Here is a 115,343-nt window from a genome sequence, read left to right on the forward strand (position 1 = left end):
CACGCCGTTTGTGGCAGACGACTTCGACAAGCGGTTTAAGTCATCTGGGAAAGTAACAGGCCGGCGCCCATTTAACGGCCGATATCGTAAACGCTAAACTATTCATCATGGCACGCACAGTGACTATTACGACAGATGTCGATGTAGATCTCGATGAAATTGAAACATATCAATTGATTGAAGAATTGGGCCGGCGCATGGAAAAGCGCATGGATAAGTCTTACAGCCGCAGCAGCGACTATATTACTAGAGATGAAGTAAGCGAATTGTATAATATGTCTTGCCGGACACTTGGAGCAAAGTCCAGATTCACAGGAAGCCTACTTGATCAGTTGAAATTTGAGGTCTTCGAAGAAGCAAAAGACAGATTTACACTTGAGGGACTTCAAAAAGCACTATCCAAGTAAACATCGCATCTACCCAGTGCACGATTGATTAACGATAAAACAGAGGGTATGTACTACAACACAACGAACTTGACGGGCGACGCCCTACGACACGAACACGACAATACTGTCACGCAGGAGAAAACTGTTATGGATTTCTTTAACAAGCACCCTGCCGGCAAATACCTGGCGACGGATGTATACCACCACCTGGTAACTACCGGCAAAATATCTGTCCGGGTGCCATTGATTTCCATCCGCAGGGCGATCACTAATCTGAAAAAGGACGGCCGCCTGCAGAAGCTCGAAGAAAAGGCGGTCGGCGCCTACGGATACAACAAGACGGAGCATTATTACCAGCTGTCCGTCAGCTGGGGGAAAACTACAGGCGCCGGATATGCGGAGATACACCCTGTACAACCAGAACTATTTTAAATCATGGCCAACAATAAAACCGGTTTCATTTACTACTCCGTAGAGACGGACCGGTACCAAGATATCCGGATAAAACGCCTGAAGAAAGAGTGCGGGTGTGCTGGTTTGGCCACATACGATTATTTACTCTGCGAAATCTACCGGGTAAAAGGCTGCTTCCTAGAATGGGACGATAGTACTGTCTTTGACGTAGCCGACTACCTGGGATTGAAGGAAAACACGGTTAGGGAAATAGTGAATTACTGCTGCTCTGTGGGTCTTTTTAATAAGGAACTGCTGGCGAGCGGGAATGTACTTACCTCCGCATCCATTCAATCAAGATTCATCGATTGGAGCAAAAAAGCGAAACGGGCCAACGTCACAATTCCGGAAAAAGCAAGGATTCTTCCGGAAGAATCGCCCAACCTTCCGGAAGAATCGGGCAAACTTCAGGAAGAATGTAAACAAAGTAAAGTAAAGGAAAGTAAAGTAAAGAAAAGGAGAGATTACGCGCCCGCTGAATTTCCGGAAGGTTCAGATTCAGGTACTAACTCTACATTTTGCAGAGGTGCACCCCGCGCGGAAAATTTTCACCCCGCGCCGCCACATGCAGGCCCCCGGTTAGAAGACGTCAAACGGTACTTCCGCGGCGCCGGAGGCACCGAAGAGATGGCCGAGAAGTTTTACAACAAGTGGGACAGCACCGGATGGATCTATAACGGCAGCAAAATAGTGCGATGGGCAGGGCTGGCAAACACATTTATCGTTAACTACAGAGAAATCGAGGAGAGAGATGGACGAAAAACAACTACAACAGGCAACAAACCACCTTCAGGCGGAACAAAAGCCTTTAACGGTAAAAACGGCGGTTTCGAAATCATTGCCGGACAGCTTAAAGACGAGCTTTCTTCCGGAGGAACAGCGGGTGATCCAAATGAAATATAAGTCCAAGCGGATCGGAAACTATACCCCTGAAGAGCTTTCTCTACAGTGCAAAGCGATGGTTATGAAGATTGCCGTCATCACCGGATGGCAGATACCAGACAACCCGGAATACGTCACCATCCTCATGGACCAGCTGCAGAAAAAGTTCGCAGATGACTACCAGGATCTGAACGCCGACGAGTTCGAGTATGCCATCAGAACATACGGCACCCGGATGAAAGACTGGGGAAAGTCGCTAAACCTGTCGCTAATAGACGACGCCATCTGCGAATACCTGGGTAAGCGGAAGTACCTGTCAGATCTGGAAGCACAAAAAATGGCAAACGAGGCCGAACCAGCAGCCTTACCACCCGGCGAAACAGATTGGTCGGACGAGTGGGAGAAGATCAAGGAATCGGCCCGAAAAGGGATGTTTCGCGGCGAGTTCATAACCACCTGTATCTACGACTGGCTAAAACGCAACAAAATGATCACGCTTTCAGGCGCCGAAAGATGGCAACTTCTGGAAGACTGCCGGCAGGCGTACGCCCTGGAAATGAGGGAAGCCCTTCACTCCTCCCCTGCTGCCAATCCGGAAGGCCGCCGCCTGTACGAATTGCTCGTGAAAGAAGGAGACGAATGGCGCCAGGAAGAAAAACTGTGGTCGGCTGTCGTGGACTACAGTAAGCGGGAAACGGTAAGAATTGAAGCCCTAAACGCTATCGCTAACGAACAAAATCAGGAATGATGAAAGAGATATTCGCCGAAAACATGAAGTACCTCCGGAAGTTATCAGGCCTCGATCAGGGTGATTTTGCTGACTTCCTGAAAGTACACAGGTTCAACATAGGATCATACGAACAGGGGCGGTGTTATCCCTCCGTACCGGTGATTTTGAGGATCTGCCGCAATTTCTCTGTCTCAATAGAGGATTTATTAACCAAAAATTTAGAGGACAAATGCAAAAGACCTGCTCCAAATGCAAAGAATCCAAGCCCACCGGAGAATTTGTTAAAGATCCAAGCCATCCGGGAGGCCGCAAATCTTATTGCAAACAATGCGCAAATGCTGCTGTCAGAGAGCGATCCAGAAGGATGAAGGAGGAACGGGAAATGTATTTATAATCTGAAATCTGTGAAGTATGGAATCTTACCTGGAATACCGGCGCCGCATCAAAAACGAGGGCAAGCCGGTAAAGGAAAAGAAAGTGAAGAAGATAAAGCCGTTCAGCGACAAGCGGGCCGCGATAAACCGTGAGTATTACAGGATCACGAAACCGCTTTGGCAGGGCAAGGAGTGTGAGATTAAGGCGCCCGGCTGCCAAGGACGTGCAACAGGAATGCACCATAAACGCGGCAAGACGACAGTAGAAAGGCTTCTTAATACCGACGAAATGGTACCCGCCTGCACACATTGCAATTTGATATGGGTTGAGGAAAACAGCAAAGCTTCTGAATTATTAGGGTTTAAGCTGCCTCGAAATGGCAAGTAGGGCAATGAAAGGCACTGTAAATCTCCATATCGGAGACCATCTCACGGGCCACGAAGAGTACCGAGACGACGAGCACCGCGACCGGATACTGCTCTACTGGACCAGCACCCACCACCTGCAGGACAAAACATACACAATCACAATCGCACCAGATGAAAAGGAAATCGAAGGCAAGTATTACGCTGAAAGAGCTCAAAAATTCTACCGTGGCAGGTTTAAACGCGGAGGCGATCCGGGAGTTGGAGGAACAGGAGGACGCACCGAAGAAATCGAAGTATGGGAACAACAGGACTGAGGTTGACGGCATCTGGTTCGATTCCGCGAAGGAAGCGGCCCGGTACAGCACCCTGCGGCTTATGGAACGCGCCGGCCTGATCCGCGACCTACGCCGGCAGGTTGCTTTCGAACTGAACGACGGCGGCACCCACTCCCTTAAGTACATCGCCGACTTCGTCTACATCGATTGTACAACCAGCCTGCAGGTCGTGGAGGACGCGAAAGGCTTCCGGACGCAGGAATATTTGAAGAGAAGACGCCTGATGAAAAATGTGCATAATATCGAAATAAAGGAGGTATAAAATGAATGAGATAAGAATTTGCAGCGTTAGCGGTGGAAAGGATAGTACAGCACTGTACTGCCTAATGGTCGAAACATACGGCCACGATTTCATTCCGGTGTTTGCCGACACTGGCAATGAGCATCCGGTAACGGTGAACTACGTACGCAACCTGCATATCATGGCCGGCGGACCTCCTGTAAATATCATTCAGGCGGACTTCAGGGAAAAATTGAAAGACCGCGGCATTGAACCTACTGGCAACCCATTCATGGACATGATGCTCTGGAAGAAAAGGGCACCCAGTACTAAAGCCCAGTTTTGTACCGAGTGGGTAAAACTATGGCCGATCTCACGGTTTCTGTGGCAGTTTGCTAATGATCTCCGGCCGATTGTAATGTTCGTCGGCATCCGCGCGGGAGAAAGTGTAAACAGGTCAAAGCGGATGCCATTTGCATGGAATAGTTATTTCTCTTGTCTTGAAGTATTGCCTCTGTTGTACGAGACGGAAGCCGATATCTTTCAGTATCTGAAAGAGAAAGGAGTGCCGCCGAACCCTCTATATACTATCGGAGGTGTAAACCGTGTAGGGTGCTACCCCTGTATACATGCCAACAAACACCAGCTGCGTACGTTGGAACAGTGGGCTTGGGATAAGCTGGAACAGTGGGAAAACAAATTAGGCCGCTCATGGTTCCCGGCAGGTATCCTGCCGGGAAGGCCACCGGGAGAAATACCTCGGATTTCGGATGTGCGGGAATGGTCTAAGACATTGAGAGGTGGTAGCAAATACGATCTGTTCGCAGAGACAGACCAGAAGGATGTCCCCTCCTGCATGGGTACGTGGGGGATATGCGAATAATTACAGAACTCGAAAAATTGATTTATGGAGCTGAATAAAATATACAACATCGACTGCCTGCAAGGCCTGCGTCAGCTGCCGGACGAATCTGTCCACTGCTGCGTGACTAGCCCTCCGTATTGGGGCCTGAGAGATTACGGTGTCGTTTGGCAGTTTGGACAGGAAGAGACTCCCGAGGCGTTTGTGACCCGGCAGGTAGAAGTATTCCGGGAGGTTCGCCGGGTGTTGCGGAGAGACGGGACACTCTGGCTGAACATCGGGGACAGCTACGCCAGCATTTCCCGGCAAAGGACGGAAGAGCAGGTAACCGGTGGATTAATTACTGGCAAAGCCCACCACATAGCCTGCAAAGATCAGATCAATAAGGTTACCGGTAGTCTGAAACGGAAAGATCTGGTGGGCATCCCGTGGATGTTGGCCTTTGCACTCCGGGCCGACGGCTGGTACCTGCGGCAGGACATCATCTGGAGCAAGCCCAACCCGATGCCGGAGCCAACAAAAGACAGGTGTACAAAAAGTCACGAGTATATTTTCCTCTTGACCAAATCCCAAAAGTACTATTTCAATCAGGATGCCATAAGGATTGATTCGGGTGCCAATAGAAGATCGGTATGGGTAATGTCCGGCGCCAACTATCAGGGGAATCATTGCGCCACCTTCCCTGAAGAACTGCCACATATCTGCATCCTCGCTGGGTGCCCGCCTGACGGAGTGGTGCTTGACCCGTATAGCGGTGCCGGCACTACTGCGCTGGTCGCCCGGAAGCTGCAACGGAACTTCATAGGGTTTGAGTTGAACCCGGAGACGATCGCAGAGGCGGAGGAACGACTACAAAGGGAGCTGGGTCTGTTCAAATAGGTGTTTATCTGTACGAAATAATATTTCCAACTGCGAAAGAAGATCTCTTTCTAAATTATTGGGGACATCACCATTAGCGAGCTCAAATGGTTCGCCATCTGACTTCTTGATAAATGTAAATTTCATCTTGGGATCTACCACTTCTAGGTAAAACAATCGTCCAGTCCTGTTATAATTATCGTCATAAACCGTAAGATCGGTATCTACAAGTAAAAGTCCGAGATGCATTTTGATACGAGTTGTTTTAGGATAGTTTGCCATACGCTTTTTTAACCACAACAAATTTCACATCAAAAAGTTTAAACCGGCCCGGAGGGCAACCAATAATATGAGCAACAACAGAAAAACACCCAGCATTATCGAACAGCACCCAGAGGGGTCAGGCTGGAAAGCCGAATACGACAAGTGCGCCCGCGCGGCAACTGATCCTATTGCTACACTGGACAAGGTGGAAGAATGGATAATAGGTTCTTTAGGTGCTGGACATAGACAATCATGGAGAAGAATCAGGGAGCAACTGGAACAGTACTGCCCGGAATGCAAACCGGAGAATCAGGTATTTTCAAAGTAACTCACCCGCCGCCCCGTAAGACGGTATAAAAACAAGAAACTATGAGTATCGAACTACAAATTTCAGATGATAGCGCCTCCACGAGCGAAAAAATCATACTGGCCTGCAATAATATTCAGTGGGCAAATGCCAGAATAGCAGCTCTGCAAACAGAAATGCGGCACCATAAGTACACTATGGAGAGAGATGAGCACAGATCCACGATGGATGAGATTATTACCCGAAATGAATCGACATTACAGCGGGCGCTATCATCTCTTGCCCCTGTATTGGAAGATTTGGGGAACTACCTCAACGATTGTGACGCCGTCGCGCAGCTGGACATCCGGGCTTTAAGGGTGGGCAATGAAGTAGTGCTGCTGGGAAAGGATGAATACGACATAGACTACGAAGATGATAAAACAGCCGGGTAGACACCCAGCTAACCATTACTCTACATAAACAACGTCACCATCGATAAAGCTTTGCCAGTAGATATAAGTTTCGCCGATTCGTAGACTCCAGTATTCTTCGAGCTTTAACTGGTCGTGGTGAGCAAAGGCAAATTTAACCACCAGGGGGTTGTATAATCCCCATAACCTTCTTACGCGGAAAGTGAGTTTAAAGGTGTAGTGTTTTATACTCCCTCCGGGGCCGCCAACTGAAAGCCCGGGGAGCTGATCGACTGATATAAGTGTGTATTTCATGAGTCAAAATTATGTAACGGCCAGGGCAATTTTTTACGGGAAGCCGTAACGCAGAAAAAGTTTACTGGCAGAATATTTAAACGCCTACGGCAACCCGTAAAAAACAGAAATTTCATCACAGTAACTTTACATAAAAAAACACATGGAAAAGTTAAAAGTACCGCACGACAAACAGGGAGATCACCAGCCGATCGTTGACGGCCAGACCGACTACCGGGATGCTTACGAATTGAAGGGTGCGACGTTAAAGTTCGTGACGTTCGAACAGAACAGAACCGATACTTATGCCGTATGGCAGGACGTCGACACCAAAAAACAGTACCGGACGGATGTTTTTCACCTGGGAGATGCAGTAAACGAAAACCTGCCGGATGGCAAGGTGAACAAGGTAGGCGGCTGCTTCATCACCGGCGACTTTGGATTTAAGCAGGTGGGACAGCACGTACTGCTTTACATCCTGGAGCCGGCGCCGCGGAACACAACACCTGATGAAGCCACCCAACTGGCACATATTCGGGAGGTCTGCGCCCGGTTTCTTGCAGGTGAGCTGAATGGATACAAGTTGAGGCAGGAGATTAAACAATTTATGAAAGAATTAAACCGCACCGGCTCCGGCACCCGGTAAGTAAAATGGACAATTCATGGGAAGGACTTGAGCCAGCACCGATTGAATATCTGCATTGTCAATTATTGGAACACTTTCACATTTACAGGGAGCAAAAGTCTGGAGAAGAAGCATCAGTAACACTAACAGGATTGGAATTTAACAACATCATCGCTCAGGCCAAGACGGATACGTACAGAAAATATGAGAAATTAAACCTACATAGGGCGATCCCTAAAACAGAACTTTAAGCCCGCCGCCGGTCGGTTACCGGCACCTTTTTCACATGAAGACAGTATTTGTAACAAAGTGGCTCGAAACACGGGGTATCGTGGAGTGTGAGCTCGTAAAACATGATCCTCCGGGCGTTAAGGTAATAGAGGACTGGTCCCGTCGCACCGCATACATAGGAACGAACCACTGGCACCAATCACGGGAAGCCGCCGAGCAAAAGGCCGCCATGATCGCCGCCAGAGCTATCGCTACCCACGAAAAGAAGATAGCGGCGCTGAAAAAGTGGCTGCCGGCGAAATAAATCAACAAAACAACCGGCAGGGAGGCCGGAGAAAAATGAAAACAGGAGTAGAAATCATTGCCGAAGAACGGAAACGGCAAATAAACATAGAGGGCTATCACGAGCATCATGATGATAGACATGAAGCTGGGGAGTTGGCTGATGCAGCTATGTGCTATTGCATGTCGCCTATTTACAGGCCAGCTTACAATTTCCCCCCTATGGGATGGCCATGGATAGGCGGGGAAAATGATGGTTTTAAGCCATCAAACAACCGTATCCACGAATTAGCAAAGGCTGGCGCACTCATCGCCGCAGAAATTGATCGATTACAACGCATGGCGGACAAGGAGGACCAAACCAATGAATAAGCTGAAACAATGTCCAGAGTTCCCATTTTTTGGAGCCTCGTATCCTGATGCTACCTGCATTGATGGTTATCTGTGGGATCTGGATAAATTCGAAGATGGCAAACTGTATGGCGGCGGAGAAGTCGGCTGCCCATTCTGTAACGAAAAGGAATTTAAAGAGTACTACGGGTACAGTGATGCAGACGAAGAAGAAAAGGAAATGATTGACAAACACACGGAAGCGCTTAAACAAAAGTATTTATGAATAAGCCAACCGCAGAAGAATTAAGACTGGGCGGCAAAGATCCCGGGCTGCTGACGCGATTCATGCAGGAGTTTTTCCCGTATGGCCATTTTAAAAAGATCGGAATTTTCACCAAGGGAATGAGGGGCAACTACTACGCACAGGCGGCCCGCATCTGTAAATTCTTTGGGCTGAAAACTATCTACGAATACGGATCAAAGGAAATCCGTTGTCATCTCACCTACGTAGACGGAAAGCGCCCAAAAGGTGAACCTTTTGTAACAGTAACACCAAGTATTTATGAATAAGCACGAAACCCTGATTCGCCAGATAGCGGATGAAATGGCAGCCCAAAAACACCCCGTTTCATTCCAACTATACAATAAGTATAAGGATAAGGAAGATAACGGTTGGAGCCATGATTCTTATGTAAAAAACTGGCACCTTATCGTTGATGGCTATGTTGTACATGCACGCATCGCCGTCGAATGGATAAAAAAAGAGGTATCCGACGTATTATATGAAGTAGAGAGCGACGGAAAAGTAATAGACCAGTGGTTGATTGACCGCGGTCTTATCCCGGAAGCCGACAAGGAGGCGGCAGACGATGAAAGCATGTGAACCTATGGTATATACTGTCCCCATCCCAAAGGTAGAGGATGAGGATGTCCCAGCTGAAGCCTATAAGACTATGTGGAAAGCATTGGAGGCGGTTGCCAAAACGCAGAAGCGAGCCATTACCATTTCGTATAAACCTGCAAATGGTGGATATGTAAGCAAAAACAGCGGCAAGTGGAGAATAGACCTAATGGGTACTATATTCATCAACAAAGAGCCAATGAAAGTTTTGTCTGATGCTATAAGGTTTTGGGCAAGGGCACATAACATTGATATTGAAAAAGCACTTCAACCGGAACAGGAGGCCGATAATGATGAGTAGCATACAGCATCATGAATGGGATCATCAGTTTAAATGGTTCTTCAAATGCCCTCATTGTGGATGCATAAAGGTAATACCTGATGTAGGGCAGATAACATATTATCCTCAAAAGCAAAAATATGCGTATGCTATGGGGACTGTTGACGAGCCTAGTTGTAAACAAAAAAAATAAAAACTATGACTAAGAAATTCTGGTTTTTCATACACAACGCAATCGCACATCCCTTACTGTGCATCGACAACCGCATAGATTCATGGCCCAGCCGGTTCCACGACTGGACGGGGGAGAAAATGGGAATGCCTCACTAACTAAAGTACTATGATTGTTAAGCTAAAAAGCCTCGTTGTTCCGATGGTAGTGTATCCTTACGCTGTGTTTTTCTCTTTCGAACAGACAGATGGCCAGTTGGAGCAAGCGCTAAATAGGCATGGATTGCAATATCATAACGGGATGTCACTGAAGGGGGCGGGGAAATGCCTTGTAGTTCAAGACGATATGTTTTGTTTGGTCAGATTGAGGTATTACCCGGACAACGCTGACGACATTGGCACCCTGACGCACGAGGTGTTACATGCGGTCGCCCAAACCTTCAACGACATGGGATTGTGCCTAAACGAAGGGTCTGAAGAGGCTTACGCATACATGACGGGCTATCTTATACGAGAAGTATACAAAAACTTATAAACTAAAAAGCGCCGCCAAGGAGGCCGGTAGCAATGAACACTAAACCAATCACCTGGAGATCCAGGAAGGACCAGAACAAAGCAACGTTCCGGCTGCAAACCAGGGGCGCCATCTTGGCAACGGTAACAGAAGGGGACATTCTACAACAAGGCGGTTCCGGCAAATATGGGTTCCGCATAAAACTGAAAAAGGAGAAGGGGGCCGGGCGACATGACTGAAAAAATATTAGATATTCTATACGATCACTCTGAGCCTGATGAATATGGAACAATATTGCATGACTGTGATATGATTTCAGCCGCCAAGGATATAGCACAGATGTTCGCTTACCGATTCTTCATCAGGGAATACGACTATGTTTCAGGAATGGTATCTGTGGACTACTTTATCAACGACGTAAAGTCAAACATAGCCCACTGGTCGCACTGGACCGGCTTCACCGAACAGCAGATTATTAACTCACTCGAAAAACTGAAAGCGAAATGACACATGAAGACAAAGAGCTATTGCTCTACAAAATCGACGCAGAGGGATTTGACTACTGCTTCAATGGCTATAGCTCATGGGAAGATATAAATGATGAGAATTTCCACAAGCTACGCCTCGCGTACGTCAAGGCTCAAAATGAACTGAAACAGTACATTAAAAAATGTAAACCTGAAAATTGATAAAAATGACAACACTTGAACAGAAACAGCAGGCAGCTACTTCATTTAGTATATCAGATGGATACGAACATGGAGCAGAATTAGACAGGAGGTTCATCGCCGGTGCCGAGTGGGCCGAAGCGCAGCAAAGGTGGATACCGGTAGCGGAGAGGGTGCCGGAAGCGATAGATGGTAAAGTGTATCCAGTACTTTGCCTTAACGGGAAGCACCGCGTCATATGCTACTACTTCCCGGAACACTTCAAAACAGTAGAATGGGAAGATTGGGACGACTATAATCCCGAATGGTTTCCGTACACGGAAGAAGATGCAGAAAAGGGTGTAGTATGGCTGCGTCCCGGATTCTATCAGGAGGTTGAATGTGATAAATGTGATGGTTATTGGAGCAGCCCACTTCCAATAACAGCATGGCAACCACTACCACCCGCACAGGAGGGCGGACAGGATGTACAATGACAAGCAGCTTAAAAGGCGTCCAGCCGTGAGGCGTCTGTATATGTTTTCTGTTTTGACAATATTAATCTACGCCGCACCTGCCATAGGACACGCTAATATTGATCCCAGATGCTGGGACCCTGTTTTACGAGGTTTTGCGGCTATTGCCTGGGCTATGGCATCCAGGATTGTACTATTGATCCCTGATAAAGACATTAATGGTTAATAAAAAGTGCCGCTAAGGAGGGCGGGAAATATGAATAAGCCAGTAAACGAAATTACTTTTCACCTAATCAACGAGGGTCTGCCGGAGGATATACAGCCGGCCTTGTGGTGGTATAAAGGTGATGGCTGCCCACCATATTGCGGCTCAATGACCGACGACGACTTCCCAAATATTGATTTTTTCTTTGCATGGTGTGAGATCCCAAACCCGTCCCTGGATTTTTGGAATAAATACAACATGAAACCACCTGCTGTAGTAGACCTACAGAAAGAAAATCTGAAGTTGCACATACAGCTCCACCATGCGCAGGAGCAAATCGGCCGCCAAGAAGAACAAATTAAAAAACTGCTGGTCCAGCTGGCAGAAAAAGGAGGAAGAGAAAATGAAGAAGGAGAACAAACCACCAGTGATACACCAGCATGCTGACTACTTCGCCGCCAAGGCAGCTGCCGGCGACTGGTTTAAAACGAAGCACAACCACGAATGCGGCACTGTGATGGACGAAAAGCGTGAGACAGCGGAGGGATTATACATATCCTTCCGCTCCCAGCAGGACCCGTGTCTGCGGGACAGGTACCAGGTAATTATTGCATAACAAAATACGATGTGATGAAAGACGAACGTGCGGAACTAAAAACAGAACTCCATCTGCTGCTGGACCAGCGGTACCGGCTAACGAACCGGATCAACCAGATCAAAACGATCCTATCATACACACCTGCGGTATTAACAGTAAGCCAACATGCTGTGGACCGGTACCGGGAGCGGATAATGAACATCCCTCCCACTGCAGCCCGGAAGATCCTAAATGATCCGGCCCTTATAGAAAAATACAAGAAGCATGGAGAGGGAACCTATGTACTATCCAGCTATCCGAATGTCCTGTGTGTAATCCGAAACTGGACCGTGATCACCTGCTATAACAGGTACGCCCCGGAAGAGAAACTGAAGGTACTGGGTCCGTACATGGAATACTACATCCGGACGCTGGTTTATCGGGTTGACAATCCAGGAGTGTCTTTGAAGACCTTCAAACAGTTTAGAAAAGAATACTATAAATAACCCCTGTGAGGGAGAAAACGTGAAGTATGAGTAAGGAAACAAACGTGTTGGCAAAAGCCATAGCCAAGGAATTATTGAATATCACCAATTTTTCAACCTGTGAGTGGATCACCGAAGACAAGCTGCTGGCAGAATTACCATTCACAAAGCGATCACTACAGAAATACCGGCATAACGGATTGCAGCAGGGATATCATTACAAACCCCTTTCACCAAGTGGCGGAGGCGGCACCGATGAAAGGGGAAGAAAGGTGTTTATTTACCATCGTGGGCGGATGGTTCAGTTTGTAGAGGATCTTTAAACCATGATCTCGACTTCAGAAGCTGCAGCTTCATTTCATCGGAAATTTTAACATACCGGCTAAAGCTGTCCACGCTGGAATGTCCTGTTATTAACATGACTTCCCTATCGGGGATTCCAGCGAGGACGGCATTAGTTGCCAGGGTGCGGCGCATAGTATGGGGGGAAACCAGTTCGTATTTGGCGTAATAATTACCGCTGGTAACACCTCCCTTTGTGCTAACTATCAATACCGGTTCGTTAATTTCAGCTCTTTTGCAAATATCAGAAAGATGGTGCCCCAAAGAACTACCACAGCCATACACAGGCAGCTTACTGTTATACTTTTGGTAAATCTTCCTTGCCATCCAGTGCATGGGAATTTTAACCTTCTTGTCAGATTTGTCTGTGAGAAATTCGAAATGATCGTTTACTAGTTTGTAGTTGTTGATACGATTAAGATCCTCTACCCGCAGACCCACGTAGCATCCAAAGACAAAAATGTCCCGTGCTCGCTCTTTTGGCCCTTCAAGATTCAAGTTGTAAACCCTTGAAATTTCATCCTCTGTGAGTGCGACAGCATCAACTTCCTCGCGAGAGAAGTACATAATGCTTTTTTTAAATATTTCATTCCTATGTCTCCCTTCGTCATAAGTGTACGTCAGGAAGGCGCGGAACTGGGCCATAAGGAGGGCGGTGGTGTTTTTCGCATAGTTCTGCTGGTTAGCCCACACATATAGGCCGTTTACCCATTTTTCATTCACTTTTTCATAGCGGGCAATCATTAATTTATCTTCAATATATTTAGACATGCGCTTCGCGTTATCCATATATCGCTCTATTGTCCCGGGAGAGTATCTCTTTTTGGTCTTTTTAATAAGGATGTCCCCTGATCTCATTCCTTCAATCATAAGATTCCAGTCATCCATAAAATTGCCTGCTTTCCCCTTTTTCTGCTTCCCAAGCACTTCATTAACCTTGTCTTCCACATCCCTCTTTAACAGTAGGCTTTTAACAGCACGACAATAGTTAACATGTTCATTTACAACATGTTCAATTCTTATCATCTTTGTTTTTGCGGCTTGTGGGAATTGTCCTGCAGCATAATTATCTTTGTCGATCTTTTCGCCGATAGCTACCCTTGCCCGGTCGTCATCGCAGTACATCGAAAAGTAGATGTAACCATTACTGTAAGTAAACATTATGTCTAAGTTTATGTCTAAAACTTAATTTTTCTGGTTGTTTTAGGTCGTTTTGGGTAGTATGCGGGAGGTGGCCGATTGACAAACTTACTCTGTATAGGCTTATTTTTCCAAGTTAATACTTGTTTTATTCTCAAATGTCGTAATTTTGTGGGAGCTAAAAAAAAGAAATTTGAGATTAAGATGATTTTGAGCGCATTTTCGTCACCCTTAAATCTCATAATCTCTTAAATCTCTAAATCTTAGGTATTAATGAACGTACTCATATTTAATGGCGCCACTGACACACGCCCTGAAGCTACCTCTAACAGGCTGGCAGCTTACCTGTCAGAAGCCTTAACAGAGAAGGGGTTACCGACCGAGATTTTCAGCCTGGCCGAGAAGCAGATACCTTTCTTTTCGATGTCAGAAGCGGCTAAAAAGCCGGAGAGTGTGGCAGCTATGTGTGAGGCGTTCTGTAAAGCGGACCTTCAGATCTGGATGACGCCATTATATCATGGCAGCATGACAGGGGCGATGAAAAACAGTTTAGACTGGCTGGAGCTGACAAGCAAGCACCAACGGCCATATTTAACCGGAAAGGTTGTAGCTTTGCTCTCCTGGGCCGACGGCACACAGGCCATGCAGGGGATCAACGCCATGGATGCCGTGGCGAAAGCATTGAGAGCCTGGGTACTGCCCTACTCTCTGCCTGTCCTGAAAAATAATCTTTATGACCCGCAGACCAGCGGGTTTACTGCATTTTATAAAACCAAGCTGGATATGATGGTTTCCCTGCTCTGCGCTGCCCAGTCACATGTGACAGCAGGAGCAGCGAGCTGAACCACTAGTACAGCCGTATCAATCTAAAAATTCTGAATTATGATAACCGTTTCAGAAAAAGCAGGAGCATATATTAAGACGCTGATGGAGACAGAACATCATGCCCCCGGTACTTTTGTAAGAGTGGGTGTGAAAGGCGGCGGTTGCTCCGGCCTTGAATATGTGATGAAGTTTGAGACAGAAGAACAGGAAGGAGACCAGGTATTTGAAGACAAAGGCGTAAAGGTAGTCGTACAGATGAAAAGCCTGCTTTACCTGTATGGTACAGAACTGGACTACTCCGACGGCCTGAATGGCAAAGGCCTCTTCTTCAACAACCCGAATGCAACGAGAACATGCAGCTGCGGCGAAAGCTTCGCGGTATAAATATCAAAATCGTATGATGAACAGTAACGAAATAATAGATGATATAGCCAATAAGGAGTACGAGTTTGGCTTTACCACCGATATTGAAATGGATATCGCTCCTCCGGGGCTGAATGAAGATATCATCCGCTTTATTTCCGCTAAAAAGAATGAACCGGAATGGCTGCTGGAATGGCGTCTGAAAGGTTTTGCCGCCTTCAGGAAAATGCAGTTCCCCTCCTGGCAGCACTTTGAAATGCCGGAGCTGGACCTGCAGGCCCTCTCCTATTATGCCGCTCCCAAAAAGAAAAAACAACTGAACAGCCTCGACGAAGTGGACCCGGAACTGCTGGCCACTTTTGAAAAGCTGGGTATTCCGCTCAACGAACAGAAGGCGCTGACCGGTGTGGCCGTAGACGCCGTGTTTGACAGCGTGTCCGTAGCCACCACCTTCAAAGGCAAACTGAAAGAGATGGGCGTTATCTTCTGCTCTTTCGGGGAAGCGGTACAGGAATATCCTGACCTTGTAAAAAAATACCTCGGTACCGTAGTACCACACTCTGACAACATTTTCGCCGCGCTGAACTCCGCTGTGTTTTCTGACGGCTCTTTCACCTATATTCCGAAAGGCGTACGCTGCCCGATGGAACTGAGCACCTACTTCCGTATCAACGCTCAGAACACCGGCCAGTTCGAACGTACGCTGATCATCGCCGACGAAGGCAGCTATGTGAGCTACCTGGAAGGCTGTACCGCTCCCATGCGCGATGAAAACCAGCTGCACGCCGCAGTAGTGGAACTCGTAGCCCTGGACCACGCGGAAATCAAATACTCTACCGTACAGAACTGGTACCCCGGCGATAAAGACGGTAAAGGCGGTATCTACAACTTCGTGACCAAAAGAGGCATCTGTAAAGGCAACGCCAGCAAGATCTCCTGGACACAGGTAGAAACCGGCTCCGCCATCACCTGGAAATATCCCAGCGTGATCCTGCAGGGTGACTACTCCGAGGGCGAATTCTACTCCGTAGCAGTAGTGCGTAACAAACAGATCGCTGACACCGGTACCAAAATCCACCACATCGGTAAAGGCACCAAAAGCCGTATCATTTCCAAAGGTATCTCCGCCGGCAGAGGCGATAACAGCTACCGCGGACTGGTGGCCGTTGGCCCGCGTGCCGACAACGCCCGTAACTTTACCCAGTGCGACTCCCTGCTGATCGGCAACGATTGCGGCTCCCACACTTTCCCGTATATCGAATCCCGCAATAAAACCGCGATGATCGAACACGAAGCCACTACCTCCAAAATCGGGGAAGACCAGATCTTCTATCTGAACGCCCGTGGCATCGATACGGAAAAAGCCGTGGCCCTGATCGTAAACGGTTACGTGAAGGAAGTACTGAACCAGCTCCCCATGGAATTTGCCGTGGAAGCACAGAAATTATTATCTATCACACTTGAAGGAAGCGTTGGATAATTCGCTTATCCAATTAACTACATACAGAACGAAATAAAACAATCATGCTGACGATTAAAAATCTGCACGCAGAAGTAGAAGGGAAACAAATTCTGAAAGGCATTAACCTCGAAATAGGTAAAGGCGAAACACATGCCATCATGGGCCCCAACGGCTCCGGCAAAAGCTCGCTGGCCTCCGTGCTCGCTGGCCGTGATAACTATACTGTGACCGAAGGGGAAGTATGGTTCAACGGTAAAAACCTGCTGGACCTGTCTCCCGAAGACCGCGCGCGTGAAGGCGTATTCCTGGCTTTTCAATATCCTGTTGAAATCCCGGGCGTATCCAACCTGAACTTTCTGAAAACAGCCCTCAATGAAATCAGGACCTATAAAGGCCTGCCTACCATCGAAGGCCGTGACTTCCTGAAACTGACCAAAGAGAAGCAGCAGCTGGTAGACTTTAACGCTAACCTGATGAACCGCTCCCTGAACGAAGGTTTCAGCGGTGGTGAAAAGAAACGCAACGAAATCTTCCAACTGGCGATGCTGGACCCTCAGCTGGCCATCCTGGACGAAACAGACTCCGGTCTGGACATCGACGCACTGCGTATCGTTTCCAACGGCGTTAACAAACTCCGCGACGCAGAAAAATCTTTCGTAGTCATCACCCACTACCAGCGTCTGCTGGAGTACATCGTGCCTGACTTTGTACACGTACTGTACAACGGCCGTATCATCAAAACCGGCACCAAGGAACTGGCCCTGGAACTGGAAGAAAGAGGCTACGACTGGCTGAAGGAAGAGTTACATTTGAAAGAATCAGTATAAGAAGCATACAATTATGACGAGTGATATTACATTGCCTTTTTACCAGGCGTTAACTACTGATGTGAACGCATTATCGGCCTGCCAGGCGCAGGACGAACTGCAGGGCATCCGCCAGGAGGCTTTGGACCGCTTCTCTGTGATGGGTCTTCCTACCCTGAAAACAGAAGCATGGCGTTATTCCAACATACAACGCTACCTCAAGGAATTTCCCTATGAGCTGTTGTACGCCACCACTACCGTACCTGCCTCCGTGGTAGCCCAGGCGGCTATCCCGGAACTGGACTGCTACCGCATTGTGCTGGTCAACGGCCATCTGCAGGCAGACCTCTCTGAACTGCCCGCCGGCAAAGGCATCACTATCGGCGCGCTCAGCGCCCATACACAGGCCCCTGGCTTCACCAAATGGTTCAACAAACAGCACCATCTGGCCCAGGAATCGCTGGCGACCCTCAATACCGCCCTCTTCGCAGACGGACTGTATATTGAACTGGCCGCCAACACTGTCATCGACAAACCGGTACATATCGTTCATGTATACACTGCCGCACAGCATGCCTTTATTCAGCCCCGCCACCTGTGGGTGCTGAACAGAAATGCTGCCGCTACCATTATCCAAAGCTCCGTTCATCCGGACACCAACGCTGCTGCTTTTGCCAACAGCGTGCTGGAAACCGTAATAGAGGAGAATGCGGAACTGTGGCACTACAATATCCAGCAGGGCGACCAGCACTTCCGGGAAGTGCACACCACCGCCGCCCAGCAACAGGCCAACAGCCGTTACCATCATTTCAACTTTACCCTGCCCGGCACCCCGTTCACCCGCAACAACCTGAGCGTGGCCCTCAACGGCAGCTATACGGAAACGAACCTGAACGGCCTGTACATTGCCAACGGCAGCCAGCATGTAGACAACCATACTTTTATGGACCACATCATGCCGAACTGCAACAGCAACGAACTGTACAAAGGGGTACTGCTCGACAGCGCCAACGGCGTTTTCACCGGCAGGATCCTGGTACACCAGGAAGCGCAGAAAACCAACGCCTTCCAGCAGAACAACAACCTGCTGCTGGGCGCCAAAGCAGATATCAACTCCCAACCACAGCTGGAAATTTACGCAGACGACGTAAAATGCAGCCACGGTTTCACCGCCGGTCAGTTCAGCGAAGAATCCATGTTCTACCTGCGCTCCCGCGGTATCGGGGAAGATGCTGCCAAAGCACTGATGGTAAATGCCTTCTCCCATGATATTACAGACGAAGTGAAGGTACCTGCCCTGCAACATTACCTGCAGGAACAGATTGCCGCCATCATGAACAACTAATTACCGATCCAATGGAACATATTGCTAACATAGAAACCACAGCCCTGGACGTAAAGCAGATCAGGAAGGACTTCCCTATCCTGCAGGAACTGGTGCACGGCAAACCGCTGGTATACCTCGATAACGGGGCTACCACGCAGAAGCCGCTGACGGTTATAGAAACGGAAGCCCGGTATTACGAAGAATATAACAGCAATGTGCACCGCGGCGTTCACCACCTGAGCCAGGAAGCCACCAACGCCTACGAGAAAGCCCGCGAAATTGTAGCCGGCTTTATCAATGCAGCGCATACCCATGAGGTCATCTTCACCAAAGGCACCACCGACGGGATCAACCTGGTGGCCAACACCATGGGCCGCCGTTTCCTGAAGAAAGGCGACAGCGTGATCATCTCCGCCATGGAACACCACTCCAACATCGTGCCCTGGCAGATCGCCTGCGAGGAAAGCGGCGCTACCCTGAAAGTGATCCCCATCAATGAAAAGGGAGAACTGAAAATGGACGCGTTCACCACCCTGCTGGACGATACGGTGAAAATGGTAGCAGTAACGTACGTTTCCAATACGATGGGTACCATCAACCCGGTAGAAGACATCATCGCACAGGCACATGCCCGTAACATCCCCGTACTGCTGGACGCCGCTCAGGCCATCCAGCATATGACGATCGATGTGCAAGCCCTGCAGGTGGATTTCCTCGTTTTCTCCGGACACAAAATTTACGGTCCTACCGGCATCGGCGTACTGTACGGTACCACCGAATGGCTGAACAAACTGCCTCCCTATCAGGGCGGCGGCGATATGATCAAGACCGTTACCTTCGCTAAAACCATCTATAACGAACTGCCCTATAAATTCGAAGCCGGCACCCCGCACATCGCAGGCGCCATCGGTTTAGGGGCAGCGATCCGATACCTGCAGCAGACCGGCACCGACAAAATCCAGCAGTGGGAAGAACAACTGCAGGCTTATGCGCTGGAACAACTGCGGCAGATAGACGGTATCCGCTTCATCGGCGATGCCGCCCGCAGAAGCGGCGCCATCTCCTTCCTGGTACATGACATTCACCCGTTTGACTTAGGTGAACTGCTGGACCAGCAAGGGATTGCAGTGAGAACAGGACACCACTGCTGCGAACCACTGATGGATGAATTTAAAATCCCCGGCACCGTTCGCGCATCACTCACCTTCTACAACACAAAGGAGGATATCGATAAACTGGTAGCCGGCATCAAACGGGCCGTGTCCATGTTGCGGTAAAAGGAGACTACTATTATGACGATCAACGAAAGACAGGATGAAATAAAGTCCGACTTTGAAGTAATGAGCAACTGGGAGGATAAGTATGAATACATTATCCAGCTGGGCAAAGATCTGCCGCTCATTGCCGAAGAATACAAGACGCCGGAAAACCTGATCAAGGGCTGCCAGTCACGCGTGTGGCTGCACACCGAACTCAGAGACGGTAAACTGTATTTCACCGGAGACAGCGACGCCGTGATCACCAAAGGGCTGGTAAGCCTCATGATCTACGTGCTCTCCGGACACACGCCCAAAGAGATCGCCTCCGCGGACATCTACTTTATCAATGACATCGGCCTGAGCAGCCATCTCTCTCCCACCCGCTCCAACGGGTTGCTGAGCATGCTCAAACAGATGAAACTTTATGCAGTAGCCTACCAGGCAAAAACAAACCAGTCATGAGCGAAGAAGCATTAAGGGAAAAGATAGAAGAACAGCTGAAAACCGTATACGACCCGGAAATCCCCGTCAACATCTGGGAACTGGGACTGGTATACGCTATCAAGATCAAGGAAAACAACCGCATTGGCATTGATATGACGCTCACCGCTCCCGGATGCCCGGTGGCCGGCGATATCATCCGTGAAGTGGATGAAAAGGTCCGCAACATCGAAGGCGTGTCTGATGTAGACGTACACCTTACCTTTGATCCCCCCTGGACCAAAGAAATGATGAGCGAAGAAGCTAAACTGGAACTAGGTTTTCTTTAATGATATGCATTTCCAGGTAATGGACAATTCCCTGGAAATGCTTTTTGTTTTTCCCATCAGATATCTCCGTCTGCCACCGCTGAAATAAAGGTAGCGGAAGGGGCAAAATAGCCGGCAAACGCGCATAAACGCTGCTTTAACTTCCACCTGCGGTTTAAAAAGCCATACCAGGAATATGGTATTGTTCCCCTGGTAGTTAAGGACATTCTGAGATTCCGTCATAGATATACTGCTTTGCATTTATACATCAGGATGATGTTTCCTGATTTTTATTTTTACATATTTTGAAGCCGGCATATTACTTTCCCTGACGACATTATTAACGGAAACCAGCACATTTGTCTCCGGAAAGTAAGTCATGGTGTTCTTTTCAGGAATAGGATATGGGACAATGATAAACAAGGGCGCTACTCTTTCGGTATCGTCATCATAGTTGAATAGGTCCACTTTGTCCCCCGCTTTAAAACCTGCTTTGGCAATGTCCTTTTCGTTCATAAAAATTACCCGGCGTTCCTGATGGATGCCCCGGTAACGGTCATCAAGACCATAAATGGTGGTATTAAACTGGTCATGCGTACGGGTGGTGGCCATGAGGTACTCATCATCCGCCAGCTTGTTGACCGGGATGTCTGTCAGCGTAAAGGGTGCGCGGTAATCGTACTGTTCAGCAAAGCGCTGCTCATCCCGCGCGGCATTCGGCAAATAAAAGCCGCCCTTGCGGCGTACCCGTACATTATAGTTTTCAAAGCCGGGAATACATTTCTCTATATCATCCCTCACCGCATCGTAACTGTCGTGGTACCGTTGCCAGTTCACCGCCGACCTGTTGCCCAACGTGGCCATGGCCATCCGGCATACGATCTGTGTTTCGTTGAGCAGATTGTCCGACACTGGCTGCAATACTCCTTTTGAAGACTGTACAACGCCCATTGAATTTTCCGTGCTGACGATTTGTACTTCGCCATTGACTATATCACGGTCTGCCCTTGAATAAGTGGGGAGAATAATACATTCTTTCCCGTGGACCAGGTGCCCGCGGTTTAGTTTGGTAGACACGCACACCAGGAGGTCCAGTTTTCTTAAAGCATCGGCGGTATAAGTGGTGTCCGGTGCAGCGGAAAGAAGGTTTCCGCCCATGCAGAACAGCACCTTTACTTTTCCCGCGTGCATGGCCTTAATCGCTCTCACCACATCGTACCCGTGTTTTCGGGGCATTTTAAATCCATAGAATTGCTCCAGCCGGTCCAGCTGTTCTTCGGTAGGTTTCTCATCAATCAGCATGGTCCTGTTGCCCTGCACATTACTATGCCCGCGTACCGGGCATACTCCGGCGCCTTTGATACCGATGCTGCCCTTCAGGAGCAGTATATTCAGCATTTCCCGGACCATATCCACGCCGTTGGGTTGCTGTGTAATTCCCATGCCCCAGCAGATGATGATCTTCTTTCGGGACTTCAGCATTTGCGCTGCTTCGTACAACAATGTGACAGGCACGCCGCTGTGCTCTGCCAGTTCCGCTATGGCGTAATGATCAAATTGTTTTTCAAATTCCGGAAACCCTGTTGTTTTTTCTTCGATAAACGCGCGGTCCAGCACCTGGCCCGGCGTTTCTTTTTCGAAGTTCAGCAGCAGCTTTTCGAGGGCTTTCAGCAAAGCCATGTCCCCGTTGATTTTTACAGGCAGGTAGAGGTCTGCCAGTTTTACCCCTTCGAGAACGCCTTTTATTTTTTGCGGGTCTTTAAAGCCCATGAGCCCTGTTTCGGGCAACGGGTTAATAGCGATAATTTTCCCGCCGTTGGCCTTGCATTTCGACAGCGCGCTCATCATGCGGGGTGAGTTGGTACCGGGATTCTGCCCGATAATCATAATGACCTCCGCCTCATAAAAATCTTCCAGCGTTACCGTTCCTTTTCCGATCCCTATCGTTGGACGCAGGCCGGAGCCGGAGGTTTCATGGCACATATTGGAGCAGTCCGGCATATTGTTGGTGCCATATGCCTTCGCAAAAAGCTGGTAAACAAAGGAAGCTTCGTTGCTCGTTCTGCCGGAAGTATAAAAAGCCGCTTCATCGGGCGATACCAGCGCGTTGAAGTGTTCCGCGATTTTTCTGAAGGCCTCTTCCCAGCTGATAGGCTGGTAATGTGTACCTCCTTTGGGCAGATACACCGGATCGGTCAGCCGGCCCATTTTCCCGATATGGTAATCATCCAGCAGTGAGAGATCGTACACTGCGTTTTTAGTAAAAAAATCGGGGGTGACTTTTTTTGAGGTGGCCTCCTCCGCCAGCGCCTTGGCGCCGTTTTCACAATACTCCGCAAGGGGCGACCGGTCATCGTCCGGATCAGGCCAGGCACAGCTGGAGCAGTCAAACCCGTCAAACTGGTTCATACTGAACAGCGCTTTGGTCCCTCGGAACAGTGCGTTTTCCTCGATCAGGTCAGCAAAAGAGGCTAAGACAGCGGGGATACCGGCAGCCTTCTTTTCTACCGGTGTTACTTTAAGGTGGCCGGAAAGTACAATGGGGTTTTCCGCATCCGGTGTCTGTTTCTCTTTTCCCCCGGTATTGGTTGGAGGTCGCTCTTCGTTAAGATGCTCATCGTTATGCGTGCTGTGTTCCATAACATATGCATTTTTATTAACATTCCCGACACCACATCATCAGTGAAAAGCAGCGGTCATCCCGGCGCTGATGATTTTCTAAAGCATTATAAAAATACCAAAAACAATTGCTCAAGTTCATTTTTATCTGTAAATTATTGATCACAAGCCAACAGTTCACACACCAATACACCTACGCGATCATATCATGACTGATCGCGGCTTACAAACGTTTTTAAAAAATGAATACGGGATGATATGGACTACATCGACTATTACAAAACTTTAGGTGTCAGCAAAGATGCTTCCCCGGAGGACATCAAAAAAGCCTACCGGAAACTTGCCCGCAAACATCATCCTGACCTGAATCCTGATAATCCGGAGGCTGGCAGGACGTTCCAACAGATCAACGAAGCCCACGAAGTGCTCAGCGATCCTGAAAAACGCAAAAAGTATGACCAGTATGGTAAGGACTGGAAACATGCGGACCAGTTTGAAGAGGCCAGGCGGCAGCAAAGCGCTTATGAAAGCCAGGCCGGATATGAGGGTAATCCGTTTGGAGGCGGGCAGCATTACACCTATACCGGAGAGGGCGGTGATTTCTCCGACTTTTTTTCATCCATGTTTGGCGGTGGCGGTGGCAGAAAACAAAGCCGGTTCCGCGGGCAGGACATCCATGCGAAACTTGAGATAACGCTTACGGAAGCCTATACCACGCATAAGCAGACCTTTACCATAAACGGGCAAAATATCCGGATTACGTTACCGGCGGGCATCGAAGACGGTCAGGAGATCAAACTCGCTCATTATGGAGGGCCCGGTGTCAACGGCGGTCCCAAGGGCGACCTGTATATCACCTTCGGGATTAAAAACGATACCAATTTTACCCGGAAGGGAAATGACCTCTATTGCGACGTGCCGCTGGACCTGTACAAAGCGCTCTTAGGCGGGGAGCAGATCGTTGATACCCTGGGCGGAAAGGTGAAACTAAAGATCGCTCCGGAAACGCAAAATGGCCTGAAAGTACGATTGAAAGGCAAAGGGTTTCCCGTATACAAACAGGAAGGGGTGTTTGGCGATTTATATGTCACCTGGCAAATCCGGTTGCCCACGCATCTTTCTGAGAAAGAAAAAGCATTGTTTCAGCAATTATCCGAAGAACGATAAAATCATGCCGTATGGAAAACACTGATAAACTGACGGTAGAACAATGTAGTCAGCATTACAATATAGCCACTTCCTTCCTGTTTGACCTGGACGACCACGGACTGATCGTACTAATGCGGGAGGAACAATCCACTTACCTGCATTACGACCAGCTGCCCCTGCTGGAAAAATACATGCGGCTGCATTTCGATCTGCTGATTAATATGGAAGGATTGGAGGCTGTCAGTCACCTGCTGGAGCGGGTACAGCTGCTGCAGACCACGATCAGGCGTCTGGGAGGAGAAGTTCCCTGCTATTAAAAGATAGTATTGCATATGGCTTTTGCGTTTTTCTGCTTCATCGCCGACGGTTTTTTCTGTTACCGCCGGCGGCGCTGTCACCGATTGTAGCTGAAGGTGAGCGTTAATACCCGCCTGTGCCAGCGGTAAAAGTATCCTCCCGGCAGAAGAAAAGTTTCTTCTTTTCCCGTTATTTTATGCTGACAATGCCGGCTCTGGATACAAAACATCCATAATTTAACTTTAAATAATCATTCTAACTGTATAATAATGAGTCATTTGCTAACTCTATCTAAACTTCTATTGTAACTATTCCCCATTTTTTAAAAGACTATTTTTAGGCCGAAAAATGCGTTGTTACTATATACATTGCGTAGTATTCACCGATATTTGGCTTTTATTTTATGAAATTATTTAATTTGTAGCATTGTTCATCAACAACTACTTTGGGTTATTTTGATGCATGCGGCAGATTAAATGGATGGTAATAACAAAACAACTACATCATTGGACCTAACGGAAGAACAGGTGCTGGCGATGGCACCCGATGAATCGTCCCGCAAAGCGGGAAAAGAGCTGGCCAAACCGGCGAAATGGGTTAGCACAGGCTTCAGTGAGGCGGCCCTCTGGGGCGAATGTCAGGGCAGCGGCAGCAAGCCTTATCAGACACAGGTAGACACCGGCGCCATGGCGTTCCGTTGCAGCTGCCCAAGCCGAAAATTCCCCTGTAAACATGGCGTAGGCCTTTTATTGTACTACGCCCGCGAGAAGGCCTCCTTTATCCAACAGGAGCAGCCGGCATGGGTAACAGACTGGATCAGCAAACGAACGGAGAAAGCAGAGAAAAAAGCGCAGCAGGCTACCGACGCCAAACCGGTGGACGAGGCCGCACAAAACAAACGGCAGGAGGCCCGGCACCGTAAAGTGAGCGACGGGCTGGACGAACTGCTCCGGTGGATAAAAGACCTCGTGCGGAACGGCCTGATCGGTGTGCCTGACAAAGGCGCCGATATGTGCGAAAACATGGCCCGCCGCATGGTAGACGCCCAGGCGTCCGGCCTGGCTGCCATACTCCGGGAAATGGCGGAAATCAGTTATTACAGCGACGGCTGGCAAACCATCTTTATGGACCAGCTGCTGCGGCTTTACCTGGCCGCAAAAGCCTATCTCCACCAGGACCGGCTGGAACCCGCCCTTCAGCAGGATATCAGGACGCTCATCGGTTACTCCCAATCGCAGGAAGAACTTAAAACACAAAACGGCATCACAGATACCTGGCTGGTCCTCGGCAAACAGAGCACCGAAGACGACCGGCTGATCACCGAACGATACTGGCTATACGGCCTCACAACCCGCCGCCCGGCACTGGTGCTGCAGTTCACCATCCGCCACCAGCCACAGGTACAACTGATGCCCGCCCCCGGCAGCTGCATCAGGGCAGAACTGGTCTACTACCCTTCTGCCGCCCCTATGCGGGCGCTGATCAAAACACAGCAGGCGGCGCCGGCAGACCATCAGTTTCACGGGTATGATGGCTGGGCAGGTGTCCTGACCGCTCAAACGCAGGTCAGCAGCCAGTTGCCGCTTTATAACGACCAGGTATATACGATCGCAGCACTCACGCCGGTACAACGCGACGGGCAGTGGTGGCTGCGTGACGAACAACAACAGGAAATGCAGCTACGGCCCGACTTCCGCGGCCTGTGGAAACTGCTGGCCCTCAGTGGCGGCGAGCCGCTGCCGATGGCAGTCATCGGCCGTGAAACGCACTATGAACCCATCGGGGTATGGTACCAGCAGGCATATAAAGTACTGTAACCTGACGCCGGTATAGACGTGACCGTTATAAACGCCCGGTCAGGGAAAAGCCCGGTCGTCTGCCAGCAGAAAAGATTTTAAGACAACCGGCACTCTAACAGGCGAAGCCCGTCAAAAGCGCGCCTGCCGGGAAAAGCCCGGTCGTCTGCCAGCAGAAAAGATTTTAAGACAACCGGCACTCTAACAGGCGAAGCCCGTCAAAAGCGCGCCTGCCGGGAAAGCCCGGTCGTCTGCCCGAAAAACAAAAGACAAACGGCACCTTAACAACTTTTAAGTAAACGACGATGCAGTCCTGGAACGACATCATAAATATAGCCCTGTTGGGCACAGCCAAAAAACAACCGGACACCGGCAGCCTCCCCGGCCCGCTCCAGGCCGCAGCCGGCACTGTGCTGGCCGCGCCGGAAACAGACCGGGAAGAGCAGTTCCTGCAACTGGCCGCGCTCGTGTTCAACTATCGGCAAAGCGGCGCCATGGCCACGGCCGGCGGCCCCTCCACCATGACGGTATGTCCGCCGGAAACCAAAACGTATTGCAGCGCGACCGCCATCCAGGCCCTCCATCATACGCTGGACAGTGAAAACATCCCGCTGCTGACCCTTTGGATGGAACTATGCACCCGCCACCAACAGATACTTCCACCGGAATACCTGCCGCGTATCCTGGAGAATGCCAGCCGGCATAAATCCCTGCGCAACCTCGCAGCCGCCTGTTGCGGCAAACGTGGCGAGTGGCTCGCGCAGTTCAACCGGGAATGGAACTTCTCCGTGGTGGCAGACACCACCGAAGAAATGTGGGAGAACGGCACCACCGCACAACGGCTGGATGCCCTTACCCGCATCCGCCGCGAACAGCCGGCCGATGCCCGTGCCCTACTGCAGGCCACCTGGCCGCAGGAAAGCGCCGCCGTAAAAGCGGAACTGCTCGGCGCCCTCTCCACCGGCATCGGCATGGAAGACGCCCCCTGGCTGGAAGCGCTGCTGAATGAAAAAAGTAAACAGGTAAAAGAAGTTGCCCTCACCCTGCTGAAGAAAATCCCCGGCAGCAGCCTGCATGAACAATACCGGCTGATACTGGAAAACTCCATCCGGACAGACCACAAAGGCAAAGTGACGGTGACTGCCGCCATCCCGCCGGACACGGAGATCTTCAAAACAGGCATCGATAAACTCAGCAACAATGCCCGCGTTTCTGACGATGAATACATCCTGTCACAACTGGTGGCATTGGTGCACCCGAGGATGTGGGAAGAACATTTTAGCGCTTCCTTTGAAGAAGTGGCCGACCTGTTTCATCAGCAGAAAACACTGAAACCTTTTGTGCCCTCGCTGGTACAGGCGATCAGCTGGTTTGCCGATGAAAAACGCGCCCTTTCGCTGGTACAGCACAGCGATACCTTTCACATGACGCTGCTGCCGCTGTTGCCGGCCGATCAGCAGGACACCTATATCCTGCAGCACTTCGACGCCCACAGCAGCCTGGTGATGAACTATGTAGGGCAACTGCAACAGGTATGGAGCGAAGAACTGGCCATGAAAATACTCCGGTTCTGCGCTAAAAACCCTTACACTTACTCACAACGGACAATGGGCGATTTTATCACGCTCATCCCCGCTTCCGTGAAATCCGCACTGGATGAGATCTCTGCGGAGAACGAGAACTACCAGACCTACTGGAAATCCATTTCCATGCACCTGGTGGGCCTTTTACAGATTAAAACATTCATTCAGCAATCATTTACCAAAAACAGCTAAACTATTATATACCATGTCTGATACCTTACGCCAACACGCAGAGGCACTCTACGCCACCGAACTGGAAGAGCTGAAAAAACAGGACAGCGGCAAACGACCCCATAACTGGCTGATGTCGCCGCAAGCTGTGGTGACTTACCTGATCGGCGGCAAACTGAAAAACGGATTTGAGGTGAGCCCTAAATATATCGGCAGCAAAAGACTGATGGAAATTGCGGTCGCCACCCTGGCCACCGACCGCGCCCTGTTGTTGTACGGTCTGCCCGGAACCGCCAAAAGCTGGGTCAGCGAACACCTGGCGGCCGCCATCAGCGGCGACTCCACCCGTATCGTACAAGGCACTGCCGGCACCAGTGAAGAGAGCATCCGTTACGGCTGGAACTATGCCCGCCTGCTGGCAGAAGGACCTTCCCGCCAGGCGCTCGTGGAAACACCGGTCATGCGCGCCATGCAGGAAGGTAAAATCGCCCGTATTGAAGAATTGACGCGTATTGGCGCCGATGTACAAGATACACTGATCACCATCCTCTCTGAGAAAACATTGCCCATCCCGGAACTGAACAGTGAAGTACAGGCCGCTAAAGGTTTTAACCTGATCGCCACGGCCAACAACCGTGATAAGGGCGTCAACGAACTGTCCAGCGCACTGAAGCGCCGTTTTAACACCGTAATACTACCCGTGCCCGGCACTATGGAAGAAGAGATAGACATCGTGAAGAGAAGAGTGGAAAGCTTCGAGAAAGTGATGGAACTGCCCGCCGAAAAGCCCGCGCTGGAAGAGATACGCCGCATTGTTACCATCTTCCGCGAACTGCGCAACGGGGTGACGGAAGACGGCAAAACAAAAATCAAATCGCCCGGAGGCACGCTCAGCACCGCTGAAGCCATCTCCGTTGTCAATAACGGTTTAACCCTCGCCGCCTACTTCGGCGACGGCCGCCTCACCGCCGCCGATCTCGCCGCCGGTATCATCGGCGCCGTAGTAAAAGACCCGGTACAGGATAAACTGGTATGGCAGGAATACCTGGAGACTGTTGTAAAAACCCGCGATGAGTGGAAAGATGTATACCGTGCCTGCCGCGATTTGCAATAACCTAACCGTGTAATCATGTCTGTTCATATACTTGGAATCCGGCACCATGGGCCCGGCTCTGCCAGGAACGTTAAAAACTTCCTGGAAGCGCTGCAGCCCGATATTGTGCTGGTGGAAGGCCCGCCGGAAGCTGACAGCATCCTTTCATGGGCCGGCCATGAGGCACTCAAACCACCAGTGGCCATACTGGTGTACCAGCCTGATGACCCACAGCACTCCTGCTTTTACCCCTTCGCCGAATACTCCCCCGAATGGCAGGCGATCGGCTACGCCCAGCGGCAGCATATCCCCGTGCGGTTTATGGACCTGCCGCTGACACATGTTTTTGCCATCGGGAAAGAAAAACAGGCGGCTGCCGAAGCCGCCCTCCGGCAACAGGAAACAGCGGAACACCCCCCTGCGGGAACAGATGGTCCGGCCCCGGAACTCGCCCACGCCCGCGTACAGTCCCTCCCCGGAGAACCCGACCTGGAAGCTGTAATTGACAGCGACGAAGAAGAACTACCAGCCCAACAGCTGATCCCGGCCGCTTTCCGCCATGATCCCATCGCCTACCTCGCCCACGCCGACGGGCATGACGACGGCGAAAGATGGTGGGAACATATGTTTGAATACCGGCAACAGGACGACCAGGTGTTCGAGGCCGTCAGCGACGCGATGGAAGCCCTGCGCGACGAACTCCCCTCCCGCGGCAGCCGCATGGAACAGTTGCGCGAAGCCTGGATGCGTAAAATGATACGGCAGGCGGAGAAGGAAATGTACACCCGCATTGCCGTGATATGCGGCGCCTGGCATGCGCCCGCATTAAAAAATATGCCCACGCAGAAGGCAGATAACGATCTGCTGAAAGGACTGCCCAAAGTTAAGATAGATTGTACCTGGATACCGTGGACGTACAGCCGTTTGAGTTATGAGAGCGGTTATGGCGCCGGCGTGCCTTCCCCCGGATGGTACCAACATATCTGGGACCACCCGGCTGACGACGGCACCCGCTGGATGGCGCTGATAGCGAAGCTGTTCCGCGAACAGCAAAAAGACACTTCCGTTGCCCATGTGCTGGAAGCCGTTCGGCTGGCCAATGCACTGGCCTCATTGCGGCAGTACGCCCGCCCCGGTCTCGAAGAACTCAACGAGGCCACCCTCAGCGTATTGTGCAACGGAGAAGATGTGCTGATGCAGTTGATACGGGATGAACTGATCGTCAGCAACCGCATCGGACAGGTACCCTCCGATATTCCCAAACCGCCGCTGCAGACCGATATAGAGCGGTTGCAGAAAAAGCTGCGGCTGCCGCAGACAGCAGATTTTAAAGACTATGTGCTGGACCTCCGTAAAGACACGGACCTGGAGCGCAGTATCTTCCTGCATCGCCTGGAACTGCTGGGCATCCGCTGGGGCGACCGGCAGCAGACTTCCGGCAAAGGCACCTTTAAAGAACAATGGCGCCTGCAATGGGACCCGTCATTTTCCGTAGACATCATCGAAAAAGGCAGCTGGGGCAACACCTTACTTGAAGCGGTGACCCAATATATCCTGGACGTATCCGGTAAAACAGCAACCCTCCGGGACGTATGCCGGATGCTGGAATCCGCACTGCCGGCAGAACTGCCCAAAGTAGTAGACGCGCTGATATTAAGGATCAACAACCTCGCCGCCGCTGCCGGCGACGTGCTGCAACTACTGGAAGTCGTACCGTCGCTGGTAAACATCACCCGCTACGGTAACGTACGCAAAACAGACGCGGAGCTGGTGTTGAACATCGTGGAGAGCATGATCAGCCGGGTATGTATCAGCTTACCGGCCGCCTGCACCGCCGTAGGGGAAGATGCCGCGCTGGAACTGCTGGACCAGTTCCAGGCCATGAACGACGCCATCAACCTGTTGCAGCTTGCCGACCTGACCGCCGCATGGACCGGCACTTTACAGGCCATTTCGGCCAATAGCCAATCGGCCCCGGTGATCGCCGGCTACGCCTCCCGCCTGTTGTTCGACTTTAAAATACTTAACAGCGAAACACTTTTCAACCGCTTCAGTATGGCCATGTCCGTAGCCAACGCGCCCGCCGTGGCAGCTGCCTGGCTGGAAGGTTTTCTCAAAGGCAGCGGTACCCTCCTGCTACTGGACGATACCCTCTGGCAAATGGTATGTAGTTGGGTGGAACAGTTGGAAAATGATATTTTCATGCAGATATTGCCATTATTACGCCGCACCTTTTCTAACTTTACCGCCCCGGAAAGAAAAAAACTGGGGGAAAAAGTAACGACAGGAACCGGCGGCGGTCCGGCGCCAACCACCGCGACCGGCGGCATAGACGATACCCGGGCCGCCCTTGGCATCCCGGTGGTGATGAAGATGTTGGGATTTTTTCACCCTGAAAACCAGGCAGAATAATGGAAGAAAATATACGACGATGGCGGCTGATCCTGGGAGGCGACAACAATGACGGTACTGGTTTTACCCTCAATAAGACCGACCTTCAGGTAGACAAAACGCTGGAAGCCCTCTACGACAGCAACCGCAAAGGCGGGCTGGGCGCCTCGTCGCCCAACGTTAGCCGCTGGCTGGGCGACATCCGCAGTTATTTCCCCTCCTCCGTAGTACAGGTGATGCAGAAAGATGCCCTTAAACGGCTGGACCTCACCTCCATGCTGCTGGAGAAAGAAATGCTGCAAAACGTGGAACCCGATGTACACCTGGTCGCAACCCTGATGACCCTCAGCCGCGTGATCCCGGAAAAAACCAAAGACACCGCCAGACAAGTGGTAAAAAAAGTAGTGGACGAACTGCTCAAAAAGCTGTCGCAGCCCATGCAACAGGCCATTACCGGCAGTCTTAACCGGAGCATCCGCAACCGGCGGCCCCGTCACCAGGAAATCAACTGGGACCTGACCATCCGAAAAAACTTACAACACTATCAACCGGAATATAAAACCGTCATTCCAGAAACACTGATCGGCTACGGCCGTAAAAGATCTGCGCTCAAAGACGTAGTATTATGCCTGGACCAGAGCGGATCTATGGGCACCTCTGTAGTCTACTCCGGCATCTTCGGCGCAGTGATGGCTTCTATCCCTGCCGTACAAACGAAGATGGTAGTGTTTGACACGGCTGTGGCCGACCTGACGGAAGAGCTGCAGGACCCGGTAGAATTGCTGTTTGGCGTACAACTGGGCGGCGGCACTGACATCCATCTGGCGCTGCAGTACTGCCAGCAACTGATCACCCGGCCGGCGGATACCGTACTGGTAGTGATCACCGACCTGTTTGAAGGCGGCGATGAAACAGGCATGCGTAAACGCTTTACCGACCTGGCCGCCAGTGGCGTGCAGGTAGTGGTGTTACTGGCGCTCAATGACGAAGGCGCACCCTCATATGATCATGAAAATGCACAGTTCCTCGCTACACTTGGTATCCCGGTATTTGCCTGCACACCAGACAAATTCCCGGATATGATGGCCATGGCACTGAGCAAACAGGACATCGCCCAATGGGCATCCAGAGAGGAAATCGTCCTGAAAAAATAAAGAACCTATTTAAGCCTTATGCCATATACTAAGGAAACTATACTACCTTTTATCGAACGACAGCAACAGCTTTATGAAGACAGCGGCCAATCAGGGCTGCTGCAGGACGGGGTAGCTTTCCTTACCGGGCAAACCATTCTCCCTCCTGTATGCACCGATGCAACGGTCGCCCGCGAAATGGGCATCTTTGTACAGCTGCTGAAATTACCCGACCAGTGGGACGACAATGACCGGCTGGTGTTACAGCTGCTGGCCGATCCCCTCGTCTGGCAACATTGCCGGGAGCGGTTCCTGCAACACGTGGTGCCCATGCTGGACACACCCGGTTCCGCATCCGCCATCGTACTGCGCTTCAGCTACTTTACCAACTATCTCCAGCAAAGAGGATGCACCACCGAAGACATCGGCTCTATCCTGATCGTCTACTCCGGCGATGGCAACAACTTTGACCTGACACCGCTGAAATTCACGCCGCTGCGTAAATTCTTACAGGACCTGATCAAAAGCGCGGAGTGGCCCACCGTAGACGCTTACCTGCGCACCTGGAAAGACCATGGATGGAACTCCCTCTTTTTCCGGCTCCTGTCCAAAGGACATCCGGACCGCGAAATGGAGTACCTGGAGCATATCCTTCTCCAGCCCGGCAAAGGATTTGTCAACGTGGAGCTGTCACGCGTATTGCTGCATCTCAATCCCGACAAATACCGGCCGCTGATAGAAAAATCCGTCTCCCATCTGTCCTCTTTACCTGATTATACAGCACAATTGTGTGGTTATTATCTGCTGGCACACTATCAATCGGAACACTATGAACCACTACTGTTAAAAGCAGCATACGCCTATCTCCAGGAACAGAACAGCGGCCTTACCAGCCAGGCCTTCCGTCAGCAACAGGCCGCTATGGGCGGCACAACACAGCTGCCGGCGCCCGATGTGATAGCGGTAATACAACTACTGCGTCAGGACCGGCAACAGGCGCTCCCCTATCTCGATACCTATGTAGAGGAGCGAAAGTACCTGCACCCGGAAGTATTCCAGGTGATGCAGCAGGAACTGGGCAACCAGTCCGTTCCCCTGTTGCTCAAAGCCATCGACAACGATTACGAAGCCAAACATATTTTCCCGTTGCTCACGCAACTGGATGCGCCCCTCTATGCCGAAAGGCTCTGGGATTTCACCCTGCACAAACTGAAGTCTGTACGTACGCTCGTAGCCGTTATACTGGCAGACCATCCGCAGGCGCTGGAACGTGCCGGCGAGCTGTTACAGCATAAAAAAGCAGAACAAAGGCTTACCGCCGTGCAGATACTCTGCAGGCTCAATACACCGGAAGCCAAACAGCTGCTGCAACAGGCCCTCCAGCAGGAGATCAACGACGATGCCCGCGACCTGATGCTGGAAACGCTCGGCCAGACTTTAGCCGAAGAAGACGATATCACCACTGCACAACAGCTGGTGGCCTTTGCGAAAAAGAGGTTCAAACTTTCCCGTCCGCTCGAAAAATGGCTGGACGACAGCGCACTGCCACCAGCCTATTTGGTCAACGGCGCCGCGCTGAACCTGGACATGACGCGTTTTCTCCTTTACCGTATGTCGCGCGTGGACGAGTTCCGCCCCGATATCGAAGCCCGGCCGCTCCTGCGACTGATAGACCGCTCCCGCAGCGGCGAATTCGCCATGCACCTCTTTCACCTGTACCTGTCCCGCAACGGCGACGCCAAAACAAAATACCTGCTGGCACTGGCCGGCCTCACCGGTGACGATGCGCTGGCAGCGACGCTGGAGCAGGCCGTCATGCAATGGATCAGTGAAAAAAGGCTCCGCATGGCCGAACATGGCATTGGCGCGCTGGCGCTGCATGGCAGCAAACAGGCGCTGCAAACGGTGGAGTACCTGTCCCGCAAATACCGTGTCCGTAAATCCAATATAGGCGCGGCCGCACTAGCCGGTATGCAGTATGCCGCCGCTGAACTGGGCATCACCATACATGAACTGGGCGATCGTATCGTACCAGATTATGGTTTCAAAGGTATGTTCCTTCCTTTTGAAGTAAAAGGAGACATCTACCAGCTGTATATCGACCAGCAGTTCAAACCTGCTGTTATCAATAACAGGCAAAGAAAACTGAAATCCATCCCGGTGGCCACTCCGGCCCATACTAAAGAAGCCATCAAACAGCTGGGCAAGGCCATCGCCGAAACCGTAAAGCTGCAGACCGCCAGGCTGGAACATTTCCTCGTAGTACAGCGCAAATGGGAGCCGGCGCAATGGCAACAGTGTTTCCTGCACCATCCTATCATGTTCGTATATGCCACACGGTTACTCTGGGCATTGTACGACGCGCAGGACCAGCTGATCACCGGTTTCCAGTGCCGTGATGCCGATCACCTCACCGACCTGCAGGGGCAGCCGGTAACGATTCCCGCCGGCGCTTCCATTCGTGTGCTTCATCCACTGTACCTCAGCAGCGAAGCGCTCTCCCAATGGAAACAACGCTTTGCCGAAGATGGTATTGAAGCCGTATTTCCGCAGCTGGACAGGCCCGTGGCCGCCATTCCGCCGCAGCAGGCCGACACCACGCTGGTACATGACTTTGAAGACATCGCCCTCGAAAGCACCCTGCTCAATAAACACATGGAACAAAAAGGCTGGAAACTCAGTGAAGGCAGTGACGGCAAATATGTGTATGCCTATCACAAAACAGATGACGAAAACCAGCTGGAAGTAATTGTGGAAATGAGCAGCATCTATAAAGAAGAAGGTTTCCGGTACAAACTGGGCACCCTCTATTTTGTGGACAAAACCAAAGTGCGGCAACGCTGGTCCAGAAATCCGGACAAAGAAACGGATGACTGCCTCCTGCCCCTTGGACACGTACCGCCTGTGTTCTATTCCGAGGCGATCACCGATATAGCCGTTTCACGGGAAAAGGTAGAAGTGGCCTGAGGCATTTAAATATGAGATTTTTTTGTATTTTATCGCTCGTTAGATTTGTGAACAATAAAATACATATATGCTCAGATTTCAATCCATGGTTATCAGCAGTTGCCTGTTGCTGGCCGTGACTGCCAAAAGGTTGCACGCACAACGCCTTATACCGCAACCAACGCAGGTAACCACTACCACCGGCGTTTTTAAACTCTCCGGTACTACTGCCATCGTCGGTGGCAAAAGTGCCGGAGAGGCTAAATACCTCCAGGAAGCCTTTAACGACCGCACCCATCTGAAGCTTCCCATACAACCTGCCGCTCAAAACAATTATATCCGTTTATCACTGGACGAAAAGCTGGATTCTACCCTGGGCAAGGAAGGCTATCTCCTGAAAGTAACTCCTGCCGGGGCCACCATCACCGCCGCAACCAATGCCGGTGTGTTTTATGGCATCCAGTCCCTCCAGCAGCTGATCGGCTTCAAAGACGAAGCCTTCGTGATCACCGGCGTGGAGATAAAGGACAAACCCCGCTTCGGCTGGAGATCTTTTATGCTCGATGAAGGCCGTCATTTTAAAGGCGCAGCAGCCGTAAAAAAACTGCTCGATGAAATGGCCGCCCTGAAAATGAACACATTCCACTGGCATCTGACAGACGATCAGGGCTGGCGCATCGAAATCAAAAAGTATCCCCTGTTGACTAAAGTGGGTGGTCACCGTGACTCTACGCAGACCGGCAGCTGGAACAGCACCACCTATGACGGCAAACCACATGAGGGTTTCTATACACAGGAACAGGTCCGCGATATTATCGCCTATGCCACCGCCCGTCATATTACCATTATCCCGGAAATAGAGATGCCTGGGCACTCCGCCGCGGCCATCGCCGCCTACCCCTGGCTGGGCACCAAACAAACGCCCATCAGGGTACCGGGGAAATTCGGCGTACACTACGATGTCTACAACGTAGCCGATCCGAAAGTAGTCACCTTCCTGCATGATGTGCTGGATGAAGTGATGCAGCTCTTCCCCTCCAAAGTTGTCCATATTGGAGGCGATGAAGTAAAGTATGACCAATGGAAAGCCGATGCCGGCGTACAGGCATATATGAAAGCACATCAACTGGCGACTCCCGCCGACCTACAGATTTATTTCACCAACAGCATCTCCGCTTACCTGGCCGGTAAACAACGCCGGATGATGGGATGGAATGAAATCATGGGCGCCAAACTGCACGAATACAATGACAGCAAAGACGTAGGCACCACCCAGCTGGCCCCCGGTACGGTGGTACAGTTCTGGAAAGGAGAACTGAAGCTGATCAATGATGCCGTATCAAAAGGATACGATGTGGTCAACTCCTACCATGCCGCCACCTACCTCGATTACAATTACGAACAGATACCGCTGGAAAAAGCATACAGCTTCGACCCCATCCCTGCCGGGCTGGATGCCAAATACCACGCTAAAATCCTGGGTACAGGCTGCCAGATGTGGGGAGAATGGATTCCCGATGAAGTGTCAATGGAAGAGAGAGTATATCCCCGCATTGCAGCCTATGCAGAGGATGGCTGGACATTGCCTGCCAATAAGGACTTCAAGGCTTTTGAGAAAGCGCTGCAGCGTTTTTATGCCCGCTGGAGCAACAAAGGAATTGTGTATCACAGATAACAAACATTTAGAGATTTACGGATTTTGGAATTTTGGGATTTTGGGATTTTGGAATTTTGGAATTTTGGGAATGATCAAATAAAATCCCAAAATCCCAAAATTCCAAAATCCGTAAATCTCTAAATATTTATTGGGTTTTCAACGTATAGCCGTCACCGGATTTTACCAGCTTGTACCTGATAATTTTACGGGCATCCGTAGTCAACGCGTGCTGCTGCCCTTCTTCAAAAGCCGGGTATGTCCGCACCAGTTCGTTCTTTTGAACGAAGAAAGAATCTCTTCCCCGGTAATCTTTTGCGTTTAAGCTGTCAACATCGCTGGTATTGATTTTCAGCGCTCCATTCTTCCCGATCACGAGGCCATACACACTTTCGTTCAGCGCCGCACCACCGGAAATACTAAAGACATATATCTCCGGCTGACCATCTTTGTCGATATCCGCCACAGCTACTCTGCCAACGTTTCCCTTTATATCTTTTTCAATGATAGTGTCCATCCGGGATGAGTCCCTGATGGTGCCGATGCCTATGTAGAGGTTGCGCAGTGTGGCATCTCCCCTGGTCGAAATGCTGAAGCGATAATCTTTATACGTTGTATCCAGCTTAAAAGTGGGCCTGTCTTCCGTTGGCGCAGGTGTCGGCGCCCTGGTGGTATCGTTCGCCTGGTCCTGATTGCCCCTTTGTTCTGTCATTTGATTACAGGCAGCGAAACTAGCGGCGAAACAGCCATATACCAGCCAATATTTTACATGCTTCAACATATTTTATTTTTTGTGTTTGACCGATTTGTGTTCCTTTCGATTATGCGTAGTATCTGAACCTTTGAAATCCTGCTCTTCATTTTTACGGCTGTCGAGGTTATCACGGATTTCAGGTTTAGGCATGTTGCTCACAGGCATCTGCTTGCTCTGATGGGTATTTTCACTTCTTGTTCTTTTCATAAACCAGTATTTTGAGGTGAGTAATACAGGAAGCGTCACAAATGCAGTGCCTTAGTAGCGCATTTACTACTGACAGCGGTTTTACAGCTCCGCCGTTGTCTCGCCGGTTCCCCTGAATGACGGTCAAAATCCACACTGTGGGCCGGATCAGTACCTGTGGCGATGTTTGGGTTTGCTTGCCACAACAGGTCATTCTCAATGGCTTATCATCATTGATCTGGAAAAGATAAATTTCAGCATGATATTGGTCATCTGTTTTCTGACAAAAAAACAGATTTTATGAAGAACCTTCCTGCTACAATCGGACTCATGATCGTATTGTTTGTATTCTTTCTGTTCCAGGGCAACGCTGACCACACCGTACAGGCTAATCCCATGAATCAGGATGAGCTGGTGACACAGGCCGGGTACCAGGAGCTCCGGCAGGACACCCTTCCTCCTAAGATGAGGGATACCATCAGTCCTGCGCGAAAAGCGAAGAAAGAAAAGAAAGAGATGAAAGAGATGAAGAAAGACATGAAAAAACATCAGCGCGATAGTGCCTACAAAAAGGACTCGATCATGTGACGTAATTTCTGCCCTGACAATGTCAGGGCTTTTTTATGCGCTCCAGGAAATTTCCTTCACACCGTTGTCAGCCTGAATATCTGCTACCAGGGAGGCAAAGGTGGTTTTATCCAGGTTTTTGAAACGAATACTCAGCAGAAAGAGCGTATCTGTCTGTTCGATATTGCAGCCGGTGATGGTGAGTGTGCTGTTATGGAAAAGTTTGTCGATCAGTTCTGCTGATTTGCTTCTTTCGAAGGTGACGATGCGGATACTTTTATGTTCAAAGCGGGAGAGGAATCTTTTTTCGATGGGTTGTAATGCCCAGAGGATAACAAGAGCGATCATGGTGGCGATCAGTGCCGCGAAGTACATCCCGCCGCCGGTGGCCAGTCCGATGGCCGCCACTGTCCACAGGCCCGCGGCTGTGGTGAGGCCTCTGATAACGCCCTCTTTCAGAAAGAGGATGGTACCTGCGCCGATGAAGCCGATGCCGCTGATGACCTGCGCAGCCACCCTGGAGGGGTCCAGTACTACGTTGGGCCTGCCGAGAATATCTTCAAAACCATAGGCAGACACCATCATAGTGAGGGCGGCGCCTACGCACACCATCATATGGGTACGTAAACCGGCGGCCCAGTCTTTCCGTTCCCGCTCCAGCCCTATCATACCGCCAAAAACAGCGGCAAGCGAAAGCCTTAACAGTATTTCCGTCCATGGGATCATACTGTTAAAGTTACTGTATTATTCTGTAACGAGAATGGCTGTACGTTAATTACGCTTCCAGGGTGCCGAAGAGCCCATTTTTATAGTCAGCGATCGCCTGGTCCACTTCTGTGGCGGTGTTCATGACGAAGTTGTCTTTTGCCGCCACCGGCTCATTGATCGGTTCCGCGCAGAGGTAAAGAATGCGGGCCGTTTCGCTGCAGGAGAGCTGTATGTCTGCTGCGGCGTCTTCCTTATCGAAGATCACGAGGTGGTAACCGTTGACAGCCGTACCGTTGACCGTCAGCTGCCCGTCCACCACATACAGCAGTGCCCAGTAGCCTGGCGTGGCATTGAGGGTGACTGATTTCCCTGCGTTGATAGTGCCCCATACAGCGATGATGGGGGTGAAGTTCTGCAGCGGGCCGGTTTTACCTTCGTAGTTACCGCTGACAAGCGACAGCTGCACTCCGTCGGCCTGCGCCACGGGCGGCATGTCTGCGCCTTTTACATATTGATAGTAGGGATCGTCTCCTTTGCGGGCAGCGGGCACGTTGAACCATAGCTGCAGCAGTTCGTAGTGGCCGCCTTTGCGCAGAAAGTCTTCAGAAGGACCTTCGCTGTGGAGGATGCCTTTACCGGCGAACATCCACTGCACGTCGCCGGCGGTCACTGTCATGGCGTTGCCTGCGTTATCGCGGTGATAACCTTGTCCCTGCAGCATGAAGGTGACCGGTGCAAATCCGCGGTGCGGATGCGGGTGCAGCCGTTCTGCCGGAGCGCCCGGTTCATAATATTTTGCGGGCATATGGTGCAGCACGATAAAAGGGCTGGCAAAGCGGAACTGCATGGAAGGCAATGGTTGCCTTACGACTTCGGTTTCGGTGATGTGTTTTTCCCGGCCTTCAATGACGTGCAGGATTTTCTTTTCCATATGGCAATCTTTTTATCGGATCAACTTCAAACGCGCTTTTTCAACTGAACTACGGAACATCTTGAGAATCAACACCTCGTAATCTTCCATTATCAATACCTCTCCTTCTTTCGGGATGTTGCCGTGAATGTAGTTGATTAAACCGGAGAGCGTTTCATAATGTTCACTTTCCGGCAGCGGTACCGGCAGTAGCTCGTTAATATCGGCAATGTATTCGTGGGCGTCCACGAGGTAGGTGTTTTCGTCTTTTTTCTCTACGATGGGCGTTTCCTGGTCATGTTCGTCCTGGATATCGCCTACCAGTTCTTCCAGGATGTCTTCCATGGTGACGATACCTTCCGTATCGCCGAATTCGTTGGTGACGACCGCCATTTGCAGGCGCTGGCTCTGGAAAGTACGGAGCAGGTCTTTGATCTTCATGCTGTCCGGCACGTAGAAGCAGGGTTTGAGAATATCCTGTATGTTGGTCAGCGTTTTTTCAAGGACGCCTTTAACAAGGTCTTTTGTATAGATAACACCTTTCAGTTCATCGAGGGTGTTGCTGTATACCGGGTAACGGGAGTAGCCGTCTTTGATCACCTGGTCAATCAGTTCCTGGAAGGGTTTGGTGATATCGAGCGCAGAGATGTCTTTCCGGTGGGTAAGGATTTCTTTTACACGGCTGTCGTCGAATTCGAACACGTTCTGGATCAGTTCGCGTTCGGTTTCTTCGATGGCGCCCCCCTCCTGGCTTTCCGAGATGATGAGTTTCAGTTCCTCTTCAGAGTGGATTTCCGACTCTCCTGCCGGCGCCAGGCCGATCAGCCGGAGGATACTGTTGGCCAGGCCGTTCAGCAGCCAGATAAACGGGCGGAAAATCACGAAAAAGAACCGTAGCGGCAGCGCTACCGTCAGCGTGGTGGGCAACGGTTTCCGGATGGCCATCGATTTGGGGGCCAGTTCACCGAAAACGATATGCAGGATGGTGATGGTGAGAAAAGCGACCGGAACGGCAATATTGTGCGCCGTGCTTTCCGCCATGCGGATATGGAGCGTGTCCATCAGGCGGAGTATCAGGGTGGTTACCACGGACTCTCCCACCCAGCCGAGGCCGAGGGAGGCGAGGGTAATACCCAGCTGTGTGGCCGCCAGATAGCCGTCAAGATTGCTGAGGATGTGTTTGGCCGCCGTTGTGGCCCTGTTCAGGCCGCCTTTGCTGTTGATCTGTGAAGAACGTACTTTCACGATGGCAAATTCCGCCGCTACAAAAAATCCATTTAATAAAACTAAAAAACAAGTCAGAAAAACCTGCAAAAGCATGAATGTGGTAATTGGTTCGCAACCCCAAATATAGGTAAATCAATCTTTATGCGTCTGTTTTTCTTCTCGCGGAGTTCACGCAAAGCACGCAAAGGAGCAAAGAGCGCAAAGATTTTTTAAGATTAGATAAGAAAGCGAAGGAGCGGAGATCAAAGGGGGAGATCAAAGGGGAGATCAACAGGGATCAAAAAGAGATCAAATTTGATCTCCGCTCCTTTGCTTTCTCTGCTCGCTTATATGATCTTTGCGCTCTTTGCTCCTTTGCGTGCTTTGCGAGAACTCCGTGCTTTGCGAGAACTCCGTGCTTTGCAAGAAAAAAAATTTCCCATATAGTCTACTAATCTCATAGAGTTTATGTATTTTGTGGAGAATTTGGCTGGCATATTATTTTTAAATGGAGAAAGAAACAACTTCACTGGTCACCACAGTGTCTGCGGAAGAAGCGGCATTGAAGCCCTTGCTGGTTGGCGGGGCGGTGACAGGCGGCAATACCGCCGCCGCGGTTAAAAAGCAGCGATGGATTTACTGGTTAACGGGCATCCTGGTACTGGCGGTCACGCTGGCACTTGTGTGGTATTTTGTACCGGAGTTCAGGCTACATGTAGAAGACGTACCGTCCACTTTTTATTATTTTCTGGCAGCAGGCTTCCTGTTTGCCATGATAGACGGGGCTATCGGCATGTCTTATGGCATCACCTCCACCACTTTCTCCCTCAGTATGGGTATCCCGCCCGCCTCGGCCAGCACGGCGGTGCATATATCGGAGATCCTGAGCAACGGCATTGCCGGATGGATGCACTTCAAAATGGGCAATGTCAACAAAAAGCTGTTTAAAATCCTGATCATCCCCGGTATTACCGGTGCGGTGATCGGGGCCTACCTCCTCTCCTCCCTGGAGCATTATTCGATGTATACCAAACCGGTGGTATCGCTGTACACATTGATCCTGGGCTCAGTGATCCTCAAAAGGGCCATCCAGGCGCAGCGTGCGCATAAGACCGGAAAGAAAATAAAACGTATCGGGCTGCTGGGCTTTGGCGGCGGCTTTATCGACGCCATCGGCGGTGGCGGATGGGGCTCCATTGTGCTCTCCTCCCTGATTGCCGGCGGCCGGCATCCGCGCTTTTCCCTGGGCACGGTGAAGGCTACCCGTTTTTTTATCGCCATGCTCAGCTCTCTCACTTTTGTGGCAGCCCTGTCGCATGTTCATTGGGATGCGGTACTCGGACTGGTGATCGGCAGCGCGATAGCATCTCCTATCGCGGCCAGGGTGTCCAATAAAATATCTGCCAAAACCATTATGATGGCCGTATCGCTTATCGTGATCGCTGCCAGTATCAAGAGCATCTACGGCTTCGTATTTAAAATATTGTAATCAGCATCTATCTAATCATGCGTTACAGGCCGGTTAGCCGTCAAGGTGACCGGCCTGTTTATTCCATATTGCACCAGTGCCTCCACAATTACCTCCTCCCTGTCGCTGAAAGGCTTTTCCGGCAGGAACTTATCGGCGATGTCCACCCTTATCTCCGCCGTACGGTCTTCCAGCAGATAAGTGGACTTACCGACCTTATCAGTGATATAGCCGCGGATCTTTACCGTTACGCTATCAGTCGTCAGCTGTCGCGCATATTTCAGGACCTCTCCGATGGTATAGTATTTCTTCTGCGCCAGAAAACACAACGGTAATAATAAACCCAGTAACAAACATTTCATATGGACGATGTTGGTTTGATAGTGTAACAATCAAAAGAGGGAAAAGGTTACACGTATAGGCGCCAACGTTGTGACAAAATGCTGAAATTCATATTTAAATAATATGAATGAAATGTACTAGCTTTCGGGGATAATAAATTTCCTTGTATGGAAGTCCTCAAAAATTACCGTGGTATATTCTGGCTGTTAGGCGGCATTATGGCTGGTTCCATCGCCGGGCTGCTATTGGGTCCCCGTGTAGGGATCATCAAACCTATTGGCGATATTTTCCTGAATCTCTTGTTCACGGCTGTGATACCATTGGTATTTTTTGCCATTGCCTCCGCTATTGCGCATATCGACGCGTCGCACCGGCTGGGCAGGGTATTGGGCGTAATGTCGCTCATATTTCTGAGTACGCTGCTGATCGCCGCTTTCCTCACCATTGTGGCAGTATGGATATTTCCTATTCATCAGAAAGTGGTACTGGCGCCGATTGCTGAACCCGGCAGTACCGGTACTTTTGGGGACCAGCTTACCCGGCTGCTGACCGTCAGTGAGTTTTACGAATTGCTTTCCCGTAAGAACATGCTGCCGTTTATTATTTTTTCCGTGTTGATTGGTATGGCCGCTATGCGGGCGGGTGAGCGGGGCGCCTCTTTCCGGCGTTTCCTGCATTCAGGCAACGAGGTAATGAAAGACCTGCTGACATTACTCATGAAGGCCGCGCCACTGGGACTGGGCGCCTATTTTGCCTACCAGGTGGGCACTGTAGGGCCTCAGCTGTTTGGCACCTATGCTCATTCATTGGGTATCTATTATGGTTTCGGCACTATTTATTTCCTGGTCGGCTTCAGCTTCTATGCTTTTGTGGCCGGCGGTTTCAAAGGAATCAGGACCTTCTGGAAAAACAATATCATTCCTACCCTCACCGCGGTGGGCACCGGCAGCAGTATTGCCACGATCCCGGCCAACCTTGAAGCGGTACACAAGATGGGCGTACCTGCGTCTGTGGGCAATGTGGTAGTGCCGTTGGGCGCCACGCTGCATAAAGATGGTTCCAGTATCAGTTCCATCATCAAGATGGCAGTGGTTTTCGCAATGTTCGGCAAGGGGTTCGACAGTGTCAATGTGATCGTCATGGCACTGGGCATTACCGTCATCGTCAGCATTGTGGAGGGCGGTATTCCCAATGGCGGATATATCGGTGAATTACTGGTGATGTCGGTATATGGCTTTCCGCCGGAGGCGCTCCCGCCGCTGATGGTCATCGGCACGCTGGTAGACCCGCTGGCCACCATCTTAAACGCGACGGGAGACAACGTAGCTGCTATGCTGGTAACCCGGTTTCTGCCAAAGCGGCCTGCGGTAAGTGTTTAAAGGCCTGCTCCAGATCGGCGAGCAGGTCGTTCGCTTCTTCAAGACCCACCGATAAACGTATCAGGCTGTCGCTCACACCGGCAGCTTTTCTTTTTTCCGCCGGAATAGATTTATGGGTCATGGTAGCGGGATGACTGAGGAGACTTTTGATACCGCCCAGGCTTTCCGCGAGTTTAAAGTAACGGGTATGGGTAACGAAAGCCGTGGCGGCTTCGGCGTTGTCTTCTTTCAGGGTAAAAGAAATGATACCGCCAAAACCTTTGCTTTGCTGTTTGGCCAATGCATGGCCGGGGTGGGACGGCAGGCCGGGATAAAACACTTTGTCGACCGCCGGATGCTGTTCCAGGTATTCCGCCAGGACCTGTGCCGTAGCCACATGCTGACGGATGCGCAGGTGCAGGGTTTCGATGCCGCGTATCAGCAGAAAGCTGTCGAATGGCGACAGGATGGCGCCACAGGCGTTCTGGTAAAATTTAATTTCCTCTCCCAGTTGCGGTGTTTTGGAAACCACCACACCGGCAATCAGGTCACTGTGGCCACCGAGATATTTCGTAGCGCTGTGGATCACCAGGTCTGCCCCCAGGGCCAACGGTTGCTGCAGTACGGGTGAAGCGAAGGTATTATCCACACAAAGCAGACAGTTGCTCGCTTTGGCGATGCGGCTGATGGCCGCAATATCCGAGATCTTCAGCGTAGGGTTGGTGGGTGTTTCCAGCCATATCAGGCGGGTATTGGGCGTAATCGCCTGGAACACCGCCTGCGTATCGGAGGTGTCCACATAGTGTACTTTAATACCGAATTTCTCATATACTTTATGAAAGAGGCGGAAAGCGCCGCCATAGATGTCGTCTACGGCTACAATTTCATCCCCGGCTTTCAGCAGTTTGATGACTGCGTCTATGGCCGCCAGCCCACTGGCAAACGCAGAAGCAGCCGCTCCGCCTTCAAGGCCGGCAATGATTTTTTCTGCTGTTTCCCGGGTGGGGTTGTTGGACCTGGCATAATCGTATCCTTTGTTAACGCCGGGAGCATCCTGTACAAAAGTGGATGTCTGGTAGATGGGAACAGCGATAGCGCCTGTTTGCGGATCTACGGGAATAGAATGGATCAGTGATGTGATGGTGCTCATCTTTACTTGTTTTTTAATTTGATGAAAAATGAATAAACAAGTTCTTATGCAGCGCCCACCAAGAAATTTGGGTATCTGGTTATTGAATTATTTAAAATAAAAATGCAGCGAGATGGATCATCTTCGCTGCATTCCAATAATAAAATATCTAAATAAAATAATAATCAAATGTAGATACTTATCTTTCCCGGCTTCGCCGGGATGGATGCAGCACCTTTCATCAGTGCCATGATGAAGGTTGCTAAGGTATCGTCGGGCCATTTCCCTCCTCCTTTCTTGATAAGCGATTGAAAGAACTGCTGCAAAGATAGGACACAAATTCAAACTGCCAAATTTATTTCCTACAATTTTTGTAGACTATTGCTGTTCCAGGGTGAGCTTCACTCCTTCTTCATAGGAAGTGGGTTTCATATTAAAGTGTTTTTCGAATTTGGAAGAATCGAAAATATAGGGGTAGTTGTTTTGATACAACATCTCTCCCAGTTCCCGGATGGTGGTGTCGAACAAACCGGAAACGCCGATCAGGAAGCCGTTCAGCTTCATATACTTCGGCTTCACGCCCATCTGTGCTGCAATGAGCGCCATATACCCTTTCCCGTCGGGAGCCGGATTGCTGGTGGGCAGGTGCCATACCTGGTTGAAAGAGGATTCATCCTGCGAGAGCAGGTAAAGTCCTCTGCCGGCGTCGGGGGTAAACGTATAGCTGTGGGTGACATTATCTTTCCCGAGCCACATGGCGGAACTGTTTTTCCGGAATTTATCGATGATCAGCAGGTTGAGGAAGCCGGTCTTATCGGCGCCGGGGCCATAGAAATCAGCCGCCCTTGCGATGGTGGCGGTAAGGCGGCCGGCTTTTACCTCGTCCATCAGCTGGGTAGCAATGGCGGCACGGATCTTTCCTTTTTTGCTGACGGGGTGATAGGACTCAGACTCTTTCATCGGTCCGTTGACTAACCCGTAGGGGTATACGTTATCGAAGAAGATCAGTTTAGCGCCTTCCGCTTTGCAGGCTTCGATGACGTTGGTCATAATGCGGGGCCACAGGGCGCCCCATACTTTATGGTCATATTTCAGTCCGGCAGTAAGGAAGACCACTGTGGCGCCGGCCACGGCGCGGCGTGTTTGGGCAGCGTCCGTGATATCGGCGGCCACCAGGTCGGTGATACCGGCAACAGCCTGTGGAGAGCGGCTCACCAGGCGTACCTGTTTTCCGTTTTTCACCAGTTCTTTTGCCAGTTCATTAGCGATGACGCCACCGGCGCCGAGGATAGTGTACATGTTATATGTTTTATGAACAAAAAGGAAGACGATTCATCATGCTGCACATTGTATGCCGCGATCAGGGATCGAGCGGGTCCATGGAATTAGCCTGCAGTGATTTCAGGTCGGGCACAAAAGAGAGATAATACAGGTCAGCCTGCTGAATCTCCGCTGCCGGTTGATAGTTCAGTTCCTCTTCACAGCGTTTGCTGAACACCGGGCTGCTGACATAATAGAGTTGCAGTGCATCCGATACGCATAACATCCGCTTCTGCAGGGGCATGCCGCTTTTCCAGGCAATGCGGACAGCATTGCGCACATTGGTGGTGGTATGCCGGGCATGGGGCTCCACGATGATAGCGTCTGCCGGAACTTTCAGTTCATTGACCATATATTTCTTCATCTCCACGGCTTCCGCATAAGGTGTCCCGAACGGATGCACATGTCCGCCGGAAACGATGATAAAAGGCGCGCTTCCTTTGTGGTACATCTCCGCCCCGATGCGGCAGCGGTTTTTGCCGGCGTCGCTGATAGGGTCGTTGTTACCCGGGCCGGCGCCGGGTATGAGCAATGCGGAGTAGGTGTATTTGTCCCAGCTGACCGATTTCACCTTCGCATAGGCGCCGGCGTTAGTCTCTTCCAGTGGCATGTACCGGGCGCACTCATCGTGTTTGTTAAGTACCAGCAGTCCGGTGGCCACTTCCAGCGACGGTTGAAAAAACAGCGAGGCACGTGTTTTTTTACGGACCACGGTGCGCAACAGCTGCGTCAGTGAGTCTTTGTAAGCCGGACTTTCCACGTAGAAAGCAGCCGAATCTATTTTAGGGTATCGTAGTCCTTTATTGGTCGTATAGGCATTGAGGATATAGTTCACGCCATGGGCGGCATCCTGCCAGGCCTTCGTCAGCAGCGTACTGTCGGGGTCGGCGGCATATAGCTGGAAAAAGCCGGAGCGGCGCATATGTTGCAGGAGGAGGCCCATTTCCCGGGGGTGCTGTTGCAGCATTTGTGTCCAGTGGGTGCTGAGCCGGGCGATGGTAGCATCATCAAACCGGAGGCTTTCCGGCGTGCGGGACGACTGCAGTTTCTTGCGGAAGATGTTGTTCCATTGTTGCTGGGTAGCGTCTTTCGCCAGGAGGCCGTTGACTTCCGGCAGTTGCTCCAGCAGGGTAAACAGGTAAAAATTCCTGTTGACGATAATGTTTTTTGCATTCAGCAGGCGGTAGCCGGGATCTGGTGCGGGGAACTGAGCGGAAGCAGTCAGTATGCCGGAGCATATCAGCGCTGTAATCCAGAGATAGTACTTCATATCGTCCTCGAAAGTGTTGTTGATTAGAATAGAACGGCAATGTACAAATTACCTTTAAATAACATTTACTTGAATATAGAATTTAAAAAATGAATAATATATACATTCTCCTAATGCATATATCAATTATTTAAAAACACATACCCATCAACATATTCGTTATAAGTGGCTATTACCAGCAATACGGAAAATGAGTTAATTTCACGGTGCCGGGGAGCGACATTGACTCTTTCGTGCCAACTACCAATCCATGCAATAATGTACAACGCCCACGAAAGAAAAAGTTTTTTCCGGTTCGCAGTCGTCATCCTGATGGTAATCATATTGGTTACTTTCTTTATGATTATTTTTCTGCGTAAGCGGGCGGCCGATCAGCTGAGTGCGGGCGTGAGGGACCTTGTGGCCACCAAAACTGACGCCGGGCATATTGATCAGGCCGTGCAATTGTTATACGCGGCCGACAACGACTTCCGTTTTTACACCCTTACCTACGATCCGGCTTATCTCCACTCTTACGTAGCCTCCCTTGAAGCAGTGAGCTCTCATATCGATACCGCCATCGGCGCTGCCTCCAAACAGAAACAGGTACAGGAGCTGTTGTCCGACAAGGAAGAGAAGACACAGATGTTTCTCCATACCCGGCTATACGTGGACTCCCTGCTACAACTGTCACAGCAATGGGATACCGCCGCCACACCGGTCGTGATACAGGAACTGAAAAAGATAAAACTGCCCCAGCGGGAGCAGATAGATACCATTATCACCTCCTCGTCATCCACCGTAAAACCTAAAAAGAAACTCCTGGGCCGTATTAAGGACGCCATATCCAACAAGGCGGCGGTGCAGACCAACCAGGAAATAAAGGTCATCAAAAGGGATGCCGGCGGCGACAGCCAGGGCACTGTGATCTCTTCGGCAGACCTGAAGCGGATGCAGCAGCGCTATCAGCAGTTCATGCGGCAGGCGGCACAGAGTCATGCCAACTTAAACCGCAAAGAATATGCGCTGGTCATGGCCAATCAGCGGTTGTTCAATGCCCTTCAGCAGGTGCTGGCCAACCTGCGGAAAAACATGGTCGCAGAAACGGACAAGAAACGGTCCCTGTTGAGCCGGAACATCGGCAACTCGCTGTACACCATGGACAGGCACACCTATTGGGAAATCCCCTTATTGTTATTATTGACGGGCATCATCATTTACGGTATCATCCGGTTATACAGATACGACCTCGCCCTGCTTCGTTCCAAGCAGCAGGCCGAGAAATTCGCGCGGCAGAAAAGTGAGTTTGCCTCCACCATGAGCCATGAAATACGGACGCCGATACACTCGCTGCTGGGTTACACCAACCAGCTGGAACGGGAACAGCCCGGGGAAACGTCCGCCGCCATCCGCAATTCTGCAGAGATGCTGCTGTCAGTGGTGAATAACGTACTGGACTACACGCAGATGGAGAGTGGCAAACCTTCACTGAAGCAGGAGAAGTTTTCACCCCGTACCGCTATCGAAGAAGTCTGCAGAAGTTTACAGGTACAGGCCAATATCAAATCGCTCCGGTTACAGCCGTGTATTTACTTTCCCACCACGCAAATGGTATATGGAGATGTGTTCCGGCTGAAACAGGTGCTGATCAACCTGATCGCCAACGCCATCAAATACACCAGCAAGGGGGAAGTTACCGTTACGGCCTATCTGCGTGACGGGGAGCTGTTACAGGTGTCTGTCAAAGATACCGGCAGCGGTATCCCGGCAGACGTTCTCCCTACCCTGTTCGACGCGTTCACACAGGGCAGCAACGGTATCGCCAAAGGCAGCGGCCTTGGGCTGTATATCGCCAAAAAAATCATCGACCTCCATGATGGGAAAATAGAAGTGAAGAGTACTCCCGGAAAAGGCACTACGTTCTATTTTGAAATAAGGTATCCCGCTGTTGTACAAACACCCGGTACCATTAAAATTACCATGCCCGTGAACAACAATACCGAATCCCCTGACACCCCATCCACGCCTTCGCACATCAGACTGCTGGTAGTGGAAGACAGTGTGCTGAACCAAAAACTGCTGGCCCTGCTGCTGGACAGGCTTGGGATCTCACATGTCATCACCGGTTCTGCCGAAGAGGCGCTGACGATCTACTCACGCGAATCTTTCGATATGGTCCTGACAGACATCGATCTTCCCGGTATGGACGGTATCGCGCTGACGCAACAGATACGACAGCTGCCGGACAAGAAGAAGGCCGGCGTTACTATCATCGCCATCACCGGTAATATACTGGACGATGATGTGGCCAGCTACATGAACAGTGGTCTGAATGACTACATCATGAAGCCTTACCGCGAAGAGGACATCCTCGAGAAAATCAGTGCGCACGGCCTGCTGGTATAAACTTCAGGATATTCGCGGTTTCTGTTATATCTTGAGCGAATGACATTTGCAGACCAGATTATCGATTTTAATAAAAATCTTGTATTCAGCGGCCGTCTGCCCGACGGTATCCGCATTATGAACCCGTTCCGTGAAAACCCGGAGATCAACGGGATCATGGAGCAGTTTTATAAGAAGTATTACGACGATCATTCGCGCCGCCGGATGATCCTGGGCATTAATCCCGGCCGCCTGGGTTCTGGCGCTACCGGCGTGCCCTTTACTGACACCAAGCGTATGGCCGAAAAATGCGGCATCAGCATACAGGGATTTAAAAGCCATGAGCCCTCGTCGGTCTTTGTCTACGACGTGATAGACGCCTATGGCGGCGTAAAAAAGTTCTACCATCAGTTCTACATCAGCTCCATATGCCCGCTCGGTTTCACCCAACTGCAACCCGGCGGCAAAGAGGTCAACTACAACTATTACGACAGCCCCGCGCTGACGAAAGCAGTCACCCCTTTCATCATAGAAAGCCTCCGCACCCAGCTTACCTGGAACATCGACACCGCTGTGTGTTATGTGATGGGCACCGGTAAAAACGCCGCTTTCTTCGAAGCCCTGAACAAAAAAGAACAGTTCTTCGAAAAGATAGTCCCGCTGGAGCACCCCAGGTTTGTGATGCAGTATAAGAGCAAGACAAAAGAGGCGTATGTAGATAAGTATCTTACCGCCTTTGAACTGTAACTATATCATCACAGTTTTTCCAGACGGCAGTCCCATATTCTTTTGGGAAGAGGCTTCAACTGCCCCGTTTCTTGTTCAGCATTATTTTCCGGTAAAACGCCGGTAATCTTGTAGAGGCTTCCCTCCTCCCGCTGGATGCGGTCTCCCGGCTGCGGACAGCCGTCGTCTTTAAACTGTACAGTGGCCATAATGCCGAAAGAGGTATAACTGTTTATTTTCAGGATGCTGGCTGGCCGCACCGGGGTCAGCATACGGCTTCTTTTGCGGGTATTGCTTTTGTACTGGATGTACAGCAACCATAGGGACAAGGCGACAATGCCTATGAATAGCAGGTTCACGGCTACGTTAGGTTTAGATGTTTAGGTAAATCAGAGAAATGGCTGCCGTTGGCATCAGACAGCTATACAATTTAATCTTTTTACCTGACAAAAAAACAAGCGGCAGGGACAAACGGCAAATAAAAAAGCCCACTGCGAAAAGCAGCAGGCCCGATTGATTCTATGTAACAATGTGGACAACGCTAACAGCTTGTTAACCGCGCCTTACCGGTGCTAACGGCGGCGTGCGGAAAGGTACCCATTCCGCAATTTTCCCGATGTCTTCCCGGATGATACCCAATACACTGTCCAGCGCCTCAAAACGAAGATCCACCACACTAAAGCGCATGTCTACTTTGGCCTCCAGCGAACTCACCTTCTTCTCCAGTGAATTCATACGGAGCTCCATTGTTCCCATGCGGTTTTCCAGTGAGCACATATGGTTCTCCAGTGAGCACATACGCACCTCCAGTGAACCCATATGGTTCTCCAGTGAGCCTATGCGCACCTCCAGTGAGCACATATGGTTCTCCAGTGAGCCGATCCGCGTTTCCATTGCATTGAACCTGCGATCGAATTTTTCATCCAGGACATCCAGTTTGGTTAAAATCAGCTGTAATTCCATGATCAAAAAATGATTATTGTTTCGCTAAATTAAAGCATCTTTTTATACCAACCATCAAATGACAGAAATCCGATCAGGTTGATAACAAACCTATCAAAACGCTTTACACATCAATATTTCACCCGACGGCACACATCCATAATAATACCCTATAGCGGACAACCCCAACAAAAAAGACAGGACACCTACCCAAATCAAACAACGAAAAAAGAAGGGATACTTTTTGTAAAAAAGAGGACTGATCATGGCATAAAAGAAGGTACTCCAGATCAGCGTAGCTCCGGTCCACCAGTTATCCAGCAAGGGAAGGGGACCCAAAAAACGAAACGTCATCAAGGCCGTCATGAACAGCGGAAATACAGCGATCACGCCGAGGTAAAATATTTTCCTGATCAACGGCGCCATGTTATGGCAAGCGTTTTCCCGTTGCCGGTATATCGAATATCCTCAACGGATCATCGTAGATAAACGTATAGCCGAGCCGTTGTTTCAGTTTATCGGAGTTCACCGTCTTAAAGGGCAGTGCGGCAGTCGTCTGTTTCTCCGGCAGTGACAGCCCAAACGCCCGGGCTGCAGCGCTGTAATATTCGTAGCGGTACGGATGACCGGTAGCGCAGGCGTTAAAGACTTCGCCCCAGATATTTTCCGCTATCAACCGGCCAATAATGGCAATACAATCATCCCGGTGAATGACGTTCATCGGCACGTCGTTATTGCGGCGTTGGGATTCTAATATTTCTGCCGTAGGTACACGGTCATACCCGATCAGTCCCCCGAAACGGAGCACCGTTGTGCGAAAAACGGGGGATTGCAGCAGCAGTTGCTCCACCTCCCGCAGCGCGGCGCCATTAGGCGCTTCCGGCAGGGCCATATCCGTTTCCGTTACTTCCCCGTTGACATCGGCATACACCGATGTGGAACTCACAAAGAGCACCTTCCTGATGGCGGTGGATTCCAGCTTTTGCCGCAGTGCGCTGATCTCCCTGATATGCGCCTGCACGCCCCGCTCCCTGTTGCGGGGCGGCACATTGACGATCAGCACATCGGTATCCCAGAACGCCTCTGGCGCCTCCGGCAGAACGTCGTTTAATACTACTACATAACCATCTATCCCCGCTGCTTTCAGTTCTTCTACGCCTCCGGCAGATGTACGGGCGCCTTTTACAGCATACCCCCTGCGTTGCAGCTCCAGTGCGAGCGGCTTGCCCAGCCAGCCACAACTCAAAATGCTTATTTTCTCCATATCGGCATTAAGTAATAAACAAAGCTATTAAGCCAATCATCAACACCATCAGCAGTGTAGCTGCATGGTTGACATACCGGACCTTCCGGAAGTCGGTATGTGCAATATCCCGGGGCTGTTCGCCAATGTAGGGCTTCATCACCACACGGCCCTGGTAGGTATTAGGCCCACCAAAACGGCAGTCAAGTATGCCCGCCAGCGCCGCCTCCGGATAACCGGCGTTGGGACTGGCATGTGCGCGGCCAAAACGCAGCACATACCGCACCGCACGGCCGCTACCCGTCACAATGACCATCAGCAAAGCGGTCAGTCTTGCCGGAACAAAGTTTGCGACGTCGTCCAGCCGGGCGGCCACCCTGCCGAAGTACAGGTACTGTACGTTCTTATAGCCGATCATGGAATCGAGGGTGTTGATCATCTTGTACAACATCATGCCCGGCACTCCCAGCAGCGCATAATAAAACAGCGGGGCAATGACGCCATCGCTGAGGTTTTCAGACATCGACTCCATCACGGCGGTCCGTACCTGTGCGGGGGACAATGCAGCAGTATCACGTCCTACGATCCAGGAAAGGCGCCTACGCCCTGCTTCCAGGCCCTGCCGCCGCAGGGCGTCAAATACTTCACCCCCTTCCTGCAACAGGCTTTTATTGGCCAGCGCAAAAAACACCATCACCGATGTAAACAGCAGCTGCACCCATGGCCATGGTTCCAGCCAGCGCTGTACGATATAAAAAAAGGAAAAGACGGCAATGCATAAGCCAACCGTCATCAGCGCTCCTTTCCATAGCCGTCCTTTTCCATGGTTAAGCTGACGGGTGAAGAACGCAATCAGCCTCCCGTAGTATTTTACAGGATGCGGCCAGCTCCTGGGATCGCCCAGCAACAGGTCCAGCAGATAACCTAACCATAACGGCAACACGAATTTTACGAAAGGGTCCATTTACGCAGTGCTGTTAACAGTAACGTATTGTCTTCCTGGTTGCGGCAGGTAATCCGGCAGTGCCCCTGTTCCAGTCCGTAGAAATTGGACGCGTCCCGGATCAGGATGCCGTAGTTGTTGACCAGCCACAATTTCAGCGCCGCAGCGGTCCCTGTCAGCGTTTCAAACAGAAAATAGTGGGTATGCGTAGGATGCACCCTGAACTCCGGCATTTTCCGCACACCTTCCCATAGCTGGTAAGTATCTCCCAACAGCGCATCCACCGGCACCTCAAACGCCGCCGGATGGTCCATGATATAATGCCCGGCTTCCAGCGCCAGGCTGTTGACCGACCAGGGCATACGGAAAGCCCGCACCTTATCGAGCAGCGCTTTCTGGCCTGCCAGGTAACCCAGCCGCAGACCGGGGATACAGCAGGACTTCGTGAGCGAGCGCAGGACCAGCACGTTATGTAACCGGTGAAGGTGTGGCAACAGGCTGTCGGCATTACGGGTAAATTCTATATAGGCTTCGTCAATGATAAAAGTGCTGCGGTTGTTGAACTGTATTAGTTGTAACAACGCTTCTTCGTTCATTGCCTGTGCCGTGGGATTATTGGGGTTACAGATAAAAACCAGGTCGGTGATAAACCGGGTATCCGGCTCCAGCTTCTCCCGGAAAAAATAACTCACCTCGTGCCCGTGGAGTTTACAGGCATCGGCGTATTCGGCGAACGTGGGCACTACTACCGTGGTGGAGGCGCCCCGAAAGGCCTGGGCCACCAGGTAGATGGCTTCTGTGCCACCGTTGGTGACCATCACCATGCCCGGCGTCAGTTCTGTACGCTGCTCAATCTGCTGTTGCAGCCTGCCCCCTTCCGGGTCCGGATAGTGGCCGGCATCGCGGATATGGCCGGCAATATGTTGCACCAGTTTTTCCTGCATGCCGCCATAGTATACGTTAGAGCTGAAGTCAGCCACAATAGGGCGGTCAAACAGATAAGCGTCATCTCCGTGTCCTTGTATCATAAGCGAATAGCGTTATAGACCGCGTCCATGTCCAGGTGTTGCCGGATATGAGCGGCCAGTTTATCGTATTGGGCTGACCGGAAGGCCTTGTAATCGAAGCTCTCTGCTGCACTTACCTGTTTTCCACAGGCCGACAGCAGGTCACCGAGTACGGCGGTATTGTCCAGGATGCCGTGCAGGTAAGTACCCCAGCACTTGTCGTGTAACAGATACCCATCCGGTGTACCATCGTCCAGTATCGTGAGGGGTGACGGTGTTTCACATTCTGTTAAGCCCATGTGTATTTCGTAGCCTTCACCCACCGATGTTTGTTGCCGGTAGGTAAACCGGCGCTGCCGCGTTACTTTTTCGCGGGTAAGGACCGTCGATACCGGGAGAATGCCCAGTCCCGGCATGCTGCCCGGCTCTCCTTCCACTCCGTATGGATCTGCAACGGAGGTCCCCATCATCTGATAGCCCCCGCAAATACCGATCACCACTTTACCCCGTTTATGCGCCTCTGTGATAGCCCCGGCCGTCCCGTTGTTTTTGATCGCCACCAGGTCGGCCAGCGTGTTCTTGCTGCCGGGAATAATCACGATATCTGCGGCTGTTATCTCTGCCGGATTATCGGTATAAAACAGGTTGACCCGGTCATCTTTCTCCAGCACGTTAAAGTCGGTAAAATTTGACATATGCCGGAGCAGCACCACGGCGACATTGATCCGCCCTTCCGTGCGGTTTTTGTGTTTGAGGGACAGGGCCACCGAATCTTCTTCTTCGATATGAATATCGTGATAATAGGGCAATACCCCTGTTACAGGCACACCTGTGATGGTTTCCAGTTGCCGGCGGCCATCTTCAAAGAGACGGATATCGCCGCGGAATTTGTTGATGATAACCCCTTTGACGAGCGCTTTTTCCTCCGGTGGCAACAATGCGAGGGTGCCATATACGCTGCCAAAGACACCGCCTCTGTCGATGTCCGCGATGAGGTATACCGCCGCGCCGGCATGCAATGCGATCCGCATATTGGTGATGTCCCGCTGCCGCAGGTTCAGTTCAGAGATACTGCCGGCCCCTTCCATCACCACCGGGTGGTAGCGCGCCGACAGGCGGTCGAATGAGGCTTTCACTTCCTCAAACAGCTGCCGTTTGTCGTCCTGCATAAAATACTCCCATGCCGTTTGATTCCCTGCGGGCCTGCCATGCAGCACCAGCTGAGAAGTCTGGTCGTTGGTAGGCTTCAGCAGCACGGGGTTCATATCGGTATGACAGGGCACTCCTGCCGCTTCCGCCTGCACCGCCTGCGCACGGCCTATCTCGAGGCCATCGGGCGTAGCATAACTGTTGAGCGACATGTTCTGTGCTTTAAAAGGCGCAGGGTGGTAACCATCCTGTTTGAATATGCGGCAGAACCCTGCCGCGATCACACTTTTACCTACATCAGAAGCAGTGCCGACGAACATGACCGGCCGGAGTTGTTTCATCGTGTCCATAACATCAAGTGGCAACGAAGATATTAACTTTCACACACTTATCTTTGTCGGGCATGAAACCACAGTTCCTCATCGCCGCGCCTCACAGCGGCGCCGGTAAAACGACCATCACCCTCGCTTTGCTGCGGGCGTTGCAGCGCAGCGGCCGGCGGGTACAGCCTTTCAAGTGTGGTCCGGACTACCTGGACCCGAAACACCATACGCTGGCCGCCGGGCAGGAGTGCGTCAATCTCGACGCCTTTATGATGACGGCGCAGCACCTGCCGGAGGTGTACCAGCGGTATACCCAACAGGCAGACGTCTGTATTATCGAAGGAGTGATGGGATTGTTTGACGGCGCCCGGAAAATGGAAGGCAGTAGCGCCGCGCTGGCCGCCCTGCTGGGCGTTCCGGTGATACTGGTGGTGGATGCACAGGCCATGGCTTATTCCGCCGCCCCGCTGTTATATGGCTACAAACATTTCTTTCCGGACATCACGCTGGCGGGCGTTATTTTTAATTTTGTGAATACCCCTGCCCACTATCGGATACTGGAAGAAGCCGCCGCCGATGCCGGCGTGCCGGTATTGGGCTACCTGCCCGAACGGGCGGATATCCGGATTCCCTCCCGCCATCTGGGGCTGCATATTTCCGCAGAATCCGATTATAATGCTATTATCGACGCCGCGGCCGATCATCTCAGTGCCCATATCGACATAGAACAGCTGCAGCAACAGACACAAACTCCGGTACCAGCACCGGCTGCCGAAGCACCCGGCTCCTCCTCCGGCGTGTTACGGATCGCGATCGCAAAAGATGAGGCTTTTAATTTTACCTACCGGGAAAATATTGCCGCTCTGTCGCAGCTGGGGGTTATTCATTATTTCAGTCCGCTCACAGATACTGTGCTGCCCCCAGCCGATCTGCTGTATTTCCCGGGCGGCTACCCGGAGCTGCACCTCCCTCAACTGGCTGCCAACACCGGCTTATTACAACAGCTACGGCAGTACGAAGGACGGATACTGGCCGAATGTGGCGGCATGATGTACCTCGGCGAAAGCATCGTCGATGAAACGGGAAATGCCTGGCCTATGGCAGGCCTGTTGCCCGTCAGCACCAGTATGCAGTCCCCGGCGCTCACCATCGGCTATCGCGAAGTGCATATCGGCGATGTCATTTTCAAAGGGCATGAATTTCACTATTCTCATTATGTAAAGGTACCGGATATAACCGGACCGGCTATACGCGTGTTGAATGCGCGGCAGGAAATCATTCCGGGAACGGTGTTTCACACACCACGTTTACTGGCAGGGTATATGCATTTTTATTGGGGAGATAATGTGGCGGGGTTACAGCGGGTATTGGGCTTACCCGGATGATTATTCTCTTTTCAATATCCCAGGTGTATACCATGGAACTCCCAAAGCTCCGCGATGTAATTCCATCTTTATTACAGCACCGACGGCTGTTGCCTCATATTTCTTCTTTTTGACCGGAATGGACACAGCAGATTTCACCGGTCCCCAAGGCTCTACCATCAGATAATAGCTGGTAGTCCGCCGTTTGCTGATCCTTTTGTCGTAGATGGTTGTTTCAAACAATGCCGGCGGGCTATCATCAAAATAGGTATTGATGTAAACAAGCGAATCGTAGGATGCCGGTGTAAAAAAAACGACAAACATAATGACAGACCATAATTTTCCTGAAAAGGCCAATTTCCAGTGCCGGTTAACGAAAATGACCAGCAACGTAAACACCCCGGTGATGATCAAAGCGCCCTGCAGCAACTCTTTCTGCCGCAGGCTAAAAACAGGTACTGCCACCACGAACAGGCCGATGGCGCAAAAGATGAAAACCATTAAAACAGGGGGCAGCGTGTCTATTTTCCGTCCATCAGCGATAATCAGCAAGCCCTTATGGTATTCCAGTGCTGCAACAGTAACAGGTAACATCGCTATCAACAAAAAGGGCAGCCATGGCAGGTGGCGCACCAAAAAGATACACGCCAGCATTAATACAAAAGCGGCACCGTTCAATACCCAGGCGGTGTATTTGGCCATTCGCAGCTCATGTTGCGGATACATGTCTGTTGACGACATCTGTTCCTTTGTTTTTTTTCTAAGATCGGGATAACGCGCCATGATCCAACGCACCAGGTTATCATAGTTCATCCGCCTGGCGGCGACTTTGAATCTTCGTTTATTGCCCGCCGCAGGTACAAGCTCCAAACGCCCAGCCAACCGGTAGCCCCTTACCTCCTGCCACAGCATCTCGCGGCGGAACAAAAGAGACCGGTAACGGATGCCTTTTTCATCGACCGAAACTACCGACAACATTTCGCTGATAACGTATATTACTACAGCAATACAAGGAATCATGCTGATAAATCCCCAGAGGGTATCTTGCCCCGACTGAACTCCCGCCACAATAGTTACACCAATTGTTGATAATGGTATCAGGGCAAACGGGGATATCAAACAAAAAACAAAAATGCGAAAACCGCGGCTGTAGGTATATTCTTGCTGCATAAAGGGTTAATACAATAAAAATCTGACGGCAAACATAAGAAAAAAAGATGGATAAGCGCTGTTATACGGTAGCAGCCATCAATAATGTGCCGGCATCAGTGGCCGATACCATGGTAATCCTAAAGCGCCCTGGCGCAGCTCCATTCTTATCGTATCATTGATCGCGGCCGCATCGTATTTTCTTTTTCCGACAGCAATTGACCTCCCCGATTTTTCCGGTCCCCAGGGCATTACCACCAGATAGTGGCTAACGGATCTTCCGTTACTGATCCATTTATGGGAAACAGTTGTTTCAAAAAACTGTGGCGTACTGCGATCGAAGAAGGTATTCAGATAGACAATCGATCCGAAGGCCGCCGGTATAAAGAAAATCAAAAAGCAGACCACGCCCCATATCTTGTTGCCGATGGTAATTTTCATGCGCCGCGAAGCGAACATCACCAGTAAGGTAAATAATACAGCAGCTCCCAAAACACCTATCCACAGCGTTTGCAGCCGGAGGTTGTAAAAGGGAGTACCAAAGGAAAAAAGCCCCACTGCTGCAAACAATACCGTCAGCAAAACGGCAGGCAAGGTCCCCTCTCTTTTGTTTTCAGAAACAATGAGCCACCCTTTGTGATATTCCAACGCCATAGGTATGGCTGCCAGCAGGGCAATCAACAATAACGGCGCCCAGCACAGCACAGTGGTAAAGGGCAAAGAATGGGAAAAAGGAAAACAGGCTACCATCAATGCAAAGGCAGCGAAGTTAAATCCTCTTGCTGTATATTTAGCCATTCTTATTTTATGAGGATAATCAGGATCTGCCTGGTATGCAGCCAGGCGGACAGCATCTGTAACTTTATCGCTCAGATCAGGATAACGCGCCATGATCCAGTCCCCGATTTTGTGGTAATTATGGCGCTGACCAGACACCCTGACCTTCTTTTTACCTTTGAAAGCCGGCATGAGTATCAGTGTGCCTTCTTTCCACCGATATCCCCTTATCTCTTCCCACAAAAGTTCACGCTTATACAGAAAAGACTTGTAGCGTATACCATCGCCATCCGATGTCACCACTGACAACATTTCGTTGATGCCGTAAAGTGTTAAAATGGTACAGGGCACAATGCTGACAAAGGCTATAAAGCTCTCCATGGGAGACTTAATACCTTCGATAATGATAGCAAGGAGGGCCATCAGCGGAATCACGGCGAACGGTGCCATCAAACAAAAAACAAAGATGCGGAAACCGCGGCTGTAGGTATAGTTTTCCTGCATATCGGGTTACTATAATAAAAAATCCGGTAACAAACATAAGGAAAAAACAGCGTTCCCCTATGTCCGTTACCGGATCTTATCCAGTAAGCAGACCGTTTATTGTTTAAATACGTCGTCGCTGACGTTACTATTGATCACTGCCTTTACTACTTTCACGTTGGTATCGAAGCCGCCGGCGGTAGTACGGAACCGGAAGGGTATCTGTACGCCGCTGACGTCGCGGTACTCGAGATAGTCCGTTACAGCATTGTTACCGGGAGATCCTTCCTGACCGCTGAGGGTGGCTGAGCGCACTTTCAGCCCTGTTTTGCTGCTATAGTAGTTTTTGAGCAGGCTGCCATTAGGTGTGGCGATGGTCAGCACATACGTTTCTTCGTCATTGACCTGTTCAGTCTGCGGCGCCAACTCTATCTTTACCGCATCAGGCGATTCCAGGAAAGCGAGTTCGGGAAATAGCTGGTTTCTTTCCTTCAGCATACTTTTTTCGGGGGCTGTCAGTGGTGTCTGGCGGCCCATCTGCCACAGCCTTACCGAATCTCCGTTGATGATCAGTTTATGCACCACGCCGTTGATAGCCGGTACATTTACCGCCTGCCAAACCTTGCCGGGTATCTTATTGATCAGCTTAAGCTCCACATCCGTGCCCTGCGCCTCTCCCTGTGCTTCCACTGACAGGTCTCTGACGCCTTTCAGTTTTTCTTTGCCGCCGATAGCGTCTATATAACGGCTCAGAACAGTAGTGGCCGTTGTTCCTGCCGGCACTGGTTTACCGGTTTCGGCTTTCCAGCTGTTATTTGCCGGGTTCACGTCCGGCATTTCGCCTTGCGGGTCGATAACAACACTGACCAGTTTTACTGTGGACGGGTGATGATAGGCCCAGGTAGATCCACGCTGCCAGATTTCCACCGGCAGGCGTACAGTATCTCGCCGACCGCTTTCATCGCGGATAGTCAGTACCACCGGCATTGGCAGCTGTTCCAGGTTCTGCAGCGTAATGATCGCACCTTTCGCAGGGTCGTTGCCTTTATAGCTCACGCTCTTAACTGCCTGGTCCAGTTTCCAGGTATTAAAGAACCATCCGCGCCAGAACCACGCCAGGTCCTCTCCTGCCGCGTTTTCAACAGATCGGAAAAAGTCCCACGGCGTAGGATGTCTGAAGGCCCAGCGTTTAATATATTCTTTAAAAGCGTAGTCAAAACGTTCGGGGCCCAGTATATGGTCGCGCAGCAATTTCAGGCCCATGGCCGGTTTATAATAGGCGGCGATACCGTTGTAACGCAGACCGATCACGTCCGGCGTGTTCATGATGGCTTCTGCATTGGAGCCAAATATCATGGGTGCTGCACGCTGTGCCGACTGTTGGGAGTTGAATTCCCCTTTGTTGAATTCAGCCGCGGCGATGCCATTGATAAAGGTGTTAAAGCCTTCATCCATCCAGGCATATTTACGTTCGTTGGACCCCACGATCATGGGGAACCAGTTATGCCCGAACTCGTGGCTGGTCACGCCCCAGAGGCCGCCCTTAGACGATTTCCAGGAGCAGAAAACGATACCGGGGTATTCCATACCGCCTACGATGCCAGCCACATTAGTGGCTACCGGATAAGTGTAGGGATACCATTGGCGGGAATAATGTTCGATGCTGCCCTTGACGAATTCTGTGGAGCGGCGCCACGCGTTGGGAGCGGATGATTCCGCCGGGTAAACCGACTGCGCGAGGGCTGTTTTACCTCCGGGCAGGTTCATACGGGCGGCATCCCAGATAAAGGCGCCGGAAGCGGCCCAGGCCACATCGCGGGATTCTTTACACACAAAATGCCAGGTGCGGGTACCTTTTACGGTGCTATTATGAAATTCGGTGGTGTCGCGGATCATCACGGTGGCATCGCTGTTGCGGGCTTTCGCTATCCTTGCTGCTTCGGTGGCGTTCAGCACCTGTGCTTCGTTGACCAGCGAGCCGGAACCGACTACCACCATATTGGCCGGCGCCGTAATGGTATAGTCGAAGTTGCCGTATTCCAGGTAAAATTCAGAAGCGCCCAGGTAAGGGATATTATTCCAGCCCAGCACATCGTCATATACCGCCATGCGCGGATACCACTGGGCAATTTCGTATATCCATCCGTGACGGGTGTTCAGCCGGCCGGTACGGTCGGTACCGTATTCAGGTATGGTGTAACTGTAGTCTATCTTAAGCTGCAGGCTGCCGCCGGGTTTCATGGCATCGGCCAGCCGCACCTGCATGCGGGTATCGTCTACCAGGTAATTGGCCGTGCTGCTTTTTCCGTTGCTGACCACCTCGACTGACTTCAGCTCAAATCCGTTGGAATAGCTGCGGTTGGCAAAACGGTCGCCCGTCGCGGCTACCGTGGCGGTGCCGCGGGAATCTTTGCGGTACACGTTCTGGTCCATCTGTAGCCAGAGGAACGGCAGACGGTCCGGGCTGTTATTTTTATAAGTGATCAATACGGTGCCGGATACCCGGTGTTGCAGGGTATCGAGGGTGACCGATATTTTGTAGTCAGCCGCATTTTGCCAGTATTTAGGTCCGGGTTGCCCGCCCGCACTCCTGTACTCATTTCCGTTGGCCGGATAAAATAAAGGGGAAAATGCCTCGTGATGGTCATACCGGGAAACCGGTGTGTTCTGTGACAGGCCTGACTGTGCTATCCCACACAGTAACAGGGATGCCAGCGAATAAAGCTTGCGTAGTTTCATCTGGTAGCGATAAATTAGATTTTGTGGTCTTTAAATATACTGCGATTTACTGAGTTTAACCTTTACGGATTTTGACCATTATTCAAATAATTAACGCTGGCAGGACGGTATACTACCGTCGTTACCTGTTACCAGAAAAACAAAGCGGTACATGGCCGCGTCTGCACATCAGCAAACGCAGGCGGGATTACTTTGCTATTTCAGGGAATTAACGGGAACGGCTATACCGCTGCATGATCCGGATCTTGTTCTTTCCGTTACAGTCGTTATTGAAATAACTTCTTCACATGCTTCAGCCGGAAGGCAAAAATAATGCTTAATACACCGGTGATCCAGAAGGCGGCGGCCATGACTCCCAGAATGGTAGCTACGCCCAGCGCAGGGTTGTCGAGGATCACGATGGCAATCATAATCAGGATGATACCTCCCACCAACACCCAGCCCCAGTTGGGGATTTTGTCTGTGCGGAGTGCAATGGCGAACACAATCAGGCTGATACCTTTGAAGAGGAACCAGAAGCCCAGGAAAATGGGGATGACCGCCATGCTGATAGCGGGGTACAACATGAGGATAAAGCCTACTACCAGGTCGATGATACCGGATGCCAGCGACCATCCCCAGCCGTGCATGGACCTTCGGTTGCCGGTAGCGAAGATGATCTCAAAAATACCTGTCACGAACAGGGTTACACTGAAAAAAATGCTGAGCAACACATAGCTGCTGAAAGGATTACTGAAAACAATGAAGCCCGCAATGATGAAGATGATGCCGTTGAGCAGATAAAGCCACCAATACTTTACATTGTTGCGGATAGCTGACAGGACCTGTGACATATATTAGTTTTATTTAAATTGTGTAAAATATTTATAACACAATGAGTATGCATAAGTTACTTAACAGCTGTCTACCTAAAAAGTTCAGGCTTATGATGGAAGGATTCGCCGGTGAAATGCCCTAACTTTGTCAAAATGATTTAAATCATAAATTTAATAGACCACGGAAACTATATTTGCAGAATGAATAAGGCGATCAAGCAAGACAGAAAATCACCAAACTGGTGGCATCAAGTGGACTTTCTGGGAATTCACGCGATTCCCCTGCTGGCTTTTTTTACCGGCACCACTGCTTTTGACTGGATATTGTGCGGCGTATTGTACGTAGTGCGCATGTTTTTTGTGACGGCCGGTTATCACCGGTATTTTTCTCATCGCGCTTTCAAAACGTCGCGATTTTTTCAATTTATCCTTGCAGGTGGCGCGCAGAGCAGCTTACAGAAAGGTGCGCTCTGGTGGTCTGCCAATCACCGTATTCACCACAAACACAGTGATACACCCGAAGATCCGCACTCTGCCAACATCTACGGCATCTGGTACGCCCATATCGGCTGGATCATGGGACCTGAATACAAACCTACCCGTTTTGACCTGATCAAGGACCACAAAGCGAAAGAGTTGTTCTGGCTCAACAAATGGCATATGGTGCCTGCCGTTATACTGGCTGTCGCAGTATACTTCGTAGGCAACAAAGTAAACGGTACCGGATGGTTCGATTGGACAGCGGGTCTTTCTACCCTGCTGATCGGTTTCTTCCTGAGCACCGTTATTTTATACCATGGTACTTTCACTATTAACTCCCTGATGCACAAAATCGGTAAACAACGATATTATACCGGCGACCAGTCCCGCAACAGCCTTGTTCTGGCGCTGATCACCCTGGGCGAAGGATGGCATAACAACCACCACTACTACCAGAGCGCCGCCCGTCAGGGTTTCTACTGGTGGGAAATCGACATCAGCTACTATGTCATCAAAACACTGGGCTGGTTGGGCATTGTGTGGGACATCCGTCCTGTACCTTCCAAAGTACAGAACAGCAACAAGCTGAAAGATATCCAGGCAGGACGTGTAGCCGTGCCCGAAGCACAATTACAGGATTAATTACGAATTACGAATTACGAATTACGAATTACGAATTACGAATTTCTTAAGCGAAGACCTGAGCGAATCATCGGCTCAGGTCTTCGCTTTTATAGTCCGGAAATTAATCTCCCCATATTAATTCGTAATTCGTAATTCGTAATTCGTAATTCGTAATTGATTTATTATCTTGTTTGCCGGAAAAAACACCGTCCATGCAATATACACCCGCTACTGACAGATATGATACCATGACGTACAACCGTTGCGGTAAAAGCGGCCTGCAGCTGCCGGCCATATCACTTGGCCTGTGGCACAACTTCGGCTCTATTGACAACTATGAAAATGGCCGCAGCATTATCCGCCAGGCTTTCGACAAAGGCATCACCCATTTTGACCTCGCCAACAACTACGGCCCGGCGCCAGGCAGTGCGGAAGAGAATTTCGGGCGTATCCTCCGGCAGGATTTCACCGGGCATCTGCGCGACGAGCTTGTGATCTCCACCAAAGCCGGCTACCTGATGTGGCCCGGCCCTTATGGTGATAAAGGTTCCCGTAAATATCTCGTCTCCAGCCTGGACCAGAGCCTGCGCCGTATGGGACTGGAATATGTAGACATTTTCTACTCCCACCGCCCAGACCCGGAAACACCCATAGAAGAGACCATGGGCGCACTGCACAGCATCGTGCAACAAGGAAAAGCGCTCTATGTAGGCCTCTCCAACTATACCGCTGAACAAACACAGGAGGCCGCGGCCGTACTGAAATCACTGGGTACGCCCTGCCTGATCCATCAACCTAAATACAGTATGTTTGAAAGATGGGTGGAAAACGGTCTGCTCGATGTGCTGGAAGCTAACGGTATCGGCTGTATCCCTTTCTCCCCGCTGGCACAGGGGCTGCTTACCGACCGCTATCTGAATGGTATTCCCGCGGGATCACGCGCCAGCAAACCCAGTGGCTTCCTGCAGGAAAACGAAGTGTCTGAGGAGAAAATTACCAGGATCAGGCAGCTCAACAGCCTTGCGCAGGAGCGCGGCCAATCCCTCGCCCAGATGGCGCTGGCCTGGATACTGAAAGACAAGCGTATTACCACGGTACTGATCGGCGCGAGCTCTGTAGCCCAGCTGGACAACAACCTGGATACGCTGAAGAACGCGTCTTTTACCACAACAGAACTGGAAAAAATTGAAAATATCCTGCACGGCCGGGGCTAATGCCCCCGGCCGCTGGCCCTATCAGCGGGGCTTTGCTCTTTCGTACTGTACCGGCCATTGCACGCTGGTATCGCCCAACTGATGAGCCGCCCGCAAAGGGAAATAAGGATCACGCAGCAGTTCACGCGCCAGCAGCACTATATCTGCCTGTCCCTGCTCAATGATAGATTCCGCTTCCTGCGCCGTGGTGATCAGCCCCACCGCACCGGTCGCTATTCCAGCTTCTTTTTTGATTTTCGCGGCAAAAGGTGTTTGATATAACGGACCGATATTGATTTTCTGATGCGGCACCAGTCCGCCGGAAGAACAATCGATCAGGTCTACGTCCTCCGTTTTCAATAATGCCGCCAACTGTGCCGACTGTTCCGGGTCCCAGCCACCGGGCGCCCAGTCTGTTGCTGAGATGCGCACCAACAGCGGCAGTTCGGCAGGCCATACCGCCCGCACCGATTCCACGGTCTGCAACAGCAGCCGTATCCTGTTTTCAAAGCTCCCGCCATATTCATCAGTCCGGTGGTTACTCAGCGGCGACAGAAAACTATGCAGCAGATAACCATGCGCCGCATGTATTTCCACCACTTTAAAGCCGGCCAGCAACGCTCTGGCGGCCGCTTTCCTGAAATCGTTCAACACTTCCAGTATCCCTTCCTGGGTAAGGGCTACCGGTACCGGATATACTTCGTTGAACGGAACGGCGCTGGGACCATATACCTCCCATCCGCCATTTTCCGGCGCCACTTTGCCGCTTCCCTCCCACGGCCGCAATGTGCTGGCTTTCCTGCCGGCATGGGCCAGCTGGATGCCCGGCACGGCGCCCTGCGCCGATATAAATGCCGTGATGCGTTGCAACACAGGAATATGTTCGTCTTTCCAGATGCCGAGGTCCTGCGGGGAGATGCGCCCTTCAGGAGATACAGCCGCCGCTTCTGTCAGCACCAGACCGGCGCCACCTACCGCCCGGCTGCCCAGGTGTACCAGATGCCAGTCGTTAGCAAAACCATCCTCCGAAGAGTACTCACACATAGGGGATACCGCGATGCGGTTACGCAGCGTGACGGTCCTCAGCTGCAACGGAGTAAACAAATGCACCATGGGCTCTCGTTTTAACAATTTAAAAATAAGGTATTCTTTCCGAACAGCCATCTTATCAGGTGCTGTTAAAAATGTGCTAAAGACATTGCGGGCGCCATAAATATTTCTTATCATCGTAACGTCATCCAACTAACCTTATGCAGTTATCCCAATACGAGCCTACAACGTGGCCGCTCATCAACCGGATACTTTTCCGTGTTTTTTCCGTTTACCTGGTGTTTTATTATGGCGCGACCTTCGTTCCCCGGACCTGGTGGGACAAAGCCGTTACCTGGGCAGGCAAACTGCTGATCGGGAAAGATTATCACATCGAAGCATGGCCGGCAGGGAGCGGTGATACTACGTTTAACTATCTCCAGTTGTTTTGTATCCTGCTCGCGGCATTGGCCGGTTGTCTTCTCTGGTCGGTCATCGACAGAAAGCGTAAAAACTATGACAAAATACAATACTGGGTGATGGTCGTGCTCTGTTACCAACTGGCGATCGTCATGTTCCGGTATGGTGTTGCCAAAGTATTCCCCGGACAGTTTGCAGCGCCCTCGCTTTACAAGCTGGACCAGCCCCTGGGTGAAAGTTCCCCGATGGGACTTGCCTGGACATTCATGGGTTACTCCCGCGGCTATACGATATTTTCGGGAATAGCTGAATGCCTGGGCGGCCTGCTGTTACTGTTCCGTCGCACCCGCCTGCTGGGCGCCCTGGTATGCATAGCGGTGATGACGAACGTCGTGGCAATGAACTTCTTCTATGATATCTGCGTGAAACTCTTTTCAAGTCATCTGCTGTTGACCGCCCTGTTCCTGCTCACGCCTGACATCAAAAGACTGGCACGCTTCTTTTTAACGCAACAGCCGGTAGCGGCCACTACACGATATTACCCGGTGTTTGCCACCCGCTGGAAACGGTATGTGTTTAACACCGTCCGGTATCTCGCCGTGGCATGGGTGCTGTGGGGCGCCGTCGCCACGGGAATAAGCATCCGTCAGTCAGTCAAACAATTGACCACCGAAGGGGCCATTTACGGTACCTACGAGGTGACCAGCTTCAAATCGCTCTCCCTACCCGGAGAGACGACCATAAACAGACCGGCATGGCGAAAGCTGTATTTTGAGAAAGGCCGCCGCCTGTTGATCCGCGATGATTCCGGCGTAACGGGAGGCGCAGTACGGATAGATATAGGGCTGCGTACCATAGAAACGACCATCAATAAGAATGTGGACACTGTTAACATGCACTATACCCTCAACTTCGACAACACGATGATCATGAAAGGCACGATTGGCCACGACAGTGTACAAATTCATCTGCAGAAAAAAGACACTGATCATTATTTGCTGATGACCCGGGGGTTTCACTGGGTGAATGAAACATCGTTCAACAAATAACGCCTACATTTGAGCATGATACCGAATATTGAAACACATCGGCAGCAGCTTGCCACACAGGGATATACTGTTGTGGAAGACCTGTTTTCCGGCGGTGAAGTACAAACGATCCTCCGGCTGATATCGCAGGCAGATATGCGTCAGGCTGTGTTCCGCAAAACGGCCGACCTGTTTGCCATCCGGCAGTTTCTGCAATCGGTACCGGATGTGCGGCCCGCTGTTTTTACGCCTGCATTGATGTACCTGATTCATACGTTGTTCGGAGAAGATTACGTGCCGGTAAAATCCATCTATTTTGATAAACCCGGACAGTCCAACTGGTTTGTGGCGTGGCACCAGGACCTTACGATTTCCGTGAGAGAAAAGATACCGGTAGAAGGTTTCGGGCCATGGACCGTCAAACAAAACCAATATGCCGTGCAGCCTCCGCTGTCGCTGCTGGAGAATATTTATACCATCCGTCTTCATCTCGACGATACCGACGCGCTGAACGGAGCGCTGAAGGTGATCCCCGGCACGCATTTACAGGGGATTGTACGTCCGGACACCCTTTCCCTGCAGGAAACGCCCGAAGTCAGCTGCAGCGTTAAAAGCGGCGGTGTCATGATCATGCGGCCATTGCTGATGCATGCATCGTCCCGCAGCGCCAGCGGCTCCAACCGTCGCGTAGTGCATATCGAGTTCTCCGATCGGAGCCTGCCCGGCGGGCTAAGCTGGTCGGAGAATATTTAGGGATTTTGGGATTTACGGATTTTGGGATTTTGGGATTTTGGGATTTTGGGAATCATTGAAGAAAAGATAAAATAAACAAAGGTCGAAGCAAGATGTATCGCTTCGACCTTTGTTTATTTTATTCGCTCTTATTATTCCAGCAATCCCAAAATCCGTAAATCAAAAAATCCGCAAATCAATATCCCGGATTCTGTTTCAGTTGTGATGTTCCGTTTTTCACGCTCAGATCTATCTGGCGCTGCGGAATCGGGTAGTATTTGTTCCTGGCGGAGAAATTGCCGGTAGCAATATCTGAAGTAACCGTTTTTTCATAGTTGAAATAGCGGTTAATTTCAGTCTGTGCCAGCCCCCATCTTACCAGATCGAAGAAACGGTGACCTTCCATGGCCAGCTCCAGTTTGCGTTCAAACCGGATGGCTTTCAGGGCATAGTCTTTTCCGCCGCCCGCGAAAGCTCCCGCAGGATAGGGGCTTACGTGGTAATTAGCGGCAGGCTCTTCGGTATTACCGCCCATCGGATCTTCAGGATCGATATATTGTTTCACCCAGCCTACCGGGTTGGCGGCCCGTTCCCGGACCATATTCACGTAAGCTTCCGCTTTCTCCAGACTACCGGCATTGGCCTGGCATTCCGCCGCCATCAGCAATACGTCAGCATAACGTATCAGTACGTAGTTGATCGCGTTGCCCGGCGCCCATGAGTTGCCATCGTAGAACTTGTCCTGGTTCACCTGCATGTACACGTTTTTGAGCGCGGCGTACGGGCCGGCGGACTGCTGATTGCGCACCCATGCCATACCCGGATGCAGCCCCCAGTCGAGGAAAGGAATGCCTCTGCGGCCCACGGTCCAGTCCAGGCGGGGGTCCAGGTAACCATTGTCCGGTGTGAAAGCAACGGTATCGGACACGCCCATATCATTTTTAACCGGATGCTGGTTAAAATCATCGAGGTAAGGCAGTCCTTTGTCGTTGGTCCGGAAGGAATTTACGAGGTCCTGCGAAGGCTGATAAAAACCGCAGCAGCTGAAGGGGCCGTTGTAGGGATAGTTCAGCATCTGGCCCTGATTGGCGTTGCCGGTGCCGCCGGAGCCATCGTTGGCGCTGTATTGAATGGAGAATACCGCCTCCTTGTTGTTTTCGGTGAACGCGTCAAAGTTGTCATGGAAATGGTCCATGAGGCCGAACTTCACGCCTTTGGTGGTGACGCCTGAATGGATCACGTCTTCCAGGAGCGGCATAGCCGCGGCGAACTTACTCTGGTAGAGCAGTGTTTTAGCAAGGTAAGCCACTGCAGCCCATTTGTTGGCACGACCTATTTCCTTTTGTGTTTCAGGCAGGTGATCAGCGGCATACTTAAAATCCGCCTCTATCATTGGCCATATATCTTGGTCATTGGGTAGTTTAAAATCATCCACGATCAGTTTCTGGTAGCTGGTGGAGTTTTCATCTACCCAGGGCACTTTGTCGAACAGTTTCTTCAGGTCGGAGTAGTAGTGTCCGCGCAGGAAGCGTGCTTCTCCGGCGATCACCTGTTTTTCCGCGTCTGTCATGTCTTTCACGTTGGCCAGTACATGCAGCGTGAAGTTACAGCGGCGGATACCTTCGTAGTTTACCCGCCATTTATCATTGAAGAAGCCGTTGCTGGAGTTGGCGGCGAAAGTGACGATCTGAAGAATGGAGGCTGCGTCGCTAGGGTCGCTGCCTTTGTGGGCATCGCCGCCGGCTACGCTGCCATAGATCCAGTTGTCCGGCGATACCGCGTAACCGCTGCCGCCGGAGAGGTTGATCATATCGTCGTTGTAATCTTGCCCGTCGAGCGCGGCGTAAGCGCCTATGAGCAGTGTATTGACGCCTTTTTTATTGGTAAGGGCTTCCTCCTGTAAGGTCGATTGTGGCTGGCGTTCCAGGAAACTCTTGCTGCAACCTGCGAGTAGCAGTGCGGTGAAAGAAGCGCCCAGTACTATATGATACAATGTTTTCATGGTCCTGTTTTTTTAGAATGAGCAACGATTAAAAGGCCAGGTTCACCCCGATGAGGAATTGGCGCTGGTTGGGATAAGCGCCTTCGTCCACGCCGAAGTCAGTGATGTTGGAACCGCCGATTTCGGGATCTATACCGGAGTATTTGGTGATGGTGAACAGGTTGGCCGCCTGTACGTATACCCGGAACTTCTGTACGTGTAGCCGTGACAGTGAGCCGGCGGGCAACGTATAACCAAGTGTTACATTTTTAGCACGCAGGTAGGCGCCATTTTCCACCATGTAAGAGTTGGGAACGCCTTGTGTGCTGACGGAGCCGTCCACTTCCTGGATAGGCGCTTTCGCGTTCTGGTGGTCGGGACGCCAGGAGTCATACAGGGCTGTTTTGCTTTTGGCGCTTTCAAAAGACGAGTAGAAATCGCGCCACCAGCGTACGTTATTCCAGATGTAGTTGCCGTGGGTACCGAAGAGGAAGATATTGAAGTCGAAGTTCCGGTAGTTTACGCCGATGTTAATACCGTAGGTGAAGTCGGGGTTGGGATTACCGAGGAAGGTACGGTCATCTGGAGTGATGCGGCCATCGCCGTTGACATCTTTATAGCGGAAGCGTCCCATGCCGGCGCCTTCCTGGTAGAAAGCTTCCGGATCGTTGGTGGCTTTTTTCACTTTATCGTCGGCGTCGGTCACTTCTTTTGCGCTGTTCCAGAAGCCATCGATCTGGTAGCCGAAGAAGGAGGAAACCGGTTGCCCAACTGCATTGCGGATGATGTTGCTGCCATCGAAGCGGCGGCTGTCGCCATCGAAGTAGTCCACCCCATCGGCGATCTTCATGATTTCGTTTTTGTAGGTGGTGAGCGTACCGGTGACATTCAGCTTCAGTTTTTTGCTGAACTGTTTATGCCAGCCGACAGAGAAATCGAAGCCGTGGTTTTTCATCTGGGCGATGTTGACAAAGGGTTGTGCGGCGGTACCGGCGAGGCCGGGCAGTTCGGGATCGTACAGCAGGTCTTTGATATCCTTGCGGTAGTAATCGAACGAGAAGTCCAGTTCACCTTTGAAGAGGGACGCGTCCAGGCCGATGTTGGCGTTGACATCGCTTTCCCATTTGGCGTCGGGGTTACCGATCTGCATACCTGAGAAACCGGCGGTGAGGCCGTTGTTGGTACCGGCGAGATCATAGTAGGTGGCGCTGCGTTTGCCCCCGTAGAGGAAGTAGCCGTTATTGACGCTGAGATTGAGCTGGTTGCCCATGATACCCCAGCCACCGCGGATTTTGAGGTCGGTGATCCAGGTGAGTGATTTCATAAAGGCTTCTTCTGAGAGGCGCCAGCCTGCGGTTATTGCCGGGAACCAGCCGAAGCGGTTGTTGATGAATTTGGAGGAACCGTCGCGACGGATGGTGGCGCTGACGAGGTATCTATCGCGGAAGGAGTAGTCTACCCTGCCGAGGAGAGAGTAGAGTCCTTCCTGTGCGCGGCTGCTGTAGTTGGTTTGGGTGCCGGTACCGGTGCTGAGGTCCGGGAAGTTGGGATCGAAGGTAAAGTAGTCTTTGGTGGTACCGCCAACGGAGCGGCTGCGGCTGTCGAACGCTTCCGTGCCGGCCAGTATTTTCAGGTCGTGCGCGTTGTTGAAGCGCTGATGATAGGTCAGCGTGTTGGTCCAGGTCCAGCTGTGGCCGTTGTTGGACCCTTCCGAGTAGGAGTTGGAGGTGTTGTTCTCTTTGTTCTCATACTGCGGATAGGTAAAGGAGTGGGACCACCCGGAATAGATCTCACCACCGAAGCTGGTGCGGAAGGTGAGGTATTTCAGGAAGTCCACTTCTCCGTAGATGTTACCAAACAAACGGGTGTTAAGGCCTTTGTTGTTTCTGGTGCGAGCCTGCATCGCTACCGGGTTCTGGGCGTCTCCGAGGGCATCGCCCCAGGAGCCAGCAAAATTGCCCTTGATGTCGTACACCGGTATGATGCTTTGTTCGCGCATGGCGTGGCCGATGGCCGCGTCGGAGCTGTTAATTTCCACAGCAGGGTTTTCCGTCATCGAAAAAGCGAGATTTTCCCCCACTCTGATGTGATCTGTGATGTTGTACTGGGTATTGGAGCGGATCGTATATCTTTTCAGATAAGTGTTGAGCAGCGTACCCTGTTGATTAAAGTAATTGAGGGAAAAGAGGTAATTGCCGCGATCCCCGCCACCGCTTACCGCTACGTTGTGGCTGGTGATGGGGGCCGGGCGGAAGACTTCGTGATACCAGTCAGTCCCGGCCTTGTTGGCACGTACAATACGGTGAAAGTTGTTATAATCGTTTTGATCAGTAAAGTTGGGATTCACATAATATTTGGAAGGGTCGGTGTCGGGATCTCCTTCCATGCCACCGTCCGGGGAGATATAGTCGGGGATGACCGGTGCGTTGCCATTTCCATATTGAGGGGTATGTGGATTAAGGCCGGAGTTGGTGTAGGCCATCCAGCGGAGCTGGGCCTGTTCTGTGGGATTGAGGGTGTTCCAGACGTTGCCTTTTTTAGGCTGCTGGCGGCCGTAGTAACCGTCGTAGTGGACGGATATTTTACCGGAGCCTCTGCGGGTGGTGATAACGATCACGCCGTTGGAAGCGCGGGCTCCGTAGATGGAGGCAGCGCCGGCGTCTTTCAGCACCTGCAGGCTGGCTACGTCATTCGGATTGAGGTCGGCGATGTCCGTTGTCGGTACGCCGTCTACCACGTACAGCGGGGAGTTGGAACCGAAGGTGTTGATACCGCGGATCCTGATCTGGGGTGCTTCCCCTGGTTGCCCGGAGCCGATAACGGTTACGCCGGAGGCTTGTCCCTGCAGTTGTTCCGTTACCTGTGCGGTGGGCTGGCGGTTCAGTTGTTCGATGTTGACCACTGCTACCGCGCCGGTGAGGTCCTTTTTCTTCTGGGTGGTGTAACCGGTGACCACGATTTCGTTGAGTGCGCTGGCTCCTTCTTTAAGGACGAAGTTCACCATCTGCCTATCGCCAACGGCTACACGCTGTGGCTCGAAGCCGATGAAAGTCACTTCCAGCTGATCGTCGCTTCTGCCGGGAACGGAGATAGCATAGACGCCGTCTGCGTTGGTGACGGTGCCGATGCTGGTACCGGGCACCTTAACGGTTACGCCGGCGATGGGATTTCCTTTTTCATCTTTCACCGTACCTTTTACCGGGCGTTGTTGCACCGGGGCGGAAGAGGCGGCAGGTGATGCGGCCGCCGGTTTTTCGGTGATCATGTAGAAGTGTTCCCTTAATTTTTCGAAATGCAGGTTAAATGGCGCCAATGCTTTGTGCAGCGCTTCTTCCGGTGTCTGGCAGCTGGTCACGGACAGTTGTACCCGTTTACTTTTCACCAGGTTGCTTTTGTAAGCGATGGATACATTAAAGCGTTCTTCTATCAGGTGCAGCACATCTTTCAGGGACGATTCATCGGGTTGGTCCATCCCGGAATGCGGGGGGACCGTCCGGCTGCCGCCTGCGGCCAGAGCCGTGGCCGCAACCGATTGAAACAGGAAATACAGGGCTAAAGAGGGCAGTAGCGCCACACGTAAACCTCTCTTCATGTGAACGGGTTTTGACGATTAATATAATTATGAGACTTTGGTTGCAGTAAAAGGTGGCCTGCCTTTCACGCGGGTATTATTTCTTTTGAATCCAGACTTCGTCGCCTTTTTGGTTGAATTTCATTCGGAAAACCTTTTCCAGCTGTACCAGCATGGTATCAGCATTATAGATGATGGGCATAGAGCCCGACACTTTGTATTTCAGCAGCTGGGTATCCGGTACGATGATGGTTTTACCGAACACCTGTTGCATAAAGGTAGCGGCATCGGCAAGGGAATAGTCCTCCATAACGAGACGGCCGGTATGCCAGGATACGTATTGATCGGCATTGACGCTGCTTTTGGTGAAATCGCCGTCCTGTTTGTTGTACCGTACAATGTCTCCCGGTTGCAGTGCGAGGGAGGTATTGCGGCCTTCGATGTTAAGCTGTATTTTTCCCTGCTGCAGCACCACGACCACTTCTTTGCCGGTACTGTTGACATTAAACTGTGTGCCCAGCACTTCCACATGGACGTTGTCATAGGTATGCACAATAAACTTCTGATGGGATGCCGTGTGTTTAACATGAAAGAAAGCTTCTCCGTCGATCCATACCTCCCGTTGTTTGCCTGCGGAGGCATATAACAGGCGGGAATTGGCGTTGAGCGTTACTTCCGAGCTATCGGGCAGCAGGAATGTTTTCACTTCTCCCAGGCGGGTATGGGAGCTGAGGATGGTATTTTTCGGCTCCGCTTTCCACCAGTACCATCCGCCGGCGATCAGCATGCCCAGCAGCAGGGCGGCCGCGTATTTCCACAGTTGCCACCAGTTGGTGCGGGTAGGTTCCTGCGGGGTTGGCCCCTCCCCTTCCAGTCCGCCGCAGATAGCTTCCCACAGCCCATCCTTCTGCTCCGATGAGAGCTGAAACGACGTGAAACTGATGCCTTGCAGCAGTTGCCGGGCTTCACGGACATCGTTTTCCTTTTCGGGGTGCTGTTCCAGCCATCGTTCCCAGAACACATTCCGGGTGGCCGGTTGCAGTACCCATTGCTGGAAATCTTCGTCCAGGGCAAAGTCACGGGCGGTGTAGGATGAATAATCTTTACGGGCCAAGAGGCGGTCTTTTTACTAAAGAGCAGGTAACGGGTCTTTTCTCATCATTTTTTGGAAGATTTTTTTTCATCTTCCTAAAAACAGCAACAGCAGCGGGAAAGGAAGGTTCTTTTTGAGGATAGCGATCGCTTTGGAGATGGTGTTGTACACGGAATCTACCTGCATGGACATAATACCAGCCACTTCATTGTAGCTGAGGTTCTGATAGAAACGGAGATAGATGGCCTCCCGTTGCCGGCGGGTGAGGTTGCCAAGGGCGGCCTGAAGTAATTTTTTTTGCTCCGCTGCCGTCTCTTCCAGTATCAGTTTGTTCTCCTGCGGGGTGGTGAACTCAAATTCAAACCCCTCCCAGGAGTCGCGGTACTGCCAGCGGCGGTCCCGCTGCAGGGAACGGAGCAGGCGGCGGCGCAGGCTGCTGATAAGATAATAGCGGATATGCTGTACCTGCGGGCTCAGGTGTTCCCTGGTCAGCCAGAGGTCCTGGAACAGGTCCTGGATGTTGTCGTTCACCCTTTCATGATCACGGCAGAAATGCATGCCATAATGATAGAGGTGATCAACATGGGTTTCATATATTTCGGCGAAGGCGTGGCGATCTCCCTCCAGTAGTCGTCCCCAAAGTGAGGAATGGGAAGGCACCACTTTGAGGTCTGCGCGTACTGCTTTCCCTGTGTTCATAACTATTTTGGTTGAGTTAGATAAAGCTGTGCAATTATTCTGACAAATACAAATATTTTTTGGTACGGGATGTGTATCGCGTTCATTTAAAAATACATCCATGAAAAAGCGCTCTTATCTTCTGTTAGTAATGATCGTAATAATGATGACCAGCTGTGAAGTGGTTGGTGGTATCTTTAAAGCCGGCGTATGGACCGGTATCTTTATCGTGGCGCTGGTGGTGGGATTGATTATTTATTTCATCACCAGAGGTTCAAAGAGGGACTGATTATCAGCCTGGAATGAATAAATCTGTATTTAATATTCGTTATTCCTACATTGTTTTGTAAAGACAACCAAGTAGTTAAACTATCTTTTTTTGAAAAAAAGTAAGGCAATATTTTTTTAATTCAAATAATTACCTACTTTTGCATCCCCGTCAAACGGGAAACACACCGGAAAAAAGTTTCGGGACGTAGCGCAGCCCGGTAGCGCACTTGCATGGGGTGCAAGGGGTCGCTAGTTCGAATCTAGTCGTCCCGACTTAAAAATCAAAGACTTATGAATGTAAAAATTCGTAAGTCTTTTGTTTTTTCAGCCCAAAACTAAAACCAGACTAAAACTTCCTTCTCGAATTTTCGTTAATCTCCTACCAAAACATTTAGAAAAACCGATACAGCGCCTATCTATAGTTCGTCCATAGTAGGAATAAATTATTTCAGAATAATACACACCCCATTAAGATTGAGCACATCTCTCCTCTTACATCTTTGAAACAAAGTAGGAAAGATACTTTTGCAGTTTCTGAATTCATTCTATCAACTTAGCATCTTGAAGATAAACGTTAACTAATAACATTGCTTGACAAATTAGATAAAAAGAGCTATTGTCAACTGTTTTAAAGGTATTATTCTTTTCAATCCAATTCCGATCAAAATAGAGTGCTAGCAATAGATCGAAACAGCGCAAGTATATTTGGGCCGACATCGCTAATTATAATAAAAACTTTTATCTTCGCATCTTTTTTTGTATTTTTCTGATTAAAAGGCACTAGTATGAATCAAGATTTGTTAGTCAGACTTTTCCGTTCCATTGAGGGTGAGGCGACTGATGATATCGTTAGAGTTGCCGAGAAGATTATTGTAGACGAAGAATCTAAAGGGCATATAAAGTTGGCTGGTAAGTTAAAGAGCATTCTTAATCAAAATATCCAGTCTTATGGCTCTTTTAAAAAGGAACTTAATACCATTTTGCCAAGTAATGTCACCATTCCAACCGATAACCGGTTTAAGATTCCACTTGCAGAGGTAATTCAACGTGATTGTCTCCGTCACGAAATGGTGCTCTCTCAAGACATCGAACATAAGATACTTCGCATAGAAAAAGAATATGTTGCAAGAGAACGATTAGCAAAGTATGGCCTAAAACCGAAGCAGAAAATATTGCTTTATGGTGCTCCTGGTTGTGGTAAAAGCATGGCTGCCGAAAGAATAGCATGGAACGTAGGATTGCCATTTTTAAAAGTTCGGTTTGAGGCTGTTATTTCTTCTTATTTAGGAGAATCAGCATCAAATCTTAAAAAATTATTTCAATCCTTGGAGCACTATCCCTGTGTGTTGCTCCTGGACGAGTTTGATTTTATTGCAAAGGCACGTGGCGAGGGAAACGATGTTGGGGAAATGCACCGCTTAGTTAATATGTTGCTAGGACTATTAGAAGATTATCAGTCTGAAGGTATTTTGATAGCGACTACTAATTTGAATGGAATTATCGACAATGCTCTGTTCAGAAGGTTCGACGAGATCATCGAAATGCCTAAACCTGAGCCAGTAGAGGTGCAACGTCTCCTTAAAAGTTCACTGGCAGCCTTTACCTTATCAAAGGATGTAAAGCTAAATAGTACTTCAGAAAAGATGACTGGCTTTTCGGCTGCAGCCATCGTAAAGATTGCCCGAGATGCGGCGAAAAGCTGCGTCATCGAAGGTAAACAGATCATTGAACAGCGCCATCTAGATAGTGCGCTTAAAGAAAACGCATTTTTCAATAAATGATGTGATTCCATTTAATGCCTACCTTACCACACCTACCACTACCCCAAAGAGCAGAAAGAAGAAACTATCAAGGATCAGCTTTCCCTCGGACCAGATCTACTCGTACGCAGGGTAATCTTGACAATAGACGAGGTCACAGCCAAAACCTCCGGCGCAATATTGCCAACTTGCGAGTGGCATGGGCAACATCTTTACAAGATATAGCCGGATTACCGATCGAAGCAGATATCGATCAGCGTATCATTCCTATCTTGCTTAAGATCGATTCCGCGGGTCTTCTGGTGGACCAACTCAGAGGCTTTGGTATTGAAGTTATTTCGGAAGAAGATGAAGGATGGATCATTGGAGCCAGTGTAGATGCGTTTAATAAATTGTTGGCTAAGATCAATCGTTTCGATTCCGCTACTAACCAAGGTACAGCTTATCTTTGGGAAATTGATAGTGGGATTGGCTGGAAGCGAGAATATGTTCTGTCTGCCGATCTACAACAGAAACTCGACAATCTCTCAGATGATGAAGTGTTAGATCTGGACATCAGCATTGCTTGTAATATTCATGTACCTGATAAGCCGATTCGTAATGAGGGTGAAACACAGCAACGCTATGACCAGCGAATGGAGCGCTGGATGGAAAAGGTAAATAAAAGAGATGAAGTACAGGACGCACGCATGGAACAGTTTTCCCGAATTGTATCTCATTATGGCAGCATCATTCAAACCTTTGACTACAGTGATAGTTTCGGTATTCGTGCAAAGATATTAGTGAAAGGATTGAAGGATATCCTCTATAATTATCCCTATGTTTTTGAAATTCAAGAACATGATTATTTGGAAGGCATTTTCAATGCTGTCAATGAAGATGGAGTAGCACAAGTCCAGATTAATGCACCTCCCAATGACGCACCCAAAGTTTGCATAATAGATAGTGGAATTATGGAAGGACACAGGCTCTTGAACCCTGCTATCGATCACTTGGCCTCAAAAAACTATGTACCTGGAGAAGATACAGTAGCTGACCATGCTCCAGGTGGAGGGCACGGTACTCGAGTGGCTGGAGCTGCGCTTTACCCATATGACATTCCCGCTGACGGCAACATTAATTTACCATTCTGGATTCAAAATGCAAGGATACTTAATCGAAGAGCCAAGCTAAGCGATAATATATTCCTGCCTAATTTAATGCAGCAGATCGTCAATGATTTTTCTCCTACGAAGATTTACAACTTGTCCGTATCCAGTTCGGCCCCGTGTCAAACCAATCACATGTCTTTATGGGCTACGGCCATTGATAAATTGATGTGGGAACGAGACATACTATTTGTCGTCGCGGTCGGCAATTTATTTAAGTATGGAGTACCAGGTCGTCCTGGAATACATGATTTTATTGTAGGTGGTAATGCTTATCCTCGCTATTTGCTTACGGAGCGTTACTGTCGTGTTGCCAATCCAGCACAGAGCAGTTTTGCGTTATCAGTGGGATCTGTAACCATAGGTGAATACGAAGACGATGACCGAATTTCTTTTGGAAAGACTTTCGGTAATTATCCTGCACCCTCACCATTTTCTCGTACAGGGCCTGGTTTATGGGGCATGATTAAACCAGATGTTGTTGAGTTTGGTGGTGATTTAGTAAGAGAAAAGGGTCAAAGGGTAAATATCATAGAGCATCATACTACTTCGCCACAACTAGTGAAGTCTATAGAGACCAGCCAGGAGGCACTAGGCAAGGATAGTGTAGGCACATCTTATGCCGCACCAAAGGTAGCTCATATTGCAGCAGTACTACAGCATACTTTCAGAACTGAAAGCTGTCTTTTTCATCGGGGACTCATTGTGCAGTCAGCACGATTGCCAGATTATGCATTACATCAACCGGGAGAAGATCATCTACGCCACTTTGGCTATGGCGTACCCAGTATATTCCGGGCACTTGACAATAATACCAGACGCGTTACGCTATTTGCCACTGGTAGCATCAATGCAAAGCATACTGATATTTATACGCTTCGGATACCAAATCAGATCAGAAGGCCTGGTGCTGATTTTCAAGTGATGATAGAGGTTACTCTTTCCTACAAGGCCAGTCCGCGTCGTACACGCAAGCGAACGTCTTCCTATCTTTCTACGTGGTTAGACTGGAAAAGCTCCAAACTAGGTGAGTCTTTAGATGACTTTACACGACGCGTTATTAATGTTGCTGATGAACAAGAAGGTGAAATAGTGGAAGCTGGGGAGTGGGAGGAAGAGTATACCGAAATCCCTTGGAAGATACGCGAACGTGGCAATTGGGGACAGGTCCAGACTTTTAAGAGGCAGGATTCTACCTTACAGAAAGACTGGGCAATACTGGAAGCTAATGCCTTGCCATCAGAGTTTAATTTGGCAGTGTTAGGTCACCGCGGCTGGAGCATCGACCTCGAGCAGGAGGTACCTTACGCACTATTTGTCAGCCTGGAAATATTAAATCCTGAGATTGGTATTGATATCTATAACGCTATCAGGGTAGAAAATGAAATAGAAATTCCAGTTCAAGTCGCAGTTCAAGTATAGCTAATTTTTAATAAACTAAAACCAAACTAAAACTAACGGGATAATCAAGCCGAAATTACAAACACCCAAAAACTCATTAAAAATTCAAAATCAACATTTTACAAAACAAAAAATACTCTAAAACACTTCAAAATACCATAAAATTCCTTTCATGGGGTGCAAGGGGTCGCTAGTTCGAATCTAGTCGTCCCGACGAACAAAATCAAGCACTTACATATTACTGTAAGTGCTTTTTTATTTCCAGTACCCTCCCAGTACCCTCCAGCGCATTTTATGGTGCTTTTTCCGGAGTGGATGATCGATATCTTTTTCGCCGACTATAAGGAGTTTGGTCATAGCTATTTGCGGGCCATTTCAATCATCTGTACAACTTCCTCTGCCGCGGCCTCAGCCTTCCCTTCAAATCCCGATACTTTAAACCTGATCATTCCCTTACCATCAATGATAAATTTGGCCGGGATCCCATCAATTTTGAAAGCATCTGCAGCTGCACTCTGCTTGGTGTCTGGGTTTCTCGGGTCCAAATACAAATCGAATGTATAGTTACGACTGGCCAGAAATTTTTTGCCGTCATTTAACAAATCCGGTACGTTGTTCCAGGTATAAATGAAAAGAAATTTTACCTCCGGGTCATTAATATAGCGGTTGGCAGCCATCTGCATAGCAGGGAATGACGCTACACACGGACCACACCAGGTTGCCCAAAAATCCAACACAATGGTTTTGCCTTTAAAATCAGCCAGCGAAACTTTTTTCCCGTTCACATCAGTTACCGTAAAATCAGGTGCCGCTTCATGAACCATCATTGAAGAAATATTTGTCCTGATTTTTTTGATAAATGTATTTTTTAACCCCTGGACGTAGACCTCCGCATCCTTACCGGGATTCAACCTTGTATAACCTTTTTTTACCTGGTCGATGTATTTCTGCTCAAACTTTCCTGCCGCTACTGCTTTTGCCAATATGGGCAACGATTGTACGTAGTCGCCGTTCAGGCTGGACAGAAAAGCATAGTTTTCAATCAGCTCCTCGTCCTTTTCTTTAATGTTATGATAAGCTTCAGCAGTATAACGGAAGGCTTCTTCATTCTTTCCGGCTTTAAAGAGTAGCTTACCATAGAGGTTAATAAAATCATCATAAGCCGATTTGGGATCTATTTTCCGCGACCCATTTAAGGCTGTCATATCTTTCACTTTTTTGACGTTCTCCAATTCGCCGGAGGCAAAATCCAGAGCCTTTGCAGGATTTATGGCAGCCATTTCTTCAGTGGCCATCACTAAGGCCTTTAATCGAAATCCCGGATCATCAATGGAGTTTAGATATTGCAGTGTTTTCGCAGGATTCATCTCATTAGCGTACATATTGGCCACAAAGCTTTTCTCCAAATCCAAATTGACATTAGGGTAGTCTTTGATCATGTTTTGCAGATGAGTTTCTATGTCTTCCATTCCTTTGATCTTAAGAAAGGAAGTGATTCTCATCATTTGAGCGTTTTTACTTTGGGGATACTTTTGAAGCAGCATCCTGGTTACCGCATTTTTTTTAACTTCATTTTTATCATAATACTGGATCAATGTCCACAAATCCTGATCGGAACCATTTTCCAACGCTTTGATCCTTTGGTTAAGGACCGCCTTATTTTTTGTATGCTTTAGTGACGCTAGTTTAGAATTGGTATCATTTTTTCCGCTTCGTTGCGCTACTGCGCTCAAGCAGCTGAGCATCAGTACAGTAAAAAATATTTTTTTCATTTGCTATTTGTTTCTGTTTTTAAAAATTGTAAGTGTGTGGCTACAGGCATCAACAGCGTTGAAGTACGACTTCGCCTGGCGATATTTACACCATAGAAATTGCCTTCGCTATCAAATACCGGACTCCCGCATTCAGTTGCTTTAATGGCCGCATCATGAACCAGTACATTCCTGAAACCATCAGAACGGGCACTCCTTCCGCCTGGATATGCATAAGATGCATGGCTTACTGTCGGCTGAGCTTCAAGGCAGATGCTCAAAGGCACATCAAGATAGGTGGCGCTGAGCACCCCAACTTTAATTGAATCGTTAGCTATAGCCGAGATGAGTACCTTACCCAGGTCGCCTCGCTTTAAGACCGGATCTTTAGCGTCAGTTCCCAACCTGATCCCACCTTCCATCTTCCCGGATGTGCTTAACAGTACCAGGTCATTCTCCTTATCTCTTTTTAGAATCTGAGCGGCCACGGTGCTATTTCCTGTTTTAACCCTGGGGTTGTTTCCAACCATTGAACTCTTACTGACAATATAGGTAGCCCCGTTAAAACCAAGCAGGGTTGCCAGAATCGATAATTGTTGTGTTCCACGGCTACTCCTTAGCATCACCACGCTTTTTTGATTTTGAGCTGAAATTCCGGCGACCTCTTCTAATGAAGGAACGGTTTGCATCGGTGCGGAAGACACTGCAGCAGGCAACTCGTCGGCGGCTGGAAATTCTGTATAATCTTTGGCAACATTCAGTGCTGTCCAGTATTTAAGAAAATGACTAGCCGGAACATCATAATTTTGATCTTCTTTTTCCTTGATCCAGCTGTGTATGCCCACTACCCGTCCTTGCGCATCAAACAAAGGACCGCCGGAATCACCGGGTTCCATTTTTGCAGAAGATTCAATAAAACCGTCGCTCATGTCTATATCAGAGATTCGCCCGAAGCGGACATTTGGCGTTTGCTTAAAAAATGCACCTGGATAGGAGATGCTCACTACCGGCTGGTTTATTTTCAACTCCTGGCTGGGCGCCATCCTGGAGAACGGCCATTTTCCGGGCTTTAGGATTTTGACCATTGCCATGTCATAATCTTTTTCCCCGTCCTGTAATCCGATCCGGCCCAGGCCAATGGCGATATGTTTGCTCCCATCCGGAAATGACACCCTATAAATTTGGTTAGGCATTGCGGCATGTGATACGGTCAGAATGTGCCCTTCAGCAGAAACCACTACTCCTGTGAAGCCACTTGCCTCATCAATGTCCTTCTGAACCTGATTTTTTAACGTATCCCATTCGATGATGTAAACGCTGCTTGCCATTGCCTTGTCAACCACATTCGTTATGAGCTTTTCAATGTTTTTGGCTGCTGGATTATGTTGCGCGTTACAGCTTATGAAAACAAAACAAAACAGGCTGATTAAACTCAGTTGTAAACCCTTTAACATCGTCCGATCAAGATTTTGCTTTGGTTAGTTCCACCATAGCTTTCAACTTATAAAATTCCTTGTCATCTGAACCGGCATAACCAGTGCCTGTTTGATTGATGTTTCCTTTCGCATCAATGATAAATTTCTGAGGAGTACCCAATGCGCCCAGCGCTTTGAAAATTGTCTCATCCTGATCAAATAACACATCCAGTTTGTACCCTTTCTTTTCCATAAAGGGTTTGACAATCTCCGGGCTTTCCCCTTCATTGATTACAAACAACTGAAAGGGTTCGTCACCATACAAGTCAATTACACGCTCGAATGCCGGAAATGCCGCAACGCATGGTTTGCAAGCTGTACTCCAAAAATCAATCACCACAATTTTACCTTTGTAATCAGATAACTTAATGGACTTGCCGTTCATATCTGTTAAAGAGACATCCGGTACAGGTTTAGTATCAGCCATCCAGGCTTCTGCGACTTCCTTTGCAATTTTTTGATAGGCTTCTTCCTGTAGTGAACTAATAAATTTGTCCATTCCGGCTGTGCTGCCTTTTACCTTCTGGTAGGCCAGCTTCAAACTGGTAACTGTTTTTGGCGTAGAGACGGCAGTACGCACCGCGTTGGACAAGGTATCAAATGCCTTTTGATATTGGCCAGCCGCTATTAAGATCAAACTCAGACGGTTCAGGTAATTGGCATTGGAATTTCTGAAATAAGGAATTTTCCTGAACATGGCATTTTTATCCGACTTTTTGATATTTTCCATCGCAATAGCCAAGTTGCCGAGCTTTGCATTAGCCAAGGCATTCACTTCGAGCAAAACCCCTTTCCGGTCAAAGGTATCATCGTGACTTTTGAGCGTGATTTCGCCCAAAACCTGTTTTGAAATTTGTTGTACCCATTCAATATGCTGATCGTCGTCTACCCAGGATTCCAGCAGGTTAGAAAGTTCAAACAATTGAATCGCAGTAAATTTGGGGTTGGTATTCTTGTAAAAATGATATTTATCTATATTCCCTTTTCTCAGCCAGTCGATCGCCAACTGCGCACGAAATTCACCATATGGCGCCGGCTTTGCCGGGTCTGTAGGAGATTTTGAGCGGAGTTCATTATAGAACCGTTCCTGGTCCTCCACGTTTACAAGGGCATTAAATTTTTTAGCGATCTCCTTTTGTGACTGCTGCCCGTATACATACGTGGACATCAGTACCATCATTACAACTAATACTCTCATATCCTTTCGTTTAACCATGTGCTTTTATGATTTCGACCATGGCTTTCAGCTTATAGTATTCCCGGTCGGTAGAACCGGCATAACCGGTGGCGAAGAACCTGATATTCCCCATCGGATCGAATACGATTTTAGTTGGCGTTGCGCGAACATCGTACCCCTTATTCTCTTCGTCCCTTAAGACGTCAAGTCTGACGGGTTTCTGTGCAGCAAAAGCCTTAACGGCATGATCGTCCTCAAATAAGTTCACAACGAACAGCTGGAATTCATCTTTCTTGTAATCGGCAACCACTTTTTCAAATCCGGCGAAAGCTGCAACGCAGGGCGTACACAGCGTAGTCCAAAAATCCAGCGCAAGGATCTTCCCCTTTTGATCACCGAGGTTAACCATTTTTCCCTCGAGGTTATTCATAGTAACCCCGTGAACGGGTTTCGTAGCACGGAAGGTGGTCAATTTTTTCCTGGCATCGTTTGGATCAGGAATGGTTCCATCCAGCGTCTTTTGTGCAGACGTCACATAGGATTTCTCAACTTCTTTATAGTATTTTTGGTAAGCTTCGCGTTTCAGTGATTGGAGTTCCTCTTCAAATCCGTCCTCAGTTCCCTTTACTTTTTTAAATGCTTCTTTAAATGTATCCACCATATACGGGTTGCTCTCGGCCTCTCTAAAAGCTTTAACGAGGATATCGTATGCCTGTTGATGCTCTCCTGCAGCCAATTTTACGATCGCCAGGCGATTGAGGTAATTCGACTGTGAATCCTTAAAATACTTAATTAGCCGGTCAGCGCTTCCTTTATCAGCATCCGACCTGGCCATTTGTTTTCTGGCCACATCTACATGACCCAGCTTAGCATTGGCGGCCGCGTTTACCTCTAACAATACGCAAGTCCTTTCAATCCCGGCATCGTTTAATAGTTCCTGGGAAATTTGCGCTGCGTCCTCATACTGCCGTTTTTCATCAAACAGTTTCTCTACGGCATAAGATAGATAAAGCACCTGGCGGAAAGAAAATTTCGGCTTGGTCGCTTTATAAAATTTATAACGTTCTACATTCCCTTTCGCCAACCACATATAAGCCAGTTCCGCCCGAAGATCATTTAAGGCAGTAGGTGTCAGGTTTTCAGCGGGCTCTTTAAGAACCTCATTGTATTTTTTTTCCTGGTCCTCAACCCTCTCTATCAGCATGAACTCATTGATCCCGTATTTGTTTTTTTTTGCAGTCTGTTGTGCCCAGCCCGTGCTGGAAATCATCAAAAGCAAAAAGACTATTTTTTTCATCAGTATATATTTCCTTTTAAATTGTTACGAAGCCATCATAGGCATATTCATTGCCGTTTGTAAGCTGGTATGCCTATGATGGCTTCATCATTATTTGATTAATTCTGCCAGGCGGTCATGGAGCACACCGCCTCTAAGGTCTTTACCCACAATTTTTCCATTGGGATCGATCAATACATTGGAGGGTATACTAGAGATCTCGTAGGCCTTTGCTGCCTTACCCTGATCAGCCTTAAAGTCGCAAACCTGCTTCCACGGCAACTTATCTTCCTTAATGGCTTTTAACCACAACTTTCTGTCAGTATCCAGCGAAACACCCAATACTTTAAAACCTTTATTCTTATACTTTTCGTAGGCGGCTAAAACATTGGGGTTCTCCCGACGACAAGGTACGCACCAGCTGGCCCAAAAATCCACCAAAACATAGTTTCCTCTGTAAGCGCTTAAGGAAACTGGCTTACCTTCAGTATCATTAATGGTAAAGTCAGGAGCCACGACATTTCCGCTTACAAGATCTCTTGCCTTGTCTAATTTCGGTTTCCATTTCAGCACCTTTTCAGATTGCTGCATGCGCTTGCTCAATCCAAGGTACATCGGCCCGACAAGACCAGGATTAATAGCTGCCTGCGTAAAAATATCTAATAGATCAACGCCGACGTAACTGTCGGGATAGTTACGGATCACCTCCCTGGTTGCATCAGCAATAAGCGCCAAACCATCCTTGTTTTTATCTCCAGCTTTTGATCGTTTACCTACCTCACCTCCATAATACTCCCATGCTTTTTGTTCATTTCCCCCACCCGTATAGGACGCCATTCCTTCACGATCAAAGGTTACATGGACGTCACCGTCAAGGTAAAACAGGCCTACATTTTTCATGTTGCCACTTTCGTCAGACAATTTCTGCCGGTCCGGCTTCGCCTTAGAACGCGGCATGATTAAGTTGAGTTCCGCAAGCTGAGGCCTTCCGATCTCACCGCTGAATCCAAATTGTCCATTTTTGATCAGCGCGGTGTCCGATTTGTATTCCCCTCCTTTATCATCAGGCGGGTAAGACATGACCGCTTTAACTGCCTGGTAGCCTGTTGGCAACTGTCCTTTAATGTGATAAGTGGTTTGTGCACTTGACAATACCGGCAACATACAAGCAGTTGCCCAGATCATTAGTTTATTCATATCTCTGTTGAATTTCAAATTGCTGCCTATGTCGGCAGCAATTTGTTAACTGTTATTTTATGCTATGGATTTTCTTCCAAACCGTTGTTTTCATTGAGCATCCGCTCTCCAAATTTAAGCGCGAACCTTTCAGGTTTAAGTTGATACGTGGCGGTCACGATGCCGTTCGGACCGTAAATCCTGTGTGTAAAGTCAATGTGATTGCTGTATACCGGGTCGACAGAAAGACGACGCATATCCAGCCAGCGTAAACCAGTGATGGCGAATTCGCGGATGCGTTCGTCCAAAATAAATTTCACAAGCGCTTGTTGGCTTGCTGCAATGCCGGAAGGAACAAGAGCGGCTGTGCCAGCAATTCGTTTGGCGCGCAAAACTTCCAAATCGGTTACTGCCCCGACGAGGTCATTTGACCTCGCCTTACACTCTGCACGCATTAAATATAAATCAGGTAGCGAGGGTCCGACATTTATTCCATCGAAGAAATTTGTATTCCGCCGTCGCATTCCCAGTGGATATGCTGTAGTCGTAGACAATTTGTAAGGCGAATACAAGTTTAGACGGCTGTCAGTTGGAGCATATAAGGCAGCGGTCTGCGGACTAAAAACAAATGCATTAACAGCTTGAAATTGAAACCAACCTGCATTGATATTATAAATAATTTCTGTATTGTTGGCTGCAATAGGGACATTGGACAGACCGAAAGGGCCTTCCGGAAACCAGGACCCTGTGGCACCTGGATTTTTTGGGTCCAGCACCACTGTATAATCATACAGTTTCATAGGAATTTGAGCCTTTTGAACCTCTAAAAACGCAGCGTCAAGATGTGTTTGGGCTGCGGCGAAATTATTCATCGCTATATAAACCCTTGAAAGGTAAAATTCTGCAGCCAATCTGGAAATCTTGCGGCGATGTGTAAGCACCCCCAAATCAGGCAAAGACTCGGTCAAATCACTGACTACAAGATCATACCCCGCCTGCAAAGTTCCTCTTTTAAAATCCTTTTGATTCACATCTGCCACAGTAAGGTTTGGTATACCCAAATCGGCGCCCGCAGTAGCAGCATTATAGGGTTTGGTGAAATCGGATAGGAACATAAAGTTACAGATTGCCCGCCCCACCCTGGCTTCAGCGAGCAATGCACGTTTCTCCCCTTCGCTTCCGCCTTTAGAATCCATGACTTCATTAATGACTTTATTAAAAAGGTAAAGTTTCCTGATATAGTTCGTTTCCCCTGTAATCTCGCCGGGCAAGTCAGCAGCATTGTATACCCGCGCTTCATACCTGAACAAACGTTGCTGCCGGAGCAAATCAGCGCCATCCAGGTTATTAAAATAAGGTTGCAAGGCAGCCATCTCATCGCCCTCATATACGCCAGCGGTGAACTGGGTTGCCAAATAATTGGCGTTCAATAGCTTCTCATAGTCAGCTGTGGTGACAGCAATCGCCTGACCTTTAGGTACAATTTCCAGGAAATCACGTTTACAGGATATTGGAACGATCAGCACCATCAGCACCAATGAACCTAAAATATATTTTCGAAAAATTTTCATATCCGATTCTATTTGATAATTAAAAACTAATGTGTGCGCCCAGACTGATTGTTCCCTGAGCATCCCGTGTCATCCCTAAAAATTCCGGATCTATGCCGTTTTTATTAGCAGTCCATAACAATAGATTATTCACCTGGAACCGGAAGGAAACACCCTGTGCAAGAATTGACTTTACCAACGTTTGAGGAAGGCTATAGGACAAAGTGATGTCGCGGAGTTTGATATATGCTCCGTTTAAGGCATATCGCTGAGACTGATTAAAGTAACCGATATTGCGGGCACTTGCCAGGTCACCCGAAGGTACATATCTTGGTATATCCGTTCTTTGCTCATCACCCGGGACCTTCCAGCGGTTCAAAAATTCCAATGGCAGCGTATTGGTACCGAGAATAGATTCATTTGTTGCGGGATTGCTGTTGTTGGTGATGGTATAACCTCCGCTGTAAATTATGCTTGCACTCAGATTGAAGGATTTATACTGAAAATTATTCTGAAGCCCACCTGACCAGACGGGTTGGGTAGTACCTGCGTAAAGAATATCTTCCGGTTTAGTTACATTGATTTCGGAGGTCACTGTACCATCTGCAAGTCTGACTTGTGGATCCCCATTAGCATTTAAGCCTCCATAATTGTAAATGAAGAGTGTATATAAAGGATAGCCTACCATCCTTTCCCGCAAAGTCAGTTCATCTCCTGTAACCGGCGGATTCTGACGCAGAACCGTCAATTTGTTTTTATTGTAGCTAAAGGTCAGCCCTGTACTCCAGCTAAAGTCACCCGTACTAATGTTTGTGGAATTCAATCCAATGTCGATCCCTTTATTATCTAAATTACCGTAATTGCCAATTACATTATCATAACCTGATAGTGGCGAAGTGGCCAGTTGACCAATCAGGTCTTCCGTTTTCTTAATATATCCATCAATTGATCCGCTCAACCGGTCTTCAAACATGGAAAAGTCAACACCAACATTGTAAACCTTTGTGCCTTCCCAGGTCAGCCTGGTATTACGGGGGGAACTTAATAAATAGCCCGCTCCCGTCACATAATTAGGGGCACTCTGAGCAATCAGAATATCGTAAGACGCTGCCGCTCCTGCAAAAGGGGCATTACCGGTAATTCCATAGGTCAGACGAACATCCAGTTGACTGAGCCAGGTCGCCGTTTCCATAAATCCTTCACTACCTAAAGCCCATTTACCACCAATGCTGTAAACGGGCCTGTTCTGTGCAGATTTATCCCGCCCGAATAAATTACTCTCATCGATTCTCCAACTAGCATTCAAGGTATATTTCCTATCGAAAGTATAACCCAGGTTAGCAAAATAGGAAGTGGTTCTGGCAATGCGTCCCTCTGAACCTCCAACATTGTTGGGTAATGTTGCCAATCCACTGACCCCATTAATTCCTTCACCTAAACGCGCCAGATCTACCGGCCTTGAAGTTTGCAGCTGATCTTCCCAGCCATAATAAGTAGCAGTTGTAGTAACCGGCGTGCTGCTGGTGGCTTGTTGCCCAGCCATCAGGGTAAACTGATGCTGCTTCCAATCGCGGTTAAACACCAATTGGTTTCTTATTGTCCAGGCCCTGGTGGAGCTGGTTTCGGTAACCAAGCTGCCACCGATTTGTGGAAGGTTGTAAACGGGAGCGACTGTAGCGTCTTCGGCCTGTGTAAATTGTACCACCTGGGTCCTCATTTCATAATTGTCCTGCAGCCTCACTGTCCGTGTATTGGTGTTGCCCAGGTTATAACCATAAGTACCCTGGAAATCCAGTCCTTTCAAAAGGTTCACCTTGACTCCCCCGACCAGTCTGGCAAAAATCCCGTTGCTGCTACTGTAAGCCCTGTCCTGTTCAAGCACTGGATTATAGTCAAGATTGATGCGGCTAAGTGACTGGTAGATGGCCCTGATGGAATCCGGAAGGGGAATATTTTTATAGTTCCCCAAATAATTAATGTTCAAAGGATTACCATTTGCATCCTTGAACATTTGATAAGGAACAATGTTACGGTCGGGCTTATAGGTATTGCTGTTTCTGGTCACCGTATTGGTCAGGTCTGCATTGATGAAAGCCGTTATCCTTTTATTGATGGTCAGGTGGTTGTTCAGATTAATTTTGTACTGATTGTATTGTTCTCCCGGTGTATTGCTTTGCGTCCCAATGTGATTTAATGAGCCATAAAAGGTATGCGCCTTTCCACCTCCGGAAACAGATAAAGTCTGGTTTATCGTACCTGCGTTTCTAACAAAGAGATTTGCCATCTGGCTGGTATTGGAGAGTTTGGCCAGACTGTCCAGTTTAAAATCCGCCTGCGCCTGGGTAATCAGGTTTCGGGCGCGGTCATATTGTATCTGCAGATGAGGCAGGTTTCCAAAGGTACTGTTAACTGTCTCCCAGTCCGGGAAAGATGGAAAAAATTGTGGGAACAGTTCCCTGGAGAGGGCGATAAACTGCTGCGAATTCATTCGCTTTACATAATCAAGGTCCGGACGCCCCTGAAAGGCGTAATAGCCGTCGTAATTGAACGTCAGCCGATTACCTGCTTTTCCTTTTTTTGTGGTAATTACGATGACGCCGTTTGCTGCTTTTGCACCCCAAATGGAGGCTGAAGTTGCATCCTTCAAGATCGTGATATCTTCAACATCCTGCTGGTTGACCTGTTCAATGTTGCCTTCAAATTCAATCCCATCGATTACAATTAAGGGCCTGGTAGTAGTTAACGGGTTGTCGCCGGTTGGCAGAGAGCTCTGGCCGCGTACAAGTAAGCCGCCCGGGCCACGGGTAGTCAAACCCGGAACCAATCCTTCCAAACGCGTTAAAATATTTGGAGTACTGGTCCGGTTAAGCATCACTTTAAGATCTGGTTTCGCAAACGATCCTGCGGCGCGTTCCCGGGATATTTCCTGGTAACCCGTATTGAATTTAACTTCTACTTCCTTCAGGTTGCTGGTTGAAGGAGTCATTTGAATTGTTCCCATGTCATGTGAAGCGGAACGCTGGACCGGCAGGTAACCAACATAACCAATCAGTAGAGTGGCACTGTCTTCCACATTTTGCAAGAAAAATTCTCCATCTTTATTCGTGGTTGTTCTGATCTCGGAATCCTTGATAAACACAGAGGCTCCCGGTAAAGGTTTGCCTTGCTCATCAACCACTATTCCCTTTATATCTATCTTAGTAAACAGGGAAGTGACCTTATCAATAATTGCAGGCATACTTTCCCGGATGGTCACAATTTTACCTTCTATGGTATAGCTGAGTGAAGAGCCAGCCAAAATCTTTTTGAGTGCTTCGTTGATGCCAGCATTTTTCAAGTTGATGTCAACCAGTTTGTTTTTAGAAATTATTTTCCCGTCATAAAAGAAATCATAGCCGCTTTGCGTCCGGATTTCTTTTATCAGCGACTCCAAAGAAGCATTTTTCCGGTTGATGGTGATTTGCTGGCCGAATGAGGAAGCACTGACCTGCATAATAGCTGCTATTAGTATGACGGTGGTAAATCGCATTATCCACATAATTTTAAACCTGAGAGGATTGCGTGCTCCCAGGTAGCTGTTAGAATTTTTGTACATTCGCTTAGTTTGGTTGATCACAGCGTGCCTTGACTTTCCACGGACCAGGCTGCTGTAGTTTACATTTTTAGTAGATTCCAGGCTATACCAGTCCCAACTATGTTGGGACTGGTTCTTTTTCAGGGTTTATGGTAATTTCCCTGCATGTATGGTTGGTTTATGTCTATAGTCAGGCTTAGGCATTCTCTATATTATATCTTAAATAATTCGGCGAGTTTGGCTTCCAGGTCCTTACCATGTAAGTCCATGGCAATAATATTCCCCTTTCGATCAATCAATAGGTTTCTCGGGATCGCAATAATGTTATATCTTTTACTGATCGGCGATTCAAAACCCTTCAGATCACTCAAATTCGTCCAGGTGTAGCCATCAGCCTGCGTTGCTTTCTTCCAGGCTTCGACGTCGGTATCCAGTGATACCGCAATTACATCAAAACCTTTAGATCTGTAGTTGTTGTATATCGGGATCAATTCCCGGCCTTGCGCCCTGCATGGAGCACACCAGCTTGCCCAAAAGTCAATAAACGTATACTTACTTTTTGAAGTAATATTTTTAGAAGCTATCGTATTTCCATCCATGTCAGCCATCTTGAAATCCTCATATTCAAAAGCCACCGTCTTTTCAGATGGTCTGGTCTCTTCTTTTTTAACTGTTGCAGCTTCTTTGCCCTGATCATCCAATTCCAGTGTAAAGTGCTTTTTTGATGGCGGAAGACACATCTGATTGTTACAGGCCATATATTTAATGGTAAAGGCTAAAGTAGTCTTCTTTTCAGACTTCAGTTTGAGTGTCTGTGTAAAGGTTACTCCCTTTGCGTAGTAAGTCAGACTCTCCATGCCTTGCTGCTCATCTCCTTTCTCTTCCATCTCACCAACAAATTCTACATGGTCATCCTCATCAAACAAAAATTCCGTAGGCATTCCCATACCACCTGCTGAACCTTGTGGGTAAATGTGATAGGGTTCCTGGACAGTAGCATGCAATTTGATCTGATATGTTAAGGGCGCAATCTTTGTACTACTGAATTTCCACGAAACCGGATGATTCTCCTGAGCAAAGGTTGAAATGGCGACCAGAGAGATGATTATAAAGGAAAGAAGTCGTCTCATATTTTCTTTTAAATTATTTCATTACATAAATTTTTCGGCCTTCAACCCTGAACTTCACCAATCCTGACGCTTCGATGGACTTCAGCACGGCTGATAGCGGCTGTTGTCTGGATATCCAGCCACCAGACTCCAGGTTGTCTGGAACACCCTGGTCATAGACAACTTCCATGTCATACCATCTGGCAATCTTTCTCATGGCTGTTTTAAATTCAACGTGATTCAGTGCGAAGTCGCCGTTTTTCCAGTCAATAATATTGTCAACTTCAACTTTCTGTACAGACAGCCGCCCTGCGCTTAATAGCGCCTGCTCACCCGGATGGATCTTTTTCTTCTGTCCACCTGTAGTGATGCTGACAGACCCTTTAAGTAGTGTTGTGGCCACCACAGGCTCATCTGCATACGCATTGACATTAAACTGGGTGCCGAGCACTTCAATCTGCTGATCTTTGCTTTGGACAATGAATGGGTGCGCCTGGTCCCTGGTGATGCTGAAATAGGCTTCTCCTTCAAGTTGAACGGAGCGCTTCCCATCACTTAATAGGTCTGGCGTGTAGCTAAGGCTGGAAGCAGCATTCAGCCAGACATCGGATCCATCTGGCAGGCGGACCTGGTAGGTTTCGCCGTTGGCAGTAGATAGTTTATTGATCCCTCTGTGCCCGGAATTTCCTTTGATCTCATATACCAGCTGCCCTGTGGGCGACTTACTGATCACTACGCCAGCCTCCGCCGCCAGTTTACCAGTGGCCGCATCAGAAAGCCTGATGGTCCTTCCATTAGAAAGGGTGAGCGTCGCGCTGTTCATGCCGGGTGCACCATGTGTCTGATTTCCCGGCTCCATAGCAGCTTTAAATTTATGGGGAGTAAAGAACAGAGAAATGCCCAGAGCGATGATACCGACGGCGGCGGCGGCAATGGCGATTCGCGGAAAAAGCCTTACCCTCCGTGCCTTGGGCAGCGGCTGACTAATAATCCTGCCGAATAACTGGTCCGCCTTATTTTCCGGCAAAAAAACCATCGCATCCTCAGTTAATTCATTCCAGTGTCTTTCCATTCGCTCGTCCAGCATATCTTCTCTACCGGTATCAAGTACGAGCAGCCGAAACTCCTCCAGCTCCTGTGGAGACATCTTTTTTTCCAAATATCGCTTGTACAGTGCGTCAATGTTATTGGTATCCATATAATAGAAGAACCGTCTGGCGGCTTATTTCCTATATAGACACCTGAGCACCTAAGTTCGAGGTACAGGGTTCGAAGATTTTTTAAAAAAATATTTATGGCCGGTTTAAAAAGCCGCCTTTGCCTGGAAAGCTCGCCAGAGAAGGAATTAACCCGGAAAATAATCAGATCAGCTTTAATATAATCAGAATTGCTGCTATATCAGTATTAGCTTTGACGAAAGTGCGCACGGACCTTAGTGCACGTTTAACATGGGTTTGTACGGTCAAAGGGGCAAGGTTCAGTTGTTGTGCGGCCTCCTCATATTTTAGTCCTCTTTGCTGACATAATATATAGGCCTCTTTCTGTTGCTTGGGTAGGGATTCAATGGCACGGTTGAGTATTTCGCGTACATCCCGAATAAGAATTTCATCTTCAATCTCAGTATTCTCCTCTTTCCATTCCTTGCCAAGGGCTTTTTCTACCCTCCCTTCGAGCACAAGCCTGCGTAGTACATTTAAAGATCGGTGTTTCGTTGTCGTCCGCAGATAGGACTCCAGGTTTCCTATTTCAAGGATGCGGTCGCCCATGAGCCAGAGCTTTAAAAAAACATCCTGCACCATTTCCTCGGCTTCTGTCTCTGAGTGCAGCAACTGTAAAGCGTAGGTGTATACCTTCTTGCCGTAAGTATCATAGATCATACGGAAAGCCTTTTGATCTCGCCGAGCAACATCAGCTAAAAGCCTTCCATTGTCTTTAAGGTAACCACCCATTGCCATCGATTTCGCTAATAAAAACCTAGATTGATCAGCAATGATAATTATAATTCCGGAGTAATACAATAATCCGCAATTTATGAACCGTTCAGTTCCCCGGTAAGTGTTAACCTGTGAACAATCGGATTTATATAGGCACCATCGAAGCTTTGACCCACTCTATGGTTTCATAGGTGTACAAACAGATAAAAACAAAAAATATTACTATTTGTAATTCATTGGAATTTATACAAGAATCCCTGACTTTTACGGCATAACAAACGGATTCTCCGCAAAAAATCCATCAAAAAGGAAATGATAAATTGAATAGGGATGTGTATGGATATCATCGACTGTTTTACTATATGGAACAGCCCCGGCAACACCATTATTGAATAGTTGAATGTGGTTAACATACCTGTGCTCAGGAAAAAATTTCTCAATTTCCAAAGCGATTCTTTCAATAACCGGCTTCATATTCCCGAAAACTACATGGTTTTCAAGAGATACAGAATCTATTGGATAAACTTTTCTACACTGAGCAATAGCTGTTTGACTTAAGACCCGATAAAAATCATGAATATAATATGTGTAACAATTACACAAAAGAGGTATTGTAAACATTACCAGTGTTCTCCGGTTCAGGTCTCCAGAATTATCCTCCTCGTAGAGAGAGCCCATTGAATAACACGGAAATTGTCGCGATGACAAGTCGACAACTTCATAATCACCTGCTGAAACTCTAATGGAGTCCAGCAGCGTAGAACCGGCAGTCTGCTCGCCAGCTATCATTGCGCTTATCTTCTTTTCAATTATCTCCATAATTCGTTTCTCCTATTGGCTCATTATCGTAAGCTTCCAGGTTTCGATATTATTTTGTTCTCTTTCTAAACTGACACGAAAAAATTTGTTGTTATAGGTATATGGTTTTGGTATCCCAACTGCTTTGATTAGCCCTGGAGGCGTAGTCAAATTTAAAGCACCAAATGTTTTCTCTGTGGTAGCCTTGAACTTTGATATGGCAGCATTACGCTCCGTTGAGTTGAATATATTCAGGACGAGTGTGAGTTTCTCAGCATAAGTTTCATGGTTACTTTCTAAGTAATATGCCAGGTTGTTGTCAAGGCCGTTAACAGAAGAAGCCGTACCAAACCTATAATAGTCAGTAATACTCATAAATCCTCCGAGATCGTCGCTCCTCCAGCTGCCAAGTTCTCCAATCCCGTTTTTAGAAAGCTCTGTCCTTAAACCATTTACATTGTTAAATACTGCGATTTTTGAAGCCCCCTGTTTTGCGGGGGCTATGGAACCAAATTTAATCAACATGTCTGTTGGCACCCAGCCGATGTAAGTATCGGTGAGCCAATCCGGTTCAATTACTTTCACTTTGCTATATTTCTTGCAGGTCTCCAGAACGGATAGTTTACAGGATTTATCAAGTTCACAGTATTTGGTTGCCTTTACAAGGGAGGTTGCCTTTACATTGATAAGTTTTTTTGATGAAGCGGAGGGAGAAACCAATAGATCAATATTTTCTTTTACGGTGAAGTATTTTTCTTCTTTTTGTATGCTTTCTGTTTGTTTTTCATCTTTGGGGCCGGGGCCTTCACAAGAAAAGCATACAATCGTCAACAGGATTAGGTTTAAAATTTGTTTCATAATGAATTTATAGGAAGGTCAATATATCCCCGCTCAGTTTTGTATCTGAATTTCAGATTTCGTTCAGAGATGTACAAAGTCATGTTCAGTATGCTAATGTATTAACTAAACGGGTATTGACTTTCCGGGAACCCGTAAATTGCTGGCCTGTAATAGTCGTATATTCGGATACATTCAATTAACTATTCAAAACAGGTAATCTCATGAAAAAGTTTGAAGCAATCAAGCCAGGCCCGAAGCCTAAAACAGACGAAGGAAAAGATGATAAAAGAAGAAGAGTTCTTCCGGAAACCAAACCTAAACATCCGGATTTAAAGCCACACAAGCATAAACCTGGTGAATCGCGATGAATGGTCATTTAAAGCGCGATTGATTGGCTAATCCCCCGTCAATGACAGGAAGTATTTAACAGATAAGGCAAACTACAAAAGGTTTACCTTATCTGTACCAAAATGTTCAGTATTCATATTCACTATTTGAGCAGGCAATTATTACAGTTTACTTAAATTGCCGATGGTGGATTTTAGCATCGCAGGCGATATCATGAAGCCCCAGGATATCTGGGAATAGTGTTTAGAAAAAAATTAACATATCATTATCATGATGAAATTTCCAGACCAAGCCCCATCTTTCAACGTAACTTAACGTTAAGGTTAACCCTAAAAAAGCCGGCGGCATCGTTCGCACCGGCTTCACTTCAAACAATATGTAACCATCAGGCCAAAGTCTGATGGTTACAAGTTCCCTCATCCGTTTAATATTCATTTGTTACGAGTACCGGCGTTCCCATCACCCGCATAAACAGCTCTTCCTCCAACAAGTCTTTAATAGACCGGATCACAAAATCGGGGGAATAGCCGAAATGTGCCAGGTCTTCTTCCCGGGTCACTCCTGTTAAGGTAAGTACCGTAGTGAAACCCATGGAGCCTGCCCCCAGGATATCCGTTCCCATGGTATCCCCTATCATCACTGTTTCATCTGTGGTGAGCTGCAACGCTTTTCTCGCCATGCGCATCATCACCGGGCTTGGTTTTCCCACGCTGAAAGCTTTGATGCCCGTGGCAAATTCCAGCATGGCTACCAATGCGCCACAGCCTACCCGGTACTTCCCCCCGCCCATCGGGCAATTGGGGTCCAGGTTGGTGGCGATGAGCTTAGCGCCCTTCATGATCATATTAATAGCCTTGTCCACAGATTCCAGCATGATCGTTCTGCCTTCGCCGATGATCACATAGTCCGGCTGGTCATCTACAATAGAATAACCCGCATTATGCAGTTCTGTCAGCAGGCCGCCCTCACCAATCACGTAGGCGGTACCGTTTTCCTTCCGGGATGCCAGGTACCTGGCTGTTGCCATGGCACAGGTAAAAATATCCGTATCATTTACCCTAAAACCCATTTTATTCAGCTTGTAACAAACATCCCTGCTGGTCCTCTGGCTGTTGTTGGTGAGGAAGAGGAAAGGTAACCCTTTGTCTCTGAGCCCGTTAATAAATTCTACCGCTCCGGGAATGGGTTCACTGCCTTTATAGATTACGCCATCCATGTCGATTAAAAATCCCTTTTTTTTCATAGCAATCAGATGTTTGGTTAATTATATGCGATTAGTAAATAAGCAAATGCTATCAGAAAAAATATGGAATAAATAAAGGCAGGATGGAATGTATAAAGGCAGAAAGACGGATACACTGTTGCAGATACAGGCGTCTTGCCTTAAAGATAATTATTAAATCCGGATTGTTTTATTTATTTTCAAAAGAGTGAGCAATTGCTGCCGTTCCATCAGTGACAATGACGATGAACATTAATGGATACCGTTTGTTATATATAGTACGGTAGCGAGATCTGTAAAAAACCAATAAGAATTCCTTCTTTCCTCCGGCGTAGTGTTATCCTGCAGTTTTCCTATACTTAAAACATTACCGTAAATCTCCCTTATGAACACAGTAAACCGATAGCACGCAAATCAGTACGCTTATAGTCTTTTATTATCAACCATCAAAATTAAATGTATGTGGACATGTTCACACGCCTGCAGATCCGGGGCAGTAGTATTGTATCTGTTACTTTACTGGAGCACCGTTATGGCGCAGACCAGCAAAATCATCGGGAAAGTCAGCTCTGTCAGGGGCGAACCCATTCCAGGGGTATCCATTATGCTGAAGGACTCCAAAACCGGGGCTGTAACGGATGCCCAGGGTAACTACATCATCACCGCGCCCGGTAATGGTACCCTGATATTCAACGCCATCGGCTTCCTTAAACAGGAGGTACCTATCAACAACCGGAGTATTGTGAATGTAACAGTCACAGAGGATAACAAACAACTCGGGGAGGTGGTCGTAACAGCGCTGGGGGTCACCAAGACGAAAAAAAGCCTGGGATACGCCACCACTGAAATCAAAGGCGCCGACCTCGCCGTTACCAACGAGGTAAACCCGGTAAATGCCCTGCAGGGCAAAGTGGCCGGCGTGCAGATCGACCAGGGCGGCGGCGGACTCTTCGGCAGCTCCAAAATTGTGATCCGCGGTAACTCCACGCTGGGCACCAATAACCAGCCCATATTTGTGATAGATGGGGTGATCGTGGAAAACAATACCTTCAACGGCACGGGCCGTGACTTTGGTAACGACCTGAAAAACCTCAACATGGAAGACTTTGAATCCGTTACCGTGCTGAAAGGCTCTTCTGCTGCAGCGTTGTACGGCTCCAGGGCTATCAATGGCGTCATCCTCATCACCAGTAAAAAAGGGCGGGAACGGAAAGGAATAGGCGTTAACGTTAGCCAGACGTTCAACACCTTCCGGCCCTACGCCGGCCCGGACTTTCAGAATGAATTCGGAGGCGGTACCGTAGGTTATTTCTTTACCGACAACCGCGACCCCAATTATAAATCGGATGAACGCTGGCGCACCAAGGTATTCCCCACAGATCCCTCCACCGGCAAGCCTTATATAGACAGACAGGTAGGACGCGAGCTGGAAAACTGGGGTCCCCGTTTCGCCGGACAGGAAGTGCTGAATTACGATGGCACCCCCACTAAATACGTAGCGCAGCCCGATAACTTCATGGATGCATTCCAGAACGGACGCGGCTCCGCCACCAATATTGCGCTTGACGGCGGCAACGACAGGTCCACCTTCAGGGTGTCTTATACCCGCGACCAAAGCCAGGGGATCGTCGCTAAAAACAGCCTGTTAAAGAACAGCTTCGATGTACGGGTCACGCATACCATCAACAGGTTCCTCAGTGCGGATGTAAGCGCCAATTACACCGACTTTGCCGGTAAAAACCCGCCCCGCCTCGGCGGACTTGACGCTTTCGCTTCCTATAACTTCGGAAAACTGTTTTCATGGATCCTTCCCCGTAACTATGACACGAAATACTGGATGCAGAAAGCCCACTACACCAGCGTATTCGGAGGAGCGCCCAATCCGGCAGACCCCAATGAACCCAACAAAGCGCCGGAATCGCGCTTCTGGTTCAGCCTATTCGAAAATGAATACCTGCAGAATGAACAAACCATCCGCGGACGCATAGCCCTTACCGCTACCATAACACCCTGGGCTAAACTGTTACTGGAAGGCAATGTGAACAACCTGTATACCAAGAATGAAAACAAGGAACTGGGACAAAGCCCCGATTTCAAAGGCGGTCTTTATGGACTCGGACATACCAGCAAGGAAAGCTATTTCCTCAAATGGATGCTGATGATCAATAAAACCCTTATGAAAGACCTGGAGCTGAGCGGTTATGTTGGCGGTGAAACCCAGCGTTTCCAGACCACCTTTAACTACAGCGAAACCGTAGGCGGACTGAACTATCCGGGCCAGTTTTTCCTGGGTAATTCTGCACAAAAAATGGAACCCAAAGGCGGACTTAAAACCAAAAAAGCCTTTAACTCCCTTTATGCCAGCGCCGATCTGGCCTGGAGAAACCAGCTGTTCCTGCAGGCCACTTTCCGGGGCGACTGGTCCTCTGCACTGGCCTATACCAATGGCGGCGGCAACTTTTTTTACAATTACCCGGCCGTTAGCTTATCATGGCTGTTCTCTGAAACCTTCAAACTGCCTTCATGGATCAGTTACGGAAAGTTGAGAGGCAACGTTGCAGCACTGGGTAACGATACCGATCCGTTCACCATCAACCCGGGATTCACCTTCAATGGCTTCACTTCGTCCAATGGGACCGATATTCCTATGTCCACCTATAGCCGCTACCGTGACCCGCTCACCGGCAAGCTGATGGTAATACAGCCCAACCTGCGGCCACAACGGAAAATAGCCAAGGAATTAGGCGTTGAAATGCGTTTCCTGCAAAACAGGATCGGCTTTGACTTATCCGTATACCAGGACAACACCAGGGACCAGATCCTGGACGTAGCCACCCCTCCGGAAAGCGGACAGGATGGAATTATCATCAACGCAGGAAATATCCAGAACAGGGGACTTGAACTGATGATTGACGGAACACCGGTTAAAACAAAGAACTTCGAATGGAGCACCAACCTCAATTATTCCTTCAACCGCAACCTTATTAAAGATTTATACCCCGGACGGACAGAATACGACCTGGGAGCCAATATCGGCGAAATCAGCACCTGGGCGGTAGTAGGCAAGTCATATGGCGTATTACGCACACTGATTCATTCCAGTCCATACCAGGCCAAAGATGCCAATGGCAACGCGGTAGATGACCCCAACAATGGCAAACCGGTACTGGCCTGGCGCTCTGATGCCCGTGCCGCATTCCCTGCCCGTAGCAATACCTGGCAGGATGTGGGCGATATCAATGCCAAATTCAGGGCAGGCTGGGGCAACACCTTCCGATATAAAGGCTTTTCCCTGAATGTATTGCTGGATGCTAAAATAGGAGGCGATTTTGTACTCCTCACCTACCGCTACGGCACCCACACCGGCGTGTTCCCCAATACCCTGGCAGGACGGGATGCCGCCACCGGCGGTATTACCTGGACCAGCAAATACGATGGCCAGACCTACGACGATGGCCTGATCCCGGATGGCGTATTCCCGAAAGGCCAGATGATAACACAGCCCGACGGATCACAGGTGGACGTAGGCGGCATGAGCTATGCACAGGCTTACGAAAAAGGATATGTAGAACCTACCCATGCTCCGCAGTTTTACTACCGCTATGGCTCTTCCTCCACCGGGGTGGCCGATTACTGGATCAAAAAGAATACCTGGGTATCATTACGGCAGGTATCGCTGGCCTACCAGTTCCCGGCCAGTATCTGCAAAAAACTGATGCTGAATAACCTGAGCGTGGCAGTTGTAGGCCGCGACCTGTTGTACCTCTACAACAGTCTTCCTTACAACTATAACCCTGCTTCCAACAACTCCAACAACACCGCCTATTCCGGTGAAGAAGGATTTTTACCAATGATCCGGTCAATTGCAGGTACGATCAGGGTAGGATTCTGATAAACAGTTTGTTGCAACATCAAAAAAAGAGATCATGAAAAACATACAACACCGATATATAAAGGTTTGCATAGCGCTGGCCCTGCTGGGCGCCGGGTCCTGTTCCAAGAATTTTGGCGATATCAACACAGACCCTAGCCTGGTGAGCAAACCGGATGTAAAATTCCTGCTCAGCTATTCGGAAGACAAGATCTTCACCTACCAGGGCACCGAATGGGTATGGGAAAGCATGGAACAGCTGATGCGCTTTACACAACATGTAACTTCCAGCCCGTACGAAATTACCAACAACGTCAATACGCGGTATAATACCTATTACCTCCAGGTACTACCCAACCTGAACGAAATCAGACGGCAGGTGGATGCTATGCCCGATAAGGAAAAATATCAGAAAATAAAGGTAGTTACCAATATCCTGATGGTGCTGCACGGTATTAAGGTTACAGACATGAATGGGTCCATCCCCTTTAGCGAGGCAGTAAGAGGGCGGTATGAACAAAAGTATAATCCGGTGTACGATGAGCAGCAGGCACTTTTCGCCAACTGGCTGGGACAGCTCAATGAGGCTATTAAAGTACTGTCTGATAATTCAATGGTAGCGCAAGCGGTTTACGGACCATCCGATATTTTTTACCAGAGCGACTGGGTGAAATGGGTAAAACTGGCCAATACGCTTAAACTTCGTATAGCCGCCAGGCTGGAAAATGCAGACAAGGCAAAATGTCAGGCCATCTTCCAGGAAGTTATGAAAGATGCTATCGGCCCCATCAGCGACTATGATTCGCAGGTCAGGTATGTTAATGCTACCTATGTTCCTTTCGGGACCGGGGGAGATATTGATTACCGCAGCCGCAGATATGCCAGTACTTCGATTATGAATTTCCTGAAGAAAACCAATGATCCCCGGTTACCGGTATACTTCGAAAAAAATGACCTGGTAGGCAGTTATAAAGATTCACTGGCCAAATACCAGGTATCACTTCCTGCATTCATTGATCCGAACGATCCGCTGATCATGTACCAGGGAGGACCAGCCGACTGGACCACCAATCCCGATGTGGCATCCTATATAGGGAACCCGCTACCTGTAAGCCAGTTCACCAAATACTCCCTGATCTCTGCTATCAACCGCAGGTTTTTCTCTCCTCAACTAAACCAGGCAACCGGTAAGTTCCTGGATGTTGCCGTTACCCACGCAGAAACCTGTTTCTATATAGCTGAGTTTATCCAGAAAGGTTATGCCGGTGGCGTGGACACCAAAGGCAGTGCGGAAGACTGGTACAAAAAAGGAGTTACCTCTTCGATACAGACCATGAATGCCATAGCAGTAGCCGCAGGCTCCACCACTGCCTATTCCGGCGATGGACAAACAGAGATCAACAACTACCTGGCTAATCCATTGGTGAAATTCAATGGCGTCAATAACCTGGAAAGGATTTATATCCAGCAATTTCTGGGGATGTACCGGCAGCCCAACGAAGCCTATGTATTTTGCAGACGTACCGGGTATCCCAAAACCGGCTCGGCTTACTATGGCAGGGAACCATTCAACGAGTTGATCCCCCGCCGCTTCTGGCTGATAGATCCCGGAGAAGTGAACAGGGCTAACTGGTCGGCCGCCATGCAGCAGCAGGGATTCACACCCAATGCGCAGGACTTGCCTACCCTGAGTTCACAGCGCATCTGGTACGATAAAGCCGCTCCTGATTTCGGAAAGGGGCAGTAACATCAAAAGAAGCACTTACAATCAAACGTAAGTGCTTCTTTTTTTTGTATCCTCCAGCAGTAAAGTGACGTTGTCAAAATTCGTCGGGCGTTGAAAAGCCGGAAGAAACTGAGAAAAAACATGAATTCAGGCTTACACAGCAGGAAGAATCCTAAAGCCCGTAGACAGTATGACTATTTACAATGTGCAATAAATAACGGCGATCTCAGCTCCTGCAATAGAATATCTGCCATACTTGGATAGAACCATCGTGATAAACGGCTTCTTCGGTATGCACCCAGAACGATAACTGTATCAGAACTCTCTTCCTGCAAATAAGCCGGAATTACCTCCCACGGGATACCTTTTAATACCTGAAACGTCGCTTGCGGATAATGCCTTTTCATAAACTCCTTCATTAACTTTCCATCCGGAAGATGAAGGGAAGATTTCGGGCTTTTTACCGAAACCACCTCAGTCGGTATATGCTTCAAACCGGAAAGCGTATAGTCGAACATGCGTATGGCATGCACGGAAGAAGGCGAACCATCGTACAATAATACTGATTTACTTATACCGGTAAACTCAGACGGGACCACCAATATTGGACAGACCGCCTCTGCAAACAGTTGACTGAGAAAATGCGAAGGTTTTTCCTCTTTCACCCTGGTGAACGCCTCCTTGGATTCTATGATCATAAGGTCAGCATAAATGCTTTCGTGTAATACAGCCTCTATGGCAATATCGTTATCTTTATGCAACGAGTAGTTTAGGCCAGACTGCTGACATGCCAACTCAAACTGTTGTATACTCTTTCCCATTGTATGCGTATCCTTTTCAGCGAAACTTTTCATCTCCTGGTCGGGAATACCCGTCTCATCAACAAGGTCATAATATGCATAACTTCTATAATTAATATCTTTAGGAAATACACCCACCAAATGCGCCTTTTCCTGTTTGGCAATAAATACAGCGTATTCAACGGTACTACTCGAATAACTCAAACCGTCCAAAATAGCAACTATCTTTTTCATACTTTTAATTTAAAAAGATGACATAAAATAAAAGGCTATAAATAGATCTGGAAATGCCTCTGTTCAATAATAAAATTAATAGCGTTCCAGCTGAAAAGTAATGACATCGGTCAGATCGGCTTCTGATTCAAATCATCCATGACAGTGCTTCTGCAGCCAATTAGGAGTAGAATATTTTTGCCTGGCCGGCACCTCGTGAAATTCCGACTTGCAGGCACCTATTCCCCGAAAAGCACAATCCGGCGAAATTCCTTTATCCGTTTTGCATGATATTGTTCGACAGCATATTTATGAAGATGTTTCATCGCATCGTCAATGGAATCCGTTATCAGGATATACTGCAGATCATCGGGTGATATCATATAATTCTCGATCATTTTATGAAACAATGGCATCAATGGTTCCCAATATCCGCGATTCATGAGCACCAATGGAAAATTGAGAATTTTATGGGTTTGAATCAAGGTAAGCGCCTCAGAAAACTCGTCCAGCGTACCTACCCCTCCAGGCAGGATAACGAATCCGTAAGAATATTTGAACATAAGCACTTTACGCACAAAAAAATACTTGCAACTAAAGCGCAGGTCAAGATAGTTATTAGCCACCTGTTCCTTTGGCAGACTGATATTGCAACCCACTGATTTTCCACCAGCTTCTTTTGCGCCTCTGTTAGCTGCCTCCATTATCCCCGGACCGCCACCGGTCATGACGGTAAAACCAAGTCCTGCAATACCGGCTCCTGTTTTTCGCCCCAATTCATAATAGTCTGATCCTGGTTTTACCCTGGCTGATCCAAATACAGCGATACAAGGTCCCGCAAAATGTAATACCCTGAATCCACGAATAAATTCAAACAACACTTTAATAGAAAAGAATAATTCTTTTAGTCTCGAGCGTGGTCCTTCCAAAAAATACTTCTCTTCATATCCGGGTAGTTCCTTCTTGACTACAAGTTGCGGTGTTTTGTTATCTATAATCATAGGTCGAACATTAGAAAGTTAATTTACCACAGTTTCATCCCCGATATTATGACCGTTATCATGAAGCAGTGTGATTATCCTCATTTTCCTATATCCAAAACGATGCTATATTGTATTGACCAAACCTATTTTTTATGCAGATATATATTAGCGAAGAAGCTATAGTAGCAGACATACAAGACAGGTTTCAAACCTTATATCCATTCCTGAAACTGGAGTTTTTCAGGAAACCACATGCCGAAGGTGAATACTCTCCTGAGAACGAGAAAATATCACCGGATACGCTTATCGAAAAAATACGAACACGGCATGCTTCCGGTTGGATTGATATCAGCTACTATCGCACCGCTGCCGCAGTAGAATATGATTTTAGCCACATCTTTGGGCTAAACACGCAAATACTCCGCAAAGCAGGAACACTATGGCTGGAAACTGTCAGTACAGATAACTGGACCCTGGAAGAGTTAAATAATGCCGGTAAACCGGCAAAGAGCCGCCCATTTCAATTACCGGATGCGCCGGACGTTGATAATGAATGACAGTGATATTCCGTTTCCTCATCATTTAATTTGCCTGACATACCTTGGCTTTAATAAACAAGCAACAAATTTCAGTATCGATACTCAATAAAAATTGATACTACATGATTTCCGGCATTCTCCTGTTTAGCGGGTCCGCTTCCCGCCGTATGATTTTGAAAATTTTATTGAAAATGAGTATTCATAACAAAAAAATCTGAAAACATGCCAATATTCCATAATAAAGTGGCCATTATTACGGGGGGTAGTTTCGGTATTGGCCGCGCTACAGCCATCGCATTTGCGCAAGAGGGTGCGGCAGTGGTGATTGCAGATTGCGAGGAAGATCCGGAGAGGGAGACACTCCGCCAAATAGAAGCGAACGGTGGCGAGGCCACGTTTATAAAATGTGATGTGAGTAAGGCTTCTGACGTTGCGGCGATGGTCGAAAAAACTATTGGCCTATACGGCAGGGTGGACTTCGCCTTCAACAACGCAGGCATCGAGGGTGTTTCCGCTACTACGCAGGAGTGCACACAGGAGAACTGGCAAAGAACGCTGGCTGTGAACCTGACCGGCATTTGGTTATGCATGAAACATGAGCTCTATTATATGTTACAACAAGGTAGCGGCGCCATCGTCAATTGCGCATCTGTAGCCGGATTGACCGGCTTTCCTTTACTCCCTGCCTACGTAGCCAGTAAACACGGTGTTGTAGGGCTTACCAGGACGGCCGCGCTGGAGTATGCTAAATCCGGTATTCGGGTAAATGCTGTTTGCCCGGGGGTTATAAAAACCCCTATGATAGACCGCTTTACCGGGAATGACAAACAAATAGAACAGCATTTCCGGGAAATGGAACCTGTAGGGCGTATGGGTGAACCTGCAGAAGTGGCGGCAGCCGTAGTATGGCTTTGCTCCGATGCCGCATCTTTTGTTACTGGCACTGCCCTCCCGGTTGACGGCGGCTGGACCGCTCAATAACTTTATCTTTCATTATCTACTTATAATGTCCGAATAAAACTGCCGGATATCCTCCACCAGCAATTCCGGCGCCTCCATGGCCGGAAAATGACAACCGCTGTCATAGAAGGTCCATTTATCCGGTGCTCCCATCAGCGACGTTAATTTTTTCAACAGAGATTCATCTTCTTTTTTACCAAAGCAGGCGATGGCTGATGGAATCTTCGGCGGTGTCCATTGACTGTTTTCCTGAGAACTGTCACCACCCCAGTCGAAAGCCATACTCATATTTTCGGCAAGGGCCTCTGCGCCGGACGCTCCTGTTTGATTAAACCAGTACAGGGAAACATTGGTCAATAGCTGATCTGTATCAATGGCGTCTTCGGGTAAGTTTTTGTCCTCATCTGTCCATTCTTTATATTTCTCCACCATCCAGGCCAGCTGTCCAACCGGGCTGTCCGATAAAGCGGCGCCAATAGTATGGGGTCTTGTAGCCTGGATATCCAAATAGGCCGTTCCATTTTTCCTGTAGGCTTTCATTCGGTCCAGCCGCACGTTTTCTTCCTTTGTAAAAGACGAAGTATCGGAAGGAAACATTCCCAGTCCTGCTACCGCAAAGAAATCAGTATTAATATGAGTGCCGATCAGGTTGTATGCGGCCACCCCAGACATGATACCTGCAATACCGGCTCCCATATCGCCCCCATGAACTGCAAACTTTTCGTAACCCAGCTGGGTCATTAAAGTAGTGAACGCAGTGGCAATTCTTATCATATTCCATCCCTTTTCTTTTACAGGCGTGGAAAAACCGAAACCCGGGATAGATGGAATGACCAGGTCAAAAGCTATTTGGCCGGCATCCTGCGGCTCCGTAAGCGGCCGGATCACCCTTATAAAATCCGCAAAAGACCCCGGCCAGCCATGAATAAGCATCAAAGGAACAGCGCCCGGCTTCGGTGATTTGACATGCAGATAATGGATATTCTGTCCATCAATTGCTGTTATGAACTGTGGGAACTGATTGAGAATAGCCTCTTGTTTTTTCCAGTCAAATTTATTCAGCCAATAGCCAGTCATTTTTTTCAGATAGCTGGCAGGTACACCTTTTTCCCAGCCGCTTTCAATTGCGGAGTCAAACCAACGGGCATTAGAGAGTCTTTGGTGAAGATATTCAAGGTCCTTGTCTGGAATCCGGATCGTGAACTTTTGCATAGCTTTCAAATTTTGATTGTTAATTTTCTTACGTCAAAATTCATCATTATACAAATGGAGGACGATAACAATTGTTAATTAATCTAACGCCTGTTCCTGATCCGGCTCAGCGAAACGGAAGTGATGCCCAGGAAAGAAGCAATGTAGTGTTGTGGTACTCTTTGAAGAATCCGGGGATATTGTTGCAGCAGCTCCTTATATCGTTCTTCGGGACTGTTTTTGATCCTGGACAGGAAAAGCTTCTCCACATAGGCAAGCCGCCGAAAAGTCTGTTCTTCTATGTCTTGCTTAATAAGGGGTGAGCTTTCAACGATTGTAAGGTAATCCGCTTTCGTGAGGGAATGGACTACAGATGCCTCAAGGCTCTCTATGGAATAGAGACTGGGTTTATCGTACCGGAAACTTTCGGCAGACGAAACACCCTCTCCCTCAAAGAAAAACTGAAAGGTAATATCTTTACCATCGTTATTGAAAGAAAGCCTGCAACATCCTTTCTCAATAAAATAAACTTTTCTGGCAATCTCTCCTTCATGTAATAAGCGCGTTTTTGCAGGTATCTCCTCCCGCTTGAACAGGTGACTGAATTTTTGCCATTCTGCCATCTTAATATAATATTTAAAGTCAGCAAATCAACAATAACCGGCTCTCCCCGGTCCTTTCCTTTGGTGCACGATGCAGACAGGGAGGCACCTTGCTTTCAGGATGGTCCACCGCCAGCCGCCACAGGTTACCAACCCCCAGGTTTATGGGACGCGCCTCAGGCTTAGCCTGATAATGCAGGTCGAAAAAATTCTCACTCAGGAACGATTCAAAACCTTCCTCAGCTCCATGATACAGCTTCCTGAGCTGCGCACGTATTTCCGGAATAAGTACCTTTTTTTCTCCTTGTGCATTAGGCAGTATATCACTCGCCGCGCCATAGTAGGTGCATAAAAAGGTATCGGTAGGTATCGGGGAGCGATCTACGTGAAAAGAATAAACATCGGTCGGAAAAAACGGGAAGGCATCGTCCCTGTCATAGTAGTTGATCACATTTAGAACGGGCGATGCCCCATGCGCTTTCAATAGCGCCATATCCTGTAACAGCATGTCGCGGGCAAGCGCCCCCTCTCCGCTCAACTGAAGTTCACGAAGCTCCGCTGGTTCAATTTCCGTTATGTTTCCGCTCTGCGTTACCTTTTTGACGATCTCAGAAAAATCGCCGGTTAGCTCACGCGCCCAGCAAATTGCATTTATTTCTCCACTAAAGGGTGTGGCGACCAGGTCATGAAAACTCCCTACACAGCGAATATGTTGTTCACCACCGGATAAATCTATCATCATAGTTTACATAAAATCAATGGGCAACGATAACCGACCGCTGCCTTCATATAAAGGTAGCCAATGATAATTATAAAAGACGGATGCCACGTCAATGAATTTTCCCCGCGGTGAGACAGCGTATTTTTATATGTGACGTTGATCTCAATTAAAGCCTATGTCTACCGTATCACTGCCCCCCTTACAGTATCCCTATGATACGGACGGGGGACCGCTCCGCCATCCGCTGGAAGCGCAAATAGAGGAAGATATCAGCAATTGGATAGACCATGAATACCTGTTTCTGACAGATACACAGCGGGTATTCTACAAACAATGCCGTTTTGGGATGATTTCTTCCTGCTTTTATCCCCTGGCCAGCAACAAGGCATTGACGATAGGCGCCAGACTGGTATTGCTGTTATTTATTCACGATGATTATACAGACAACATCGACATCCATCAACTGCGGCCTTATCTGCTCAAAAGCGAAGCCATCATGGCAGGGCAGGCTGTACCTTGCCGGAAAGGGGACCTGCTTTACCAGTTCAGCCTGTTCAGAGATGCGTTGCTTCCGCTGGTACCGGCAGCATGGATGCAGCGCTGGAGCTGTGACCTCAATTATTTTTATGAAGGGATGATCATGGAGCGTTGTTTTATGCCTGATCATTACCCTTCCATCCCGCATTATATGTTCCTGCGCGAGCATTTGATCGGCATATATATTTACCAGGACATCGTGGAGCTTTACATGTCATCCTTTATGCCTTATGCGTTGCTGTCCCATCCGCATGTCAGGGAACTCAGAAGGCACGCCGCGCTTATAATATCCTGGTGCCACGACTATTATTCCGCCAAAAGGGAATTGGCTGCGGGACAGATGATGAACCTGGTCCTGGTGATCAGGCAGGCGTATCAATGCAGCCTGGAAGACGCCTACGCTGAAGCTGCACGTGTCCATATTGAAACGGCGAAGGCATTTTTGCAACTGAAAGACAACCCGCCGGATTTTGGTCCCTATAACGGGCTTTTCAGGGAGTACGCCGGCCACCTTCTGCACATGTGCAAAGGCAATCATTTATGGCATCTTCATTCAGGGAGATATGATCAGTAAGACCGCTCCCTTCTCCATAATAAAGAAGCCTTCCCCCTGTAACAGACGGAAGGCTTCTTTTATTTATTCCTTTTGGGAAAGATTCTTCTTAACAGTTCTTACCGCACATCTTTCAGGTTAACATCTACCTTATCTCCATCTTTCCTAATCGTCACTTTCATTTCAATCTCGGCAGTAGCGCCTGTAGCCCCGCTGCCATGGCTGTAAATAGGGCTGGATGACAACACCGCTCCACTGGGATGCACCAGGTTGGAAGTCCCAGACTGATAGCTATAAGAATAACGGTGTGTATAACCAAAAGTGGTGAGCAATATATATTCGCCCGGCATCAGGTTGGTAAACTCGAAATGGCCTTTGTCATCATACACGGTCGTTTTCTTAATACAGGCGGCAACGTTAGGATCGATCGGCACTTCGGGGATTTTTTTACGTTTCCGGATTTTACGGTTCACTTCTTTCCATTCTTCTATATAGGCCGAATTAGGCAGAATGGACACCACAGTGCCTCGGGGGGCAAACTGCGCCTTGTTGATATTCACCACCTGTAATTTACTGCCGCCACGGTCCCTGGCAAAAGCGGTACCAGTGATAACACTGTTGCCTTTCTCCAGCATTCTCAGATTTTCCTGCTTGTCAAACTTAGCAGCTATCGGTTGATAGTCCAGTTCCTCATTCACGCAGATTTCTATGGTACCTTTACCAACAGGCATCTCCCTTTGCCAGATCCGGTGATCTTTTTTATCAATGATGTAGGTATAAATCGCGCCGGATTCTTCTTCCAATACATTCACCAGCCAGCTTTCATGGTTTCCGGTTTTAGGGGAACGCTGAATATAGCTTTTTACGTCTTTTATCACGTAATTGGACAATACGCTGTCAGTACTGGTGCCATAGTAAAACTCAGGGACAATGGCCTTGTAACCTACGTCCAGCGGCAAGGTGGTAAACAGCAGCTCCGACAAGTTAAAGTCAACGAACTTCCCCGCCGGCTTCATCGTCAGCGGCTTGTCCTTTTCACCCATCGCGCGGTACTTACCGGTAACCGTGTTTCCGAAAGTGAGGTCCAGGGAATTTTTCAGTCCTTCAGATTTGTAGCTGACAGGGCTGAACGTTTTTGCGTCCGCTACGGAAGTCCTCTTCCGGTACCACTCTCCTTTTTCATCGATATAGTCAGCCACAAACCGTAGCTGATTATCCGAAACGGATAATTCATGGGTATACGTTCCCTTCTTTGTCCAGTTGTTATCCTTCACATAGTAAATGGTGTATAACGACTTTCCGGGTTTCAAACGGCTGGCATTAATATCTGGGCTACCGGGTACAACAGTTTTCTGTGCAAAGCTGGCAAATGGCAGTAACAGCAGCAGAATAGATTTCAATGGAATTTGCATGAAGTCCTTGTTTTCTTACCAATTATAATTATAACTTATATTTAAGTCCTTTCTTAAGGGGCAAAAATAAACGATTTCCGGCAAATTGGCAGGATAACGCTCCCTACATCATATCTAGATAAGTATAAAACAACACACCCCTCAAAAAACAAGACCTGTAAGGTGATGAAACCTCACAGGTCTTTGTTGGCATGAAAGTACTTCATAAAACAATGGTGAAAGGCCAGGAGATATTAATCTTTCTGCAGATTTTTACCGCCCATAAGGTACAGTATCGCTCCTAATACAATAAGGCCAATCTTAATAGCCCAGGCCGGACCGTTCCCCCATTCGTAGATCCAGGCCAGGATACGGGGCACACGGTTAAAAAAATCGAGAATTACAGCCAGCAGACCAATAATAATCAAAAAGGAGCCAATTCTTTGCATAATGAAATATTGCTTAAATGGATTGAAAAATACAATTGATGGTAATACAAAATTAGTGTCAGGCGTCGTCAGCTATATCCCTGAAAACAGCGATTTTTAGCACTTAGATCATATCAATTTATACTGCATTGCCAGTTTAATCACTGCTGTCATGGAGGTGACGTCAAATTTTTCGATCAGGTTTTTCCGGTGACTTTCTACCGTATGCGCACTGATAAAAAGCTTTTCGGCTATCTGCGGTGTTGTCAGTCCCTGGCTCACCAGCGCCAGAATTTCTTTTTCTCTTCGGGTAATCTGCGGTATCTCCAAAAGATCGCCTTCCCTTACAACGCTCATGATCTCCTGCGTTTTCCGGCAGAGATAATT

General features: G+C 49.0%; 112 protein-coding genes, 1 tRNA gene and 1 riboswitch (2 of these 114 running past the window's edge). Of the genes, 64 read left to right on the top strand and 49 right to left on the bottom strand.

Annotation, left to right across the window (positions count from 1 at the left end):
* The 11 genes from B5D63_RS19805 to B5D63_RS19850 all read left to right on the top strand — a co-directional run.
* Nucleotides 1–97: the 3' portion of a hypothetical protein gene (locus B5D63_RS19805; RefSeq protein WP_078670579.1), read on the top strand. The gene continues 125 nt to the left of window position 1, outside the view; 97 of the gene's 222 nt are visible here — the last part of the coding sequence; its start codon lies off the left edge, out of view; it ends in the stop codon at nucleotides 95–97.
* A 10-nt stretch (nucleotides 98–107) separates the two neighbouring features.
* The gene (locus tag B5D63_RS19810; protein WP_078670580.1) at nucleotides 108–407 is read left to right on the top strand and encodes a hypothetical protein; all 300 of its coding nucleotides are present in this window, start codon (nucleotides 108–110) and stop codon (nucleotides 405–407) included.
* Nucleotides 408–455: 48 nt separating this feature from the next.
* Nucleotides 456–821 (top strand): hypothetical protein, encoded by a 366-nt coding sequence (locus B5D63_RS19815; RefSeq protein WP_143313004.1) that lies wholly within the window; start codon nucleotides 456–458, stop codon nucleotides 819–821.
* A 3-nt stretch (nucleotides 822–824) separates the two neighbouring features.
* Nucleotides 825–1,745 carry a DUF4373 domain-containing protein gene (locus B5D63_RS19820; protein WP_078670582.1) on the top strand — a complete coding sequence of 307 codons (921 nt, stop codon included), beginning with the start codon at nucleotides 825–827 and terminating at the stop codon, nucleotides 1,743–1,745.
* 61 nt (nucleotides 1,746–1,806) lie between these two features.
* Nucleotides 1,807–2,472: a hypothetical protein gene (locus B5D63_RS19825; protein ID WP_143313005.1), complete on the top strand. Its 666-nt coding sequence runs from the start codon at nucleotides 1,807–1,809 to the stop codon at nucleotides 2,470–2,472.
* Nucleotides 2,472–2,822 carry a helix-turn-helix transcriptional regulator gene (locus B5D63_RS19830; protein WP_078670584.1) on the top strand — a complete coding sequence of 117 codons (351 nt, stop codon included), beginning with the start codon at nucleotides 2,472–2,474 and terminating at the stop codon, nucleotides 2,820–2,822. The genes B5D63_RS19825 and B5D63_RS19830 overlap by 1 nt, the downstream gene beginning before the upstream one ends.
* Before the next feature lie 43 nt (nucleotides 2,823–2,865).
* Complete coding sequence (locus B5D63_RS19835) at nucleotides 2,866–3,216, top strand: hypothetical protein (protein WP_078670585.1); 351 nt, start codon at nucleotides 2,866–2,868, stop codon at nucleotides 3,214–3,216.
* A complete protein-coding gene (locus B5D63_RS35320; RefSeq protein ID WP_200817052.1) occupies nucleotides 3,206–3,511 on the top strand; it encodes a hypothetical protein in 306 nt (101 codons plus the stop codon). The genes B5D63_RS19835 and B5D63_RS35320 overlap by 11 nt, the downstream gene beginning before the upstream one ends.
* A complete protein-coding gene (locus B5D63_RS19840) occupies nucleotides 3,423–3,794 on the top strand; it encodes a DUF1064 domain-containing protein (RefSeq protein WP_200817053.1) in 372 nt (123 codons plus the stop codon). The genes B5D63_RS35320 and B5D63_RS19840 overlap by 89 nt, the downstream gene beginning before the upstream one ends.
* Before the next feature lies 1 nt (nucleotide 3,795).
* Entirely contained in the window at nucleotides 3,796–4,635 is an 840-nt protein-coding gene (locus tag B5D63_RS19845) for a phosphoadenosine phosphosulfate reductase family protein (RefSeq protein ID WP_078670587.1), read from the top strand.
* A 24-nt stretch (nucleotides 4,636–4,659) separates the two neighbouring features.
* Nucleotides 4,660–5,493, top strand: coding sequence for a DNA-methyltransferase (locus B5D63_RS19850; protein ID WP_078670588.1), 834 nt, complete (start codon nucleotides 4,660–4,662; stop codon nucleotides 5,491–5,493).
* Here the strand turns inward: B5D63_RS19850 and B5D63_RS19855 are convergent.
* Complete coding sequence (locus tag B5D63_RS19855; protein WP_078670589.1) at nucleotides 5,464–5,754, bottom strand: hypothetical protein; 291 nt, start codon at nucleotides 5,752–5,754, stop codon at nucleotides 5,464–5,466. The genes B5D63_RS19850 and B5D63_RS19855 overlap by 30 nt on opposite strands.
* Nucleotides 5,755–5,821: 67 nt before the next feature.
* Between B5D63_RS19855 and B5D63_RS19860 the strand changes: the two genes are divergently transcribed.
* Nucleotides 5,822–6,064: a hypothetical protein gene (locus tag B5D63_RS19860; protein ID WP_078670590.1), complete on the top strand. Its 243-nt coding sequence runs from the start codon at nucleotides 5,822–5,824 to the stop codon at nucleotides 6,062–6,064.
* Between the two features lie 41 nt (nucleotides 6,065–6,105).
* The gene (locus tag B5D63_RS19865; RefSeq protein WP_078670591.1) at nucleotides 6,106–6,477 is read left to right on the top strand and encodes a hypothetical protein; all 372 of its coding nucleotides are present in this window, start codon (nucleotides 6,106–6,108) and stop codon (nucleotides 6,475–6,477) included.
* Between the two features lie 15 nt (nucleotides 6,478–6,492).
* Here B5D63_RS19865 and B5D63_RS19870 read toward each other — a convergent pair whose 3' ends face one another.
* Complete coding sequence (locus B5D63_RS19870; protein ID WP_078670592.1) at nucleotides 6,493–6,750, bottom strand: hypothetical protein; 258 nt, start codon at nucleotides 6,748–6,750, stop codon at nucleotides 6,493–6,495.
* Nucleotides 6,751–6,892: 142 nt separating this feature from the next.
* Between B5D63_RS19870 and B5D63_RS19875 the strand changes: the two genes are divergently transcribed.
* The 14 genes from B5D63_RS19875 (at nucleotide 6,893) to xisR (ending at nucleotide 12,779) form a co-directional block, all read left to right on the top strand.
* The gene (locus B5D63_RS19875; protein ID WP_078670593.1) at nucleotides 6,893–7,375 is read left to right on the top strand and encodes a hypothetical protein; all 483 of its coding nucleotides are present in this window, start codon (nucleotides 6,893–6,895) and stop codon (nucleotides 7,373–7,375) included.
* 265 nt (nucleotides 7,376–7,640) lie between these two features.
* The gene (locus B5D63_RS19885) at nucleotides 7,641–7,889 is read left to right on the top strand and encodes a hypothetical protein (protein WP_078670595.1); all 249 of its coding nucleotides are present in this window, start codon (nucleotides 7,641–7,643) and stop codon (nucleotides 7,887–7,889) included.
* 35 nt (nucleotides 7,890–7,924) lie between these two features.
* The gene (locus tag B5D63_RS19890; protein ID WP_078670596.1) at nucleotides 7,925–8,239 is read left to right on the top strand and encodes a hypothetical protein; all 315 of its coding nucleotides are present in this window, start codon (nucleotides 7,925–7,927) and stop codon (nucleotides 8,237–8,239) included.
* Entirely contained in the window at nucleotides 8,232–8,483 is a 252-nt protein-coding gene (locus tag B5D63_RS19895) for a hypothetical protein (RefSeq protein WP_078670597.1), read from the top strand. The genes B5D63_RS19890 and B5D63_RS19895 overlap by 8 nt, the downstream gene beginning before the upstream one ends.
* The gene (locus tag B5D63_RS19900; protein WP_078670598.1) at nucleotides 8,480–8,770 is read left to right on the top strand and encodes a hypothetical protein; all 291 of its coding nucleotides are present in this window, start codon (nucleotides 8,480–8,482) and stop codon (nucleotides 8,768–8,770) included. Before B5D63_RS19895 ends, B5D63_RS19900 begins: the two co-directional genes overlap by 4 nt.
* Nucleotides 8,763–9,083, top strand: a complete 321-nt coding sequence (locus B5D63_RS19905; protein WP_078670599.1) for a hypothetical protein — start codon at nucleotides 8,763–8,765, stop codon at nucleotides 9,081–9,083. The genes B5D63_RS19900 and B5D63_RS19905 overlap by 8 nt, the downstream gene beginning before the upstream one ends.
* 4 nt (nucleotides 9,084–9,087) lie before the next feature.
* On the top strand, nucleotides 9,088–9,402 hold the full coding sequence (locus B5D63_RS19910) for a hypothetical protein (protein ID WP_078670600.1): 315 nt from the start codon (nucleotides 9,088–9,090) through the stop codon (nucleotides 9,400–9,402).
* Between the two features lie 177 nt (nucleotides 9,403–9,579).
* On the top strand, nucleotides 9,580–9,711 hold the full coding sequence (locus B5D63_RS35595) for a hypothetical protein (protein WP_262488161.1): 132 nt from the start codon (nucleotides 9,580–9,582) through the stop codon (nucleotides 9,709–9,711).
* 664 nt (nucleotides 9,712–10,375) lie between these two features.
* A complete protein-coding gene (locus B5D63_RS19930) occupies nucleotides 10,376–10,573 on the top strand; it encodes a hypothetical protein (protein WP_143313007.1) in 198 nt (65 codons plus the stop codon).
* A gap of 187 nt (nucleotides 10,574–10,760) precedes the next feature.
* Entirely contained in the window at nucleotides 10,761–11,210 is a 450-nt protein-coding gene (locus B5D63_RS19940; protein ID WP_143313008.1) for a hypothetical protein, read from the top strand.
* A gap of 235 nt (nucleotides 11,211–11,445) precedes the next feature.
* Nucleotides 11,446–11,841, top strand: coding sequence for a hypothetical protein (locus tag B5D63_RS19950; RefSeq protein WP_078670608.1), 396 nt, complete (start codon nucleotides 11,446–11,448; stop codon nucleotides 11,839–11,841).
* Nucleotides 11,798–12,010, top strand: a complete 213-nt coding sequence (locus B5D63_RS19955; protein WP_078670609.1) for a hypothetical protein — start codon at nucleotides 11,798–11,800, stop codon at nucleotides 12,008–12,010. Before B5D63_RS19950 ends, B5D63_RS19955 begins: the two co-directional genes overlap by 44 nt.
* Before the next feature lie 14 nt (nucleotides 12,011–12,024).
* Nucleotides 12,025–12,477: a hypothetical protein gene (locus B5D63_RS19960; RefSeq protein ID WP_078670610.1), complete on the top strand. Its 453-nt coding sequence runs from the start codon at nucleotides 12,025–12,027 to the stop codon at nucleotides 12,475–12,477.
* Between the two features lie 26 nt (nucleotides 12,478–12,503).
* Nucleotides 12,504–12,779 carry an excisionase family protein gene (xisR, locus tag B5D63_RS19965; protein ID WP_078670611.1) on the top strand — a complete coding sequence of 92 codons (276 nt, stop codon included), beginning with the start codon at nucleotides 12,504–12,506 and terminating at the stop codon, nucleotides 12,777–12,779.
* Here xisR and B5D63_RS19970 read toward each other — a convergent pair.
* Complete coding sequence (locus B5D63_RS19970; protein WP_078670612.1) at nucleotides 12,733–13,959, bottom strand: tyrosine-type recombinase/integrase; 1,227 nt, start codon at nucleotides 13,957–13,959, stop codon at nucleotides 12,733–12,735. The two genes, xisR and B5D63_RS19970, sit on opposite strands and share 47 nt — an antisense overlap.
* A gap of 252 nt (nucleotides 13,960–14,211) precedes the next feature.
* Between B5D63_RS19970 and B5D63_RS19975 the strand changes: the two genes are divergently transcribed.
* The 8 genes from B5D63_RS19975 to B5D63_RS20010 are packed head-to-tail and all read left to right on the top strand — an operon-like array spanning nucleotide 14,212 to nucleotide 20,750.
* Nucleotides 14,212–14,781 carry an NADPH-dependent FMN reductase gene (locus B5D63_RS19975; RefSeq protein ID WP_078670613.1) on the top strand — a complete coding sequence of 190 codons (570 nt, stop codon included), beginning with the start codon at nucleotides 14,212–14,214 and terminating at the stop codon, nucleotides 14,779–14,781.
* A gap of 39 nt (nucleotides 14,782–14,820) precedes the next feature.
* Nucleotides 14,821–15,147, top strand: a complete 327-nt coding sequence (locus B5D63_RS19980) for a HesB/IscA family protein (RefSeq protein WP_078670614.1) — start codon at nucleotides 14,821–14,823, stop codon at nucleotides 15,145–15,147.
* A gap of 13 nt (nucleotides 15,148–15,160) precedes the next feature.
* A complete protein-coding gene (sufB, locus tag B5D63_RS19985) occupies nucleotides 15,161–16,606 on the top strand; it encodes a Fe-S cluster assembly protein SufB (RefSeq protein ID WP_078670615.1) in 1,446 nt (481 codons plus the stop codon).
* Between the two features lie 44 nt (nucleotides 16,607–16,650).
* The gene (sufC, locus tag B5D63_RS19990) at nucleotides 16,651–17,415 is read left to right on the top strand and encodes a Fe-S cluster assembly ATPase SufC (RefSeq protein WP_078670616.1); all 765 of its coding nucleotides are present in this window, start codon (nucleotides 16,651–16,653) and stop codon (nucleotides 17,413–17,415) included.
* A 13-nt stretch (nucleotides 17,416–17,428) separates the two neighbouring features.
* Nucleotides 17,429–18,739: a Fe-S cluster assembly protein SufD gene (gene sufD / locus B5D63_RS19995; protein WP_078670617.1), complete on the top strand. Its 1,311-nt coding sequence runs from the start codon at nucleotides 17,429–17,431 to the stop codon at nucleotides 18,737–18,739.
* An 11-nt stretch (nucleotides 18,740–18,750) separates the two neighbouring features.
* Nucleotides 18,751–19,998 (top strand): aminotransferase class V-fold PLP-dependent enzyme, encoded by a 1,248-nt coding sequence (locus tag B5D63_RS20000; protein WP_078670618.1) that lies wholly within the window; start codon nucleotides 18,751–18,753, stop codon nucleotides 19,996–19,998.
* Between the two features lie 15 nt (nucleotides 19,999–20,013).
* Entirely contained in the window at nucleotides 20,014–20,442 is a 429-nt protein-coding gene (locus tag B5D63_RS20005) for a SufE family protein (protein ID WP_078670619.1), read from the top strand.
* On the top strand, nucleotides 20,439–20,750 hold the full coding sequence (locus B5D63_RS20010) for a DUF59 domain-containing protein (protein WP_078670620.1): 312 nt from the start codon (nucleotides 20,439–20,441) through the stop codon (nucleotides 20,748–20,750). Before B5D63_RS20005 ends, B5D63_RS20010 begins: the two co-directional genes overlap by 4 nt.
* 240 nt (nucleotides 20,751–20,990) lie before the next feature.
* Here B5D63_RS20010 and B5D63_RS20020 read toward each other — a convergent pair whose 3' ends face one another.
* Complete coding sequence (locus B5D63_RS20020; protein ID WP_078670622.1) at nucleotides 20,991–23,369, bottom strand: FdhF/YdeP family oxidoreductase; 2,379 nt, start codon at nucleotides 23,367–23,369, stop codon at nucleotides 20,991–20,993.
* Nucleotides 23,370–23,606: 237 nt separating this feature from the next.
* On the opposite strand from B5D63_RS20020, the gene B5D63_RS20025 reads away from it, so the two are divergent.
* The 9 genes from B5D63_RS20025 (at nucleotide 23,607) to B5D63_RS20065 (ending at nucleotide 37,582) form a co-directional block, all read left to right on the top strand.
* Nucleotides 23,607–24,515 carry a DnaJ C-terminal domain-containing protein gene (locus B5D63_RS20025; protein ID WP_078670623.1) on the top strand — a complete coding sequence of 303 codons (909 nt, stop codon included), beginning with the start codon at nucleotides 23,607–23,609 and terminating at the stop codon, nucleotides 24,513–24,515.
* An 11-nt stretch (nucleotides 24,516–24,526) separates the two neighbouring features.
* The gene (locus B5D63_RS20030; protein ID WP_078670624.1) at nucleotides 24,527–24,814 is read left to right on the top strand and encodes a chaperone modulator CbpM; all 288 of its coding nucleotides are present in this window, start codon (nucleotides 24,527–24,529) and stop codon (nucleotides 24,812–24,814) included.
* Between the two features lie 486 nt (nucleotides 24,815–25,300).
* Nucleotides 25,301–26,611, top strand: coding sequence for an SWIM zinc finger family protein (locus tag B5D63_RS20035; RefSeq protein ID WP_078670625.1), 1,311 nt, complete (start codon nucleotides 25,301–25,303; stop codon nucleotides 26,609–26,611).
* Between the two features lie 284 nt (nucleotides 26,612–26,895).
* On the top strand, nucleotides 26,896–28,365 hold the full coding sequence (locus tag B5D63_RS20040) for a DUF5691 domain-containing protein (protein ID WP_078670626.1): 1,470 nt from the start codon (nucleotides 26,896–26,898) through the stop codon (nucleotides 28,363–28,365).
* A gap of 13 nt (nucleotides 28,366–28,378) precedes the next feature.
* Nucleotides 28,379–29,458, top strand: a complete 1,080-nt coding sequence (locus B5D63_RS20045) for an ATP-binding protein (RefSeq protein WP_078670627.1) — start codon at nucleotides 28,379–28,381, stop codon at nucleotides 29,456–29,458.
* Nucleotides 29,459–29,473: 15 nt separating this feature from the next.
* Nucleotides 29,474–31,849, top strand: coding sequence for a DUF5682 family protein (locus B5D63_RS20050; RefSeq protein ID WP_078670628.1), 2,376 nt, complete (start codon nucleotides 29,474–29,476; stop codon nucleotides 31,847–31,849).
* Nucleotides 31,849–32,982 (top strand): VWA domain-containing protein, encoded by a 1,134-nt coding sequence (locus B5D63_RS20055; protein WP_078670629.1) that lies wholly within the window; start codon nucleotides 31,849–31,851, stop codon nucleotides 32,980–32,982. The genes B5D63_RS20050 and B5D63_RS20055 overlap by 1 nt, the downstream gene beginning before the upstream one ends.
* Before the next feature lie 18 nt (nucleotides 32,983–33,000).
* Complete coding sequence (locus B5D63_RS20060) at nucleotides 33,001–35,928, top strand: DUF4132 domain-containing protein (protein WP_078670630.1); 2,928 nt, start codon at nucleotides 33,001–33,003, stop codon at nucleotides 35,926–35,928.
* A 67-nt stretch (nucleotides 35,929–35,995) separates the two neighbouring features.
* The gene (locus tag B5D63_RS20065; RefSeq protein ID WP_078670631.1) at nucleotides 35,996–37,582 is read left to right on the top strand and encodes a beta-N-acetylhexosaminidase; all 1,587 of its coding nucleotides are present in this window, start codon (nucleotides 35,996–35,998) and stop codon (nucleotides 37,580–37,582) included.
* Between the two features lie 127 nt (nucleotides 37,583–37,709).
* Here B5D63_RS20065 and B5D63_RS20070 read toward each other — a convergent pair whose 3' ends face one another.
* The gene (locus tag B5D63_RS20070; RefSeq protein WP_078670632.1) at nucleotides 37,710–38,342 is read right to left on the bottom strand and encodes a hypothetical protein; all 633 of its coding nucleotides are present in this window, start codon (nucleotides 38,340–38,342) and stop codon (nucleotides 37,710–37,712) included.
* Between the two features lie 3 nt (nucleotides 38,343–38,345).
* Nucleotides 38,346–38,522 (bottom strand): hypothetical protein, encoded by a 177-nt coding sequence (locus B5D63_RS35080; protein ID WP_159456086.1) that lies wholly within the window; start codon nucleotides 38,520–38,522, stop codon nucleotides 38,346–38,348.
* A 279-nt stretch (nucleotides 38,523–38,801) separates the two neighbouring features.
* Between B5D63_RS35080 and B5D63_RS20075 the strand changes: the two genes are divergently transcribed.
* Nucleotides 38,802–39,089: a hypothetical protein gene (locus tag B5D63_RS20075; protein ID WP_078670633.1), complete on the top strand. Its 288-nt coding sequence runs from the start codon at nucleotides 38,802–38,804 to the stop codon at nucleotides 39,087–39,089.
* Between the two features lie 33 nt (nucleotides 39,090–39,122).
* Here the strand turns inward: B5D63_RS20075 and B5D63_RS20080 are convergent, their stop codons facing one another.
* The 3 genes from B5D63_RS20080 to B5D63_RS20090 are packed head-to-tail and all read right to left on the bottom strand — an operon-like array spanning nucleotide 39,123 to nucleotide 42,006.
* Nucleotides 39,123–39,794: an MgtC/SapB family protein gene (locus tag B5D63_RS20080; RefSeq protein WP_078670634.1), complete on the bottom strand. Its 672-nt coding sequence runs from the start codon at nucleotides 39,792–39,794 to the stop codon at nucleotides 39,123–39,125.
* Between the two features lie 49 nt (nucleotides 39,795–39,843).
* Nucleotides 39,844–40,707, bottom strand: a complete 864-nt coding sequence (locus B5D63_RS20085) for a pirin family protein (RefSeq protein ID WP_078670635.1) — start codon at nucleotides 40,705–40,707, stop codon at nucleotides 39,844–39,846.
* A gap of 12 nt (nucleotides 40,708–40,719) precedes the next feature.
* Entirely contained in the window at nucleotides 40,720–42,006 is a 1,287-nt protein-coding gene (locus B5D63_RS20090; RefSeq protein WP_078670636.1) for a hemolysin family protein, read from the bottom strand.
* A gap of 394 nt (nucleotides 42,007–42,400) precedes the next feature.
* Between B5D63_RS20090 and B5D63_RS20095 the strand changes: the two genes are divergently transcribed.
* Nucleotides 42,401–43,381, top strand: coding sequence for a sulfite exporter TauE/SafE family protein (locus B5D63_RS20095; RefSeq protein WP_078670637.1), 981 nt, complete (start codon nucleotides 42,401–42,403; stop codon nucleotides 43,379–43,381).
* Nucleotides 43,382–43,392: 11 nt separating this feature from the next.
* On the opposite strand, the gene B5D63_RS20100 is transcribed toward B5D63_RS20095, so the two are convergent.
* Nucleotides 43,393–43,722, bottom strand: coding sequence for a NirD/YgiW/YdeI family stress tolerance protein (locus tag B5D63_RS20100; protein WP_078670638.1), 330 nt, complete (start codon nucleotides 43,720–43,722; stop codon nucleotides 43,393–43,395).
* A 147-nt stretch (nucleotides 43,723–43,869) separates the two neighbouring features.
* On the opposite strand from B5D63_RS20100, the gene B5D63_RS20105 reads away from it, so the two are divergent.
* Nucleotides 43,870–45,081, top strand: coding sequence for a dicarboxylate/amino acid:cation symporter (locus tag B5D63_RS20105; protein WP_078670639.1), 1,212 nt, complete (start codon nucleotides 43,870–43,872; stop codon nucleotides 45,079–45,081).
* Here the strand turns inward: B5D63_RS20105 and B5D63_RS20110 are convergent.
* The 3 genes from B5D63_RS20110 to B5D63_RS20120 all read right to left on the bottom strand — a co-directional run bounded on the left by B5D63_RS20110 (nucleotide 45,032) and on the right by B5D63_RS20120 (nucleotide 48,779).
* Nucleotides 45,032–46,210 carry a trans-sulfuration enzyme family protein gene (locus tag B5D63_RS20110; protein ID WP_078670640.1) on the bottom strand — a complete coding sequence of 393 codons (1,179 nt, stop codon included), beginning with the start codon at nucleotides 46,208–46,210 and terminating at the stop codon, nucleotides 45,032–45,034. The two genes, B5D63_RS20105 and B5D63_RS20110, sit on opposite strands and share 50 nt — an antisense overlap.
* Before the next feature lie 175 nt (nucleotides 46,211–46,385).
* Nucleotides 46,386–46,496, bottom strand: a riboswitch (SAM riboswitch).
* Between the two features lie 71 nt (nucleotides 46,497–46,567).
* Complete coding sequence (locus tag B5D63_RS20115) at nucleotides 46,568–47,488, bottom strand: NAD-dependent epimerase/dehydratase family protein (protein ID WP_078670641.1); 921 nt, start codon at nucleotides 47,486–47,488, stop codon at nucleotides 46,568–46,570.
* A 61-nt stretch (nucleotides 47,489–47,549) separates the two neighbouring features.
* On the bottom strand, nucleotides 47,550–48,779 hold the full coding sequence (locus B5D63_RS20120; protein WP_078670642.1) for a YdcF family protein: 1,230 nt from the start codon (nucleotides 48,777–48,779) through the stop codon (nucleotides 47,550–47,552).
* Between the two features lie 258 nt (nucleotides 48,780–49,037).
* On the opposite strand from B5D63_RS20120, the gene B5D63_RS20125 reads away from it, so the two are divergent.
* The gene (locus B5D63_RS20125; RefSeq protein ID WP_078670643.1) at nucleotides 49,038–51,164 is read left to right on the top strand and encodes an ATP-binding protein; all 2,127 of its coding nucleotides are present in this window, start codon (nucleotides 49,038–49,040) and stop codon (nucleotides 51,162–51,164) included.
* Nucleotides 51,165–51,203: 39 nt separating this feature from the next.
* Complete coding sequence (locus tag B5D63_RS20130) at nucleotides 51,204–51,890, top strand: uracil-DNA glycosylase family protein (protein WP_078670644.1); 687 nt, start codon at nucleotides 51,204–51,206, stop codon at nucleotides 51,888–51,890.
* An 8-nt stretch (nucleotides 51,891–51,898) separates the two neighbouring features.
* Here the strand turns inward: B5D63_RS20130 and B5D63_RS20135 are convergent, their stop codons facing one another.
* The 6 genes from B5D63_RS20135 to B5D63_RS20165 all read right to left on the bottom strand — a co-directional run bounded on the left by B5D63_RS20135 (nucleotide 51,899) and on the right by B5D63_RS20165 (nucleotide 57,503).
* Nucleotides 51,899–52,228, bottom strand: coding sequence for a hypothetical protein (locus B5D63_RS20135; RefSeq protein WP_078670645.1), 330 nt, complete (start codon nucleotides 52,226–52,228; stop codon nucleotides 51,899–51,901).
* Between the two features lie 193 nt (nucleotides 52,229–52,421).
* A complete protein-coding gene (locus B5D63_RS20140) occupies nucleotides 52,422–52,832 on the bottom strand; it encodes a hypothetical protein (protein ID WP_143313009.1) in 411 nt (136 codons plus the stop codon).
* Nucleotides 52,833–53,238: 406 nt separating this feature from the next.
* Entirely contained in the window at nucleotides 53,239–54,075 is an 837-nt protein-coding gene (locus B5D63_RS20150) for a Rossmann-fold NAD(P)-binding domain-containing protein (protein ID WP_078670648.1), read from the bottom strand.
* A 7-nt stretch (nucleotides 54,076–54,082) separates the two neighbouring features.
* Nucleotides 54,083–55,018 (bottom strand): adenosylcobinamide-phosphate synthase CbiB, encoded by a 936-nt coding sequence (gene cbiB / locus B5D63_RS20155; RefSeq protein ID WP_078670649.1) that lies wholly within the window; start codon nucleotides 55,016–55,018, stop codon nucleotides 54,083–54,085.
* A complete protein-coding gene (locus B5D63_RS20160; RefSeq protein ID WP_078670650.1) occupies nucleotides 55,003–56,025 on the bottom strand; it encodes a pyridoxal phosphate-dependent aminotransferase in 1,023 nt (340 codons plus the stop codon). The genes cbiB and B5D63_RS20160 overlap by 16 nt, the downstream gene beginning before the upstream one ends.
* Entirely contained in the window at nucleotides 56,022–57,503 is a 1,482-nt protein-coding gene (locus B5D63_RS20165) for a cobyric acid synthase (RefSeq protein ID WP_078670651.1), read from the bottom strand. The genes B5D63_RS20160 and B5D63_RS20165 overlap by 4 nt, the downstream gene beginning before the upstream one ends.
* 53 nt (nucleotides 57,504–57,556) lie before the next feature.
* On the opposite strand from B5D63_RS20165, the gene B5D63_RS20170 reads away from it, so the two are divergent.
* Entirely contained in the window at nucleotides 57,557–58,861 is a 1,305-nt protein-coding gene (locus B5D63_RS20170; protein WP_078670652.1) for a cobyrinic acid a,c-diamide synthase CobB, read from the top strand.
* Here B5D63_RS20170 and B5D63_RS20175 read toward each other — a convergent pair whose 3' ends face one another.
* The 4 genes from B5D63_RS20175 to B5D63_RS20190 all read right to left on the bottom strand — a co-directional run bounded on the left by B5D63_RS20175 (nucleotide 58,862) and on the right by B5D63_RS20190 (nucleotide 64,821).
* Nucleotides 58,862–60,010, bottom strand: a complete 1,149-nt coding sequence (locus B5D63_RS20175; protein WP_143313010.1) for a PH domain-containing protein — start codon at nucleotides 60,008–60,010, stop codon at nucleotides 58,862–58,864.
* Nucleotides 60,011–60,088: 78 nt separating this feature from the next.
* Nucleotides 60,089–61,270, bottom strand: coding sequence for a hypothetical protein (locus B5D63_RS20180; protein ID WP_078670654.1), 1,182 nt, complete (start codon nucleotides 61,268–61,270; stop codon nucleotides 60,089–60,091).
* A gap of 96 nt (nucleotides 61,271–61,366) precedes the next feature.
* A complete protein-coding gene (locus tag B5D63_RS20185) occupies nucleotides 61,367–63,988 on the bottom strand; it encodes a M1 family metallopeptidase (RefSeq protein WP_159456087.1) in 2,622 nt (873 codons plus the stop codon).
* A 266-nt stretch (nucleotides 63,989–64,254) separates the two neighbouring features.
* Nucleotides 64,255–64,821 carry an HdeD family acid-resistance protein gene (locus B5D63_RS20190; RefSeq protein WP_078670655.1) on the bottom strand — a complete coding sequence of 189 codons (567 nt, stop codon included), beginning with the start codon at nucleotides 64,819–64,821 and terminating at the stop codon, nucleotides 64,255–64,257.
* A gap of 234 nt (nucleotides 64,822–65,055) precedes the next feature.
* Here B5D63_RS20190 and B5D63_RS20195 point away from each other — a divergent pair, with 234 nt between their 5' ends.
* Both B5D63_RS20195 and mgrA read left to right on the top strand, forming a co-directional pair.
* On the top strand, nucleotides 65,056–65,925 hold the full coding sequence (locus B5D63_RS20195; protein WP_235021593.1) for an acyl-CoA desaturase: 870 nt from the start codon (nucleotides 65,056–65,058) through the stop codon (nucleotides 65,923–65,925).
* Nucleotides 65,926–66,119: 194 nt separating this feature from the next.
* Nucleotides 66,120–67,121, top strand: a complete 1,002-nt coding sequence (gene mgrA, locus B5D63_RS20200) for an L-glyceraldehyde 3-phosphate reductase (RefSeq protein ID WP_078670657.1) — start codon at nucleotides 66,120–66,122, stop codon at nucleotides 67,119–67,121.
* 21 nt (nucleotides 67,122–67,142) lie between these two features.
* Here mgrA and B5D63_RS20205 read toward each other — a convergent pair whose 3' ends face one another.
* Nucleotides 67,143–68,213, bottom strand: a complete 1,071-nt coding sequence (locus B5D63_RS20205) for an NADH:flavin oxidoreductase/NADH oxidase (RefSeq protein ID WP_078670658.1) — start codon at nucleotides 68,211–68,213, stop codon at nucleotides 67,143–67,145.
* A 137-nt stretch (nucleotides 68,214–68,350) separates the two neighbouring features.
* Here B5D63_RS20205 and B5D63_RS20210 point away from each other — a divergent pair, with 137 nt between their 5' ends.
* The gene (locus B5D63_RS20210) at nucleotides 68,351–69,598 is read left to right on the top strand and encodes a hypothetical protein (protein WP_078670659.1); all 1,248 of its coding nucleotides are present in this window, start codon (nucleotides 68,351–68,353) and stop codon (nucleotides 69,596–69,598) included.
* A 15-nt stretch (nucleotides 69,599–69,613) separates the two neighbouring features.
* Nucleotides 69,614–70,330, top strand: coding sequence for a phytanoyl-CoA dioxygenase family protein (locus tag B5D63_RS20215; RefSeq protein WP_078670660.1), 717 nt, complete (start codon nucleotides 69,614–69,616; stop codon nucleotides 70,328–70,330).
* A 175-nt stretch (nucleotides 70,331–70,505) separates the two neighbouring features.
* Here B5D63_RS20215 and B5D63_RS20220 read toward each other — a convergent pair whose 3' ends face one another.
* The 4 genes from B5D63_RS20220 to B5D63_RS20235 all read right to left on the bottom strand — a co-directional run bounded on the left by B5D63_RS20220 (nucleotide 70,506) and on the right by B5D63_RS20235 (nucleotide 77,653).
* On the bottom strand, nucleotides 70,506–72,311 hold the full coding sequence (locus tag B5D63_RS20220; protein ID WP_078670661.1) for a RagB/SusD family nutrient uptake outer membrane protein: 1,806 nt from the start codon (nucleotides 72,309–72,311) through the stop codon (nucleotides 70,506–70,508).
* A gap of 28 nt (nucleotides 72,312–72,339) precedes the next feature.
* On the bottom strand, nucleotides 72,340–75,882 hold the full coding sequence (locus B5D63_RS20225; RefSeq protein WP_078670662.1) for a SusC/RagA family TonB-linked outer membrane protein: 3,543 nt from the start codon (nucleotides 75,880–75,882) through the stop codon (nucleotides 72,340–72,342).
* Between the two features lie 76 nt (nucleotides 75,883–75,958).
* Nucleotides 75,959–76,975 carry a FecR family protein gene (locus B5D63_RS20230; RefSeq protein ID WP_078670663.1) on the bottom strand — a complete coding sequence of 339 codons (1,017 nt, stop codon included), beginning with the start codon at nucleotides 76,973–76,975 and terminating at the stop codon, nucleotides 75,959–75,961.
* Between the two features lie 66 nt (nucleotides 76,976–77,041).
* Nucleotides 77,042–77,653 (bottom strand): RNA polymerase sigma factor, encoded by a 612-nt coding sequence (locus tag B5D63_RS20235; RefSeq protein ID WP_159456088.1) that lies wholly within the window; start codon nucleotides 77,651–77,653, stop codon nucleotides 77,042–77,044.
* 100 nt (nucleotides 77,654–77,753) lie between these two features.
* Here B5D63_RS20235 and B5D63_RS20240 point away from each other — a divergent pair, with 100 nt between their 5' ends.
* From B5D63_RS20240 to B5D63_RS20255, 4 genes are all read left to right on the top strand, one after another.
* Nucleotides 77,754–77,921, top strand: a complete 168-nt coding sequence (locus tag B5D63_RS20240; RefSeq protein ID WP_078670665.1) for a phosphatidate cytidylyltransferase — start codon at nucleotides 77,754–77,756, stop codon at nucleotides 77,919–77,921.
* A gap of 180 nt (nucleotides 77,922–78,101) precedes the next feature.
* Nucleotides 78,102–78,175: transfer RNA gene (locus B5D63_RS20245), tRNA-Pro, on the top strand.
* A 512-nt stretch (nucleotides 78,176–78,687) separates the two neighbouring features.
* Nucleotides 78,688–79,683 (top strand): AAA family ATPase, encoded by a 996-nt coding sequence (locus B5D63_RS20250; RefSeq protein WP_078670666.1) that lies wholly within the window; start codon nucleotides 78,688–78,690, stop codon nucleotides 79,681–79,683.
* 173 nt (nucleotides 79,684–79,856) lie between these two features.
* Nucleotides 79,857–82,232 (top strand): S8 family peptidase, encoded by a 2,376-nt coding sequence (locus B5D63_RS20255; RefSeq protein ID WP_235021617.1) that lies wholly within the window; start codon nucleotides 79,857–79,859, stop codon nucleotides 82,230–82,232.
* A gap of 338 nt (nucleotides 82,233–82,570) precedes the next feature.
* Here the strand turns inward: B5D63_RS20255 and B5D63_RS20260 are convergent, their stop codons facing one another.
* The 12 genes from B5D63_RS20260 to B5D63_RS20315 form a co-directional block, all read right to left on the bottom strand.
* Complete coding sequence (locus B5D63_RS20260) at nucleotides 82,571–83,983, bottom strand: TlpA family protein disulfide reductase (protein WP_078670668.1); 1,413 nt, start codon at nucleotides 83,981–83,983, stop codon at nucleotides 82,571–82,573.
* On the bottom strand, nucleotides 83,980–85,416 hold the full coding sequence (locus B5D63_RS20265; RefSeq protein ID WP_078670669.1) for a S1 family peptidase: 1,437 nt from the start codon (nucleotides 85,414–85,416) through the stop codon (nucleotides 83,980–83,982). The genes B5D63_RS20260 and B5D63_RS20265 overlap by 4 nt, the downstream gene beginning before the upstream one ends.
* A 7-nt stretch (nucleotides 85,417–85,423) precedes the next feature.
* Nucleotides 85,424–86,635 carry a TlpA family protein disulfide reductase gene (locus B5D63_RS20270; protein ID WP_159456090.1) on the bottom strand — a complete coding sequence of 404 codons (1,212 nt, stop codon included), beginning with the start codon at nucleotides 86,633–86,635 and terminating at the stop codon, nucleotides 85,424–85,426.
* 10 nt (nucleotides 86,636–86,645) lie between these two features.
* Nucleotides 86,646–87,911: a TlpA disulfide reductase family protein gene (locus B5D63_RS20275; RefSeq protein WP_078670671.1), complete on the bottom strand. Its 1,266-nt coding sequence runs from the start codon at nucleotides 87,909–87,911 to the stop codon at nucleotides 86,646–86,648.
* 90 nt (nucleotides 87,912–88,001) lie between these two features.
* The gene (locus B5D63_RS20280; RefSeq protein WP_078670672.1) at nucleotides 88,002–89,087 is read right to left on the bottom strand and encodes a TlpA disulfide reductase family protein; all 1,086 of its coding nucleotides are present in this window, start codon (nucleotides 89,085–89,087) and stop codon (nucleotides 88,002–88,004) included.
* A gap of 62 nt (nucleotides 89,088–89,149) precedes the next feature.
* On the bottom strand, nucleotides 89,150–90,637 hold the full coding sequence (locus B5D63_RS20285) for a RagB/SusD family nutrient uptake outer membrane protein (RefSeq protein WP_159456091.1): 1,488 nt from the start codon (nucleotides 90,635–90,637) through the stop codon (nucleotides 89,150–89,152).
* Between the two features lie 19 nt (nucleotides 90,638–90,656).
* Entirely contained in the window at nucleotides 90,657–94,145 is a 3,489-nt protein-coding gene (locus tag B5D63_RS20290; protein ID WP_159456092.1) for a SusC/RagA family TonB-linked outer membrane protein, read from the bottom strand.
* Nucleotides 94,146–94,402: 257 nt separating this feature from the next.
* A complete protein-coding gene (locus B5D63_RS20295; RefSeq protein ID WP_078670675.1) occupies nucleotides 94,403–95,320 on the bottom strand; it encodes a TlpA family protein disulfide reductase in 918 nt (305 codons plus the stop codon).
* A 13-nt stretch (nucleotides 95,321–95,333) separates the two neighbouring features.
* Nucleotides 95,334–96,497, bottom strand: coding sequence for a FecR family protein (locus tag B5D63_RS20300; protein ID WP_078670676.1), 1,164 nt, complete (start codon nucleotides 96,495–96,497; stop codon nucleotides 95,334–95,336).
* 163 nt (nucleotides 96,498–96,660) lie between these two features.
* Nucleotides 96,661–97,248, bottom strand: coding sequence for an RNA polymerase sigma-70 factor (locus B5D63_RS20305; RefSeq protein ID WP_159456093.1), 588 nt, complete (start codon nucleotides 97,246–97,248; stop codon nucleotides 96,661–96,663).
* A 249-nt stretch (nucleotides 97,249–97,497) separates the two neighbouring features.
* Nucleotides 97,498–98,052 carry a hypothetical protein gene (locus B5D63_RS20310; protein ID WP_078670678.1) on the bottom strand — a complete coding sequence of 185 codons (555 nt, stop codon included), beginning with the start codon at nucleotides 98,050–98,052 and terminating at the stop codon, nucleotides 97,498–97,500.
* A gap of 12 nt (nucleotides 98,053–98,064) precedes the next feature.
* The gene (locus B5D63_RS20315) at nucleotides 98,065–98,889 is read right to left on the bottom strand and encodes a hypothetical protein (RefSeq protein WP_078670679.1); all 825 of its coding nucleotides are present in this window, start codon (nucleotides 98,887–98,889) and stop codon (nucleotides 98,065–98,067) included.
* Nucleotides 98,890–99,092: 203 nt separating this feature from the next.
* Between B5D63_RS20315 and B5D63_RS35325 the strand changes: the two genes are divergently transcribed.
* Nucleotides 99,093–99,239 carry a hypothetical protein gene (locus B5D63_RS35325; RefSeq protein WP_168875189.1) on the top strand — a complete coding sequence of 49 codons (147 nt, stop codon included), beginning with the start codon at nucleotides 99,093–99,095 and terminating at the stop codon, nucleotides 99,237–99,239.
* Between the two features lie 404 nt (nucleotides 99,240–99,643).
* On the opposite strand, the gene B5D63_RS20325 is transcribed toward B5D63_RS35325, so the two are convergent.
* Nucleotides 99,644–100,462 carry an HAD-IIA family hydrolase gene (locus B5D63_RS20325; protein WP_078670681.1) on the bottom strand — a complete coding sequence of 273 codons (819 nt, stop codon included), beginning with the start codon at nucleotides 100,460–100,462 and terminating at the stop codon, nucleotides 99,644–99,646.
* A 439-nt stretch (nucleotides 100,463–100,901) separates the two neighbouring features.
* Here B5D63_RS20325 and B5D63_RS20330 point away from each other — a divergent pair, with 439 nt between their 5' ends.
* Complete coding sequence (locus B5D63_RS20330; protein ID WP_078670682.1) at nucleotides 100,902–104,333, top strand: SusC/RagA family TonB-linked outer membrane protein; 3,432 nt, start codon at nucleotides 100,902–100,904, stop codon at nucleotides 104,331–104,333.
* Between the two features lie 34 nt (nucleotides 104,334–104,367).
* Complete coding sequence (locus tag B5D63_RS20335) at nucleotides 104,368–106,059, top strand: SusD/RagB family nutrient-binding outer membrane lipoprotein (protein ID WP_078670683.1); 1,692 nt, start codon at nucleotides 104,368–104,370, stop codon at nucleotides 106,057–106,059.
* A gap of 173 nt (nucleotides 106,060–106,232) precedes the next feature.
* On the opposite strand, the gene B5D63_RS20340 is transcribed toward B5D63_RS20335, so the two are convergent.
* Together B5D63_RS20340 and B5D63_RS20345 are read right to left on the bottom strand one after the other, a co-directional pair.
* Nucleotides 106,233–107,072 (bottom strand): universal stress protein, encoded by an 840-nt coding sequence (locus tag B5D63_RS20340; RefSeq protein WP_078670684.1) that lies wholly within the window; start codon nucleotides 107,070–107,072, stop codon nucleotides 106,233–106,235.
* A gap of 218 nt (nucleotides 107,073–107,290) precedes the next feature.
* On the bottom strand, nucleotides 107,291–108,052 hold the full coding sequence (locus tag B5D63_RS20345) for an LOG family protein (protein WP_078670685.1): 762 nt from the start codon (nucleotides 108,050–108,052) through the stop codon (nucleotides 107,291–107,293).
* A gap of 134 nt (nucleotides 108,053–108,186) precedes the next feature.
* Between B5D63_RS20345 and B5D63_RS20350 the strand changes: the two genes are divergently transcribed.
* On the top strand, nucleotides 108,187–108,591 hold the full coding sequence (locus B5D63_RS20350; protein WP_078670686.1) for a hypothetical protein: 405 nt from the start codon (nucleotides 108,187–108,189) through the stop codon (nucleotides 108,589–108,591).
* 204 nt (nucleotides 108,592–108,795) lie between these two features.
* The gene (locus tag B5D63_RS20355; protein WP_078670687.1) at nucleotides 108,796–109,554 is read left to right on the top strand and encodes an SDR family oxidoreductase; all 759 of its coding nucleotides are present in this window, start codon (nucleotides 108,796–108,798) and stop codon (nucleotides 109,552–109,554) included.
* Nucleotides 109,555–109,566: 12 nt separating this feature from the next.
* Here the strand turns inward: B5D63_RS20355 and B5D63_RS20360 are convergent, their stop codons facing one another.
* From B5D63_RS20360 to B5D63_RS20370, 3 genes are all read right to left on the bottom strand, one after another.
* Nucleotides 109,567–110,745, bottom strand: coding sequence for an epoxide hydrolase family protein (locus B5D63_RS20360; protein WP_200817054.1), 1,179 nt, complete (start codon nucleotides 110,743–110,745; stop codon nucleotides 109,567–109,569).
* A gap of 83 nt (nucleotides 110,746–110,828) precedes the next feature.
* Complete coding sequence (locus B5D63_RS20365; RefSeq protein ID WP_078670689.1) at nucleotides 110,829–111,347, bottom strand: Crp/Fnr family transcriptional regulator; 519 nt, start codon at nucleotides 111,345–111,347, stop codon at nucleotides 110,829–110,831.
* A gap of 19 nt (nucleotides 111,348–111,366) precedes the next feature.
* The gene (locus B5D63_RS20370; protein ID WP_235021594.1) at nucleotides 111,367–112,068 is read right to left on the bottom strand and encodes a DUF1826 domain-containing protein; all 702 of its coding nucleotides are present in this window, start codon (nucleotides 112,066–112,068) and stop codon (nucleotides 111,367–111,369) included.
* A 154-nt stretch (nucleotides 112,069–112,222) separates the two neighbouring features.
* Between B5D63_RS20370 and B5D63_RS20375 the strand changes: the two genes are divergently transcribed.
* Entirely contained in the window at nucleotides 112,223–113,158 is a 936-nt protein-coding gene (locus B5D63_RS20375) for a terpene synthase family protein (protein WP_078670690.1), read from the top strand.
* 98 nt (nucleotides 113,159–113,256) lie between these two features.
* Here the strand turns inward: B5D63_RS20375 and B5D63_RS20380 are convergent, their stop codons facing one another.
* The 3 genes from B5D63_RS20380 to B5D63_RS20390 all read right to left on the bottom strand — a co-directional run.
* Nucleotides 113,257–114,549 carry a DUF3108 domain-containing protein gene (locus tag B5D63_RS20380; RefSeq protein WP_200817055.1) on the bottom strand — a complete coding sequence of 431 codons (1,293 nt, stop codon included), beginning with the start codon at nucleotides 114,547–114,549 and terminating at the stop codon, nucleotides 113,257–113,259.
* Between the two features lie 233 nt (nucleotides 114,550–114,782).
* A complete protein-coding gene (locus B5D63_RS20385; protein WP_078670691.1) occupies nucleotides 114,783–114,977 on the bottom strand; it encodes a hypothetical protein in 195 nt (64 codons plus the stop codon).
* A gap of 108 nt (nucleotides 114,978–115,085) precedes the next feature.
* On the bottom strand, nucleotides 115,086–115,343 hold the end of the coding sequence (locus tag B5D63_RS20390; protein ID WP_078670692.1) for a response regulator. 366 nt of this gene lie beyond the right edge of the window; 258 of the gene's 624 nt are visible here — the last part of the coding sequence; the start codon falls outside the window, past its right edge; the stop codon is at nucleotides 115,086–115,088.

Origin of the sequence: Chitinophaga eiseniae, assembly GCF_900167135.1 — a bacterium.
GTDB classification, from domain to species: Bacteria; Bacteroidota; Bacteroidia; order Chitinophagales; family Chitinophagaceae; genus Chitinophaga; species Chitinophaga eiseniae.

Coding starts and splice junctions, on each gene's coding strand:
- B5D63_RS20165 (WP_078670651.1), bottom strand. CDS start 57,503: ATGGACACGATGAAACAACTCCGGCCGGTCATGTTCGTCGGCACTGCT.
- cbiB (WP_078670649.1), bottom strand. CDS start 55,018: ATGGACCCTTTCGTAAAATTCGTGTTGCCGTTATGGTTAGGTTATCTG.
- B5D63_RS19890 (WP_078670596.1), top strand. CDS start 7,925: ATGAAAACAGGAGTAGAAATCATTGCCGAAGAACGGAAACGGCAAATA.
- B5D63_RS19895 (WP_078670597.1), top strand. CDS start 8,232: ATGAATAAGCTGAAACAATGTCCAGAGTTCCCATTTTTTGGAGCCTCG.
- B5D63_RS19855 (WP_078670589.1), bottom strand. CDS start 5,754: ATGGCAAACTATCCTAAAACAACTCGTATCAAAATGCATCTCGGACTT.
- B5D63_RS20185 (WP_159456087.1), bottom strand. CDS start 63,988: ATGAAACTACGCAAGCTTTATTCGCTGGCATCCCTGTTACTGTGTGGG.
- B5D63_RS35320 (WP_200817052.1), top strand. CDS start 3,206: ATGGCAAGTAGGGCAATGAAAGGCACTGTAAATCTCCATATCGGAGAC.
- B5D63_RS20365 (WP_078670689.1), bottom strand. CDS start 111,347: ATGGCAGAATGGCAAAAATTCAGTCACCTGTTCAAGCGGGAGGAGATA.
- B5D63_RS19830 (WP_078670584.1), top strand. CDS start 2,472: ATGAAAGAGATATTCGCCGAAAACATGAAGTACCTCCGGAAGTTATCA.
- B5D63_RS19980 (WP_078670614.1), top strand. CDS start 14,821: ATGATAACCGTTTCAGAAAAAGCAGGAGCATATATTAAGACGCTGATG.
- mgrA (WP_078670657.1), top strand. CDS start 66,120: ATGCAATATACACCCGCTACTGACAGATATGATACCATGACGTACAAC.
- B5D63_RS20060 (WP_078670630.1), top strand. CDS start 33,001: ATGCCATATACTAAGGAAACTATACTACCTTTTATCGAACGACAGCAA.
- B5D63_RS20040 (WP_078670626.1), top strand. CDS start 26,896: ATGCAGTCCTGGAACGACATCATAAATATAGCCCTGTTGGGCACAGCC.
- B5D63_RS19815 (WP_143313004.1), top strand. CDS start 456: ATGTACTACAACACAACGAACTTGACGGGCGACGCCCTACGACACGAA.
- B5D63_RS20380 (WP_200817055.1), bottom strand. CDS start 114,549: ATGCAAATTCCATTGAAATCTATTCTGCTGCTGTTACTGCCATTTGCC.
- B5D63_RS20020 (WP_078670622.1), bottom strand. CDS start 23,369: ATGGAACACAGCACGCATAACGATGAGCATCTTAACGAAGAGCGACCT.
- B5D63_RS19845 (WP_078670587.1), top strand. CDS start 3,796: ATGAATGAGATAAGAATTTGCAGCGTTAGCGGTGGAAAGGATAGTACA.
- B5D63_RS19970 (WP_078670612.1), bottom strand. CDS start 13,959: ATGTTTACTTACAGTAATGGTTACATCTACTTTTCGATGTACTGCGAT.
- B5D63_RS20160 (WP_078670650.1), bottom strand. CDS start 56,025: ATGATACAAGGACACGGAGATGACGCTTATCTGTTTGACCGCCCTATT.
- B5D63_RS20120 (WP_078670642.1), bottom strand. CDS start 48,779: ATGAAGTACTATCTCTGGATTACAGCGCTGATATGCTCCGGCATACTG.
- B5D63_RS35595 (WP_262488161.1), top strand. CDS start 9,580: ATGACTAAGAAATTCTGGTTTTTCATACACAACGCAATCGCACATCCC.
- B5D63_RS20100 (WP_078670638.1), bottom strand. CDS start 43,722: ATGAAATGTTTGTTACTGGGTTTATTATTACCGTTGTGTTTTCTGGCG.
- B5D63_RS20355 (WP_078670687.1), top strand. CDS start 108,796: ATGCCAATATTCCATAATAAAGTGGCCATTATTACGGGGGGTAGTTTC.
- B5D63_RS20305 (WP_159456093.1), bottom strand. CDS start 97,248: ATGGGTGGTTACCTTAAAGACAATGGAAGGCTTTTAGCTGATGTTGCT.
- B5D63_RS20210 (WP_078670659.1), top strand. CDS start 68,351: ATGCAGTTATCCCAATACGAGCCTACAACGTGGCCGCTCATCAACCGG.
- B5D63_RS35325 (WP_168875189.1), top strand. CDS start 99,093: ATGAAAAAGTTTGAAGCAATCAAGCCAGGCCCGAAGCCTAAAACAGAC.
- B5D63_RS20115 (WP_078670641.1), bottom strand. CDS start 47,488: ATGTACACTATCCTCGGCGCCGGTGGCGTCATCGCTAATGAACTGGCA.
- B5D63_RS19850 (WP_078670588.1), top strand. CDS start 4,660: ATGGAGCTGAATAAAATATACAACATCGACTGCCTGCAAGGCCTGCGT.
- B5D63_RS19905 (WP_078670599.1), top strand. CDS start 8,763: ATGAATAAGCACGAAACCCTGATTCGCCAGATAGCGGATGAAATGGCA.
- B5D63_RS20290 (WP_159456092.1), bottom strand. CDS start 94,145: ATGCGATTTACCACCGTCATACTAATAGCAGCTATTATGCAGGTCAGT.
- B5D63_RS20315 (WP_078670679.1), bottom strand. CDS start 98,889: ATGAAACAAATTTTAAACCTAATCCTGTTGACGATTGTATGCTTTTCT.
- B5D63_RS20080 (WP_078670634.1), bottom strand. CDS start 39,794: ATGATCCCATGGACGGAAATACTGTTAAGGCTTTCGCTTGCCGCTGTT.
- B5D63_RS20215 (WP_078670660.1), top strand. CDS start 69,614: ATGATACCGAATATTGAAACACATCGGCAGCAGCTTGCCACACAGGGA.
- B5D63_RS19865 (WP_078670591.1), top strand. CDS start 6,106: ATGAGTATCGAACTACAAATTTCAGATGATAGCGCCTCCACGAGCGAA.
- B5D63_RS19810 (WP_078670580.1), top strand. CDS start 108: ATGGCACGCACAGTGACTATTACGACAGATGTCGATGTAGATCTCGAT.
- B5D63_RS20225 (WP_078670662.1), bottom strand. CDS start 75,882: ATGAAGAGAGGTTTACGTGTGGCGCTACTGCCCTCTTTAGCCCTGTAT.
- sufC (WP_078670616.1), top strand. CDS start 16,651: ATGCTGACGATTAAAAATCTGCACGCAGAAGTAGAAGGGAAACAAATT.
- B5D63_RS19870 (WP_078670592.1), bottom strand. CDS start 6,750: ATGAAATACACACTTATATCAGTCGATCAGCTCCCCGGGCTTTCAGTT.
- B5D63_RS20030 (WP_078670624.1), top strand. CDS start 24,527: ATGGAAAACACTGATAAACTGACGGTAGAACAATGTAGTCAGCATTAC.
- B5D63_RS19950 (WP_078670608.1), top strand. CDS start 11,446: ATGAATAAGCCAGTAAACGAAATTACTTTTCACCTAATCAACGAGGGT.
- B5D63_RS20150 (WP_078670648.1), bottom strand. CDS start 54,075: ATGGAGAAAATAAGCATTTTGAGTTGTGGCTGGCTGGGCAAGCCGCTC.
- sufD (WP_078670617.1), top strand. CDS start 17,429: ATGACGAGTGATATTACATTGCCTTTTTACCAGGCGTTAACTACTGAT.
- B5D63_RS20330 (WP_078670682.1), top strand. CDS start 100,902: ATGTGGACATGTTCACACGCCTGCAGATCCGGGGCAGTAGTATTGTAT.
- B5D63_RS20350 (WP_078670686.1), top strand. CDS start 108,187: ATGCAGATATATATTAGCGAAGAAGCTATAGTAGCAGACATACAAGAC.
- B5D63_RS19960 (WP_078670610.1), top strand. CDS start 12,025: ATGAAAGACGAACGTGCGGAACTAAAAACAGAACTCCATCTGCTGCTG.
- B5D63_RS19910 (WP_078670600.1), top strand. CDS start 9,088: ATGGTATATACTGTCCCCATCCCAAAGGTAGAGGATGAGGATGTCCCA.
- B5D63_RS20250 (WP_078670666.1), top strand. CDS start 78,688: ATGAATCAAGATTTGTTAGTCAGACTTTTCCGTTCCATTGAGGGTGAG.
- B5D63_RS20140 (WP_143313009.1), bottom strand. CDS start 52,832: ATGGAATTACAGCTGATTTTAACCAAACTGGATGTCCTGGATGAAAAA.
- B5D63_RS20260 (WP_078670668.1), bottom strand. CDS start 83,983: ATGAAAAAAATATTTTTTACTGTACTGATGCTCAGCTGCTTGAGCGCA.
- B5D63_RS20090 (WP_078670636.1), bottom strand. CDS start 42,006: ATGCTTTTGCAGGTTTTTCTGACTTGTTTTTTAGTTTTATTAAATGGA.
- B5D63_RS20110 (WP_078670640.1), bottom strand. CDS start 46,210: ATGAGCACCATCACATCACTGATCCATTCTATTCCCGTAGATCCGCAA.
- B5D63_RS19930 (WP_143313007.1), top strand. CDS start 10,376: ATGATTTCAGCCGCCAAGGATATAGCACAGATGTTCGCTTACCGATTC.
- B5D63_RS20265 (WP_078670669.1), bottom strand. CDS start 85,416: ATGTTAAAGGGTTTACAACTGAGTTTAATCAGCCTGTTTTGTTTTGTT.
- B5D63_RS20025 (WP_078670623.1), top strand. CDS start 23,607: ATGGACTACATCGACTATTACAAAACTTTAGGTGTCAGCAAAGATGCT.
- B5D63_RS20325 (WP_078670681.1), bottom strand. CDS start 100,462: ATGAAAAAAAAGGGATTTTTAATCGACATGGATGGCGTAATCTATAAA.
- B5D63_RS19820 (WP_078670582.1), top strand. CDS start 825: ATGGCCAACAATAAAACCGGTTTCATTTACTACTCCGTAGAGACGGAC.
- B5D63_RS19975 (WP_078670613.1), top strand. CDS start 14,212: ATGAACGTACTCATATTTAATGGCGCCACTGACACACGCCCTGAAGCT.
- B5D63_RS20010 (WP_078670620.1), top strand. CDS start 20,439: ATGAGCGAAGAAGCATTAAGGGAAAAGATAGAAGAACAGCTGAAAACC.
- B5D63_RS20105 (WP_078670639.1), top strand. CDS start 43,870: ATGGAAGTCCTCAAAAATTACCGTGGTATATTCTGGCTGTTAGGCGGC.
- B5D63_RS19885 (WP_078670595.1), top strand. CDS start 7,641: ATGAAGACAGTATTTGTAACAAAGTGGCTCGAAACACGGGGTATCGTG.
- B5D63_RS20360 (WP_200817054.1), bottom strand. CDS start 110,745: ATGCAAAAGTTCACGATCCGGATTCCAGACAAGGACCTTGAATATCTT.
- B5D63_RS19825 (WP_143313005.1), top strand. CDS start 1,807: ATGAAGATTGCCGTCATCACCGGATGGCAGATACCAGACAACCCGGAA.
- B5D63_RS20270 (WP_159456090.1), bottom strand. CDS start 86,635: ATGAGAGTATTAGTTGTAATGATGGTACTGATGTCCACGTATGTATAC.
- B5D63_RS20340 (WP_078670684.1), bottom strand. CDS start 107,072: ATGAAAAAGATAGTTGCTATTTTGGACGGTTTGAGTTATTCGAGTAGT.
- B5D63_RS19860 (WP_078670590.1), top strand. CDS start 5,822: ATGAGCAACAACAGAAAAACACCCAGCATTATCGAACAGCACCCAGAG.
- B5D63_RS20055 (WP_078670629.1), top strand. CDS start 31,849: ATGGAAGAAAATATACGACGATGGCGGCTGATCCTGGGAGGCGACAAC.
- B5D63_RS20370 (WP_235021594.1), bottom strand. CDS start 112,068: ATGATGATAGATTTATCCGGTGGTGAACAACATATTCGCTGTGTAGGG.
- B5D63_RS20005 (WP_078670619.1), top strand. CDS start 20,014: ATGACGATCAACGAAAGACAGGATGAAATAAAGTCCGACTTTGAAGTA.
- B5D63_RS20220 (WP_078670661.1), bottom strand. CDS start 72,311: ATGAAAACATTGTATCATATAGTACTGGGCGCTTCTTTCACCGCACTG.
- B5D63_RS20385 (WP_078670691.1), bottom strand. CDS start 114,977: ATGCAAAGAATTGGCTCCTTTTTGATTATTATTGGTCTGCTGGCTGTA.
- B5D63_RS20085 (WP_078670635.1), bottom strand. CDS start 40,707: ATGGAAAAGAAAATCCTGCACGTCATTGAAGGCCGGGAAAAACACATC.
- B5D63_RS20235 (WP_159456088.1), bottom strand. CDS start 77,653: ATGAACACAGGGAAAGCAGTACGCGCAGACCTCAAAGTGGTGCCTTCC.
- B5D63_RS19875 (WP_078670593.1), top strand. CDS start 6,893: ATGGAAAAGTTAAAAGTACCGCACGACAAACAGGGAGATCACCAGCCG.
- B5D63_RS20180 (WP_078670654.1), bottom strand. CDS start 61,270: ATGCAGGAAAACTATACCTACAGCCGCGGTTTCCGCATCTTTGTTTTT.
- B5D63_RS20000 (WP_078670618.1), top strand. CDS start 18,751: ATGGAACATATTGCTAACATAGAAACCACAGCCCTGGACGTAAAGCAG.
- B5D63_RS19900 (WP_078670598.1), top strand. CDS start 8,480: ATGAATAAGCCAACCGCAGAAGAATTAAGACTGGGCGGCAAAGATCCC.
- B5D63_RS20125 (WP_078670643.1), top strand. CDS start 49,038: ATGTACAACGCCCACGAAAGAAAAAGTTTTTTCCGGTTCGCAGTCGTC.
- B5D63_RS20205 (WP_078670658.1), bottom strand. CDS start 68,213: ATGGTGCATTTGTTTACTCCGTTGCAGCTGAGGACCGTCACGCTGCGT.
- B5D63_RS20175 (WP_143313010.1), bottom strand. CDS start 60,010: ATGCAGCAAGAATATACCTACAGCCGCGGTTTTCGCATTTTTGTTTTT.
- B5D63_RS20050 (WP_078670628.1), top strand. CDS start 29,474: ATGTCTGTTCATATACTTGGAATCCGGCACCATGGGCCCGGCTCTGCC.
- B5D63_RS20045 (WP_078670627.1), top strand. CDS start 28,379: ATGTCTGATACCTTACGCCAACACGCAGAGGCACTCTACGCCACCGAA.
- B5D63_RS20300 (WP_078670676.1), bottom strand. CDS start 96,497: ATGGATACCAATAACATTGACGCACTGTACAAGCGATATTTGGAAAAA.
- B5D63_RS20190 (WP_078670655.1), bottom strand. CDS start 64,821: ATGTCACAGGTCCTGTCAGCTATCCGCAACAATGTAAAGTATTGGTGG.
- B5D63_RS19955 (WP_078670609.1), top strand. CDS start 11,798: ATGAAGAAGGAGAACAAACCACCAGTGATACACCAGCATGCTGACTAC.
- B5D63_RS20280 (WP_078670672.1), bottom strand. CDS start 89,087: ATGAATAAACTAATGATCTGGGCAACTGCTTGTATGTTGCCGGTATTG.
- B5D63_RS20285 (WP_159456091.1), bottom strand. CDS start 90,637: ATGAAAATTTTTCGAAAATATATTTTAGGTTCATTGGTGCTGATGGTG.
- B5D63_RS20310 (WP_078670678.1), bottom strand. CDS start 98,052: ATGGAGATAATTGAAAAGAAGATAAGCGCAATGATAGCTGGCGAGCAG.
- B5D63_RS20295 (WP_078670675.1), bottom strand. CDS start 95,320: ATGAGACGACTTCTTTCCTTTATAATCATCTCTCTGGTCGCCATTTCA.
- B5D63_RS35080 (WP_159456086.1), bottom strand. CDS start 38,522: ATGAAAAGAACAAGAAGTGAAAATACCCATCAGAGCAAGCAGATGCCT.
- B5D63_RS20095 (WP_078670637.1), top strand. CDS start 42,401: ATGGAGAAAGAAACAACTTCACTGGTCACCACAGTGTCTGCGGAAGAA.
- B5D63_RS20130 (WP_078670644.1), top strand. CDS start 51,204: ATGACATTTGCAGACCAGATTATCGATTTTAATAAAAATCTTGTATTC.
- B5D63_RS20345 (WP_078670685.1), bottom strand. CDS start 108,052: ATGATTATAGATAACAAAACACCGCAACTTGTAGTCAAGAAGGAACTA.
- B5D63_RS20240 (WP_078670665.1), top strand. CDS start 77,754: ATGAAAAAGCGCTCTTATCTTCTGTTAGTAATGATCGTAATAATGATG.
- xisR (WP_078670611.1), top strand. CDS start 12,504: ATGAGTAAGGAAACAAACGTGTTGGCAAAAGCCATAGCCAAGGAATTA.
- B5D63_RS20335 (WP_078670683.1), top strand. CDS start 104,368: ATGAAAAACATACAACACCGATATATAAAGGTTTGCATAGCGCTGGCC.
- B5D63_RS20275 (WP_078670671.1), bottom strand. CDS start 87,911: ATGAAAAAAATAGTCTTTTTGCTTTTGATGATTTCCAGCACGGGCTGG.
- B5D63_RS19940 (WP_143313008.1), top strand. CDS start 10,761: ATGACAACACTTGAACAGAAACAGCAGGCAGCTACTTCATTTAGTATA.
- B5D63_RS20075 (WP_078670633.1), top strand. CDS start 38,802: ATGAAGAACCTTCCTGCTACAATCGGACTCATGATCGTATTGTTTGTA.
- B5D63_RS20375 (WP_078670690.1), top strand. CDS start 112,223: ATGTCTACCGTATCACTGCCCCCCTTACAGTATCCCTATGATACGGAC.
- B5D63_RS19835 (WP_078670585.1), top strand. CDS start 2,866: ATGGAATCTTACCTGGAATACCGGCGCCGCATCAAAAACGAGGGCAAG.
- B5D63_RS20070 (WP_078670632.1), bottom strand. CDS start 38,342: ATGTTGAAGCATGTAAAATATTGGCTGGTATATGGCTGTTTCGCCGCT.
- sufB (WP_078670615.1), top strand. CDS start 15,161: ATGATGAACAGTAACGAAATAATAGATGATATAGCCAATAAGGAGTAC.
- B5D63_RS20170 (WP_078670652.1), top strand. CDS start 57,557: ATGAAACCACAGTTCCTCATCGCCGCGCCTCACAGCGGCGCCGGTAAA.
- B5D63_RS20065 (WP_078670631.1), top strand. CDS start 35,996: ATGCTCAGATTTCAATCCATGGTTATCAGCAGTTGCCTGTTGCTGGCC.